This is a genomic window from Streptomyces sp. NPDC001678 (assembly GCF_042892945.1).
Taxonomy (GTDB): Bacteria; Actinomycetota; Actinomycetes; order Streptomycetales; family Streptomycetaceae; genus Streptomyces.
This window is the reverse complement of the sequence record NZ_JBIAUP010000008.1, coordinates 229,370-343,954: the sequence shown is the minus strand read 5'-3', so window position 1 is coordinate 343,954 and position 114,585 is coordinate 229,370. Positions and strand designations below refer to the sequence as shown.

Here is a 114,585-nt window from a genome sequence, read left to right as displayed (position 1 = left end):
CATGCGCCGCTTCGGCGACACCGACCGCTTCCTGGAGCTGCTCGACACCATCCGCGGCAAGGCGCCGCAGGCGGGCGCCCGTTCCAACTTCATCGTCGGCTTCCCCGGGGAGACCGAGGAGGACGTGGCCGAGCTGGAGCGCTTCCTCGTGGGCGCGCGACTGGACGCCATCGGCGTCTTCGGGTATTCCGACGAGGACGGCACCGAGGCCGCCACCTACGAGAACAAGCTCGACCCCGAGGTCGTCGCCGAGCGGCTGGAGCGGATCTCCCGGCTGGCCGAGGAGCTGACCGCGCAGCGCGCGGAGGAGCGCATCGGTGAGACGATCGAAGTACTCGTCGACCGCGTGGACGACGAGGACGGAGTGATCGGCCGGGCGGCCCACCAGGCGCCGGAGACCGACGGCCAGGTGCTGCTCGGCACGGACCACCGGCTGGAGCCCGGCCGGATGGTCACGGCGAAGGTGGTGGCGAGCGAGGGCGTGGACCTTGTCGCCGAGCCGCTCGGGATCGAGGGCGGGTGTACCGAGGAGGCGGGCAGATGAGCGGACTCCCGGCCTCCGCCACAGGAGGTCCGGCCCCGGCGAAGGGTGTCCGGCAGGCCGGGTTGTGGAACATCGCCAATATCCTGACCATGGTGCGCCTGCTCCTGGTGCCCGGGTTCGTCTTGTTGATGCTGCACAACGGCGGCTATGACGAGGCCTGGCGTTCCTTCGCCTGGGCGGCGTTCGCGATCGCCATGATCACCGATCTCTTCGACGGTCATCTCGCGCGGACGTACAACCTGGTCACCGACTTCGGCAAGATCGCCGACCCCATCGCCGACAAGGCGATCATGGGCGCCGCCCTGATCTGTCTCTCCGCCCTGGACGACCTGCCGTGGTGGGTGACGGGCGTGATCCTCTTCCGCGAGATCGGCATCACGCTGATGCGCTTCTGGGTCATCCGGCTCGGGGTCATCCCGGCCAGCCGGGGCGGGAAGCTGAAGACGCTCGCGCAGGGCGTGGGCGTGGGCATGTACATCCTGCCGCTGGTCGGCCCGCTGGCGACCTTGCGCTTCTGGGTGATGGCGGTCGCGGTGGTGTTGACCGTCTCCACCGGCCTCGAGTACATCGGGCAGGCGTTCCGGCTGCGGCGGGCCGCGCGGGCGCGGGAGTCCGGGCGGTGAGCGGCCCGGGGGGCGGGCCGGCGGCCGAGGCGCTCGCCGCGCTGGAGGCACGCGGCCACAGCCTCGCCGTCGCCGAGTCGCTCACGGGCGGGCTGGTCGCCGCGGAGCTGACCGCCGTACCGGGCGCCTCGCGCACGGTACGGGGCTCGGTCACGGCCTACGCCACCGAGGTCAAGCGCGACGTGCTGGGCGTGGACGGGCGGTTGCTCGCCGAGCGCGGCGCCGTCGACGCGGACGTGGCACGGCAGATGGCGCACGGCGTACGGGCCGTGCTGGGCGCGGACTGGGGGCTCGCCACCACGGGGGTGGCCGGGCCCGAGCCACAGGACGGCAAGGCCGTCGGCACGGTCTTCGTGGCCGTCGAGGCACCGGACGGCACCGCCGCCGTACGGGAGCTGTCCCTGGACGGCGACCGGGCGGGCATCCGGGCCGAAAGCGTACGAGCGGTCCTCGCGCTGCTCGTACGCGAACTGGCAGGGAACGCGGGGGCAAAGGATACGGAACACAACGGGGGGAATTGATGTTTGCAGCCCTGAGTGAACACGACATAGCTCCCCGCACGGCCGCACCCCGAGGCGGTACGGTGGGGCGTGAAGGAACCGGATTCGCGGTCCAAGGAGGGAGCCACCGATGATTCTGCTCCGTCGCCTGCTGGGTGACGTGCTGCGTCGGCAGCGCCAACGCCAGGGCCGCACTCTGCGCGAGGTCTCCTCGTCCGCCCGGGTCTCGCTCGGATATCTCTCCGAGGTCGAGCGCGGGCAGAAAGAGGCGTCCTCCGAGCTTCTCTCCGCAATCTGCGACGCTCTGGACGTTCGGATGTCCGAGGTCATGCGCGAGGTGAGCGACGAGCTGTCGCTGGCCGAGCTGGCGCAGTCGGCGGCGGCGAGCGAGCCGGTACCCGCGCCGATGCGGCCGATGTTCAATTCGGTGTCCGTGACGTCCGTGACGGGCGTTCCGGGGGAGCGCGTGACCATCAAGGCCCCGGCGGAGGCCGTGGATGTGGTCGCCGCCTGATCCGGCCTGAGACGGTCCGGAGCACCACCGTTCCCCAGAAAGATCCCGGTCGGACGATCTGACCGGGATCTTCGCGTTGTGCGGGCTTCCCCGGGCCCTGGTGCAATGGTGAGGAGAGCGGAGGAACCGGAGCAATCCGGTCGTTCTCCGTGCCTTTCCGGAGCAGTCTGTGGAGCGCAGTCTGTGGAGCGCAGCAGTCTGTGGAGCCGTCTGTGGAGCAGGAGGAACGCGGATGTCTGTGGTGAAGAGCCCGCTGTCCGAGCCGGACCGCAAGACCGTCGGAGACGCCCTCCAGGGCGCGCTCGTGGACCTCGTCGACCTCTCCCTCGTGGCCAAGCAGGTCCACTGGAACGTGATCGGCCCGCGCTTCCGCTCCATCCACCTCCAGCTCGACGAGGTCGTGGCCAGCGCCCGTACCCACGCGGACACGGTCGCCGAGCGGGCCTCGGCGCTCGGCGTCTCCCCGGACGGCCGGGCCGAGACGGTCGCCAAGACCAGCGGCATCGCCACGATCGGCGGTGGCTGGACCAAGGACACCGATGCCGTACGGACCCTTGTCGACGCGCTCGACGCCGTGATCACGCGGATGCGCGAGCGCATCCAGGCGACCGGCGACCCGGACCCCGTCACCCAGGACATCCTCATCGGCCTGACGGGCGACCTGGAGAAGCACCACTGGATGTTCCAGGCCGAGAACGCCTGAAGCACGCGATGCTCCGGGGAGACGAGCCCGGGCGCCCGCCGCCCCTGGGGCCGCTCGGCTGGGCGGTGGGAAGCCTCCTGACCGGGGTGTGGTGCTGGGCCGTCCTCCGGCTGCTGCTCCAGCCGGGCCGGGCCGGATTCGTGGAGGGGCTGGTCGCGGCCGGGGGCTGGGGGCTGAGCCTGCTGCCGGTGCACTGCACGCCCCGGACCCGGGCGGACGGCGGGGAGAGCGGAGCGGCCGGAGGGGCCGTCCTGCGGGCGCTACGGCGGTGGTGGCGCGGAGGGGCACGGCACTGAGCCACCCTTCTGCCTGCCCGGGCTGTCGGGCCGCTGGCTGCCCCCGGCCGTCGGGCTGCCCACCGGTCGTCGGGCTGCCGACGGCCCTTTGGGCGTCGAGCCGCCGGTTGCCTCCCGCTCGTCGGGCTGCCGGCGCCGTCGTTCAGCCGTCGGTTCACCCGTTCGGATGAGTGGCGGTAGGCCGCGGGTCAGCCGGTGGGTGGGGGAGGGCCCGTCTGGCAGTGGGGGCACCAGTAGGTCGTCCGCTCCCGGCCCTCCGGCCCCTGGCCGGCCACCAGGACGGGCGTGCCGCAGCGCCGGCACGGCCGGTCGGCCCGTCCGTAGACCCACAGACCGCGATCCGGGCGGGCATCGGCCGTGGTGATCCGGGAGACACGGGACTTGTTGGCCTCCAGCAGCTTCTTCGCCAGCGCCACCAGCCGCTCGGGGGCGGGCACGGACGCCATGGGCAGCCAGGGGGTGACCCGCAGCAGGAAGCACAGCTCGGACTTGTAGACATTGCCGACGCCCGCCAGATTGCGCTGGTCGAGGAGGGCCTCGCCGACCGTGCGCCCGGGGTCCGAGAGCAGCCGGCGGACGGCTTCCTCCGCGTCCCAGTCGGGGCCGAGGAGGTCGGGGCCCAGATGGCCGACCAGCGTGGACTCGTCGGTGGTGCGCACCAGGTCCAGCACGGGGAGGCGATAGCCGACGGCCGTACGGTCGGCGGTGGCCAGGACGGCCCGGATCTGGTGGTGCGGGCCGCCGCGCGGGCGCTCACCGGTGGCGTGGACGCGCCAGGAGCCGTCCATGCCGAGGTGGGAGTGGAGGGTGAGGCCGCCGCCGAGACGGGTGAACAGGTACTTGCCGCGTGGGACGACCTCCAGGACCTTGCGGCCGGTGAGATCGGTGGTGGCGAGCCGGGGCACGCGCAGGTCGCTGCGGATCAGCGCCTCGCCCGCGAGGGCCTGGTGCAGGACCCGCGCGGTGCGCCAGACGGTGTCTCCTTCGGGCATACGGCGACTCCTTCGCGATACGGCCCATGATGCGGCGTGGGTCAGGGCGCGCGCAGGCGCAGCCCCCGTGGTGTGGCGTGGAAGCCCGCCGCCTCCAGCACGGCCCCGAGCGGGGAGGACAGGGCCGGGGCGCCGTTGACGCGCTCGACGGTGACCGTGCCCAGCGCGCCGGCGTGCGCCGCTTCGGCCAGGGCCGCGGCCGCCTCGCGCACGGCGGGGTCGTCGGCGGTGGCCTCCGCGCCGGGCTCCTGGGGCCAGGCCAGGACGGTCTTCCCGCCGCGCTCGACGTAGAGCGTCAGCGCGCCGTCGAGGAGGACGACCAGGGCACCGGCCTTGCGGCCGGGCTTGTGGGTGGCGCCTGCGGGCGGATCGGGCCAGGGCAGCGCGGCGCCGTAGGCGTTGGCGGGATCGGCGGCGGCGAGGACGACCGCCCGGTGCCGGCCGTCCCGCGTGCCCGCCGATCTGTCCTCCCAGGGAGCGGCGCCCCCCGGTGCGCCGGAGCGCTCCCGGGCCGTACTGGCGGCGCGCAGCCGGTCGACCGCGCCGTCCATGGCGAACTGCGCGGCGCCCAGACCCTCGACGACATAGCCCCGGCGGGCCTGGCCGCTCTCCTCGAAGACGGACAGCACCCGGTAGGCCGCGGCGAAACCGCCCTCCACCCCTTCGGCGGCGACAGCCCCCCGGGTCACCACGCCGTGCCGGTCGAGCAGCGTCCGGGCCAGGGCGTGGGCCCGGTGCGTGACGTCGGGCGCGCGCTCGGGCAGCAGCGACCAGCGGCCCGCGACCGTGGGCGGGCCGCCGCGCGAGGCGGTGGGCCGGAGCCCCGGGCCCGTCCGGGCGAGGACGGAACCGTAACGGCCGCGCGGGACGGCCCGTTTGGCGCGGTGGGCGGTGGAGCCGGCCGTGCGGCCGGAGCCGAGCAGCGAGCGCAGCGGCGCGAGGGTGTCATTGGTCAGCCGGCCGGACCAGGCGAGATCCCAGAGCGCCTCGGCGATACGGGCGTCCGTGCCGTCGGTGCCGTCCGCCGCCGCGCTCGTGGCGCGCACCTGCTCGGCGATCTGCCGGAAGAACAGACCGTAGCCACCGGCGAGGGCGTCCAGCACGGCCTGGTGGAGGGGGGAGAGCTCCAGCGGATGCGGGGCGGGGAGGAGCAGGGGGGCCGTGTCGGCGAGCAGCAGCGAGACCCAGCCGTCCTTGCCGGGGAGGGCGCCCGCGCCGGCCCAGACGACCTCGCCCGCCGCCGTGAGCTCGTCGAGCATGGCGGGGGCGTAGTCCGTCACCCGGGAGGGCAGGACGAGCTTCTCCAGCGCGGACGCGGGCATCGGGGCGCCCTGCAACTGCTCGACGGCGCGCAGCACTCCGTCGACGCCGCGCAGGCTGTGGGAGCCGACGTGCTGCCACGCGGGCAGGAACGCGGCGAGCGTGGCGGGCGGCACGGGCTCCAGCTCGTGCCGCAACGCCGCCAGGGAGCGGCGCCGCAGCCGGCGCAGCACGGCCGCGTCGCACCACTCCTGGCCCAGGCCGGCGGGGTGGAACTCGCCCTGCACGATCCGGCCGGCGGCCGCCAGCCGGTGCAGCGCGCCGTCGGTCACCGCGGTGCCGAGGCCGAACCGGGTGGCCGCCTGAGCCGAGGTGAACGGGCCGTGGGTGCGGGCGTAGCGGGCGAGGAGATCGCCCAGCGGGTCCTTGACGGGCTCGGTGAAGGCCTCGGGGACGCCGACGGGCAGGGCCGTGCCCAGGGCGTCCCGCAGCCGCCCGGCGTCCTCGACGGCGGCCCAGTGGTCCTCGCCGGCGATCCGGACGCGCAGGGCGCGGCGGGCGTCGGACAGCTCCCGTGCCCAGCCCGGCCCGGCGCCGCGCGCGGCCAGCTCGGCGTCGGTGAGGGGGCCCAGCAGCCGCAGCAGATCGGCGACGCCTTCGGCGTCCTTGGCGCGGCGGTCCTCGGTCAGCCACTGCAGCTCGCGCTCCAGCTCGGTCAGTACGTCGGCGTCGAGCAGTTCGCGGAGCTCGGCCTGGCCCAGCAGCTCGGCCAGCAGCCGGGAGTCGAGGGACAGGGCGGCGGCGCGCCGCTCCGCGAGCGGGGAGTCGCCCTCGTAGAGGAACTGGGCGACGTAGCCGAAGAGCAGCGAGCGGGCGAACGGGGACGGCTCGGGGGTGGTGACCTCCACCAGACGGACCCGGCGTGCCTCGATGTCGCCCATCAGCTCGGTCAGGCCGGGGACGTCGAAGACGTCCTGGAGGCATTCGCGGACGGCCTCGAGGATGATCGGGAACGAGCCGAACTCGCTCGCCACCTGGAGCAGCTGGGAGGCGCGCTGGCGCTGCTGCCACAGCGGTGTGCGCTTGCCCGGATCGCGGCGCGGCAGCAGCAGGGCGCGGGCGGCGCACTCGCGGAAGCGGGAGGCGAACAGGGCCGAGCCGCCCACCTGGTCGGTGACGATCCCCTCGACCTCGCCCTTGTCGAACAGGACGTCGGCGGCGCCGAGGGGGGACTGCCCGGCGTCGTACGCGCCGTCCTGCCGGGCGGGCTCGGTGTCGAGCAGGTCCAGGCCGAGCAGGTCGGCGTCGGGCAGGCGCAGGACGATGCCGTCGTCGGCGTGCATCACCTGGGTGTCCATGCCGTACCGCTCGGAGAGCCGGGCGCCGAGGGCCAGCGCCCAGGGGGCGTGCACCTGGGCGCCGAAGGGGGAGTGGACGACCACCCGCCAGTCGCCCAGCTCGTCGCGGAACCGTTCGACGACGACGGTCCGGTCGTCGGGCACGTGCCCGCAGGCGCGGCGCTGCTCGTCGAGGTAGGACAGGACGTTGCCCGCGGCCCAGGTGTCGAGGCCGGCGGCGGTGAGCCGGTCGCGGGCGGCGTCGGGCGTCAGCCCGCCGATCTCGCGCAGGAACGCCCCGAGCGCGCGCCCCAGTTCGAGCGGGCGGCCCAGCTGGTCGCCCTTCCAGAACGGCAGTCTGCCCGGGGTGCCGGGGGCGGGGGTGACGAGGACGCGGTCACGGGTGATGTCCTCGATCCGCCAGGAGGTCGTGCCCAGGGTGAACACGTCGCCGACGCGGGACTCGTAGACCATCTCCTCGTCGAGCTCGCCGACCCGGCCGCCGCCCTTCTTGGGGTCCGCGCCGGCCAGGAAGACTCCGAAGAGGCCTCGGTCGGGGATGGTGCCGCCGGAGGTGACGGCGAGCCGCTGCGCGCCGGGGCGCCCCGTGACCGTACCGGCGACGCGGTCCCATACCAGGCGGGGGCGCAACTCCGCGAAGGCGTCGGACGGATAGCGCCCGGCGAGCATGTCGAGGACGCCGGAGTAGGCCGACTCGGGCAGCGCCGCGAAGGGCGCGGCCCGGCGCACCAGGGCCAGCAGCTCCTCGACGTCCCAAGTGTCCATGGCCGCCATGGCGACGACCTGCTGGGCGAGGACGTCCAGCGGATTGGCCGGTACGCGCAGGGATTCGATGGCGCCGCGCCGCATGCGCTCGGTCACCACGGCCGCCTGCACCAGGTCGCCCCGGTACTTGGGGAAGACGACGCCGGTGGAGACCGCGCCCACCTGGTGGCCCGCGCGGCCCACCCGCTGGAGCCCGGAGGCGACCGACGGCGGCGACTCGACCTGGACGACCAGGTCCACGGCGCCCATGTCGATGCCCAGCTCCAGGCTGGAGGTGGCGACGACGGCCGGCAGCCGGCCCGCCTTGAGGTCCTCCTCGACCAGGGCGCGCTGCTCCTTGGAGACCGAGCCGTGGTGGGCGCGGGCGAGGACGGGCGGCGCGCCCTTGGCCGGGCCGGACCCGCCCATCAGCTCGGCGGGGGAGTGGTGCTCGGGCAACGGGGCCCCGGTGGCCCGTTCGTGGGCGATCTCGTTGAGCCGGTTGCACAGGCGCTCGGCGAGACGGCGGGAGTTGGCGAAGACGATCGTGGAGCGGTGGGCCTGGACGAGATCGGCGATGCGCTCCTCGACGTGCGGCCAGATCGACGGCCGGTCCTTGCCGTCGCCGCCCTCCTGCACGGGCGAGCCGCCGAGCTCGCCGAGGTCCTCGATGGGCACGACCACCGACAGGTCGAACTCCTTGTCGGACGGCGGCTGGACGATCTCCACCTTGCGCCGCGGCGAGAGGAAACGGGCCACCTCCTCCACCGGGCGCACGGTCGCGGAGAGGCCGATGCGCCGGGCGGGGCGCTCCAGCAGGACGTCGAGGCGCTCCAGGGACAGCGCCAGATGCGCGCCCCGCTTGGTCCCGGCGACGGCGTGCACCTCGTCGAGGATCACGGTCTCCACGCCCGTCAGCGCCTCCCGCGCGGCGGAGGTGAGCATCAGGAACAGCGACTCGGGCGTGGTGATCAGGATGTCCGGCGGCCGGGTGACCAGGGCACGGCGCTCGGTCGCCGGGGTGTCGCCGGAGCGGATGCCGACGCGGATCTCGGGCTCGGGCAGCCCCAGCCGGGCGGCCTCCTGGCGGATGCCGGTCAGGGGGCTGCGCAGATTCCGCTCGACGTCGACGGCGAGGGCCTTGAGCGGGGAGACGTACAGCACCCGGCAGCGCTTGCCGCGCTCCGCGGGCGGCGGGTCGCTCGCCAGCCGGTCGAGCGAGGCGAGGAAGGCGGCCAGCGTCTTGCCGGAGCCGGTGGGCGCGACGACCAGGACGTCCGAGCCCTCGCCGATGGCCCGCCAGGCACCGGCCTGGGCGGCCGTGGGCGCGGAGAACGCCCCCGTGAACCACGAGCGGGTCGCGGGGGAGAACGCGTCGAGAGCCGAGGCCGGGTCCGGGGCCGCCGTGTCGTTCGCCATGCCCCCCATCGTGCACCGCACCACTGACAATGCCCCGGACGCGCAGGTCAGCGGTGGTTCCGGGGGTCCGGCGACCGGGGCCGGGGCCAGCGGCCCGGGGTCCGGGGGCCGGGCGGGGCGAGGGGGCTAGACGGGGCGGCCGTACGCGCGCAGGGCCAGCAGGGCGTCGATGGTCACCATGGGCCTGCACTCGAGGACCGTGCCCGGGGCCCAGGCCCGCCAGCGGACCGGCCAGCCGCCGTCCTCCTGCTGGGCGGCGGCGAGGAAGTCCAGCGACCGCGCCATCTCGGCGTCGGAGAACCAGGCGCGGGCCAGCGATCCGGGCGTGCGCGCGAAGTCGTGCGGGAAGTGGTACTCGCCGGGCGCGTACCCCTCCGGCAGGGGATGGTCGGCCGCCCGGTCCGGATCGAGCACGGCCAGCCGCTGTTCCCGCACCGTCCGCCCGATCCGCTCGGCCGCGGCCCGGGCCCGGGCGCGGTCCGGCGCTCCGTCGAGGAAGGCGACGGCCGCCTCGACCTCGTAGGGGTGGGTGCGCGCTCCCCGGCCGAGGGCGTCGACGGCGGCCCAGCAGAAGTCGGTGGCCCGGAACAGCCAGGCGTGCCACACCTCGTTGCGGTGCAGCAGGCCGACCACGGGGCCGGTGGCGAGCAGATCGCTGGGCGGGTCGTCCACCAGCGGGATCCAGGGGGCCGCCGGATACCCGCGCAGCGAGGGGTGGAGGGCGGGCAGCGCCCCGTCGGGGGTGGAGACCGCCGTCAGGTAGCGGCACACGGGCTCCACCCGCCGGTCGCGGCAGCGCCCGATCTCGTCGAGCACGCGCAGGGCGTGCGCGGTGTGCAGCGGCTGGCTCACCGGGCCGCGCAGATCCGGCTCCAGGGCGTGGCCGAATCCACCGTCGTCGCCCGCGTACGCGTCGAGGGCGGCCTCGACGGCGGCGGCGTGCCCGGCCAGGAAGTGGAACGCGAATCTCCGCTGTTCCAGGACACGGGCGGTCAGCCAGATGAAGCGCTCGGCGCGGGCGGTGGCGGATGATCCGGACGGTGCCATGGACAAGACCGTAGGGCGCGGAGCGCCGCCGGTCAGCGGCTCATGGTCGGCTGCACTCTCAGGGGCGGGATACTGGGCGCATGCGGTTGACGGTCTTCTGGCAGCGAATGGCTGACTATTTCGGCGCGGCGTACGCCGACTCCTTCGCTCGTGATCATGTGATGTCCGAACTCGGCGGGAGGACCGTGCACCAGGCGCTGGACGCCGGCTGGAACGCCAAGGACGTCTGGCGCGCGGTGTGCCGGGCGGTGGAGATCCCCGAGGACCGCCGCTGACCGTGTCCGGACGGCGGCCGCCGACCGGCCGCCGACCGGACACCTCAAGGATTTCGTCCGATAAGCCACACTTGCTCCGTGGCAGCGACAGACGACACCGCCCCCGACGACTCCCGGCCCTCCCGGCCCGACGGCGCGCGGATGCCGCGCTGGCTGCCCAGGGCGGTGGTGGTCACCCTCGCCCTGTTCGCGTGCTTCCAGTTGGCCGGGTGGGCCTTCCACCAGCTCACCGGTCTCCTCGTCGACATCCTGGTCGCCTTCTTCCTCGCGCTGGCCATCGAGCCCGCCGTGGACCGGATGGCCGCGCGCGGCATGCGCCGGGGCCTCGCGACCGGTCTGGTCTTCCTGGGCGTGGCCGTCGCCGTGACCGGCTTCGTCACCCTCCTCGGCTCGATGCTCGCCGGGCAGATCCAGACCATGGTGGAGAACTTCCCCTCCTACCTGGACTCGGTGATCAGCTGGATCAACCGGACCTTCCGCACCAGCTTCTCCCGCGTCGAGATCCAGAGCAGCGTGCTCCACTCGGACTGGCTGCGGAAGTACGTCAGCAGCAGCGCCGGCGGCGTGCTGGACGTGTCGGCCGCCGTCCTGGGCGGGCTGTTCCGGACCCTGACGGTGGTGCTCTTCGCGTTCTACTTCGCGGCCGACGGGCCCCGGCTGCGCCGCGCGCTGTGCTCGGTGCTGCCGCCGCGGCGGCAGGCGGAGGTGCTGCGGGCCTGGGAGATCGCCGTCGCCAAGACCGGCGGCTACCTCTATTCGCGCGCCCTGATGGCGCTGGTCTCCGGGATCGCGCACTACGTCCTGCTCCAGGTGCTGGGCGTGCCCTACGCCGTGGCGCTCGCGATCTGGGTGGGGCTGGTGTCGCAGTTCGTCCCGACCATCGGCACCTATCTCGCGGGCGCCCTGCCGACGCTGCTCGCCTTCACCGTCGACCCCTGGTACGCGGTGTGGGTGCTGGGCTTCGTCGTGGTCTACCAGCAGTTCGAGAACTATGTGCTCCAGCCCCGGATCACGGCCAGGACGGTCGCCGTCCACCCGGCGGTCGCCTTCGGCTCCGTGATCGCGGGCGCCGCGCTGCTGGGCGCGGTGGGCGCCCTGATCGCCATTCCGGCGACGGCCACGCTCCAGGCCTTCCTGGGCGCGTACGTCAAGCGCTACGAGGTCACGGGGCTCCCGGCGGGTCCGGACGGACGGGGTGGGCGGGGCGGACGAGGCGACGGAGACCCGGGGCCGGGCGGCGCGGAAGGCTGAATTCCGGGGCTGTCCGGCACGCCGGGCGGCGCGCTTGACACCAAAATCGAACATCCATTCTTATGGGTGTCCCGGGTCGCTGGAACCGAGTTATCCACAGGCCCGGAGCGACGCCCGGGCGCATTGTCAGTGGCAGGCGTTAGCGTCGTGGACGTGAAGCGATCGACTCAAGCGAACCGGGTGGAACCCATGGCAGGAACCGACCGCGAGAAGGCGCTCGACGCCGCGCTCGCGCAGATTGAACGGCAATTCGGCAAGGGCGCGGTCATGCGCCTGGGCGAGCGGCCGAATGAGCCCATCGAGGTCATCTCCACCGGGTCGACCGCTCTCGACGTCGCCCTCGGTGTCGGCGGCCTGCCGCGCGGCCGCGTGGTGGAGATCTACGGACCGGAGTCCTCCGGTAAGACGACCCTGACGCTGCACGCCGTGGCCAACGCGCAGCGGGCCGGCGGCACCGTCGCGTTCGTCGACGCCGAGCACGCCCTCGACCCCGAGTACGCCAGAAAGCTCGGCGTCGACATCGACAACCTGATCCTGTCCCAGCCGGACAACGGTGAGCAGGCGCTGGAGATCGTCGACATGCTGGTCCGCTCCGGCGCGCTCGACCTGATCGTCATCGACTCCGTGGCCGCCCTGGTGCCGCGCGCGGAGATCGAGGGCGAGATGGGCGACTCGCACGTGGGTCTCCAGGCCCGCCTGATGAGCCAGGCGCTGCGGAAGATCACCAGCGCGCTCAACCAGTCCAAGACCACCGCGATCTTCATCAACCAGCTCCGCGAGAAGATCGGCGTGATGTTCGGCTCCCCGGAGACCACGACCGGTGGCCGGGCCCTGAAGTTCTACGCCTCGGTGCGCATCGACATCCGCCGCATCGAGACGCTGAAGGACGGCACGGAGGCGGTCGGCAACCGCACCCGCTGCAAGGTCGTCAAGAACAAGGTCGCGCCGCCCTTCAAGCAGGCCGAGTTCGACATCCTCTACGGCCAGGGCATCAGCCGCGAGGGCGGCCTGATCGACATGGGCGTGGAGCACGGCTTCATCCGCAAGGCCGGCGCCTGGTACACCTACGAGGGCGACCAGCTCGGCCAGGGCAAGGAGAACGCCCGCAACTTCCTCAAGGACAATCCCGACCTCGCCAACGAGATCGAGAAGAAGATCAAGGACAAGCTGGGCGTGGGCGTCCGGTCCGGCGCCCCGGCGGAGGAGCCCGCCGCCGACGCCGCGACCGCCGCGGGCGAGCCGGCCAAGTCGGTGCCCGCCCCGGCCGCCAAGTCCACCGGTAAGGCGGCGAAGGCCGCGGCCAAGGGCTAAGGCCCCGTCGTGTCTGATGCACAGCCGTGGCACGGCGACGGGCCCGTGCCACATGAGCCGCGCGCGGACGACCGTACGGGCGGTGGCTCCGCTTCCCCGTCGAGGGCCGGGGCCGGAGCACCACCGTCACCGGAGGAGCAGGCGCGGGCGATCTGCCTGCGCCTGCTCACCGGATCCCCGCGCACCCGCAAACAGCTCGCCGACGCCCTGGCCAAGCGCGGCATACCGGCCGAGGCGGCGGAGGAGGTCCTGTCCCGGTTCGAGGACGTGGGCCTGATCGACGACGCCGCGTTCGCCGGCGCGTGGGTCGAGTCCCGCCACCACGGCCGGGGCCTGGCCCGCCGGGCCCTCGCCCGGGAGCTGCGCACCAAGGGCGTCGACTCCGCGATCGTCGACGAGGCCGTCGGGCAGCTCGACGCGGAGCAGGAGGAGCGCACGGCCCGTGAGCTCGTCCAGCGCAAGCTCCGGTCGACCCGGGGCCTGGAGCGGGAGAAGAGGCTGCGCCGCCTCGCCGGAATGCTGGCCCGCAAGGGCTACTCCGAGGGGCTCGCCCTGCGCGTGGTGCGCCGCGCCCTGGAGGAGGAGGGCGACGACCCGGAGCTGCTCGACCACTATCTGCCGGACGTCTGAGCCCCCTGCCCGGTGCCCTTCGTCAGGGCGTCACGGGCAGCCCGGGCGTCACCGGCAGTCCGGCCGCGCGCCAGGCCCGGAAGCCGCCCACCAGGTCGGTGGCCCGGTACAGGCCCAGCCGGCGCAGGGAGACGGCGGCCAGCGACGAGGCGTACCCCTCGTCGCAGAACACGACCACCCGCAGGCCGTGATCCGTCACCCGCGCCGCGCGGTGCTCACAGGCCGGGTCGAGCCGCCACTCCAGCTCGTTGCGTTCCACGACGAGCGCACCCGGGACCGTCCCGTCGCGCTCCCGCAGCGCCGCGTAACGGATGTCCACCAGCAGCCCGCCGTCCGTCTGGACGGCGGCCGCCTCGGCCGGCCCCAGGCGGTCGAGTTCCGCCCGGGCCTCGGCCAGCAACTCCTCCACCCTCATGCCCACTCCCGCGCCCACTCGACCGCCTCCAGCCGCAACACCTGACCGCTGCGGCTGTACCGGCGCATCATCGGCAGCGGCGGGTAGTACGCGTGCACGGACACCGCGTGCCGCTCCCCCGAGGTGTTGAACACCTGGTGGACATGGTGGGGCCCGAAGGCCCTGCCGTTCCCGTCCGCCAGCAGCCGCTCACGGTCGATGCCGTCCGCCAGCTCCAGCAGTTTCCACCCCTCGGTGGGCAGCCGCGCCGCCAGGGACTGCTCGGTCAGGCTCCCGGCGGCCACGGCGAACGCGCCGTGCGAGCCACCGTGGTCGTGCCATCCGGTGCCACTGCCCGGAGGCCAGCCGATGAGCCACGCCTCGCTGCCGGCCGGCCCCTCCAGCCGGATCCAGGTCCGTCCATGAGGGTCGAGCGGCAGCGAGGCGACGAGACGGGTGTCGCCGGCCGTCCGGTCGGCGAAGTCGAGGAGATCCGCCTGGGACGGCGCCCCGGGGGCGTCCGGCGAGGCGGCGTGCGAAGCGGTCGTGCGTACGGAGGCGGGTGCAGCGGCGGAAGAGGGCGCAACGGAGGAAGCGGGCGCAACGGAAGAGGGCACAGTCGAACCGTCCTGAGTGATCGCGAAGGACGCGCGCGGCGCACTGAGCGCCCGGCAGCGCGGAGGGAAGAGCGGATCAGCAGGACGGACGACAGACACAGCCCGCGTAGCGGACGAGGTCCAGATGGACCCTCCGCCAGAAACGCGAGCCGCCGTCAGTCACGTTGCGGAGTCAACCATGGCGACAAGTGCCGGTCAACGGTTGGCCGTAGCCTCACTGGTGGATTCGCCGGGGCTCGTCGCGCCCGCGCGCACCGCTTCCGCTGGCGCCCCGGTGTCACCGGCGGCACCGCCCCGTGCCGCGTCCGCGCACGCGTACAGCTCCGCCGCCCGCACCCCCGCCAGCGCGGCCACCAGCCGGCCGTCCGGCCGGACCACCAGCACGGTGTGGGCGTCCGCACCCGGATACCCCTCGGTGACCAGCAGTTCCGCCGCCATGGGCAGGGCCGAGACGGCCGCCGCCAGCCCGGGCATGAGGCCCGCGCCCAGCCAGTGGCGGCGCTCCCACACCCCCGTGCCGGGGGCGACGAGGACCACCAGTAGATCGCCGCCCAGCCGGTCGCGCAGCCCCACCTCCGACCCGTCCGGCGCGGTCACCGGCACGTCCACGACCGGCGCCCCCACCGCCGTGCCCACCAGCACTGAGCCCGCGGGGGGCGCGGCCGGCAGCAGGGGCGTACGGGAGTGGACGGCCGGCGCGCCCAGCAGCCCGTGCCCCAGGTGGCCTTCCGTCAGCAGCGCGTCATGGGAGCGGGCGGCGCCCGGCACGAGCGTGCGCCGCACCGTCCGCCAGCCGCCCTCGCCGCGTACCGCCGGCAGCGTCCGGTCGGCGGTACGCAGCCGGGCGGCGACGGCCTCCCGGCGCTCCGCCTGATAGCTGTCGAGCAGGGCCTCGGAGGCGCCGTGGTGCCAGGCCAGTGCCAGCTTCCAGGCGAGGTTCTCGGCGTCCAGCAGCCCTTCGTCGACACCCTGGGTGCCCAGCGCGCCCAGCAGATGCGCGGCATCGCCCGCGAGGAAGGCGCGTCCGCAGCGCCAGCGGCGCGCGAGACGGTGGTGCACGGCGTACACGCCGGTGTCCAGCAGTTCGTACGCCGGGACGTCGCCGCACCACGCCGTCAGGGAGTCGCCGACCCGGGCGAGCAGCGCGTCGGGGGTGACCAGCCCGCCGTCGGGGGGCAGCGGCCAGTCGAGCCGCCAGACCCCGTCGGGCAGCGGACGGGCCGTCACCTCGTCGCCGCGCGGCGGTGACCGGTGCAGCACGGCCTCGCCCGGCCAGGGCAGTTCGGCGCGGAGCGCGGCGACCGCGTACCGCTCTACCGCCGTGCGTCCGGGGAAGCGTGCCCCGAGGAGTTTGCGGACGACGGAGCGGGCGCCGTCGCAGCCGATGAGATAACTGCCGCGCCACACCGTGTGGTTGTCGCCGTCGTTGTCGCCGCGGGTGTGCACGGTGACGCCGGAGGAGTCCTGCTTGAGGAGGGCCACACGGCTGTCGTGGACGACGCGGACGTCCGCCTCGCAGGCGAGCGCCGCCCGCAGTTCGCGCGTCAGGGCGTGCTGGGGCAGATGCAGCGGAGACGGTTCTGCTGCCGGGTCGGCGTGTCCCTCGTCCCCCGGGTGCTCCTCGGCGCCCTTCAGGTCCTCGAACTCGGCGGGTTCCACGGCCTTCCCGGCGCCGCCGGGCGGCGCGAACGGGATCCGCGCCACCTCCGTCCGGCGCCGCAGCGTGCGCCAGCCCGCCCAGCGGGTCCCCTCCGAGGTGACGCACCCCAGCCGCTCCAGCAGCGCGGCGGTGTCCGGCCGCAGCACGACCGTACGCGCCAGGCGACGCTCCTGTGGCAGACCGGTCTCGTCGGGCGACTCGTCCAGGACGGTGACGGGCACCTCGTGCCGGGCCAGGGCCAGGGCCAGGGTGAGCCCGACGGGCCCGGCCCCGACGACGATCACCGGGTCCACGGCGCGGCCCCCTCGCCCCCGGAACGGACGGTGACCTCGCCGTACGCGAGGCGCGTACGGGACGTACGGGGACTGGCAGGGGGAAAACGGTGCGCGATCACAGAACGTATGCAACCCATTGCCGGTGCGTGCGTCAAGTGATCAGAGGCGCCGTCACGGCGCGCCGAAGGCGTGCGCCCCGCCGGTCCGGTGCGACCGACGGGGCGTCAACCGCCGTCCGGTCAGCCGTTCCCGGCGGCGTCCGCGCCGGAGGCTCCCGCCGTCGACTCGGTGCCCGGCACCGCGCCCGCGGCGGGCATCGCCGGCGGCCTGCCCTTGCGGGAGCGCTGTGTGCGCCGTTCGACCCATGTGGCGACGGAGGACAGCGCCAGACACAGCAGGATGTAGATCGAGCCGAAGACGATGACCATCGGGATGAAGGCGTAGACGCCGTTCACGGGCGGGGTCTGCTGGGCGAAGGCCTTGCCGACGAACAGCAGTTCCTCGTAGAGGATGATGAAGCCGAGCGAGGTGTCCTTGAGGGTCACCACGAGCTGGCTGATGATCGACGGCAGCATCGAGCGCACGGCCTGCGGCACCAGCACGGCCGTCATCACCTGGGTCTTGCGCAGCCCGATCGCGTACGCCGCCTCGCTCTGCCCCCGGGGGACGGCGTTGATCCCGGAACGGAAGATCTCCGCCTGGACCGAGCCGTTGTAGAGCGTCAGCCCGATCACCAGGGCCCACATCGGGTCGGAAGTGAAGACCGCTGCGTACAGCAGGAAGATCATGATGAGCAGCGGCATGGCCCGGAAGAACTCCACCACCGCCGTGGCCGCCCAGCGCACCGGCCGGTGGTCGGACAGCCGCGCGGTGGCCAGCACGGTGCCCAGCGCCAGCGAGAGGACGGCCGCGATCGCGAAGGTCTTCAGGGTGGTCAGCAGGCCGTCGACGATCCGCTGCTGGGTCTCGGTGTACTCGTAGTCGTCCCACAGCCCGGCCTGGAACTGCCCGGTGGCGTCCAGCCGGTAGACCACGAAGCCGATCAGCCCGGCGATCGCGACGGTGGACAGCGCGCCGTAGAGGCGGTTGCGGGCCCGGGCCCGGGGGCCGGGGACGTCGTAGAGGACGCTGCCGCTCATCGGGCCACCGCCAGTCGGTTCTCCAGCAGCCGGAACAGGCCGCTGATGGTGAAGGTGATGATGATGTAGCAGATCGCGATCCATAGGAAGATCACGTAAATGTTGTAGCCCGAGGCGGCGTTGAGGGTCTTCTGCACCGAGCCGAGCTCGGTGACGTTGAAGCCCGAGGCGATGGCCGTGTTCTTGGCCAGGGCGATCAGAAGGCTGCCGATGGGCGGTATCGCGGTACGGACGGCCTGCGGCAGCACTATCCCGGCCAGCGTCTGCCCGAAGGTCATCCCGATCGACCGGGCGGCCTCCGCCTGGCCCACCGGCACGGTGTTGATCCCGGACCTGATGGCCTCGCAGATGAACGCCGAGGTGTAGCAGCCCATGGCGAGCACGGCGAGCCAGAAGGAGTCCCAGCCCTTCAGGCCCAGCGCCGGCAGCCCCAGGGTGACGGCGAGGAAGAGCAGCACCAGCGGGGTGTTGCGCAGCAGCGTCACCCACGTGGTGCCGAAGACGCGCAGCGCGGGCACCGGAGAGACGCGGAACGCCGCGACGAGGGTGCCCAGCACCAGGGCGAGCAGCGCGCTGAGCACCGTTAGTTCCACGGTGCCGATGAAACCTTCGCGGAACATCGCGAAGTTGTCCGACAGAACGTTCACGTCACTTCTCCGGGTATCGCGAGGCGGTCGTCCGGCACCGCTCGCCGGTCAGTAGCGCTCGATCGCGGGCGGGGTGGAGGCGGGGACGCCCGAGCGGCCCAGCGTGGCGTCGTAGGCCTTCTTCCAGTCGCCGTTCTTCTCGTGCGCCTCGATGGCCTTGTTGACCGCCTCGCGCAGCGCCGTGTCGTCCTTCTTGAGGCCGACGCCGTAGGGCTCCTTGGAGAAGGGGTTGCCGACGACCTTCAGCGCGCCCTTGTTCTCGGCCGCGTAGCCCTTGAGGATCGCGTCGTCCGTGGTGACCGCGTCGACCGAACCGTTGACCAGCTCCTGCACACACAGCTGGTAGCCCTGCTGCGCCTTGGCCTCGGCCACGCCGTACTTGGCTTCCTTGATCCGCTTCAGCGGGGTGGAACCGGTCACCGAGCAGACCTTCTTGCCCTTGAGGTCGTCCGGGCCCTTGATCGAGCTGTCGGCCTTCACCAGCAGGTCCTGCCCGGCGATGTAATACGGGCCGGCGAAGCCGACCTGCTTCTTGCGCTCGTCGTTGATCGTGTACGTACCGACGTACAGATCGACGCCGCCGCTGGCGATCTGCGTCTCGCGCGCCTCGGAGGGGACCGTCACGAACTTGATGTGCGCCTCGTCGAAGCCGAGATCGGCCGCGATCATCCGGGCGATCTCCACGTCGAAGCCGGAGCGCTTCTTGGTGCCGGGGTTCTCGAAGCCCAGGCCGGGCTGGTCCGCCTTGGTGCCGATGGTGATCGTCTTGCCCTTGACCTTCTCGAAGACCGACGAGCCCTTGACGTCCGCGGCGGAGTTCACCGGGTACTTCGGCAGGTCCGCGGCGGCGGAGGCGCCGCCGCTGCTCTTGTCGCTCTTGTCGTCGGGGCTGCCCGACTTGCCGCAGGCGGTGGCGGAGACGGCCAGCGCGACGACGACGGCGGCCGCCGCCGCGGTGTTGCGGAGCTTCATGAAGGACATCCTTTGCGTCTGCGGGACCTCGGGGGCGGTGGAGCGGCGGGGAAGCGCGGTGCGGAGAAGGAAGGGCGGTGCGGAGGGGCGGTGCGGAGAGGAGCGCTGTCGTGAGCTCAGTGGTGCAGGATCTTCGACAGGAAGTCCTTGGCCCGGTCGCTGCGCGGGTTGCTGAAGAACTGGTCCGGCCGCGCCTCCTCGACGATGCGGCCGTCCGCCATGAAGACCACGCGGTTCGCGGCGGAGCGGGCGAAGCCCATCTCGTGCGTGACGACGACCATGGTCATGCCGTCCCGGGCGAGCTGCTGCATGACCTCCAGCACCTCGTTGATCATCTCCGGGTCCAGGGCCGAGGTCGGCTCGTCGAAGAGCATCACCTTCGGGTCCATGGCCAGCGCCCGGGCGATCGCCACACGCTGCTGCTGACCGCCGGAGAGCTGGGCGGGGTACTTCTCCGCCTGGGCTCCCACACCCACCCGGTCCAGCAGGGAACGGGCCGTGGCCTCGGCCGACTTCCGGTCCTTCCTGCGGACCTTCACCTGCCCCAGCGTCACGTTCTCCAGCACGGTCTTGTGGGCGAAGAGATTGAACGACTGGAAGACCATGCCCACGTCGGCGCGCAGCCGTGCCAGCTCCCTGCCCTCCTGGGGCAGGGGCTTCCCGTCGATGGTGATGGAACCGGAGTCCGTCGTCTCCAGCCGGTTGATCGTGCGGCACAGGGTCGACTTGCCCGACCCCGACGGCCCGATGACGACCACCACTTCGCCGCGGGCGATGGTCAAGTCGATGTCCTGGAGCACGTGCAGCGCGCCGAAGTGCTTGTTGACCTTGTCCAGGACGACCAGGGCGTCCGCGGCGGGCGCCACGTCCTTGGTCACCGATATCTCGTTCATCGGCGCTCCTCGCTCCGTCCTCCTCGGTTGGGGAGGACCCTAATGAGCGGCGCAGACCAGCGTCATTACATCTGAGCTGAAATTGAGCATAACGATCCGGACTCAAACGGACACATAGCGTCAGATCGCCGGAACGCCCCGGTCCGGAGTACCGGCTGGATAACGGATGCCCCCGTGGGGGCAGGAACCCCTTGACGTACCGGGAGCGCATCGGCGTGGATGCGGTGATACCGCACCGAGCCGCGCGGAGGGGGCCTATGAGACTGCTGCTCGTGGAGGACGACGACCACGTCGCCGCGGCCCTGTCCGCCGTCCTGGCCCGGCACGGCTTCGACGTCACCCACGCCCGGAGCGGCGAGGAGGCCCTCCGGGCCCTGCTCCCGGACGAACGGTCGCCCTTCGGCGTCGTCCTGCTCGACCTCGGACTGCCCGACCAGGACGGCTTCGAGGTCTGCGGCAGGATCCGCAAGCGCACCACCACGCCCGTCATCATGGTGACCGCCCGCGCCGACACCCGCTCGAAGATCCACGGCCTGAACCTCGGCGCCGACGACTACGTGGTCAAGCCCTACGACACCGGTGAACTGCTCGCCCGTATCCACGCCGTCGCCCGGCGCAATCCGCCCCACGAGAGCGCGCCGGGCCAGTCGCACGCCCCCGAAGGCGACACGAGCGTCATCGGCCTGGGCGCCCTGACCATCGAGCTCCCCAACCGCCGTGTCTGCGTGGACGGCTCGGCCGTCGCCCTCACCCGCAAGGAGTTCGACCTGCTCGCACTGCTCGCCCAGCGCCCCGGAGTCGTCTTCCGCAGGGAACAGATCATCAGCGAGGTGTGGCGCACCAGCTGGGAAGGGACCGGACGCACCCTGGAGGTGCACATCGCCTCGCTGCGCGCCAAGTTGCGGATGCCCGCCCTCATCGAGACCGTCCGGGGCGTGGGCTACAAGATCGTCGTCCCGGTCCGGTAGTCGCGGCACCCCGTGCGCGCCCGACTCCTCCCGCTGCTCATCGTGCTGATGGCGGGCATCCTGATGACCCTCGGCCTCCCGCTGGCCGCCGGCATGGCCGCCGTGCGCCAGCAGCGCGTCGTCGTCGACCGCATCGACGACACCGCCCGCTTCGCCGCCCTCGCCCAGTTCGCCGGCTACCGCACCCCCGAGCCGTCCGAGGCCGGCGGGAGCGGCGACCGGCAGCTCAGCCTCCAGCGCGAACTCGCCCGCTACGAGAAGCTGTACGGCATCCGCGCCGGCGTCTTCTCCCGCGAGAGAAAGCCCCTGACGGTCGCCCCCGCGGGCTGGGTCCTGCCCAAGGCCGGCGAGAGCTGGGCGGCCTTCCAGGACGCGCTGGCCGGGCGTCGCAGCCGCGACCCGGGACAGATCTGGCCCTGGCGCCACGACCGGCTCACCGTCGCCTCGCCCGTCATCCGCGACAGCGACGTCGTCGCCGTCGTCGTCACGGACTCGCCCACCGGCCGGCTGCGCTCCCTCATCCTGCGCGACTGGCTGCTGATCGCGGCCGGGGAGACGGCGGCGATGCTGGTGGCGGTCGCGGCGGCGTTCCGGCTCACCGGGTGGGTGCTCAAGCCCGTACGCACCCTCGACGTCGCCGCCCACGACATCGCCACCGGCCGGATGAAGTCCCGGGTCGTCGCCGACAGCGGACCCCCGGAACTGCGCAGGCTGGCGCGCTCGTTCAACGAGATGGCCGACAACGTCGAGGACGTCCTGGAGCAGCAGCGCGCCTTCGTCGCCGACGCCTCGCACCAGCTGCGCAACCCGCTCTCCGCGCTGCTGCTGCGCATCGACCTGCTGGCCCTCGACCTGCCCGAGGGCCACGGGGAGGTCACCTCGGTGCGCGCCGAGGGCAAACGGCTGGCCCGCGTCCTGGACGATCTGCTGGACCTCGCCCTGGCCGAGCACGCCCCCGGCGACTCCCAGCTCACCGACATAGCCGAGATCGTCACCGACCGGGTGGGCGCCTGGTCCCCGGTAGCCGACCGCGAGAAGATCGCCCTCACCTACCGGGGGCCCGCCGCGGCGACCGGCTGGGCCGACCCCGTCGCCCTCTCCAGCGCGCTCGACGCGATCGTGGACAACGCGCTCAAGTTCACGCCCGAGAACGCCCGTGTCGAGGTCACCGTCGCCGTGTCCGGCGACCGGGTCGACATCACGGTGGCCGACGGCGGTCCCGGCCTCACGGAGGAGGAGCTCACCCGCGTCGGCGACCGCTTCTGGCGCAGCAGCCGCCACCAGAACGTCTCCGGTTCCGGCCTCGGGCTGTCCATCTCCCGCGCCCTGCTCGCCGCCGGCGGGGCCACGCTCACGTACGAGCCGAACAATCCGACCGGGCTGCGCGCGACGATCGCCGTCCCGCGCCATGGCGGCTGAGCCCACACCACGCCCCGGGCACCCGGGCACACGGGGTGCCCGGGGCGTTCGGCGTCGCGACCGCAATCGTCCCCGGAAAGGATGTTTACGGCTTGGCCGACAGGTAATAGCGGCGCGCTCCGGCGTGGAGCTCCAGGGGGTCGGTGAAGATGGCCGTGCGGAGGTCCACTTTCTGCGCGGCGTTCACCTTCTTGCCGATGGGGTCGCGGCTTTCTATGACCGTGCGGGTGACGCTCTCGGCGAGATCCGCGTCGATGTCGTCCCTGGTGACGAGGAGATTCGCGATCGCGATCGTCTGGACGACGCCGGGGGCGTTCAGCTCGGGATAGGCGTCCGTCGGCATCATCGCCGACCGGTAGTAGCGCGTCTGCCGCCCCATCCGGTGGAGGGGCTCGATGAGGTCCCCGAGCTGGACGAGCCTTATCGGCAGCCGCTTTCCCAGTTTGCTGACGGCGTCGGTGGACAGCCCGCCGGACCAGAAGAACGCGTCGAGCTCGCCGTTCTCCAGCAGCCCCGGCATCTGGTCGATGCCCACCCGCCGCGGTGTGATGTCCTTCTCGAGGTCGAGGCCGGCGGCCTGGAGCAGCCGCCGGGTGATCAGCTGCACCCCCGACCCGTTCGCGCCCACCCCCACCCGCAGCCCCGCGAGATCCCGGGTGGACTGCACGGGGGAGTCCTTGCGCACCACCAGCTGCATGTAGTCGTCGTAGAGCCGTGCACACGCCCGCAGCCGTCCGGCGCCCGGCTGCTTGCGGTCCCGGTAGGTGGCCACTGCGTCGGCCGTGGCGAAGGTGAAGTCGGCCTCGTGGTTCGTGAGCTGCCGCAGATTGTCGAGGGAGCCCTGACTGGGCCGCAGCCGCACCCTCAGGGCCGGCAGGTCCCGGGCCAGATTCTCCTTGAGGACCTTGCCGTACCGCTCGTACACCCCGGTCGCCACCCCCGTCGCGACCTTGATCTCATCGGTCGGCGCCGGCCCGCGGCCGGGCGGCCACAACGACCACAGCAGCAGGGCGAGCACGGCGGCCGCCACCGCGCCCGCCCGCGCGGCGCGGCGCCCGCCCGGGCGCGCGAATCGGGGAAGCACGGTCGGATCCTGCCAGCCCGCCGCCCCGCCGACCAGGCCTCGGCGAGGAGCGTCGCGGGGCGGTGATCACGGGGCGGGGCGGCGGGGAGACGGGGGCGGGGAGACGGGTGCCGGGGAAACGCGGGGGCGGGCTGTCCGAGCGACCACGTACCCTGGTCGATTGAGATGAGTGCGAAGACATACGAGGTGCGCACCTACGGGTGCCAGATGAACGTCCATGACTCCGAGCGGCTGTCCGGCCTGCTGGAGGACGCGGGCTATGTCCGCGCGCCCGAAGGCACCGCCGAGGGCGAGGCCGACGTCGTCGTCTTCAACACCTGCGCGGTGCGGGAGAACGCCGACAACAAGCTGTACGGCAATCTCGGCCGCCTGGCCCCGATGAAGACGAAGCGGCCCGGCATGCAGATCGCCGTCGGCGGCTGCCTCGCCCAGAAGGACCGCGACACGATCGTCAAGCGGGCCCCCTGGGTCGACGTCGTCTTCGGCACCCACAACATCGGCAAGCTGCCGGTGCTGCTGGAGCGCGCCCGCGTCCAGGAGGAGGCGCAGGTCGAGATCGCCGAGTCGCTGGAGGCCTTCCCCTCCACGCTGCCCACGCGCCGCGAGAGCGCCTACGCGGCCTGGGTCTCCATCTCCGTCGGCTGCAACAACACCTGCACCTTCTGCATCGTCCCCGCGCTGCGCGGCAAGGAGAAGGACCGCCGCCCGGGCGACATCCTCGCCGAGGTCGAGGCGCTCGTCGCCGAGGGCGTCAGCGAGATCACCCTCCTCGGCCAGAACGTCAACGCCTACGGCTCCGACATGGGCGACCGCGAGGCGTTCTCCAAGCTGCTGCGCGCGTGCGGCCAGATCGAGGGCCTGGAGCGCGTCCGCTTCACCTCGCCCCACCCGCGCGACTTCACCGACGACGTGATCGCCGCGATGGCCGAGACGCCGAACGTGATGCACCAGCTGCACATGCCGCTCCAGTCCGGCTCGGACACGGTCCTCAAGGCGATGCGCCGCTCGTACCGCCAGGAGCGCTTCCTGGGCATCATCGAGAAGGTGCGCGCCGCCATGCCGGACGCCGCCATCTCCACCGACATCATCGTGGGCTTCCCCGGCGAGACCGAGGAGGACTTCGAGCAGACCATGCACGTGGTCCGCGAGGCCCGCTTCGCGAACGCCTTCACCTTCCAGTACTCCAAGCGCCCCGGCACCCCGGCGGCGACCATGGACGGGCAGATCCCCAAGGAGGTCGTGCAGGCGCGCTACGAGCGTCTGGTCGCCCTTCAGGAGGAGATCTCCTGGGAGGAGAACAAGAAGCAGGTCGGCCGGGTCCTGGAGGTCATGGTCGCCGAGGGCGAGGGCCGCAAGGACGACGCCACCCGGCGCCTCTCCGGCCGCGCCCCCGACAACCGCCTGGTCCACTTCACCAAGCCGGACGAGGACGTCCGCCCGGGCGACGTGGTCACCGTCGAGATCACCTACGCCGCCCCCCACCACCTGCTGGCCGAGGGCCCGTCCAAGGCCGTCCGCCGCACGCGCGCGGGCGACGCCTGGGAGAAGCGCAACGCCGCTCCGGCGGAGAAGCCCAAGGGCGTGATGCTGGGCCTCCCGCGCATCGGTGCCCCCGCGCCGACGCCGGCGCCCGCGGCGGGGCCGGGCTGCGGCTGCGACTGAGCGGTCATGAGGGGGGCGGTGTGACGACCTGGGGGCTCGTCGTCGAGACGACGACGGGGTCGGCGGAGCGCAAGCACTGGACGGCCGCCGTCGTCGCCCACGTCGAGGGCACGCGCGAGGAGGCTCTGCGAGAGCTCGAGGCGCGTGCCCGGCGTCACGTACCGCAGCATCCCTTCAGCCCCAGGCGCACCCGCCTGCTGCGCACTGCGGACGGTTTCGCCCAGGTGGTGGACGGGGCGTGGGACACCTTCATCACCCGCTTCAGCGTGGCGGAGCTGCTGTACGACAGCGATCCGCGGCCGCCCGAGCCGGACGATCCGGAGCCCCCGCTGGACGCCTACCGGGACAGGCGGCCGGGGAGCGGGTACGCCGAGCCGTTCCCGCTCCCAGTGCTGAAGCCCCCGCCGCCCTCGCCCGAGCCGGTGCCCGAGCCGTGGGACCCGGCGGAGAAATGGCTGCGCGACGGTCCGGGAAACGAGCCGGGGAAGCCCGGCGACCGCTGATCGCGAATTGCTAGGGTGCGGCCATGCTCGTCGCCGCCGCCGTATGCCCCTGCCCGCCCCTGCTGGTCCCCGACGTGGCCGCCGGGGCCGCGTCCGAGCTGGACGGCCTGCGGGCCGCCTGCCTGGACGCGGTGGCCGTGCTGGCGGCCGCCCGTCCCGACCGGCTCGTCGTCGTGGGCCCCGCCCCGCACGACGGCGACGGCACGTACCCACAGGGTTCCCCCGGGTCCTTCCGCGGCCTGGGCGTGGACCTCGACGTACGGCTCGGCACGGGGGATCCCGCCGGTGAACGCCGGCTCCCGCAGCCCCTGGCCGTCGCCGCGTGGCTGCTGGAGCGTACGGGGTGGGCCGCCGCGCCGGTCGAGGGCCTGGGCGTCGGAGCCGCGCTGGAGAGCGGGCGGTGCCTGGAGACCGGCCGGGAACTGGCCGCCACGGCCGAGCGCACCGCGCTCCTGGTGATGGGCGACGGCAGCGCCTGCCGCACGGTGAAGGCGCCGGGCTATCTGGACGAGCGGGCCGAGCCCTTCGACGCGGAGGCGGCACGGGCCCTGGGAGCCGCCGACACGGCCGCTCTGGCCGCTCTGGACCCCGGGCTGGCCCGTGAGCTCCAGGCGGCCGGACGCGCCCCCTGGCAGGTCCTGGCGGGCGCGGGGGAGGGCGCGGGGCTGAACGGCGCGCTGCTGTACGACGAGGCCCCGTACGGCGTGGGCTACTTCGTGGCCGCCTGGTCGTAGCCCAACCGCGCGCCTGGTCGTAGTCCGGCCGCGCGTCACGGCGCGCACACGCCGACGGCCCGTGGAGCGCGCTCCACGGGCCGTCGGCGACTGAGGTGACGACGAGGGTCAGGAGGCCTCGGAGCCCTTGCCGCCGGCCGGGCCCCCGGGCTTGCCCTCCTGCTCGGCCAGGCGGCCGAGGGCGTCCTTGGCCTTGCCCGTACCGGTCCGGATCTGGCTGCTGTACTTGCCCTTGGTCTTCTCGTCGACCACCTTGGCGGCCTTCTCGAGCCCCTGCTCGATCTTGTCCCCGTGCTGCTGCGCGAGATCGCCGGCCTTGTCCTTCAGCGGGCCTAGCTTGGCCTTGAGATTGTCCATCAGGCCCATGGTGACCGCCCCTCGTCTTTCCTTGCCGAACCTACTTGCGGGCGCCTTCACCGGCCTCGCTGTCGGCCGCCTTCTCCGCCGACTGCTGCTTCGGGATCTCCACTCCCTCGGCCGTCTCGTCCGCGGTCTCCTCGGCCTTGGCCTCGGCCGCCTCCTCCGGCTGCGCCTCGGCCGTCCCGTCGGCGTCGGTGGATTCCGCCGTCGGAGTGGCAGCCGCGGCCTCTTCCGTTGACGCCGAGGACTTCGACGACGACCTGCCGAGAAGCCTTGCAAACACGCCCATATCTACTCCATTACCTTACTGGTGTGAGGGAAATCCCGCGTCGTCAGGGGCGTCCGATGGCGCCGCTCACGCACGCCGGTCCGCGAACCGGCTCTCGGAACCTCGCAACAGGCAACGAACCCGTCTGCGTCGCGTCACGTCGCTCGTTCGTGGGGTGCCCGGGAGGTTTGGGAGACTGAAGCGGTGAGAAACGCAGCTCCCGCACCCCGGGTCATCGCCGTCGTCGGTCCCACGGCGGCAGGCAAGTCCGATCTCGGCGTCGCCCTCGCCCAGCACCTGGGCGGCGAGGTCGTCAACGCCGACTCCATGCAGCTCTACCGCGGCATGGACATCGGCACAGCCAAGCTGACCATGGAGGAGCGGCAGGGTGTGCCGCACCACCTGCTCGACATCTGGGACGTCGAGGTGGCCGCGAGCGTCGCCGAGTACCAGCGGCTGGCCCGGGCCGAGATCGACCGGCTGCTCGCCGAGGGCCGCACGCCGGTCCTCGTCGGGGGCTCGGGGCTCTACGTCAAGGGCACCATCGACGCCATGGACTTCCCCGGCACCGACCCGGCCGTACGGGCCCGGCTGGAGGCCGAGCTCGAGGAGCTCGGCCCGGGCGCGCTCCACTCCCGGCTGGCCGCCGCCGACCCGGCCGCCGCCCGCGCGATCCTGCCCGGCAACGGCCGCCGCATCGTGCGCGCCCTGGAGGTCATCGAGCTCACCGGCCGGCCGTTCACGGCGAACCTGCCCGGCGAGGAGCCCGTCTACGACGCCCTGCAGATCGGCGTGGACGTCGAGCGCCCCGAACTGGACGAGCGGATCACCGTCCGGGTGGACCGGATGTGGGAGGCCGGGCTCGTCGACGAGGTGCGCGCCCTGGAGCGCGAGGGCCTGCGCGAGGGGCGCACGGCCTCACGCGCACTCGGCTATCAGCAGGTGCTCGCCTTCCTGGCGGGGGAGTGCACGGAGGAGGAGGCCCGCACCGAGACCGTCCGGGCCACCAAGCGCTTCGCGCGCCGGCAGGACTCGTGGTTCCGGCGGGATTCCCGCGTCCACTGGCTGAGCGGCGCCGCCGACCGGCGGGCGGAACTTCCCGAGCGAGCGCTGGCGTTGGTCGAACGGGCTATTACAGCCTGATCACGTGATGGCATCGGGACGCTCCGCACGCCATGGGGAGCGTGTCCGACGTGCCATCATCAAGCTTCGATCGAGCCGTGGAGTGCGAGTTGGGAGGGCGCGTGGCGATGGAGGCCGGCCCTCGTGACAGACCGCATCAGCCGCAGTCCTGGGAGGACCTCCCGGCGGCGGCCGGGGGAGAGCCGGACGTGCTGACCCCGGACGGCCCCGAGGACACCGAGGGGACGACGGCGGACGCGACGGCGCCCGCCTCGTTCCGCGAGCTGCGCCCGCCGCGCAGGCTGCGGCTGTGGCAGCTCGCGCCCATCGTCGTGCTGGCCGCCGTCGGCTCGCTGATGTTCGCCTTCCCGCTCGCCTTCGAATTCGGCGACGGCGGGCCCCTCGTCGCCGTGCTCGGCCTGCTCATCAGCTGCTGCGCCGCCGGCTGGGGCGTGATGGCGGCCCGTCGCGTGGGCTACACCTGGCCGGGCCTGCCGCCGCGCGGCTCCGGGCGGCGCCCGGACTGGCGGTACGTGGCCGGGTACACGGCCGTCGTCGCCGTGATCGTTCTCCTCGCCGTCCTGCGCGTGGCACGGCTGCGCTGAACCGCGCCGGGACCGGCCGAAGGCGCCCGGCCGGGGACCCGTACCATCGAAGCGTGAGCACCGCGCAGATCGCCTTCCTCAAGGGTCACGGCACCGAGAACGACTTCGTGATCATCCCCGACCACGACGGGCGCCTGGAGCTGTCCCCGGCCGCCGTCGCGCTCCTGTGCGACCGGCGTGCGGGCATAGGCGCGGACGGCGTGCTCCGGGTCGTGCGCTCCGCCGCGCACCCCGAGGCGCGGGCGATGGCCGCCGAGGCCGAGTGGTTCATGGACTACCGCAACAGCGACGGCAGCGTCGCCGAGATGTGCGGCAACGGCGTCCGGGTGTTCGCGCGCTACCTCCAGGCGGCGGGCCTCGTCGAGGAGGGCGACCTCGCGATCGCCACCCGCGCCGGCGTCCGCCATGCCCACATCGCCAAGCCGGGGCCCGAGGGCGAGCCCGGCGGGATCACCGTCGCCATGGGCCGGGCCGAGCTCCCCGAGGGCGAGGTCACCGTCACCGTCGGTGAGCGCGACTGGCCCGCGCGCAACGTCAACATGGGCAACCCGCACGCCGTCTCCTTCGTCGACGACCTTGCCGATGCCGGGAACCTGTTCGCCGCCCCCGCCGTCGCCCCCGCCGCCACCTACCCGGACGGCGTCAACGTGGAGTTCGTCGTCGACCGCGGCCCCCGCCACGTCGCCATGCGGGTCCACGAGCGGGGCTCGGGCGAGACGCGCTCGTGCGGCACGGGCGCCTGCGCCGTGATGGTCGCGACGGCCCGCCGCGACGGCGCCGACCCGGCCGTCCTGGGCCACCCCGTCACCTACACCGTGGACGTTCCCGGCGGACGCCTGGTGATCAGCGAGACCCCGGACGGCACCGTCGAGATGACCGGGCCCGCCGTGATCGTCGCGGAGGGCGTCTTCGACGCCTCCCGCTTCGCCGTCACCGTCTGAGGCCGCCCGCGGTCACGGTGACGCCTGCCGTCACGGTCTGATGCCTGCCGTCACCGTCTGACCTCCGCACTCACCGTCCGACGCCCGTACGGGCGTCGCGCCACCGTTTGCCGCTCGGCCCGTGTCATGCCTCGGCTCCCTCGAATGGGTGATCCGTTTCACTCTGGGCGAGAGCGGGTGAGCGGTGCGTGATGGGCTCGGTAGCATCAAGCACCGGCCTGGAGGCGTGAGCCGACCGCCGGTCGACGCTGCCGGAGGTGCCCATGGGCGCAGAGGTCACTAACACCGGTGCTCCCGGCCGCAGGCGCGGCCGTCGCATCGACCTGAGACGACTGGGGCGCGCCGCGCTCAGCGGCTCCGGCGCCCGCGGCCGCCTCCCCGATGCCATCGACCACGTCGCCAAGGTCCACCGCGGCCACCACCCCGGGGCCGATCTGGACATCCTCCACCGGGCCTATGTCCTCGCCGAGTCCTCCCACCGCGGCCAGACGCGCAAGAGCGGCGAGCCCTACATCACCCACCCCCTCGCCGTCACCCTGATCCTGGCCGAACTGGGCGCCGAGACCACCACCTTGACCGCGTCCCTCCTCCACGACACGGTCGAGGACACCGAGGTGACCCTCGATCAAGTGGGCGAGGCCTTCGGCGAGGAGGTGCGCTTCCTCGTCGACGGCGTCACCAAGCTGGAGAAGGTCGACTACGGCGCCGCCGCCGAGCCCGAGACCTTCCGCAAGATGCTCGTGGCCACCGGGAACGACGTCCGGGTCATGTCCATCAAGCTCGCCGACCGCCTCCACAACATGCGCACCCTCGGCGTCATGCGCCCCGAGAAACAGGCGCGCATCGCCAAGGTCACCCGTGATGTGCTGATCCCGCTCGCCGAGCGGCTGGGCGTCCAGGCCCTCAAGACGGAGCTGGAGGACCTGGTCTTCGCCATCCTCCACCCCGACGAGTACGCCCGCACCCGTGAGCTCGTCCTCGCCCACGCCGGTCGCCCCGACCCCCTGGAGGCCACCGCGACGCGGGTGCGCGCCGTCCTGCGCGAGGCGGGCATCACCGCGGAAGTCCATGTCCGCCGCCGGCATTTCGTCTCCGTGCACCGGGTGCGGATCAAGCGCGGCGAGCTCACCGGTTCCGACCTGGGCAGGCTGCTCGTCCTGGTCGCCGAGGACGCCGACTGCTACGCGGTCCTCGGCGAGCTCCACACCTGCTTCACCCCGTTCATCTCGGAGTTCAAGGACTTCATCGCCGTCCCCAAGTTCAACCTCTACCAGTCGCTGCACACGGCCGTCGCCGGCGAGGGCGGCCAGGCGGCCGAAGTCCTCATCCGCACCCACCGGATGCACCGGGTCGCCGAAGCCGGCGTCGTCGCCCTCGGCAACCCCTACGCGGCCCCCGACGCCCCCGACGCGCCGGACGGCGAGCGCGTCGACCCCACCCGCCCCGGCTGGCTCTCCCGTCTCCTGGAATGGCAGCGCGCCACCCCCGACCCCGACACCTTCTGGACCTCCCTGCGCGACGAGCTCGCCCAGGACCGCGAGGTCACGGTCTTCCGGGCCGACGGCGGCACCATCGGCCTCCCGGCGGGCTCCAGCTGCGTCGACGCGGCCTACGCCCAGTACGGCGACGGGGCGCACCACTGCATCGGCGCCCGGGTCAACGGCCGGCTGGCCGCCCTCGGCACGGTGCTGCGCGACGGCGACACCCTCCATCTGCTGATGTCCCCCGACAGCGCCTCCGGCCCCTCGCCCGAGTGGCGCGAGCACGCGCGTACGCCGGCGGCCCGGATCGCCATCGACCGCTGGCTGGCCGCCCACCCGGCCCCCGAACCCGCCGCCGACGGCCCGCCGGCGGCGCCACCCGCCCCCGGCCCGCCCCGGACCGCCCCCCGGGCCGCCTCCGCCGCGCGCGACCCCGTCGCCGTCGTCACCGGAGCGGCGGGCGAGAGCGGGCGGGCGGCCGTGAGCGTACGGCTGGCGGGCTGTTGCACCCCCGTACCGCCCGACGAGGTCACCGGTTTCGCGGTGCGCGGCGGCACGGTCACGGTCCACCGCGCCCCGTGCCCCGTCGTGGACCGGATGGTCACCTCGGGACGGCAGCCGGTGGAGGTGCGCTGGCGCAGCCCGGACGGGACGGGCGGCGGGGACTACCGCGTGACCCTGCGGGCGGAATCGTTCAGCAGACCGCATCTCCTCGCCGACCTGACCGAGGCCATCGCGGCCGAAGGGGTCGCCGTCATCTCCGCCGCCGTCGAGCCGCCGTACGAGCAGCGCGTACGGCACACCTACACGCTCCAGCTGGCCGACGCGGCCCAGCTGCCGGAGCTGATGCGGGCGATGCGCCGGGTCCCGGGGGTCTATGACGTCGAGCGGGCGGGCAGGTCGCTGACGGCCCCGCTGTAGCCCCGCTCCCGCCGGCCGGAGGGGCCCCGCTCCCGCCGGCCGGGGGAGCGAGCGGGAAGCGGCCGGGGAGCGGGCCCGCCGGTCGTCCGATACGACACTCGTACCAGCATCCAAGACGCTCGTAAGGGTGGGCCGACGCCGCGCCGCCACCGGCGTGCGGGCGCGCGCTGATAGCGGTGGAGCATGTCGCACTCACCCGCCCCCGGGGAGCGTTCCCCGCAGCGCCGGCGCTTCCCGCGCCGCCGGGCCACCCTCCTCGCGGCCGCGGCGGTCCTGGTCCTGGGCGCCGCCGCGCCGCCGACCCCCGAGGCCCGGGGGATCGGCGACCGGCTCTTCCCCCACCTGGGCAACCCCGGCTACGACATCGCGGCCTACGACATCTCGTTCGTCTACCGCGCCAACGACCAGCCGCTGGACGCCGTGACCCGGTTCGTCGCCCGGTCCACCGCGCGGCTGGACGACTTCAACATGGACTTCACCCACGGCACCATCGCCTCGGTCGAGGTCAACGGCGCACCAGCCCAGTTCACCCCCGCCGGGGAGGACGTGGTCGTCACCCCCACGGAGCCGGTGCCCTCCGGCAGCTCGTTCACCGTCACCGTCCACCACACCAGCGATCCGCGCGGCGGGGGCGAGGGCGGCTGGGTGCCCACCACCGACGGCCTCGTCATGGCCAATCAGGCCGACGCCGGCCACCGGGTCTTCCCCGGCAACGACCACCCCTCCGACAAGGCGCTGTTCACCTTCCGGGTGACCGCCCCCAAGGAGCTGACCGTGGTCGCCAACGGGCTGGCCGCCGGGCGCACCACCGAAGGGGCGAACACCACCTGGACCTATCGCACCCTCCACCCCATGGCCACCGAGCTCGCCCAGGTCGCCATCGGCCGCTCCACCGTGCCCCAGCGCGGCGGCCCGCGCGGGCTGAAGCTGCGGGACGTGGTGCCCGCCGCCGACCAGAAGGCCCTGGAGAGCTGGACCGCCAAGACGCCCGACCAGATCGCGTGGATGGAGAAGCGGGTCGGGAACTACCCCTTCGAGACCTACGGGGTCCTCATCGCCGATGCCTCGACCGGCTTCGAGCTGGAGACGCAGACCCTCTCCCTCTTCGAGCGCGACGTCTTCACCAAGGCCGGCTTCCCCGACTGGTACGTGGAGTCGATCATGGTTCACGAGCTCGCCCACCAGTGGTTCGGCGACAGCGTGAGCCCCCGCGTCTGGTCCGACCTGTGGCTCAACGAGGGCCACGCCACCTGGTACGAATCGCTGTACGCGGAGGAGCGGAAGGGCCGGAAGCTGGTGGACCGGATGCGCGTCGCCTACCAGCTCTCCGACCAGATGCGGGCCGACGGAGGCCCCCCGGCGGCGATCAAGGCACCCGTGCCGGGCAAGAAGATCAGCATCTTCCGGCCGGTCTGCTACGACGGCAGCGCCCTGGTGCTCTACGCCCTCCGCCAGCGGATCGGGACGGCGGCCTTCGACCGCCTGGAGCGCGAGTGGGTGCGCCGCTACCACGACTCCACCGCCACCACCGCCGACTTCGTCGCCCTCGCCTCCGAGGTCTCCGGACAGGACCAGGCCCGGTTCCTCCACCCCTGGCTCTACGAGCGGACGACCCCGCCCATGCCCGGGCACCCCGACTGGAAGACGACCCCGCCGAAACCCGCGTGACGCCCCGGCGGCGGCATGGGAACATCGACGGGTCGGCGAGGCGGCCGTCCCGGGGAATCTCCGGAGCGCGCCGGACGTTGTCGATGCCGTCGGCCCTCGGTGCGAGGGCGGGCACCCCGCACAGTCGTCAATCAAGCAAAGGATCAAATGACCTCCTCTTCTTCCCTTCCCCAGGACCGGCAGGACCGGCAGAGCCTCCCGGAGAGCCTTCGGGCCGACGCCCTGATGGAAGAGGACGTCGCCTGGAGCCACGAGATCGACGGGGAGCGTGACGGCGAGCAGTACGACCGCTCCGAGCGCGCCGCCCTGCGGCGCGTCGCGGGGCTCTCGACCGAGCTCGAGGACGTCACCGAGGTCGAGTACCGGCAGCTGCGCCTGGAGCGCGTGGTGCTGGTCGGCGTCTGGACGTCCGGCACGGTCCAGGACGCCGACAACTCCCTCGCGGAGCTCGCCGCCCTCGCCGAGACGGCCGGCGCGATGGTCCTCGACGGTGTGATCCAGCGCCGTGACAAGCCGGACCCGGCCACCTACATCGGCTCGGGCAAGGCCCAGGAGCTGCGGGACATCGTCCTGGAGAGCGGCGCCGACACCGTCGTCTGCGACGGTGAGCTCAGCCCCGGCCAGCTCATCCACCTCGAGGACGTCGTCAAGGTCAAGGTCGTCGACCGCACCGCCCTGATCCTCGACATCTTCGCCCAGCACGCCAAGTCCCGAGAGGGCAAGGCCCAGGTCTCCCTGGCCCAGATGCAGTACATGCTGCCGAGGCTGCGCGGCTGGGGCCAGTCGCTGTCCCGGCAGATGGGTGGTGGTGGCTCCGGTTCCTCCGGCGGCGGCATGGCCACCCGTGGTCCCGGTGAGACCAAGATCGAGACGGACCGGCGGCGGATCCGCGAGAAGATGGCGAAGATGCGCCGGGAGATCGCGGAGATGAAGACCGGCCGCGACATCAAGCGCCAGGAGCGCCGACGGAACAAGATCCCGTCGGTGGCCATCGCGGGCTACACCAACGCCGGCAAGTCCTCGCTGCTCAACCGGCTCACCGGCGCGGGCGTGCTGGTGGAGAACGCCCTGTTCGCCACCCTGGACCCGACCGTCCGCCGCGCCGAGACGCCCTCGGGCCGGATCTACACCCTCGCCGACACCGTCGGATTCGTCCGGCACCTGCCGCACCACCTCGTCGAGGCGTTCCGCTCCACCATGGAGGAGGTCGGCGACTCCGACCTGATCCTCCACGTGGTGGACGGCTCCCACCCGGCGCCCGAGGAGCAGCTGGCCGCCGTGCGCGAGGTGATCCGGGACGTCGGCGCGGTCGACGTGCCCGAGATCGTGGTGATCAACAAGGCGGACGCGGCCGACCCGCTGATCCTCCAGCGGCTGCTGCGCGTCGAGAAGCACTCGATCGCGGTGTCGGCGCGGACCGGCGAGGGCATCGCTGAGCTGCTGGCCCTGATCGACTCCGAGCTGCCGCGCCCCGCCGTGGAGATCGAGGCGCTCGTGCCGTACACCCATGGCTCGCTGATCGCCCGGGTGCACAAGGACGGCGAGGTGATCTCCGAGGAGCACACCCCGGAGGGCACTCTGATCAAGGCCCGGGTCCATGAGGAGCTCGCCGCCGAGCTCCAGCGGTTCGTACCGGCCGCCCGGCCCTGACGCCGGCGACACGAAGGCCCGCCCCGACCGACGTCGGGGCGGGCCTTCGCTCGTTGTGTGCTTCCGCTCGCTACTGCTTGTTCGCGAACTTCTGGCTCAGCGCGTCATAGACGCCCTTGGCCTCCGGGCCCAGGCGCGGACCCGCCAGCCAGGTGCTGTTGGCCGGGCCGATCGAGGTGTTGGAGACCAGTACCGGCTTGCCGTCCGGGCCGTTGGCGAACCAGCCACCACCGGACGAACCGCCCGTCATGGTGCAGCCGATGCGGTACATCGTGGGCTGCGACGACTCGATGGTCAGACGGCCCGGCTTGTCCACGCAGTCGTACATCTTCTGCCCGTCGAAGGGCGGCGCCGCCGGGTAGCCCCAGGCCCCCATGCTGCTGATGGACTTCACCTGCGGGGTGCTGAAGTCGACGGTGAGGGCGTTGCCGACCGTCTCCTCCAGGGACTTCCCGTTGCCGTTCTCGGACTTCACATGGAGCACGGAGAAGTCGTACGGCGCGCCCGCGCCGCCGGTCTCGGCGCCCTGGGTGATCCACTGCGACGACGTCTGCGCCCAGTCCGCCCACCACAGGCCGTACGGGGCGACGTCCTGCACCGGAGCGCTGTTGACCTGCGCCCCCGGGAGACCCTTGTCGTTGTAGGACGGCACGAAGGCGATGTTCCGGTACCAGCCGCCCTTCTGGCCGGCGTGCACGCAGTGGCCGGCGGTCCACACCAGGTTGGACTTGCCGGGGTGTGCCGGGTCCTTGACGACCGTGCCCGAGCAGACCATGTGGCCCTCGGGGCTGTCGAAGAAGACCTTGCCCACCGGGGCGGCGTTGTTGTGGTACGGCAGACCGACGGCCTTGGCGGTGACCGGACGCGGCTCCGGGTCGGTGACGCCCTGGTCGCTCGCCCCGCTGCCCGGCACGGTGCCGGGGGCGCCCTGGGTGGCCAGCGTCTTGTCGCTGGAGTGGGCGTCCTTCATCGTGTCGGGCTTCCAGTGGCCCTTGATGATGGGGTTGATGAAGTCACGGGCCTCACGGAGCCACTGGTCCTTGTCCCAGTTCTTCCAGGCGCCGTCCTGCCACTTCTTCTTCCACTTGTCCAGGTCCCCCGCGGTGATGCCCTTGGGCAGGCTGGGGAAGTCGTCGCCCTTCTGGCTCGCGGCCGCGCTGGGCTTGGTGTCGCCCCCGGCCTTGTCGTCGGACGGGCCGCACGCGGTGGCCGACAGCGCCAGGACGGCGGTGAGGGCTGCCGCGGCCAGGACAGGCCGCCTTGTCGATGGCATGGAGTGGGCTCCCCCTGTGATCTGTACGTATTGGGTAGCTCATGCCCGCTATGCGCGCGACATGGCGTGAACTTGTCATGCACCGCCCCAGCGAGGGGCAGGCCCCCACTATGCCGGTGCCGGGGGAGACGGGCGCGGGCGGGTCCTCGGTTCCGGAACGAAGGATCTTGCGATCGGACCGTGATCCGCAGCTCGCGGCGTCGTTGGTACGTACGGGGGACGACCGACCATCGTTCAGCGGGCAGGAGGAGGTAACCGAGCCATGGCCCCGACCCGACTACCGCCGCCCGCACCGCCCTTGACGCACCGGCCCGGCCGCTCGGGCGCCCTCCGGCGGCAGCCGGCCCGGGAGCCCTCGGCCCGGACATACGCCCGCTCGCTGCCCGTCGTGCCCGTGCGCGCCCGGGGCCTGACCATCGAGGGCGCCGACGGCCGCCGCTATCTCGACTGCCTCTCGGGCGGCGGCGCCCTCGCGCTCGGCCACAATCACCCGGTCGTGTTGGAGGCGATCCGCGCCGTGCTCGACTCCGGGGCACCGCTTCAGGTCCCGGACCTCGCCACCCCCGTCCAGGAGGCCTTCGCGGACGAGCTGTTCGCGACCCTCCCGCGAGGACTGGCCGACTCGGCCCGGATCCGGTTCTGCGGCCCCACCGCCGCCGAAGCGATGGCCGACGCCTTCCGGCTCGTCCGCGCCGCGACCGGCCGCTACGGACTCCACGTCCTCGCGGACGGCGGGGTGGGCACGACCGGCTGTCCGATCGGCGACGTTCGCGGAGACGCCCCCCTTCCCGCCGGGCTCGTCGTCGAGCCCGTCCTGGGCGACGCGGTGATGCCGCTGCCCGACGAACGGCTGCGACGGCTCCGCGACATCAGCGCGGCGCGGGCCGTGCCGCTCGTCGCCGACGAGACGTGGACGGGGGCCGGGCGCACGGGCGCCTTCTGGGCCGTCGAGCACAGCGGCGTCGTCCCCGACGTCATGGTCCTGTCCCGGGCCATCGGCGGCAGCCTCCCCCTCGCCGTCATCGTCCACCGCGACGACCTCGGCGCCCGGCCGCGCCATCGGGACGCGACCGCGGCCTTCCAGGGCAACCAGCTCGCCATGGCCGCGGGCACGGCCACCCTGCGCCACATCAGGGAGAACGGGCTGGACCGCCGCGCGGCCGTCCTCGGCGCCCGGATGCTCGAACGGCTGCGGCGGCTCGCGCGGGAGCACGAGTGCGTCGCGGACGTACGCGGCAAGGGGCTGATGATCGGCATCGAGGTCACCGACCCCGAGGCCGGCTCCGAGCCCTTCGGGTCCTCCGCGTCCTCAGAGCCCTCCGCGTTTTCCGAGTTCTCCGAGCCCTCCGTGTCCGGTCCGGGGGCCGGTCCCGCGTCCGGCGCGGACGTCCCGGCCTCAGGTCGTCGTACGCCCTCCGCCGGCGCTCTCGCCGAGGCCGTACGGCGGGAATGCCTGCGCCGCGGGCTGATCGTCGGGCTGAGCGACCGCCGCCCCCCGGTGATCCGGCTGCTGCCGCCCCTCACCCTCACCGACGAGCAGGCCGAGGCCGTCCTCGACCGGCTGTCCGACGCCGTCGCCGCGGCCTCCCGCACCGTCCGCCGGCACCCCGCTCCCTAGACCGCCGCACCAGAACTCTCCAGACCGCCGCACTCGACCGCCGAAGGAGGAAGGCGCCGCAGCCCGGCCGGAACGCCGTGACCTGTACGCCGCACCCCGCATGAACGCGTCCCTCCCCACCGACGCCTCTCCCGTCGGCCAGGCCCTGACCCCGGCGCTGCCGCGCCCGCACCGCGGCGCCGGCGAGCACGACCGTCCCGGCGGGCACGGCGCCCGCGCCGAACTGCCCGCCGCCGGACCGCACGGCGTCGCCGAACCCCTGGACGACCCCGACCCGCGAGCCGCAGCGGACGCCGCCGCCGTGGAGAACCTGCTGCGCTGCTGGGTGCGCGAGAACGGCGTCGAGCGTCCCCACGGCGACATCCTCTACCTGCCGCTCAACGCCAGCGGCATCCCGCTGAGCGTTCCGGTGCACTACTGGTCCGCGACCGGCTGGCACCGCTTCGGACGCGTCACACTGACCGGCGGCCCCGACGACGCCCCCGCCTTCGACGCCGTCACCCTGGCCGCCCTCCTCGGCCGGGAAGCCGCCCACCGCGCCGCACAGGCCGGCCGTCCCCCCACCGACGACGGTGGCGAACTGGTCGCCCGCGTCGCCGACTCGGCCCGCCGCACGGCCGTGTTCCTCACCGACCGGCGCGAGCGGCCCGCCGACCCGGACGAGGGCGAGCTCTTCCTCTACGGCGAACAGGCCCTGCTCCTCGGACACCCCCTGCACCCCGCGCCCAAGAGCCGCGAAGGCCTCTCGGACGCCGAGGCCGCGCCCTACTCGCCCGAGCTGCGCGGCCGCTTCCCGCTGCACTGGCTGGCCGTCGACCGTTCCGTGCTGGTCGCCGACTCGGCCTGGACCGAACGCGGCCGCCCCGTCGACGCCACCGCCCTCACGGCCCGCCTCGCCGGACCGGACCTGGAACGGGAGCTGCCGCCCGGGACCGTCCCCCTGCCGGCGCACCCCTGGCAGGCCCGCGACATCCGCCACCGCCCGGAGTTCGCCCGGCTCTTCGACGCCGGGCTGCTGCGCGACCTCGGTCCGCAGGGCGCGCCCTGGTTCCCCACGTCCTCGCTCAGGACCGTGCACCGGCCCGGCGCCCCCGCGATGCTCAAGCTCTCCCTCGGCCTGCGCGTCACCAACTCCCGCCGCGAGAACCTCCGCAAGGAACTGCGGCGCGGCGTCGAGGTGCACCGGCTGCTGCGCGGCGGCCTCGCCGAGCGCTGGCGGGCCGCCGGGGCCGGCGGCCACGGCTTCGACATCGTCCGCGACCCGGCCTGGATCGGCGTCGACGCCCCGGACGGCACCCCGCTGCGGGGGCTCGACACCGTCATCCGGCACAACCCCTTCGGCCCCGGCGACGACGCCGTGTGCCTCGCCGGGCTCGTCTCGCCCCGGCCGTGGGCGGGCCGGCAGGGGGCCACCGGCAGGCCCGCCACCCACTCCCGGCTGGCCGACACCGTCGCCCGGCTCGCCTACCGCACGGGCCGGCCCGCCGGAGCCGTCGCCACGGAATGGTTCCTGCGCTATCTCGAGGCGATCGTCCGGCCCGTCCTCTGGCTCGACGGCGAGGCGGGCATCGCCCTGGAGGCCCATCAGCAGAACACCCTCGTCCTGCTGGACGCCGACGGCTGGCCCGTCGGCGGGCGCTACCGCGACAACCAGGGCTACTACTTCCGCGACTCCCACCGCGCCGCGCTCGAACAGCGGCTCCCGGGCATCGGGCGGGAGAGCGACACCTTCGTCCCCGACGCCGTCGCCGACGAACGGTTCCTCTACTACCTGGGCATCAACAACGTCCTCGGCCTGATCGGCGCGTTCGGCTCCCAGCGCCTCGCCGACGAGCACGTCCTGCTCGCCGCGCTCCGCCGCTTCCTCAAAGAGGTCGCGTCCGGAGCCTCCCCGGCCCGCTCCACCCTGCCCCGGCGTCTGCTCGAGGAACCCGTGCTGCGCTGCAAGGCCAACATGCTGACCGGGCTGCGCGGTCTCGACGAGCTCTCCGGGCCCGTGGACTCCCAGTCGGTCTATGTCACCATCGCCAACCCCCTGGCCACGGCGGCGGGGTGAGCCACGGATGAACGCCGACGACTGCGCCGACACCGTCGACCTCCGGCTGACCGACGAACTCATCGAGCTCATCACCGCCGAGCACGCCGTCCACGACCTCACCGAACCCGCCGACGCCCACCACCCGGAGGGGCCGGGTCGGCCCGGCCCCTCCGGAGGCGCGGGCGACTTCCTGGACGGCCTGGCCGACTGGGGGCCGGTGGGCACCGACGCGGGGCCGTTCCAGCTCGTCCCGGTGCGGATCGAACGCGACCTGCGGCTGGTCACCCAGTGGATGAACGATCCCGCTGTCGCGGCGTTCTGGGAGCTGGCCGGGCCCGGTCCCGCCACCGTCGACCACCTCCGGGCCCAGCTCGACGGCGACGGGCGCAGCGTGCCCTGCCTCGGAGTGCTCGCCGGGGTCCCGATGAGCTACTGGGAGGTCTACCGGGCCGACCTCGACCCGATCGCCCGCCACTACCCGGCCCGGCCGCACGACACCGGGATCCACTTCCTCATCGGCAAGGTCGCCGACCGGGGCCGGGGCCTCGGCACGCTGCTCCTGCGGGCCGTCGCCGACCTGGTCCTGGAGCACCGCCCCTGCTGCGACCGGGTCGTCGGGGAGCCGGACCTGCGCAACACCCCGTCCACGGCGGCGTTCCTCGGAGCGGGCTTCCGGCTGAGCGGCGAGGTGGAGCTGCCCGGCAAACGCGCGGCGCTGATGATCCGCGACCGGGCGCTGCGTGCCGTCCTGTGACGATCACGAGGCTGCGGGGGAGGGCCGGGGGCCGTCGTGGGCTTCCGGGCCGGTCCGGGCTTCCTCGCCGGTCGGGCTTCCTGGCCGGTTCGGGCCTCCCGGCCGGTCGGGGCTCCTCATCGGTCCGGGCCTCATCGTCGGTTCGGGCTTCCTCGCCGGTTCGGGTCTCCTCGCCGGTCCGGGTCGGCCCGTTTGTGCGGCCTGGCCCGGAAAGGCCCAGGACGGACATCGGGCCTCGATGTCAGTGCCGCACCGTAGGCTGAACAGGCTATGACTGCCACCTCCTCGCCCTCCGTCACCGACCTGCTGCACGCCGCCGTCTCCGCCGTCGGCGGCTCCGAGCGGCCCGGCCAGGTCACCATGGCCGAAGCCGTCGCCACGGCCATCGACGACGGTTCCCACCTGCTCGTCCAGGCGGGCACCGGCACCGGTAAGTCGCTCGGCTACCTCGTGCCGGCCCTCGCCCACGGCGAGCGCGTCGTCGTCGCGACGGCGACGCTCGCGCTTCAGCGCCAGCTCGTCGAGCGCGACCTGCCGAGGACGGTCGACGCGCTGCATCCGCAGCTGCGCCGCCGCCCCGAGTTCGCGATGCTCAAGGGCCGCTCCAATTACCTGTGCCTCCACCGGCTCCACGAGGGCGTCCCGCAGGACGAGGAGGAGGGGCTCTTCGACCCCCTCGAGTCGGCCGCGCCCACCAGCAAGCTCGGCAAGGACCTGCTGCGCCTGCGCGACTGGGCGGACGAGACCGAGAGCGGCGACCGGGACGATCTGACGCCCGGCGTCTCCGACCGCGCCTGGGCCCAGGTGTCCGTCACCTCCCGCGAGTGCGTGGGCGCCTCGAAGTGCGCCTACGGCGCCGAGTGCTTCGCCGAGGCGGCCCGGGAGCGGGCCAAGCTCGCCGATGTGGTGGTCACCAATCACGCGCTGCTCGCCATCGACGCGATCGAGGGCGCCCCGGTCCTCCCCGGCCATGAGGTCCTGATCGTGGACGAGGCCCATGAGCTGGTCTCGCGGGTCACCGGTGTCGCGACCGGTGAGCTCACCCCGGGCCAGGTCAACCGGGCCGTCCGGCGGGCCGCCAAGCTCGTCGACGAGAAGGCGGCGGATGCCCTCCAGACCGCCGCGGAGAGCTTCGAGCGGCTGATGGAGCTCGCCCTGCCCGGCCGGCTGGAGGAGATCCCCGAGGATCTCGGCCACTGCCTGATGGCGCTGCGCGACGCCGCGCGCACGGTGATCTCGGCGATCGGCAACACCCGCGACAAGTCCGTCCAGGACGAGGACGCCGTCCGCAAGCAGGCCCTGGCCTCCGTGGAGAACGTCCACGCGGTCGCGGAGCGCATCGTGGAGGGCTCCGAGTACGACGTCGTCTGGTACGAGCGGCACGACCGCTTCGGCGCCTCGCTGCGGGTGGCGCCGCTGTCGGTGTCGGGGCTGCTGCGGGAGAAGCTCTTCAGCGAGCGGTCCGTGGTGCTGACCTCGGCCACGCTCAAGCTCGGCGGTGACTTCAACGGCGTCGGCGCCTCCCTGGGGCTCGCTCCCGAGGGCGTCGAGGGCGAGGACGTCCCGTCGTGGAAGGGCGTCGACGTCGGCTCGCCGTTCGACTATCCGAAGCAGGGCATCCTCTATGTCGCCCGGCACCTGGCCCAGCCGGGCCGGGAGGGCAACCGGACGGACATGCTCGACGAGCTGGCCGAGCTGGTGGAGGCGGCCGGAGGCCGCACCCTGGGGCTGTTCTCCTCGATGCGGGCCGCCCAGGCGGCCGCCGAGGCGCTCCGGGGACGGCTCGACACGCCGATCCTGCTCCAGGGCGAGGACACGTTGGGCGAGCTCATCAAGAACTTCGCGGCGGACACCCGTACGTGTCTGTTCGGCACGCTGTCGCTGTGGCAGGGCGTCGACGTGCCCGGGCCGAGCTGTCAGCTCGTGGTGATGGACCGCGTGCCCTTCCCCCGCCCCGACGACCCGCTGATGAGCGCCCGGCAGCGGGCCGTGGAGGACGCCGGGGGCAATGGCTTCATGGCCGTGGCGGCGACGCACGCGGCGCTGCTGATGGCGCAGGGCGCGGGCCGGCTCGTCCGGGCGTCGGGCGACCGCGGCGTGGTCGCGGTGCTCGACCCCCGGCTGGCGACGGCCCGCTATGGATCCTTCCTGCGGGCCTCGATGCCGGACTTCTGGTACACCACGGACCGTAATCAGGTGCGCCGCTCCCTGGCCGCCATCGACGCGGCGGCCAAGGCGGAGGGGAAATAGCGTGCGTGTAGGCGCGTAGGCGCTTATGCGCGCGACGGTCACGGATATGTCGTGTGACTCGCTGCTTGAGATGCGTCACCGCATAAAAGAAAAAAGACGCGCGAAAAATGTCAGCGCATAAAGAGTCAGCGCATAAAGACGTCGGTGCATAAAGAAGAGCCCCGGAACCGGCGCAGTTGGTCCCGGGGCCCGGTCTTTCGGCGGGTGGTGTCAGACCCGCCGCAATACGGCCACGACCTTGCCCAGAATGGTGGCCTCGTCGCCGGGAATGGGCTGATAGGCGGCATTGTGCGGGAGCAGCCAGACATGGCCGTCCTCGCGCTTGAAACGCTTGACCGTGGCCTCTCCGTCGAGCATCGCGGCCACGATGTCGCCGTTCTCCGCCACGGGCTGGCGGCGGACCGTCACCCAGTCGCCGTCGCAGATGGCGGCCTCGATCATGGAATCGCCGACCACCTTGAGGACGAACAGCTCCCCGTCGCCGACCAGCTGGCGGGGGAGGGGGAAGACGTCCTCGACGGACTCCTCCGCCAGGATCGGGCCACCGGCGGCGATACGGCCCACCAGCGGGACGTACGAGGCGGCGGGCTTGCCGGTGGTGTCGGTGGGCTGCGCGCTCGGCTGGTCCGAGCCGCGCACCTCATAGGCGCGCGGGCGGTGCGGGTCCCGGCGGAGGAAGCCCTTGCGCTCCAGGGCCATCAGCTGGTGGGCCACGGAGGAGGTGCTGGAAAGCCCCACCGCCTGGCCGATCTCGCGCATGGATGGTGGGTATCCGCGCCGCTGGACGGAGTCCCTGATGACCTCGATCACGCGGCGCTGCCGGTCGGTGAGCCCGGAGCTGTCCGCCCGGATGCCGGGGGGCCGTCCTGGGAGCGAGCGGGCCGGCTTCTGCCCCTCGGCGTTCATGGCTGCGTCATTCATCGGGTGTGCCTGGTCGAGTCGGTTCTGGGAGCGGTCCTGGGCGGTGATGGTGGCGCTGTCTGCGGTGGTGGTCACGTCGGCCCCTCTCGAGATGTTCTCCCTAGCTGGACAACGGTAGTTGCTTTCGAAAGGTTGCGCCAAACACACGTTCGAGTGAAATATCGCGGATTGGCTGACTTGATCAGTCGGCAGGGTGTACGGGCAAAGATCAATTCGCCCCATTACGGTACTCTTCGATGCGCGGTTCGCCCGCTCGCGCCGGAGGTCCGTTCGGGTCGCCTGGCGCACGCGCGGACGGTCCGTCCGTCGCCGTCCGAGGGATGTCGGCGGTGTCCGGCGGCGTCGCCGTGCTACGTCCCCAGTGTGTCATCCGCGGCCCTCCCGGCTTGTCTCCGGGCGTCCCGCGCGGGGCCGTGTCCCGTCGGCGCGGCGCGACACGCTAGGGGAGATCCTGGCGGCCGGGCACCAGATCTAGTGGTTTGATGGCGACAGCTACCCACAAGTTGTGGTCGATGCCCCTCCCTGGTCATTCCGGGTCCCGGTCATCGCCTATGCTGGGGGCTGCTCGGCGAGACCCCTGCGGGGTCGCCGAAGCCGGAGAACGCGTACAGCTTTTTCGAGGTTCCTCGAGGGTGAAGGAGGGTGGAGAGCCATGCACTGCCCCTTCTGCAGGCACCCCGACAGCCGTGTCGTCGACAGCCGGACCACCGATGACGGTTGTTCGATCCGCAGGCGCCGTCAGTGCCCCGACTGCTCCCGCCGGTTCACCACCGTGGAGACCGCGTCACTCATGGTGATCAAGCGGAGCGGGGTCACCGAGCCGTTCAGCCGGACCAAGGTGATCTCCGGAGTGCGCAAGGCGTGCCAGGGCCGCCCGGTCACGGAGGACGCCCTGGCGAAGCTCGGCCAGCGGGTCGAGGAGGCGGTGCGGGCCACGGGCAGCGCCGAGCTCACCACCCATGACGTCGGGCTCGCCATACTGGGCCCGCTCAAGGACCTCGACCTCGTGGCATACCTGCGCTTCGCGTCCGTGTACCAGGCGTTCGACTCGCTGGAGGACTTCGAGGCCGCCGTCGCGGAGCTGCGCGAGGGCCTCGGCCGTACCGGGAGCGGCGGCTCCGCCGCGGACCCGGCGGCCCCCGCCGGTGGCGCCGAAGTGCCGGCGCCCGCCGTCGCCGCCGACTGAGCGACGACATCCAGACCTACCCGGGGCGCTGAGCGCCACCGGGTGACAGAACACATCGCGCCCCGGAAGAAAATGGGCGCATATGGGCGTTTTGCCCGTAGAGGGAGGCGGCATGACCGAGACGACGAGCGGCTCTGCACGAGGTTCCCGCTCCAAGGGGAACAAGGGCGGCAAGGGCCTGCGCATCGAACGCGTCCACACCACCCCCGGGGTGCACCCGTACGACGAGGTGGTCTGGGAGCGTCGTGACGTCGTCATGACCAACTGGCGTGACGGCTCGATCAACTTCGAGCAGCGTGGCGTCGAGTTCCCCGACTTCTGGTCGGTGAACGCGGTCAACATCGTCACCAGCAAGTACTTCCGCGGCGCGACCGGCTCGCCCCAGCGCGAGTCCAGCCTGCGCCAGCTCATCGACCGCGTGGTGTCCACCTACCGCAAGGCGGGCGAGGAGCACGGGTACTTCGCCTCCCCGGCGGACGCCGAGATCTTCGATCACGAGCTGACCTACGCCCTGCTCCACCAGGTGTTCAGCTTCAACTCCCCGGTCTGGTTCAACGTCGGCACCAAGCAGCCGCAGCAGGTCTCCGCCTGCTTCATCCTCTCCGTCGACGACTCCATGGAGTCGATCCTCGACTGGTACAAGGAAGAGGGGATGATCTTCAAGGGCGGCTCCGGCGCCGGCCTGAACCTCTCCCGCATCCGCTCCTCCAAGGAGCTGCTCTCCTCCGGCGGCAACGCCTCCGGCCCCGTCTCCTTTATGCGCGGTGCCGACGCCTCCGCCGGAACGATCAAGTCCGGCGGTGCCACGCGCCGTGCGGCCAAGATGGTCGTGCTGGACGTCGATCACCCCGACGTCGAGGCCTTCATCGACACCAAGGTGAAGGAGGAGGAGAAGATCCGCGCCCTGCGCGACGCGGGCTTCGACATGGACCTGGGCGGCGACGACATCACGTCCGTCCAGTACCAGAACGCCAACAACTCCGTCCGAGTGAACGACGAGTTCATGAAGGCCGTCGAGAACGGCACGAAGTTCGGCCTGCGCGCCCGGATGACCGGTGAGGTCATTGAGGAGATCGACGCCAAGGGCCTCTTCCGGAAGATGGCCGAGGCCGCCTGGGCCTGCGCCGACCCGGGCATCCAGTACGACGACACGATCAACCACTGGCACACCTCGCCGGAGACGGGCCGGATCACCGCGTCCAACCCGTGCAGCGAGTACATGCACCTGGACAACTCCTCGTGCAACCTCGCCTCCCTCAACCTCATGAAGTTCCTCCGCGATGACAACGGCAACCAGTCGTTCGACGCCGAGCGCTTCGCCAAGGTCGTCGAGCTGGTGATCACGGCGATGGACATCTCCATCTGCTTCGCCGACTTCCCGACCGAGAAGATCGGCGAGACCACCCGCGCCTTCCGCCAGCTGGGCATCGGCTACGCCAACCTGGGCGCCCTGCTGATGGCCACCGGCCACGCCTACGACAGCGACGGCGGCCGCGCCCTGGCCGGCGCGATCACCTCGCTGATGACGGGTACGTCCTACAAGCGCTCCGCCGAGCTGGCCGCGGTCGTCGGCCCGTACGACGGCTACGCCCGCAACGCCGACGCCCACAAGCGCGTCATGAAGCAGCACTCCGACGCCAACGCCGTCGCCCGGCGCATGGACGACCTGGACACCCCGGTCTGGGCCGCCGCGACCGAGGCCTGGCAGGACGTGCTCCGCCTCGGCGAGAAGAACGGCTTCCGCAACGCCCAGGCCTCCGTGCTGGCCCCCACCGGCACCATCGGCCTGATGATGGACTGCGACACCACGGGCGTCGAGCCGGACCTGGCCCTGGTCAAGTTCAAGAAGCTCGTCGGCGGCGGCTCGATGCAGATCGTGAACAACACGGTCCCCAAGGCGCTCAAGCGCCTGGGCTACCAGCAGGAGCAGATCGAGGCGATCGTCGCCCACATCGCCGAGCACGGCAATGTGATCGACGCCCCGGGCCTCAAGACCGAGCACTACGAGGTCTTCGACTGCGCCATGGGCGAGCGCGCGATCTCCGCCATGGGCCATGTGCGCATGATGGCCGCCGCGCAGCCGTTCCTCTCCGGCGCGATCTCCAAGACGGTGAACCTGCCGGAGTCGGCCACCGTCGAGGAGGTCGAGGAGGTCTACTTCGAGGGCTGGAAGATGGGCCTGAAGGCCCTCGCGATCTACCGCGACAACTGCAAGGTCGGCCAGCCGCTCTCCGCCAAGAAGAAGGAGGAGGAGAAGAAGGCCGAGGCCCCCGCTCCCGCCGTCGCGGAGAAGGTCGTCGAGTACCGTCCGGTCCGCAAGCGCCTCCCCAAGGGCCGCCCGGGCATCACCACCTCCTTCACGGTGGGCGGCGCCGAGGGCTACATGACCGCCAACTCCTACCCGGACGACGGCCTCGGCGAGGTCTTCCTGAAGATGTCCAAGCAGGGCTCGACCCTCGCGGGCATGATGGACGCCTTCTCGATCGCCGTCTCGGTCGGCCTCCAGTACGGCGTGCCGCTGGAGACCTACGTCTCGAAGTTCACCAACATGCGCTTCGAGCCGGCCGGTATGACGGACGACCCGGACGTGCGGATGGCGCAGTCGATCGTCGACTACATCTTCCGCCGCCTGGCGCTGGACTTCCTGCCCTTCGAGACGCGCTCTGCCCTGGGCATCCACTCCGCCGAGGAGCGTCAGCGCCACCTGGACACCGGTTCGTACGAGCCGGCGGCCGATGAGGTCGACGTCGAGGGCCTGGCCCAGTCCGCGCCGCGTCAGGTCGAGCCGGCCAAGCCGGAGCTTCCGGCGCAGCCCGCCGCGGCCGCCCCGGCGCCGAAGCAGGCCCACAACTCCACCGAGCTGGTGGAGATGCAGCTCGGCCTGAACGCCGACGCGCCGCTGTGCTTCTCCTGCGGTACGAAGATGCGCCGCGCGGGCAGCTGCTACCTCTGCGAGGGCTGCGGCTCGACCAGCGGTTGCAGCTGATCATCCTGTGACGATGGGGGAACCGGCCCGTGCCGGTTCCCCCATCGGCTTTTCCGTGGTCATCGGCTTTCCGCGGTCCGTGCGCACAGGTGAATACTGGTGGGGCGATCACGTGAAAGGCGGTACGGGGATGGGGCATTCCATATGGGGCGGCGCCGAGCTGGAGCTCGACGCCTATCTGGCGCGCATCGGGTTCGAGGGGCCCGTCCGGCCGGATCCGGAGACCCTGCGGGCGGTGCACCGACGTCATGTCGCGGCGTTCACGTTCGAGAACCTCGAAGTACTGCTCGGCCGCCCCGTCCTGCTCGATGTGAAGGCGCTCCAGGACAAGATGGTCGCGAGGCGGCGCGGCGGTTACTGCTACGAGCAGAACCTGCTCCTGGCGGCCGCCCTGGAACGCATGGGGTTCGCGTTCTCCGGGATCGGCGCGCGGGTGCGCATGGGCAGCGGGAGCGTGCGCCCGACGACGCACATGGCGCTCAAGGTCGAGGCCGGTGGCGAGGAGTGGCTCTGCGACGTCGGCTTCGGCGGCGAAGGGTTGCTGGAACCGCTTCCCCTACGGGACGGGGCCCGGGTGGATCAGGGGGAGTGGACGTTTGAACTCGGGCGTGAGCAGAAGGACGTACGCGTCCTGCGCTCGCTCCATCCGGACGGCTGGTTCGACCTGTACGCCTTCGGCCCCGAGGAGCGTCACCCGGTCGACTACGCGGTGATGAACCACTACATCTCGACGCACCCGCGCTCGCCCTTCGTCTCGCGGCCGGTGGTCCAGCGAACGGAGCCGGGCCTACGGCGGACGCTCGTGGGTTCGACGCTGACGAACGCGCGTCCTGATGGGTCGGGGGATGAACGTGAAGTCGGTGCCGAGGAGTTGACCACGGTGCTGAAGAACGAGTTCCGGATCGAACTGGACGCCGAGGACGCCGCGACCCTCACCCGCGTGTACCGCGCCGCTACGTGACGTGTGCCACTGCGGTCGCCGTACGATGGGTCGGTGCTGGTCAAGTGGATTCGCTGCACCGTGGTGGACCGCCGGGGGTTCGAGCGGGGGCAGCGGAAATGGGCGGGACTGCTCGGTGAACCGGGATTCCGGGGGCAGGGGGGTGGCTGGAGCCGGGCGCGTCCCGGTGTGGTGCACCTCTTCGGCTTCTGGGAGAGCCGGTCGTTCTACGACTCCTTCATGGCGCGGTCCCACGACAGGCTGGCGGCGGCGCAGGCCGGCACGTTCAGGAACGTCCAGGTGCGGCTCTTCGAGCACCGCTTCGATGTGAAGGTGGGCTTCCGGCCGCAGTTCGGGGACGCGGACGTGGTGCGTTTCGCGCACTGCCGGGTCCATGAGGACCGGGTGGAGCACTTCACGCTGATGCAGGAGAAGGTGTGGAACCCGGCGATGGCCGGGTCGCCCGGGATGCTGCGGGGGGTCTTCGGTGAGGCGCCCGGCCCGGAGTTCCTGGTCCTGTCGATGTGGGACTCCGGGGCGGAGCACGGGAAGTACCGCGAGGACCGGGTGGAGCGGCTCGCCCTGCGGGCGCAGACCGAGGCCGACGTCGCGGCGATCACCGGTGACGTCGTGCAGATAGAGCAGGCGTGGACGGTGTGAGGGCGCGGCCTGCGCGCCTGGGGCCGGGTGCGACCGGCCGTGTCAGTCCGCCATTGTGACGTGGACGCCCGCGGCGACCGCCGTGAGCGCGGCCTCGGCGGCCTCGTCCGCGACGGCGGCGTCGACGGGCTCCCGGGTAATGAACAGCCTGAGGAACAGCGGTGCGGACACGGCCCGTACGACGGCGCCCGCGTCGGTGCCGGCGGGCGCCTCGCCCCGCTCGACGGCCCGCGCGATCAGCGGCCCACAGCGCGCGAAGCGCTCGCGGTGGAAGGCGCGCAGGGCCTCCGCCGCGCGCTCGGACCGGAACGCGGCGGCGATCAAGGCTGTCTGGGTGGCGGCGGTCCCCGGGTCGGTGAAGGCGTCGACGATCCCGTGGGCGAGCGCCTGGAGATCGCCTCTGAGGGTGCCGGTGTCGGGCGGCGTCCAGGTGTCCTCTCCCGCGAGGCCGAGAGCCTCCGCCACGAGCCCGTCGACGCCGCCCCAGCGGCGGTAGAGCGTGGTCTTGTGCACGCCGGAGCGCTCGGCGACGTAGTCGACGGTCAGGCCGGGGTAGCCGTGCTCGACGAGCCCGGCGAGGACGGCGTCGCGCACGGCGGCGCGGGTGCGGGCGGTGCGTCCGCCGGGCCGGACGGTGCCGGGCGCCGAGGTCGAGGAGTCCGCTGCCAAGTGCAACTCCCGTTGCGTTAGTCGGGCGAGGTGTGCCACTCTGAGGGTAACGCGACTTCGGTTGCGTTTGGTGTCGTGTCGAGTCCGATCGCCGGGGGAGCGTGAGGCATGGTCCGGCTGTTGGCTCTAGGGTGGCGGCATGTCACGCCCCCGGCGCATCGTCCTCCTCCGGCACGGAGAGTCGGAGGGCAACGTCGACGACACGGTCTACGAGCGGGAGCCCGACCACGCCCTCAGCCTGACGGCGAAGGGCCGCAAGCAGGCCGAGCGGGCCGGGGGGCCGCTCCGGGAGCTCTTCGGCGACGAGCGGATCTCCGCGTACGTCTCGCCCTACCGCCGCGCGCACCAGACCTTCCACGCGCTGAAGCTCGACCCCGCCCGCGTCCGCGTGCGCGAGGAGCCGCGCCTGCGCGAGCAGGACTGGGGGAACTGGCAGGAACGGGAGGACGTACGCCGCCAGAAGGCCTACCGCGACGCCTACGGGCACTTCTTCTACCGCTTCGCCCAGGGCGAGTCCGGGGCCGACGTCTACGACCGGGTCGGCGCCTTCCTGGAGAGCCTGTGGCGCAGCTTCGAGGACCCGGGCCACCCGCCCAACGTCCTGCTCGTCACCCATGGCCTGACCATGCGGCTGTTCTGCATGAGATGGCTGCACTGGACCGTCGCCGAGTTCGAGTGCCTGTCCAACCCGGGCAACGCCGAGACCCGCATGCTGCTGCTCGGTTCCGACGGCCGCTATCACCTGGACCGGCCGTTCGAGCGCTGGTGTACCCCCGAGTCGTACGGCTTCACCGACTAGAGTTCGCAGCGATGACAACTGACCGATTCCACCGGGCCCTGGCGAGTCTCCAGGGGCTGGCCGTGGGTGACGCCCTCGGCTCCCAGTTCTTCGTCCCCGCCCACTATCCGTCCCTCAAGCGTCGCGAGCTCCCGCCCGGGCCCTGGAGCTGGACCGACGACACCGAGATGGCCTGCTCCGTGCTGGCGGTCCTGGCCGAGCACGGCCGCGTCGACCAGGACGCCCTCGCGCGCTCCTTCGCCGAGCACCACGACTTCGACCGCGGCTACGGTCCCGCGGTCAACAGGATGCTGCGCCTGGTCAGGGAGGGCGGCGACTGGCGCGAGCTGGCCGCCGCGCTGTTCAAGGGGCAGGGATCCTGGGGCAACGGCGCCGCCATGCGCATCGCGCCGCTGGGCGCCTGGTACGCCGACGACCCCGAGCAGGCCACGCACCAGGCCGAGATCTCGGCGTACACCACCCACCAGCACCGCGAGGCCGTGGCCGGTGCCATGGCCGTGGCCGCCGCGGCGGCCATCGCCGCGGGCCCGGCCGGCACCACCGGCCCGGAGGCCCTGCTGGACGGAGTGATCGCGCTCGTGCCGCGCAGCGCGGTCCAGCAGGGGCTGCGCCGCGCCCGCGACATGCTCGACTACGGCGACACGAACACCGTCGCCGCCGTCCTGGGCTGCGGCCGGCGGACCAGCGCCCATGACACCGTGCCCTTCGCGCTGTGGGCCGCGGCCCGCCATCTCGACTCGTTCGAGGAGGCGTTCTGGACGACGGCCCGGGCCGGCGGCGACGTGGACACCACGTCCGCGATCGCCGGAGGAGTGGTCGCCGCGGCGGAACGAGGAGCTCCGCCGGCGGCCTGGCTGGAGTCCACGGAAGCCCTCCCCGCCTGGCTTCCGGCCGCTTCGCGCTGAGCGGACGGAAGGAGCGGGGGCGGGGCGGGACAGCCAGGCCTCAAAGGCGTAACCTTGCAGGCGTCATGCCCTACCAACCGCCTACTCACAGCGTCGAGCGCTCCCTCCGAGCGACGACCGGAGCAAAGATCGTCGCCGGTGTGGACGAGGTCGGCCGGGGCGCCTGGGCCGGTCCCGTCACCGTGTGCGCGGCCGTCACCGGGCTCCGCCGTCCGCCCGAGGGGCTCACGGACTCCAAACTGCTGACGCTCAAGCGGCGCACCGCGCTCGCCGAGCAGCTGGAGTCCTGGGTCACCGCGTACGCGCTCGGCCACTCCTCCCCACAGGAGATCGACGAGCTGGGCATGACGGCGGCCCTCCGGCTGGCGGCCACCCGGGCACTGGAAGCACTGCCCGTACGACCCGACGCGGTGATCCTCGACGGCAAGCACGACTATCTCGGGGCGCCCTGGAAGGTCCGTACGGTCATCAAGGGCGACCAGTCCTGTGTGGTCGTGTCCGCCGCCTCCGTGATCGCCAAGGTGCGGCGGGACGCCATGATGGCCGAACTGGACGAGGAGCACGCCGACTTCTGCTTCCGCGACAACGCGGGCTACCCGTCGCCCGTGCACCGCGCCGCCCTGGAGGAGCTGGGCCCCACCCCGCACCACCGGCTGTCGTGGGCCTATCTGGACGCGCTGCCCCGGTGGCAGCATCTCAAGCGAGCCCGTATCAGCCCCGACGACATGGCCTTGGAGGCCGGCGGTCAGCTCGGCTTCGATTTCTGATCCGGACCGGCGCACAGCGCCACCCGCCGACGCGACTCGCACCGGCGTTTGATAAACATCAACTCATGCCTCTCATCCCCGAGGAGCCTCAGATTCACGAGAGTGTCCCGGGTCCCCGCGCGGTACCGGCCCCCGGCCGGACCGCGGCGACCCCCCGCCCTGTCCCTGGTCCCCGACCGGCCCCCATACGGCCCGGCGGCACCGGCCCGCACCGCGCCCCCGTCCCGGCCCAGCGCGCACCGCGCGAGAAGGCCGCCGGGGCTTCGGCGGCCACCCCGCAGATCCAGCTGATCCCGGCCACCGCCGAGGGCGCCCTGGACGCCGCGGACGAGGCCGTCGACGTCCTGCTCGACAGCGGCCGGGCCCCCGGCGAGGTGCTGGTCCTCACCACCGGCGACCCGCACCCCTGGGCCGCGCACGAGCTGTCCTTCGGCGAGGCGTCCTACTGGGCGCAGCACGACGCCGGGGACGACGTCTTCTACGCGAACGCCGACGCCCAGCGGGTCGCGCCCCGCCCGGTCGTCGTCGTGGCCGTCAACGGCGGGCCGGACGCCGCGGTGGCCGGCGTGCTGCCCGCGGCCATGGCCCGCGCCGGCGCGCTGCTGATCGTCTGCGGTGACCCGCAGCGGGTCAACAGCCTTCTCTCCGTCGGCGCCTGACGGACGCCCACGGCGGCCGGCCACCCGCGAGGGAGCCGTCGGCCGCCGTGGCGTATCGCCTCACCGGGCCACCGTACGACGGTGCGCCTCGGGCGCTCCGCCGCCGGAGCTGAGCGGTACGACCGGATAGGCGGCCGAGCACGGCCTGCGGCCGCTGCGTCCCTCGCCGAGGATCTGCCACCCGGTGCCGGTGAGTGTGATGTACGCGCCGCAACGCAGGCCGTGCAGCGCGCAGGCGTCGCGCAGGGCCCACATCCACGCGCCGTCCTCCTCCGTCCAATGGGACTCGCCCTCACGGCAGTAGAGCAGCACGGCCGTGCGGACGGGTGCGCGTCTGCGCAGATCGTGGGGGATCACCCGGCGCAGCTGGGTGAGGAGCGCGTTGCGCAGCTCCCAGCCGTCGGCCGGGCCCGCGCGCCCGGCGTGCCGGATGAAGGAGGCGCTGGCCACAAGCCGTTCGTCCGGCTGGAAGACGGCGACGACCGCCGTGGACGGCGTCGGCGAGTGCCGGGCGTGGAGCCCGCTGACCACCTCGCGCGGATTGCGCAGCAGGGGCACTCCCGAGGCGATCCAGTCCGTGGGTTCGAGCAGCCTGCCCGGGCGGGGAACCGAGTCGGCGGACGAGGGTGGAGCGAAGCCGAAGGCCATGATTCTCCCTTCGTCTGCACGCCCACGATCCGGGGCGGGAGCTCAGGCAGGGCGTACACCGCGGCATACGGCGCGACAGCGGTCCCGGCGGTCTGTGCGACGGGCGATGGCGAGGGACCCGTCCAATTCTCGCGGCCCCACCCACCGTGCGGCAACGATCAATTGCCGCCAGTGACCGGTATCCGCTGTTCCGGGGCCCGGAGTTCCGGGCCCCCCGCTCGTCTCGTACGTCACCCCTGAACGGCCAGGACCAGAGGGAACACCTCCTTCGCTCCGGAGCGGCGCAGCAGCCTCGCCGCGACGGCGAGGGTCCAGCCGGTGTCGGTCATGTCGTCGACGAGAAGGACCGGACCGCCGGCCGACGCCAGGGCCTCCGCGAGGGCCGGCGGCACGGTCAGCGCCCCGTCCAGCGCCCGCAGCCGCTGGGCGCTGTTGGTGCGCGGCACCCGGGTGTCCACGTCCGTGCCCCCGTACTCGACCGAGCCGAGGAGGGGCATCCGGCCAATGGCGGCGATGCGCTCGCCGAGCGAGCGGATCAACAGCGGCCGGGTCCGGGAGGCGACGGTGACGACGCCCACCGGGCGGGCCGGTGCGTCCGGTGAGCCGGACGCCCAACCGCCCGCTCCCCGGGCCCAGTCGGCCAGCACGGTCACCACCGCGTCCGCAACGTCGTCCGGAACGGGGGCGTCCGGGGACTGCGGCGCGAGAAGAGGACGCAGGCGGTTGCCCCAGCCGATGTCGGAGAGCCGCCCGAGCGCCCGGCCGGGCGCGGCCTGCTCCCCCACGGGGATCCGCCCCTTGAGGTCCACGCCGACCGCGGCCATCCCCGTCGGCCACATCCGGCGCGGCTCCACCTCCACCCCCGGTCGGCCCAGCTCGCCCCGGGAGGCGTCCAGGGCCGCGCCGGAGACGCCGGCGGAGAACCGGGACCCGGCACAGTTGTCGCACCGCCCACAGGGCGCCGCCGCCTCGTCGTCCAACTGCCGCCGCAGGAATTCCATCCGGCACCCGGTCGTCGCCGCGTACTCCCGCATGGCCCGCTGCTCCGCCTCGCGCTGCCGCGCGACCCAGGCGTACCGCTCGCCGTCGTACGTCCAGGCCGCGCCGGTCGAGGTCCAGCCGCCGCGGACCCGGTGCACGGCGCCGTCCACGTCGAGGACCTTCAGCATGGTCTCCAGCCGGGAGCGCCGGAGGTCCACCAGCGGTTCGAGGGCGGGCAGCGAGAGCGGCCGGTCCGCGGCGGCCAGCACGTCCAGCGTGCGACGGACCTGCTCCTCCGGCGGGAAGGCCAGCGACGCGAAGTACTTCCAGATCGCCTCGTCCTCGCGCCCGGGCAGCAGCAGCACCTCGGCGTGCTCGACGCCGCGCCCGGCCCGGCCCACCTGCTGGTAGTAGGCGATGGGGGAGGAGGGGGAGCCGAGGTGGACCACGAAGCCGAGGTCGGGCTTGTCGAAGCCCATGCCCAGCGCGGAGGTGGCCACCAGCGCCTTGACGCGGTTCGCCAGCAGGTCCTCCTCGGCCTGCTGACGGTCGGCGTTCTCGGTCTTGCCCGTGTACGAGGTCACGGTGTGCCCGCGCCGGCGAAGGAACGCCGCGACCTCCTCGGCGGCGGGGACCGTGAGCGTGTAGACGATGCCCGAACCGGGGAGCTCGTCGAGGTGATCGGCGAGCCAGGCCAGGCGGTGGGCGGCGTCCGGGAGCTCCAGGACGCCGAGGCTCAGGCTCTCCCGGTCCAGCGGACCGCGCAGCACCAGCGCCTCCGCCCCTTCGCCCGTCCCCAGCTGCTCGGCGACATCGGCGGTGACGCGGGCGTTGGCCGTGGCGGTCGTCGCGAGCACCGGCACCCCTGGCGGCAGGTCGGCGAGCATGGTCCGCAGCCGGCGGTAGTCGGGCCGGAAGTCATGGCCCCAGTCGGAGATGCAGTGCGCCTCGTCGACGACGAGCAGACCGGTGGCGGCGGCGAGCTTGGGCAGCACGTTGTCGCGGAAGTCGGGGTTGTTGAGCCGCTCGGGGCTCACCAGCAGCACGTCCACCTCGCCCGCCGCGACCTCGGCCTGGACGGTCTCCCACTCCTCGGTGTTGGAGGAGTTGATCGTGCGCGCGTGGATGCCCGCCCGCGCGGCCGCCTCGACCTGGTTGCGCATCAGGGCGAGCAGCGGGGAGACGATCACGGTCGGGCCGCTGCCCCGCGCCCGCAGCAGGGCGGTCGCGACGAAGTACACCGCGGACTTGCCCCACCCGGTGCGCTGGACGACCAGCGCGCGGCGGCGGTCGGCGACGAGGGCCTCGATCGCGCGCCACTGGTCCTCGCGCAGTCTCGCCGTGCCCGTGGCGTCTCCGACGAGACGGGCGAGGACGGTGTCCGCCGAGGTGCGGAGGGCTTCGTTGGTCATGCCCCCATGCAACACGAGGACACTGACAACGCGCGAACCCGGTGGCCGGGCCTGTGGAAAACCCGCACGGAGAGTTCTCCACAGGAGTAGTACGACAATACTTCTGGAGTTATCCACAGGGCTGGCGGGCTCGGACGGCCTCGCGGGACTCTCGGGCCATGACCCACCACAACGAGTCCTCCCGCCCCTCCACCGACTCCTCCGCCGCCCGGGACACCCCGCCGGACGCGCAGATCACGCTGCGCAGCCCGGCCGAACTCGCCGACGCCCTCCCGTATCTGCTGGGCTTCCACCCGAACGACAGCGTGGTGATGCTGGCCCTGCACGGCGAGCGCGGCCGCTTCGGCGGGCGGCTCAGGCTCGGTATCCCGGGCCCGGAGGAGTGGCCCGACGTCAGCCGGCAGCTCGCGGAGACCCTGATCTCGGGCTGCGACAAGCGGGGCTCCCGGCCCGACGGCATCGTCCTGTTCCTGTGCCAGGACCCCGCCGGGGGAGAGACCGGCCGCCAGGTGATGGAGCGGCTCCGCCCGCTGGCCCAGAGCCTGCGCCTGGCCTGCGGAGGACTGGACGTGCCCGTCTACGAGGCGCTGTGCCTCTCCGACGGCCGCTACTGGTCCTACTGCTGCCCCGACGAACGCTGCTGCCCGCCGGACGGCGCGCCACTGACCCCTCCCGGCACCTCGGTCATGGCGGCGGCCGCCGCCTACGCGGGGATCCAGGTGCGCGGAACGCTCCGCGAGATGGAGGCCCGGTACGCCCCGCTCACCGGAGGACGGGCGCTGGAGCAGCAGTCCGCGCTGGACGCGGCCGCCGCCGACCTCGTCCCGCGCATCCTGGCCGGCACCGCCGGCCGGACCGTACGACAGGAGACGCTGGACCTGGTGAGCCTGGTCGTGGGCCGGTTCCACGCGGCCCGGCCCGTCGTCGGCCGGGCGGAAGCCGACGCCCGTGACGACGACCTCCTGGCCGCCGACGAGGCGGCGGCCGTCATCCTCGGTCTTCAGGACCGCACCACGCGCGACCACGCCGCGGAATGGATGGAGGGGCCCCGGGCCCCGGCGGTGCTGCGCTTGTGGCGGGCGCTCGCCCGGCGGTGCGTATCTCCCTATACGGAGCACGCGGCCGCGCCCCTCGCCCTGGCGGGCTGGGTCGCCTGGTCGATCGGCGACCACCCGGAGGCCCGGGTCGCCTTGAGCCGGGCCCTGAGCGCAGACCCGGAATACCTCTTCGCCCAGCTCCTGCACCGCGCGTGCAACGACGGAATGGACCCCGAACACCTCCGCCGCTGCCTGCGCCGCGAACGCGCCGACCGTGCGGTGCACACGGCGGCCCACGCCGAAGCGGCCCGCGCGGCGGCCGCGGACGCCAGGAGCCGGCAGTCCGGCACGACGGCGGGGCCCAAGGTGACGCGGCCCGGCGCGGTGGCCAAGACGGACGTCAAGACGGACCTGGTGGCCATGACGAGCCCGGTGCCGGGGACGGAGACGGCGATGGTGAGGGACATCGCGGCGACGGCGACGGAGGGCAGGGAAGCGGCGGAAGTGGCGGGGACGGCGGGAACGAGGGGAGCGGTGGAGGCGGCGAGGGCGGGGGAAACAGCGGACCGCGCGGAAGAACGGCGACGCCGTGCCCGGTCCGCGACCACCGGCACTGGGCCGGCTGTCGTGGGGCCGGCCCGCGTAGGATCCGCCGATCCGGGCGGCACAAGTGGGCCTGCCGGCCCGGGCGGTACGAGCGGGCCGGGCTCTCCGGCCGGGCCCGTGGGCCCCGCGGGAGCCAGCGGGCCGGCGGGACGGGCGCGTACGCGGCGGCGCGGTGGGCAGCGGGGCGCGCGGAGCCGGTCATGACCCCGGCCACGGAGGGCCACCGTGACTTCGGCGGGCCCGGCGCCGTTCACCTAAGTGGCCGTAATCGTCGTCGACGACCGTCGTCGGCCATCCGGCGGCTCGCTCAGGGCCGCCGGTACCCGGACCGCGAGCACCCAGGGAGCGCAGACACCGTGCAAGGCATCGCCCCCAAAGGTTCTTCGACCCACACGCCCCACTTGGTGCAGCGACCGCCCGAGCAGCGGCGCGGCGGCAGTGCGCGCGCCCAGGGGCCGCAGCCCGTGCACGAGTCGCTGATCTGCGTGGCCCTTCCGGCGCTCGCGATCTCCCGTGCGCACGGGCAGCTCACCGGGCACGGCCTCGACGGGTTCTACCGGAGCGGCCGCAGGCTCTTGGGCACGTGCCGGGTACGGGTCGCGGGGGTCGAGCCGGTGCCCGTGCAGGGGCGGATGGTCAGCGCGGACCGCGCCCGCTTCGTCGGCACGGTGCGCACCCCCGCCGACGCCGGGCCGGATCCGGCCGTCACCGTCGAGCGGTTGCGCGACGCCGAGGGCGTGGAGCGGATCGTCGTTCGCAGTTCGGCGGCGCAGGAGCTGACGCTCCCCGTGGAAGTGGCCCTGGGGACCGACCTCGCCGAGCTGGCCGCGATCGCCGCCGGGGCCGCCGGACCCGAGCTGCCCGCCGACGTGCACGCCTCCGGGCTGCGCTGGTCGGCACCCGGGACGCACGCGGTGCTCACCGCGGACCCGGCCCCGGACGACGTCCTCGCCTCGGCGGGACTGCTGTGCTGGGAGATACGGCTGCCGCCCGGGGGCAGCCGGAGCATCGAGCTCCGGGTCCGCCCGGAGCTGCCCGGTCGGCCGCAGGTACCCGAGTCGGCGGCGCACGGCCGCGGCGGGGCGGCGCCGCCCTGGGGAGAGGCGGAGGCCGCCGGGGACGACCCGCGCGTCGCGGCGCTGCTGGCGACGGCCCTCGGCGACCTCCGCGCGCTCCTCGTCCGCGACCCCGTTCACCCGGGCGACGCCCACCTCGCCGCCGGCATCCCCTGGCGGTGCGGTCAGCTTGCCCCCGCCGAGGCCCTGTGGGCGGCCCGGATGACCCTGCCCCTGGGCGTCCGGCTGGCCGTCGGCACGCTGCGCACCCTGGCGCGTACACAGATCGCCGGCCCGGGGCCCGACACCGGCAGGATCCCCGGGGGGCTACGGCACTCGGGCGCCCACCTGCCCCCCGGGTGCACCGGCGTCGAGGCGACCTTGCTGTTCCCCGTCGTCCTGGCCGAGGCCCGGCGCTGGGGGCTCCCCGAGCAGGAGACCGAGGCCCTGCTGCCCGCGGCCGAGCGGTGCCTGGAGTGGCTGCGGGCTGCCACCGGGGACCGGGTCTACCTCGCGGACCCGGCACCGGGCGGGCCGTACCGCTGCGAGGTCCAGGCGCATGCCCACCGGGCCGCGTCCCTCGGGGCGGATCTGCTGGAGGCGTACGGCCGCCCCGGCGTGGAGGGCCTGCGCGAGTGGGCGGCGGCGCTGCGCCGCCGCTTCCGGGAGGACTTCTGGTCCGAGGATCGCGGTGGCGGGCGGCCCGTGGCCGCGCGCACGGCCGACGGCAGGCGGATACCCCACCTGGGGTGCGCGGCGGCCCACCTGCTGGACACGGGGCTGCTCGGCTCGGGGGAGTACGGCCCGGGGCTGCTCGACCGGGTGCAGACCGAGCAGCTCGCCCGGCTGCTCGGCGGGCCCGCCCTCGACTCCGGCTGGGGGCTGCGCAGCCTGGGGGCGAAGGAGCCCGGGCACAACCCCTTCGGGCACCGCGGGGGAGCCGTGCGGGTCCATGAGACGGCGGTCGCCGTGACCGGGCTGATGACGGCCGGGTACGAGAAGGAGGCCGCAGGGCTGCTCCGGGGGGTTCTGGACGCTTCCGAGTCCTTCGGCCACCGCTTGCCGGAGATGTACGCGGGGGACCAGCGGACCACGGGCGGCGCGCCACTGCCGCACCCGGCGGCCTGCCGGCCCGCCGCCGTCGCCGCCGCCGGCGCGGTCCAGCTGCTGACGGCGGCGGCCGGGGTGCGCCCCGACGTCCCGGCGGGCGGTGTGACGGTCCGGCCGCCACGCTCGGCGCCGCTCGGCGAGCTGCGGTTCACCGGGCTGCGCGTCGCCGAGCGGCCGTTCTCCGTACGGATCAGCAGGCTCGGGCTCGGCATGGTCGAGGAAGCCGCGGCCGGCCTGCAACTGGGGGTGTGAGCGGATGGGTGCCGGGTTCACGGCCGGGCCGCTCATGGGGAGAGCGGAAGAGCCTGTTTATCGTCAGGCAGACGACTATGATCACGATATGCCCTACGACCCGTCGGCCTTCCCGCCCTTCGCAGTCACCGTCGACCTGGTCGTGCTCACCGTGCGACGCCACGCGCTGTGCGCGCTGGCCGTCCGCCGCGGCGAGCCCCCCTTCCAGGGCCGGTGGGCCCTGCCCGGCGGATTCGTGCGGGCCGATGAGGATCTGGCGACGGCGGCCGCCCGGGAGCTGGCCGAGGAGACCGGGCTGCAGGCCCACGACCCGGCGGCGCCCGCGAACGCCAACGCCGCGCACCTCGAACAGCTCGCCACCTACGGCGACCCCAAGCGCGACCCTCGGATGCGGGTGGTGAGCGTGGCCCACCTCGCGCTCGCGCCCGATCTGCCGGCCCCGCGCCCCGGCGGTGACGCGCGCAGCGTGCGCTGGGCGCCCGTCGAGGACCTGCTGGACGAGGTCGGGTACGGGCGCGAGGGCGAGCAGGCCGCGCCGCTGGCCTTCGACCACGCCCGCATCCTCGCGGACGGCGTCGAACGCGCCCGTTCGAAGATCGAGTACTCCTCGCTGGCCACCGCCTTCTGCCCCCAGGAGTTCACGGTCGGCGAGCTCCGCCGGGTCTATGAAGCGGTGTGGGGCGTCGCCCTGGACCCGCGGAACTTCCACCGCAAGGTCACCGGCACCCCGGGATTCCTGGTGCCCACGGGTGGGACGACGACGCGCCAGGGCGGGCGCCCGGCGCAGCTCTTCCGGGCCGGCGGGGCCACGCTGCTCAATCCGCCCATGCTGCGGCCCGAGGCATAGCGCCGACCCCCTGGGGCCCCTGGGGCGCGAAAGCCCGAGGGGAAGCCTGAGAAAGGGCCTCGGCGGGGCCGCCGGAGGGAACACGCAGCGGCACGGGCATCTACATTGCGTAGCAAATAGGACATATCGGGTTACGGTGCTGCGGTACGGTCCCGCCGTCCCGCGAGTGAAGCCATGATCCAGGCCATCGGACTGACCAGCCTCTCCCGCCGCCACCAGCCCCCCGCCGTCGACGACCTCACCTTCGAGGCCCGCCCCGGGCGCGTCACCGTGCTGCTCGGCGAGCCCGGCGCCGGCAAGACCACCGCCCTGCGCCTGATGCTGCGACTCGACGCGGGGCGCGGCGTCGCGCTCTTCCGTGGTCGCACCCTGGACCGGATCCCCCATCCCGCCCGCGAGATCGGTGTCCTCCTCGGGGACGTCCCCGGACACCCCGGTCGCACCGCCCGCGGCCATCTGCGCATGCTCAGCGCCGCGGCCGGGGTCCCCGCGGAGCGCGCGGACGACGTCCTGGAGGTCGTCGGCCTCAGCGGCCTCGCCGACCAGCGCCTCGGCGACTTCTCGCTCGGCATGGACCGTCGCCTCGGCCTCGCCTCCGCGCTCCTCGGCGACCCCCACACCCTCGTCCTCGACGAACCGGCCGGAGGGCTCTCCCCCCGCGAGACCGCGTGGCTCCACGGGCTCCTGCGCGGCTACGCGGCCCAGGGCGGTGCGGTCCTGGTCACCTCGCGCGATCCTGCCGAGGCCGCCCGGATCGCCGACCAGGTCGTCACCATCGACGAGGGGCGTCTCATCGCCGACCAGGAGGGGGTCGCCTTCTCCGGCACCCGGCTGCGCCCCCGCGTCGTCGTCCAGTCGCCCCTGGCGAACCGCCTCGCCCATGTCCTGGCCGAAGAGGCGGACTCGGCGAACGAGCGGCCGGGCGGCCCTCCCGTCGAGGTCGTGCGCGAAGGGGGCAGCCGGCTCCTCGTCTACGGCAGCAGCTGCGCCGTCGTCGGCGAGACCGCCTACCGCCACGGCATCCTCGTGCATCGCCTCGCGGAGGAGACCACGGACACCGGCCCCGTCGCACCGCTGCGGCGCGCCGACGGCCGCGACGCCGACGGCACGACCGCCGACGGCACGACCGCCGACGGCACGACCGCCGACGGCACGACCGCCGACGGCGCGACCGGCGAGGACGGCGCGCCGGACGGATCCGCCGTGCCCAAGGCCGCGGCCCGTTCCGGTGTGCGGCACCGGCTCCCGGCCCCGAGCCCGGCGTGGCCCCTGCGATACGAACTGCGCCGCGCCACCGGCGTGCGCACCGGCTGGGGCGTGGCGAGCGGGGCGCTCGTCGTGTCCGTGCTCGCCTCCGTCCTGCTCGCGCGCGCCGGAGCCGACCCGACGTCGCGGCTGCTCGTCGGCTGGCCGCTCTGGCTGCCCCTGCCGCCGGCCGCCTTCGCGGCCGGTCTCCTGGGCTCGCTCTCCTTCGGCCAGGAATTCCGCTACCCCGCGCTCGCCCCGGACCAGGGCACCGTGCCGCGCAGACTGGGGCTGCTCGGCGCCAAGCTCGCGGTCTCGGCGGGAACCGCCCTGCTCCTCGCGCTGACCGCGCTCGGTCTCGACGCAGCCGCCCTGCGGACCCTCTTCGGCCCGGCCGTCCCCCTCCTCCCCGGCGGCTGGGCGGCCGCGCTCGTGGGCTGGACCTGCCTCGTCCTGGGGTGCGCCTGGGCGGGACTGCTCGCGGCCGGGCTGTTCCGGTCCACCGCGCTCGGGCTGGTGGCGGTCCTCGCCGTACCCACGCTGGTGGTCCCCGTACTGGGCGGCGCGCTCTCCCGGCCCGAGGCCCGGTCGCTGATCGGCCTGCCGGAGCGGCTGCGCTCGGCGGCCCTGGTGCGCTGGCCGTCCGGCGTCGACCAGGGGATCGAGGCAGCGCTGCGCCTGATGTCGCAGCCGATCGGATGGGCGCTCGCGCTGTCGCTGGCGGGGCTGCTCGGCGCGTATGTGCTGACCGTGATCCGCGGGCGGCCCAGGTGAGCGCTGTGCTAGTGCGCTTCGCCGGGCCGCGGCGAACGCAGAGTGACAATCAGCCCGGAGGGGCCGCGGAGAATCCGGCGGATCCATCACTCTCCGCAGTTGGCCAGCCCAGGGAGGCGCCCGATTCTGGCTATTTGAGCGTCAATTGCAAGGTAATGGGCGATCACCCTTTCGTGTGCTTTTCACCAAAGACCTCAAGGGCCTTCGAGGTGTCGCCGACAAAGGAAGCGTGAGTACCCTTGCGCACACCATGATGACCGCGGCTCGCCCCGCCGACTCCGGCCTCGCAGGCCCGGGCGAGCTTGACCGCTACTCCTACGCGGACGCCCCCGGGGCCGACCGCGGAGCCCCGCCCGCCTGGGACGGCGACGCGGAGCTGAGCCGCGCGGGCCGCCGCGCCGCAGGCAGCCGTGGCCGAGGGCTGCACGGCCAGCTCGTACAGCAGCTGGGCCAGATGATCGTCTCCGGTGACCTGGGCGCCGACCGCCCGCTGGTCCCGGAGGAGATCGGGCAGCGCTTCGAGGTCTCCCGCACCGTCGTCCGCGAATCCCTGCGCGTCCTCGAGGCCAAGGGCCTGGTCAGCGCCCGCCCCAACGTGGGCACCCGGGTCCGGCCCGTCAGCGACTGGAACCTCCTCGACCCCGACATCATCGAATGGCGCGCCTTCGGTCCACAGCGCGAGGACCAGCGCCGGGAGCTGTGCGAGCTGCGCTGGACGATCGAGCCGCTGGCCGCCCGGCTCGCCGCCGGTCACGGCCGCGAGGACATCCAGCAGCGCCTCGCCGACATGGCCGAGATCATGGGCCACGCCCTCGCCCAGGGCGACTCCCTCACCTTCACCCGCGCCGACGCCGAGTTCCACTCCCTGCTCCTCCAGGTCGCGGGCAACCGCATGCTGGAGCACCTCTCGGGGATCGTCTCCGCCGCCCTCCACGTCTCCGGCGCCTCCACCGGCGGCTGCGACCGTCCCACCGAGGCGGGCGTCGGGCAGCACCTGCGGATCGTCGACGCCGTCGCCGCCGGGGACGCCGCGGGGGCCGAGGCGGCCATGCGCCAGCTGCTCGTCACCCACCCCGAGGTCGAGCGAGTGGTGCCCGCCCCGCGCGAGCACTGAGCGCGGGACGGGCCCCGCGGACGGGGCGGCGCGTGCGGGGCCGCTCGGCCGGCGCGTGCGTACGAGGTCGTACGCACGCACCGGGCGAGCCGTTCCGCGCGGCCGCCGACGGCGGCAGTGTTCGCGATCTGTCCACTTCAGGGGCCTTTCACCCTGTTTTGGGGTGTGACTCGGGCCACGAGGATTGGGCGTAACGCTCCTTGTGACAGCGCGATGACTAAAGAGGTGGTGGCCGCGGAGGGAATACGCGCCTCGATGGAGGTGCTGTCTTCTCCGCACTACCGCCCACGCGCCGTCGGTTCATCCTTGCCGACGGTCGTCGGCCCGGTCCAGAGCGGACGGGGCCGGAAGCCGTTTCCATCGTTCCGAGAGGTTGTTCGTGTCGGCCAGCACATCCCGTACGCTCCCGCCGGAGATCGCCGAATCCGAGTCTCTGATGGCGCTCATCGAGCAGGGAAAGGCCGAGGGGCAGATCGCCGGCGACGACGTGCGTCGGGCCTTCGAGGCTGACCAGATTCCGCCAACCCAGTGGAAGAACGTTCTGCGCAGCCTCAACCAGGTCCTCGACGAGGAGGGTGTGACGCTGATGGTCAGTGCCGCAGAGGCGCCCAAGCGCACCCGCAAGAGCGTCGCAGCGAAGAGCCCGGCGAAGCGCACCGCCACCAAGGCCGTCTCCTCCAAGACGGTCACGGCGCGGCAGTCCTCCGTCTCGACGTCCACGTCCGCCCAGGGCGCGTACGGCGACGAGACGGACGAGGCCGTGGCGCCCGCCAAGAAGACCGCCGCCAAGAAGGCGACGGCCAAGAAGACGGTGGCCAAGAAGACCGCCGCCAAGAAGACGACGGCCAAGAAGACGGCCGCCAAGAAGGACGCCGACGAACTCCTCGACGAGGATCTCCTCGAGGAGACCCCCACCCCGGGCAAGGGTGAGGACGAGGAGGAGAGCGGCGAGAACAAGGGCTTCGTCCTGTCCGACGAGGACGAGGACGACGCCCCGGCGCAGCAGGTCGCGGTGGCCGGTGCCACCGCCGACCCGGTGAAGGACTACCTGAAGCAGATCGGCAAGGTCCCCCTGCTCAACGCCGAGCAGGAGGTCGAGCTCGCCAAGCGCATCGAGGCCGGTCTGTTCGCCGAGGACAAGCTGGCGAACGCCGACAAGCTGGCCCCGAAGCTCAAGCGCGAGCTGGAGATCATCGCCGAGGACGGCCGGCGCGCCAAGAACCACCTCCTGGAGGCCAACCTCCGTCTGGTGGTCTCCCTGGCCAAGCGCTACACCGGCCGCGGCATGCTCTTCCTGGACCTGATCCAGGAGGGCAACCTCGGTCTGATCCGCGCGGTGGAGAAGTTCGACTACACCAAGGGCTACAAGTTCTCCACGTACGCGACCTGGTGGATCCGCCAGGCCATCACGCGCGCGATGGCCGACCAGGCCCGCACCATCCGCATCCCGGTGCACATGGTCGAGGTCATCAACAAGCTCGCGCGTGTCCAGCGCCAGATGCTCCAGGACCTGGGCCGTGAGCCCACCCCGGAGGAGCTGGCCAAGGAGCTCGACATGACCCCCGAGAAGGTCATCGAGGTCCAGAAGTACGGCCGTGAGCCGATCTCCCTCCACACCCCTCTGGGTGAGGACGGCGACAGCGAGTTCGGTGACCTCATCGAGGACTCCGAGGCGGTCGTGCCGGCCGACGCGGTCAGCTTCACCCTCCTCCAGGAGCAGCTGCACTCCGTTCTGGACACCCTCAGCGAGCGCGAGGCCGGCGTGGTCTCGATGCGCTTCGGTCTCACCGACGGTCAGCCGAAGACGCTCGACGAGATCGGCAAGGTCTACGGGGTGACGCGTGAGCGCATCCGTCAGATCGAGTCCAAGACGATGTCGAAGCTGCGTCACCCGTCGCGTTCCCAGGTGCTGCGCGACTACCTCGACTAGTCCTGACAGCCAGTCCTGACAGAGCGATAGATCGATCGCCGTGGGGCCCGGTTCCTCCTCCGAGGGGCCGGGCCCCGCTGTCTTCCGGGATGCGGTGACCGGCGTGCGGGGTGACGCTGGGTAGGCAAAGAATTTCGCTCCGTCAGGAGGCTGTGTATGCGCGCCCTGAGGTACCCGCTGATCGGAACGGCCGTGCTGCTGCTGGTGGCCCCCGTCCCGGTGCGGGCGGGAAACCGCGGGATCATCGGCGGGCAGTCCGTGAAGGTCGCGGACGTGCCCTGGACGGTGGCTCTGGGGAGCCGTGAGCGGTTCGGCCCCGTGCGGTCGGGTCAGTTCTGCGGCGGTGCCCTGGTGAGCCGTACGACGGTCGTGACGGCGGCCCACTGTCTCAGCCGTGAAGTCCTTGGCGTCGAGATGTCCGAGGCGAAGGACCTGCGGGTGATCGTGGGGCGTGACGACCTGCGCGGCGGCGCGGGGAAGGAGATCGCGCTCAAGGACGCCTGGGTCAACCCCGCCTTCAACCCCGAGACCAACGGCGGGGACGTCGCCGTCCTCACCCTGGCCGAACCGGTCACCGACAGGGCCCCGATCGCCATGGCGAAGGAGGGGGACGCGGCCTACAAGCCCGGTACGGAGGCGGGCGTCTACGGCTGGGGTGACGTGCTGGGCAACGGCGCGTACTCGCCCACGCTGCGGGGGGCGCTGGTGTACGTCATGGACGACGGGACGTGCCGGCAGGCCTACCCGGGCGGCCCCGAAGGGGTCTACCAGCCGTCGACCATGCTCTGCGCGGGGCTGCCGCGCGGTGGCCGGGACGCCTGCCAGGGCGACAGCGGGGGCCCGCTGGTGGCGCGGGGACGCCTCGTGGGGCTGGTGTCCTGGGGGAGTGGTTGCGCCCAGGCGGGCCGTCCAGGGGTCTATACGCGCGTCTCCGCCGTCGCCGCGCTGGTGTGGGCGCACAGTGTCGACCCGGCTCCGGGAGCCGCTCCACCGGCCGCTCCGCCGCCCGCGCAGCCTTCGGTGGCGCCGCCTGCCCGGCCACCGGCCCCGCCGACCGCCCCCTCCGCGTCCCCGCAGGTGGCGCCGCCCGCTCCGGGGGCCGGGAAACGGCCGGGCCGGAGACCGCGATGGGCCTGAGGCCGGCGTCGCCGCCGAGCGCCTGGGGCCGCGGGAGGGTACGAGAGCGGGCGGCCTCCCCGGTGGGGTGGCCGCCCGCGGCTGTCCGGCCCTGGCTGGCCGGACCTCGCTCGTCGTCGGATGCGATGTGTCAGCGCTGCACCGCGCGGACTCAGCGGTCCTCGTCGGACGCGGACGCCGGCACGGCGGTGAGCCGCTCCGTCTCGTCCTGTATTTCCGCGGCGATCTTCTTGAGTTCTGGCTCGAACTTGCGGCCGTGGTGGGCGCAGAAGAGCAGTTCACCGCCGCTCATGAGAACGACGCGCAGGTAAGCCTGAGCGCCGCACCGGTCGCAGCGGTCAGCGGCCGTCAGCGGGCTCGCGGGGGTCAGAACAGTAGTCACGTCGCCTCTTCTCTAGCTCGACGAGCTGTCGTACCAGGGTCAACATCCAACCAGGCCGAAAACGTTCCCGCTCGTGGCTTTTCCTCGAAACTTCCTTTCGAGTGGGCCGGATCTTGACGTTTGGCGGCGAATGAGCCGTATTGCGTGGGCTTACGGTTTCACATCGCTGGGGGTTGTCGTCCTCCCGGCCGGCTTGCCGGGTTGTTCTTGAGGACGTGCCCGGAGCCTAAATGGTTCATGCCTCGAAGGGAACGTGATGTGCATGTCACTCCATCGAGGTATCGAACAAGTGATCGAAGCTCGATTAGCATGGTTGTTCTCAAGGGTGGCGGCACAAAGGCTCTACCTGGCCTCGGTACCCTCTGAACGGCAACTGAGCCACCCATGTGCCCCACTCGGGCCAGACAGAAATTCAGCGAGGAGCGAACCGCGTGACCGCCGAGACGTCCGTGCCGTCCACTGCGTTGCTGACCGGGGCAGACCGGGACGGATCCAACTACACCGCTCGGCACCTGCTCGTCCTCGAGGGCCTGGAGGCCGTCCGTAAGCGGCCGGGCATGTACATCGGCTCGACGGACAGTCGCGGCCTGATGCACTGCCTCTGGGAGATCATCGACAACTCCGTCGACGAAGCCCTCGGCGGGTTCTGCGACCACATCGAGGTGATCCTCCACGACGACGGGTCGGTGGAGGTGCGGGACAACGGCCGCGGCATCCCCGTGGACGTCGAGCCCAAGACCGGGCTGTCCGGTGTCGAGGTCGTGATGACCAAGCTGCACGCGGGCGGCAAGTTCGGCGGCGGCTCGTACGCGGCCTCCGGCGGTCTGCACGGGGTCGGCGCCTCCGTCGTCAACGCGCTCTCCGCGCGGCTGGACGTCGAGGTCGACCGGAACAGCAGGACCCACTCGATCAGCTTCCGCCGGGGCGTCCCCGGCATCTTCACCGAGTCGGGCCCGGACGCCCCCTTCGACCCCTCCGGGGGTCTGCTCAAGGGCAAGAAGGTCGCCAAGGCCCGCACCGGCACCCGCGTCCGCTACTGGGCGGACCGCCAGATCTTCCTCAAGGACGCCAAGCTCTCCCTGGAGACCCTCTACGGGCGCGCCCGGCAGACGGCGTTCCTGGTGCCGGGGCTGACGATCGTCGTCCGCGACGAGCGGGCCCTGGACGGCGGCGAGATCACCGAGGAGACGTTCCGCTACGACGGCGGCATCAGCGAGTTCTGCGAGTTCCTCGCGCAGGACAAGGCCGTCTGCGACGTGCTGCGGCTGTCCGGGCAGGGCACCTTCAAGGAGACCGTGCCGGTCCTCGACGACCGGGGCCACATGACCCCCACCGAGGTCACCCGTGAGCTCGGCGTGGACATCGCCCTGCGCTGGGGCACCGGCTACGACTCCACGGTGAAGTCCTTCGTCAACATCATCGCCACCCCCAAGGGCGGTACGCACGTCACCGGGTTCGAGCGGTCGATCACCAAGACGGTCAACGAGGCGCTCCGGTCGGCCAAGCTGCTGCGGGTCGCCGAGGACGACGTCGTCAAGGACGACGCCATGGAGGGGCTCACGGCGGTCGTGACCGTCCGGCTGGCGGAGCCGCAGTTCGAGGGCCAGACCAAGGAGGTGCTGGGCACCTCGGCCGCCAACCGGATCGTCGCCAACGTGGTCGCCAAGGAGCTCAAGGCGTTCCTGACCTCCACCAAGCGCGACGCCAAGCAGCAGGCCCGGGCCGTGCTGGAGAAGGTCGTCGCGGCGGCCCGCACCCGGATCGCCGCCCGCCAGCACAAGGAGGCCCAGCGGCGGAAGACGGCGCTGGAGTCCTCCTCCCTGCCGGCCAAGCTGGCCGACTGCCGCAGCGACGACGTCGAGCGCAGCGAGCTGTTCATCGTCGAGGGCGACTCGGCCCTCGGTACGGCCAAGCTGGCGCGGAACTCGGAGTTCCAGGCGCTGCTGCCGATCCGCGGCAAGATCCTCAACGTCCAGAAGTCCTCCGTCTCGGACATGCTGAAGAACGCCGAGTGCGGCGCGATCATCCAGGTGATAGGAGCCGGGTCCGGCCGCACGTTCGACATCGACGCCGCGCGGTACGGGAAGGTGATCTTCCTCGCCGACGCCGATGTGGACGGCGCGCACATCCGCTGCCTGCTGCTGACCCTGTTCCAGCGCTACATGCGGCCGATGGTGGAGGAAGGCCGGGTCTTCTCGGCGGTGCCCCCGCTGCACCGGGTGGAGCTGACGCACCCCAAGAAGGGCCAGGACAAGTACATCTACACCTACTCCGACAGCGAGCTGCGACAGACGCTGATGGAGCTGGACCGCAAGGGCACCCGCTACAAGGAGAGCATCCAGCGCTACAAGGGTCTGGGTGAGATGGACGCCGACCAGCTCGCCGAGACCACGATGGACCCCCGTCACCGCACCCTGCGCCGGATCAACATCAGCGACCTGGAGGCCGCCGAGCGCGCCTTCGACCTGCTGATGGGCAATGAGGTCGCGCCGCGCAAGGAGTTCATCACCAACTCCGCCGCCACGCTGGACCGCTCGCGCATCGACGCCTGACGGCCCCCGGGCGGCACACCTGAGGTCCACCCCCGGGTGGAGAGGACATCTCCACCCGGGATCCACCCGGAACCCACCCGTGCTCCGATACGCGCCGGGAGCCGACTCCGTAGCGTGGGACGCGTGGCGATCGAGAACTGGACCGAATGGCCCGCCCGCGAGGCGCTCGCCGGGGTGGGAGTGCCCCGGCGGCGCCAGGTGATGACGTGGGTGGTGCGCGTCGTCCTGGTGGGCGCCTTCCTATGGGGGGTGCTCCGTGAGGACGTCTTCCATGGATGGGGGTACGCCGCGCTCGCGGCCGGCTTCCTGCTCTGCGCCGCCGCCGTGCGGGGGTGCTATCTGACGACGCTCGCCATGCGGCTGTGGCCCTCCGTCGCGCTGCTGGGTGTGCCGGCGCTGGTGGGGGTGGCCGCCCAGGCGGCCGGGTCGCACGCCGCGGCAACGGGGCTGTGGTACGTCAGCGCCGCCATCGCCGTGGAGCGGCTGCCCCTGGGCGTCGGGGTGGCTTTCGCCGGTGTGTGCCTGGGAACATACGCGCTGGTCACCCCCGAGCGGTCGGTGATGACCGCGGTGACGGTCGTGGGCGTGCTGCTGATCGGGTACTCGCTGCGGCTCGACGAGGAGGCCCGGAGCGCCGGGTTCCGGTTGCTGGCCCAGGAGCGGGCCGCCCGGCGGGCCGAGGCGGAGTCGGCGGCGCTGGCCGAGCGCGCCCGTATCGCCAGGGAGATACACGACGTGCTGGCGCACAGCCTCTCCGCCCAGCTGGTGCATCTGGAGGCCGCCCGGCTGCTGATCGAGGGCGACGCGGACCGCCAGCAGATCCTTGAGCGGGTGTCGTCGGCCCGGGGCATGGCGCGCCAGGGCCTGGCCGAGACACGGCAGGCGCTGTCCGCCCTGCGGGGGGAGCTCACGCCGGTGGAGGAGTTCCTGCGGGAGGTCGCGGCGGCCGAGGGGGCGCGGCTGGAGATGGCGGGGGAGCCGCGTGGGCTGCCCGCGGAGGCGGGGCTGGCCGTGCGGAGGGTCGCGCAGGAGGCGCTCACCAATGTGCGCAAGCACGCTCCAGGCGCTCGGGTGGAGATGCGGTTCACCTATCTGGAGCGAGAGGTGGAGCTCTGGGTGAAGGACAGCGGAGCGGAGGGCACGGTCGAGGGGCTGGCGGCCACCGGCGCCGGGTACGGTCTGCTCGGGATGAGGGAGCGCGCCGAACTGCTCGGCGGCACGCTGGAGGCCGGGCCGGCCGGATCGGACCAGGAGGGCTTTGTGGTGTGTCTGAGGGTGCCCACGTGACGGGCGGTACGAGCGGCGGAGCGAGCGGGCAGGGGAGCGCCGCCGGGGAGGGAAGCGCGGGGCCAAGGGCCGCACGGGTGGTGGTCGTCGACGACCAGACCGTGGTGCGCGAGGGGATCGTGATGCTGCTGGGGCTGTTGCCGGGGATCGAGGTCGTGGGTTCGGCGGCGGACGGGCTGGAAGCGGTACGGCTGGTGGCCGAGCACGCGCCCGATGTGGTGCTGATGGATCTGCGGATGCCGCGGTGCGACGGTGTCGAGGCCACCCGGCGGATCCGTGCCGAGTATCCGGCCACTCAGGTCGTGATCCTGACGACCTACGCCGACGACGACTCGCTCTTTCCCGCGTTGCGGGCCGGCGCGCGCGGCTATCTCACCAAGGACGCCGGCGGGGAGGAGATCGTACGGGCCGTCGAGCATGTGATGTCGGGGGAGGCGGGGCTGTCCCCGAAGGTGCAACTGCGGCTGCTGGAGCGCCTTTCCACGGGAGCGGTCCAGCGTCCGCCGGCGGCGCCGTGGCCTCCGCGCGAGCTTCCGGACGGGCTGACGGCGCGTGAGGCGGAAGTCCTCTCACTCGTCGCCGAGGGCCTGTCCAACGGTGAGATCGCCCGCCGCCTCCAGGTCAGCACCGCGACGGTGAAGACCCATATCAACAACCTCTTCGCCAAGACCGGGGTGCGCGACCGGGCCCAGGCCGTGCGATACGCCTACCGGCACGGCATCGCGCGGCCACCGGAGGCCTCCATGTCCTGACGACTCCATGCCCTGGAGACTTCATGTCCGGACGAGCCGACGGGATGTCACCGCCCTGACCAGGCATAGCGATGCTCGGGGCGGCCCGTCTCGCCGTACTTGAGCGTCAGGCTGAGCCTGCCCGACTCCTCCAGCCGTTTGAGGTACCGCTGGGCGGTCGACCGGCTCAGCCCCGAGCGCTCCGCGACCTCGTGGGCCGACAGCGGCTGCGAGGCGTCCGAGAGCACCCGGCGGATCAGGTCGGCCGTCGGCGCCGAGTGCCCCTTGGGCAGGGGCGCGGTGACGGCGGCGGTGCGCAGGGTGCCGAAGATCCGGTCGACCTGGTCCTGCTCCGCCTCCTCGGCGCCCGCCAGGGTCCGCCGCAGCCGCGCGTACGCCTCCAGCTTCACCCGCAACCCCGGAAAGGTGAACGGCTTCACCAGATACTGAAGCGCGCCATAGCGCATGGCCGTCTGCACGGTCGCGACATCACGGGCCGCGGTCACCATGATGACGTCCGTGTGATGGCCGAGTTCCCGGATGCGGCGGATCAGCGACAGCCCGCTCTCGTCCGGCAGATAGTGGTCGAGGAGCACCAGATCGATGCCCCCACGCTCCAGGAGCGCCAGCGCCTGCGCGGCGTTGTGGGCCGTGGCCCGCACCCGGAAGCCCGGCACGCGCATGACATACGCGGCATTGATCTCGGCGACGCGGAAGTCGTCGTCCACGACCAGGACCTCGATCATCTGCTCACTCCTTCGAGGGATCGTGTGCCCGACGCCCGTGTGCCCGTCACCGCTGCTCCCGACGTCAAGGGGTGGAGGGCGTCCGGCAGTTCCACGGTGAACAGCGCGCCGCCGCCGTCCCGTTCACCCGCGCGGGCCGAGCCGCCGTACCGTTCGGCGAGGCGCCGTACGAGCGAGAGGCCCAGCCCCCGGGGGCGGTTCGGCGCGGCCTTCTTGGTGGACCAGCCGTCGGCGAAGACTAGTTCGCGGGCCTCCTCCGGGACACCGGGGCCGTTGTCGGAGACCGTGACCACGGCCGTCGTGCCCTCCGCCCGGATCCCGACCTCCACAAAGGCGTCCGGCCGGTAGTTCCCGGCGGCGTCCAGGGCGTTGTCCACGAGATTGCCCAGCACGGTGACGAGGTCCCGCGGATCCACCACCCGGCCCGGCAGATCCGATTCCTCGCTCACTCGCAGCGCCACCCCGCGCTCCGCGGCGACCGCGCTCTTGCCCACCAACAGGGCGCTGACCAGCGGTTCATGGACCCGCTCGGTGACCTGCTCGGCGGTGGCCCGGTGCGCCCCGGTCACCTCGGCCACGAAGTCGACCGCCTCCTGGTACATCTCCAGTTCCAGCAGCCCGACGAGGGTGTGCAGCCGGTTGGCGTGCTCGTGGTCCTGGGCGCGCAACGCCTCCGTCAGCCCCCGGGTGCCGTCCAGTTCGCGGCCCAGCTGTTCGAGTTCCGTACGGTCGCGGAGCGTGGCCACGGTTCCGCCGTCGGCGGTGTCCATCCGGTTGACGACCAGGACCCGGCCGTCCCGGACGGTGAGCAGGTCCGTGCCGGCCACCCGGCCCGCCAGCACATCGGTGGTCCGGCCGGGCGGGAGGAGGACGTCCAGCGGTCGGCCGAGGGCGTCGGGGCCGATGCCCAGCAGCCGCCGCGCCTCGTCGTTGACGAGCCGGACCCTGCCCTTCCGGTCGAGGGCCACCACCCCCTCGCGGATGCCGTGGAGGATGGCCTCGCGCTCGTCGAGGAGGGCGGCGATCTCCGACAGCGCGATGCCTCGGGTGCGTTTGCGCAGCCGCAAGGAGACGGCCAGGGCCGCCAGCGCGCCGACCGCGAGCGCCGCTCCCGCGTTGGTGAGGATGCCGGGCAGGGCGTGCAGCAGGACGTCGCGCACGTCGTCGTAGGCGATGCCGACCGAGACGGCGCCCACGATCGCGCCCTCCGGTCCGCGCAGCGGCACCTTGCCGCGCGCCGAGCGGCCCAGGGTGCCGTTCTCGATGCCCGTCCACTCGTGCCCGGCCAGGGCCGGGCCGGGATCGGTGCTGACATGCCGGCCGATCTCGGCGGGTGTGGTGTGGGAGTAGCGGATGCCCCGGGTGTCGACGACCACGACGTAGCTGGCGTCCGTCGCCAGGCGGATGCGCTCGGCGGCGGTCTGCACCGGCCCGTCGGGGCTCGGTGGCCCGGCCAGGATGTCGTGGGCGAGCCCGGGCTGGGCGGCGGCCGCCTCGGCGATGGCCAGCGCCCGGTGTTCGGCCTGCTCGTCCAGCTGGGCGCCCAGGGGCGCGAGGAAGAGACCGGCGGTCAGTGCGGTGACACCGGTGGTGATCAGCAGCTGGACGGACAGGGCCTGGGCGAAGACACGCCGGGGCAACCGGGGGCGCATGGAGAGAGCCTTTCGCTTCCGGGCCAAGGGTGTGTACCGAACGTAGCCGGACGATGGCCTCTTGTGTCACCCCCGTGTCACTTTCGTTGTTCTATCGCGAGCAAAACGAGCAGAACAGGCTTCGTACGCTGAAGTCGCACAGCGCACACAAGACTGCCGCTGTGGCGCAGGCCACTCCTAGCCTCCAGCACCGGTCGTCCCGCACGGGCGGCGGGGCCGGACACCCAGGAGCGGAGGCGCCCTATGAACAGCGGCAACCCAGGGGAGAACCCCGGCGGCACACCACGGCCGGCCGTGGCGCCGGCGATCGAGCTGCGCGGTGCGACCAAGGTGTTCCGCACCCCCTCGGGGGCGGACCACACGGCCGTGCGCGATCTCGACCTCACCGTCGCCCAGGGGGAGTTCGTGGCGGTCGTCGGCCCGACCGGCTGCGGCAAGTCCACCACGCTCACGCTGGTGAGCGGTCTGGAGGAGCCCACCGAGGGCGAGGTGCTGGTGGGCGGTGAGCCCGTGACCGGCATCCGGCCCGAGGTCGGCTTCGTCTTCCAGCAGGACGCGGTCTTCCCCTGGCGGACGGTGCTGTCGAACGTGATGGCCGGCCCGCGCTTCCGGGGAGTGCCGAAGGCGGAGGCGCGCGAAAGGGCCCGTGACTGGCTGGGCCGGGTGGGGCTCGCGGCGTTCGAGGACCGCTATCCGCACCAGCTCTCCGGCGGCCAGCGCAAGCGCGTGGCACTCGCCCAGACCTTCGTGGGCGATCCCGCGATCCTGCTGATGGACGAGCCGTTCTCGGCCCTGGACGTACAGACCCGGGCGCTGATGTCGGACGAACTCCTGGAGCTGTGGGGCGGTTCGCGCCCCGACGGCCGGGCCGCCTCCGTCGTCTTCGTCACCCACGACCTGGAGGAGGCCATCGCGCTCGCCGACAGGGTCGTCGTGATGACGGCCGGGCCGGCCACCGTCAAGGAGGTCTTCCCGATCGACCTGCCCCGCCCCCGGAGGGTCGAATCCGTGCGTCTGGAGCCCCGGTTCATCGAGATCTACCGGGAGATCTGGTCCTCCCTCGGCGAGGAAGTCCGTATCACCCGGGAAAGGGGTGCCGCTCATGTCGCCTGAGTCCATCTCCGCCGCTGTCGTCACACAGAAGCGCCCCCAGGGGCGTACGGAAGCGCGAGCGCGTGCGGCACGCAACCACAAGCTGCGGGTCCTCGGCGCGCGCGCCCTGCTCCTAGCCCTCCTCCTGGGCGCCTGGGAGGTGCTGGCCCGTACCGAGGCCATCGACGCCTTCAACTTCTCGATGCCGTCGAAGGTCTGGGACCAGATCGTCCAGTGGACCCTCCACGGCACCCCGCAGGGCTCGCTCGGCGAGCAGATCGCGTACACGCTCTACGAGGCCCTGCTCGGCTGGGTCGTGGGCGTGACGGCCGGAGTGGTCCTCGGTATCGTCCTCGGCCGGGTCCGCTTCCTCGCCGCCGTCCTCGGCCCCTACATCAAGGTGCTCAACGCGCTGCCCAGGATCGTCCTGGCGCCGGTCTTCGTGATCTGGTTCGGCCTCGGGCCCGCCTCCAAGGTCGCCTCGGCCGTGGTGCTGGTCTTCTTCCCCGTCTTCTTCAACGCCTTCCAGGGCGCCCGCGAGGTGGACCGCAACTTCGTCGCCAACGCCCGGATCCTGGGCGCGAGCAACCGGCAGGTGACCCTCCAGGTCGTCATCCCCGCCGCCACCACCTGGATCTTCACCAGCCTCCACGTCAGCTTCGGCTTCGCGCTGATCGGCGCGATCGTCGGCGAGTACGTCGGCGCCGACAAGGGCATCGGCCTGCTCGTCTCCGCCTCCCAGGGCAGCTTCAACACCGCCGGGGTGTACGCGTCGATGGTCATCCTCGCCGTCGTCGCCCTGCTCGCCGAGGGGCTGCTGACCTTCCTGGAGAAGCGGCTCTTCCGCTGGAAGCCCCCGGCGCCCGGCGAGCGCTGACCCCCACCGCGCACCATCCGCCCCACCCCCTCGACCCGACCGTAAGGAACGGAAAATGCGTACGTCCGCCAAGCTCTCCGCGCTGGTCGTCGCCGGAGCGATGTGCCTGTCCCTCTCCGGCTGTGCCGACGAGTCGTCGGCCGACACCTCGGGCAGCGAGTCCCTCAAGGGGGACGTCGTAAAGATCATGGTCGGTGGCCTGGACAAGGTCATCTATCTGCCGGCGGTGCTCACCCAGCGCCTCGGCTACTTCCAGCAGGAGGGCGTGACGGTCAAGCTCCTGAGCGAGCCCGCCGGCGTCCAGGCCACGACCTCGCTGCTCTCCGGTGACGTCCAGGGCGTCGTGGGCTTCTACGACCACACCCTCGACCTCCAGGTCAAGGGCAAGAAGGTGGAGTCGGTGGTGCAACTGGCCCAGACGCCGGGCGAGGTGGAGGTCGTCTCCACCAAGGCGGCGGGCGACATCGTCTCCCCCAAGGACTTCAAGGGGAAGAAGCTGGGCGTGACCGGACTCGGCTCGTCCACCGACTTCCTCACCAAGTACCTGGCGGTGAAGAACGGCGTGGACGTCAGCGATGTGACCCCCGTGGCGGTCGGCGCGGGCCAGACCTTCCTCTCCGCCCTGGACAAGGGCGCCATCGACGGCGGCATGACCACCGACCCGACCGTCGCCCAGGTCCTGGACAAGAACCTCGGCAAGGTCCTCGTCGACATGCGCACCCCCGAGGGCTCCAAGGCGGCCCTCGGCGGGCTCTACCCCGCGTCGAGCCTCTACATGAGCAGCGACTGGGTGAACAGCAACAAGGAGACCGTCCAGAAGCTCGCCAACGCCATGGTGAAGACCCTCAAGTGGATGTCCGAGCACACGCCCGAGGAGATCGCGGCGCAGATGCCCGCCGACTACGCCAAGGGCGGCAAGGACCTGTACGTGAAGTCGATCCGCAGCACCCTGCCGATGTTCACCAAGGACGGCGTGATGCCCGCCGACGGGCCGAAGACCGTCCTCAAGGTGCTCAAGTCCTTCAACCCGAACCTCAAGAACGCCTCCGTGGACCTGGAGAAGACCTACACCACGGAGTTCGTCAAGAAGGCCGGCTGAGAGAAGACCGGCTGAGCCCTGCCGACGAGGGAGGTGATGGCGACGACGTCCATCCGGGCCGGTGTGCCCAGTGCTCGGCCGCAGCTCTCGGGGCGGGGCGGCTCCGCCGCGCCCTGCTCGACCTCGACCCGCCAGGCCCGCCCGTCCGTGTGCGCGACGGTCACGGACCAGCGGGGCGCGGCCCCCTCGGTTTCGGTGACGTCCAGGGCGTCCGCGCCCTCCTCGCCGGTCAGCGCGCGGACGGCCAGCTCGGCGGCCTGTCCGGGGCGTTCCCAGGCGGAGCGGCCCCGGCAGTGCGCGGTGGTGATCCGGCCGTCGCGCGCCGCCTCCAGGGCCTCCTTGACCGCGTGCGCGGTGGCCCGTCCGTAGGCGTAGCCGTAGGGCAGGACGAACAGGGTGGGGGAGAAGCGGTGACCACCGATGTGGGTGACCTCCCAGACCTCCGTGCCTCCCGCTGCGGCCAGCTCGGCGGCGAGCGGACGGCCCAGCAGGGCGCAGCAGCGGTCGCGCTTGCCGTTGGTGCACACCAGGGCGAGGGGATCCCCGTCGTACGGCTCCCACAGCCCGCCGTGCTCGCCCGCGCCGAGCGCCGCGAGGTCCAGCTCCAGCAGTGCGGCCGGGTCGGTGAGGGCGGTCGTACGGATCCAGGAGCGGCCGGGCGCGGTGTGGGCCACGAAGATCCGCTGGAGGGACGGCTCGTGGCAGTCCGCGTGCCGTCCCGGGCGGCGGATCAGGGCGACCCGCACACCGGTGCCCTCGGCGGCCTCGTCGAGGGCACGGCCGACGGCGGGGTCGAGGTGGCTGGAGGTGAGGGCGTTCACGCCCCATGGGCCTGGCTGCTCGATCAGCAGCCAGGTCCGCGCCGGTGCGGCGGTACCGGCCAGCGGCTCGGTCAGCTGTCGGGAGGCGGTCGCGCACGTGCTCACATAGGTGAGCCTAACCTGACCGGGGCCGGTCCCGCGCGCCGAGCCGGTACGGTCGTGGGACGAGCCGACGATATACGGACGATCGTCCGTGCCCTTCTATCCTGAGGCGGGTGGTTTCCGGGCCGGGCGGTGGATCCCGGCCCGTCCGCCGCAGTGGACCGACGATGGAGGCTCTTCCTTGGCCAAGCGACAGATTCCGGTCATCGTGCTGGCGGGATTCCTGGGATCGGGCAAGACGACCCTGCTCAACCACCTCCTGCGGCGCAGCGGAGGCACCCGGATCGGGGCGGTCGTCAATGACTTCGGCAAGATCGAGATCGATGCGATGAGCGTCGCCGGCCAGGTGGACTCCATGGTCTCCCTCGGCAACGGCTGCCTGTGCTGCGCGGTGGACACCAGCGAGCTGGACGGCTTCCTGGACCGGCTGGCCCGCCCGGCGGCCCGCATCGACGTGATCGTCATCGAGGCGAGCGGGCTGGCCGAGCCCCAGGAGATCATCCGGATGATCCTGGCCAGCGACAACGACAGCGTCGTCTACGGCGGGCTGGTCGAGGTGGTCGACGCGGCGGAGTTCGCGGCGACGCGCGAACGCCACCCGGAGCTCGACCGGCACGTGGGCATCGCCGACCTCGTGGTCCTCAACAAGTCCGACCGGATCGGGGACGAGGCCCGCGAGAGCCTGTTGGAGACGCTCACACGGCTGGCCCCGGGCACTCCCGTCGTCCCGGTCTCCCACGGGCGGATCGACCCGGAGATGCTCTTCGACCGCAAGCCCCGCGAGGACCACCTGGAGGCCGTGCGCCAGCTCTCCTTCGAGGACATCCTCCTCACGGACGACGACGAGCACGACCACGACGACGAACGCGACGACAAACACGAGCACGACCACGAGCACGGTGACCACTGCGGGGAGCGGTGCGGCCACGGCGGCCATCTCCACTCCGGCTACGAGAGCGTCGAATTCCGCTCCGACACCCCCATGCACCCCCGGCGGCTCATGGACTTCCTCGACAGCAGGCCCGAGGGCCTCTACCGCGTCAAGGGCTTCGTCCACTTCGGCGTGACGGGCCATCGCGACAAGTTCACCCTGCACGCGGTGGGCGACTTCCTGCGCTTCTACCGGTCGCCCTGGGCGCGTTCCGAGGAGCGCGTCACACAGCTGGTGATGATCGGCAGGGGCATCGACGCCGGCGCCCTGAAGGAGGGGCTCGAAAGCTGCCGGGACACGGCGGCGGAGGCCGCCGAGGAGCACAGCATGTGGGGCGTCCTGCGCTACGCGCAGACCTGACGCGCGTACGGGTGGGGGGACGCGCGGTTCGCGCGTCCCCCCACCCGCGAGGCCTACACCGGGCCGGCCACCACGGCCACCGGCTTCGGCAGCGGCGTACCCGAACCGTCACGGCGCGGGTCGGAGGCCGGCAGCTCGGCGGGCAGACCGGCGGCCGTCGCGGCCCGCGCCGGGGCCGCGCCCGCCCAGGCCAGGACGAGGCAGTCCTCGCCCTTGAGGAAGCGCTGGCAGCGCACACCGCCCGTGGCCCGGCCCTTGCGCGGGTACTGGTCGAACGGCGTCGCCTTCGCCGTGCCCTCGGAGACCGCGCCCGGCAGCCCGCCCCGGGCGCCCGCGACCGTGAACACCACCGCGTCCTCCGCGGGGTCGACGGCCGTGAAGGAGATGACCTTCGCGTCCGGCGACAGCTTCACGCCCGCCATGCCGCCCGCCGGGCGGCCCTGCGGCCGCACCTGCGAGGCCTGGTAGCGCAGCAACTGCGCGTCGTCCGTGATGAAGACCAGGTCCTCCTCGCCCGTGCGCAGCTCGACCGCGCCGACGATGGTGTCGCCGTCCTTGAGGGTGATGACCTCCAGCTCGTCCTTGTTGGCCGGATAGTCCGGGACCACGCGCTTGACCACGCCCTGCTCCGTGCCGATGGCAAGGCCCGGTGAGGACTCGTCGAGCGTGGTCAGACAGACCAGGCGCTCGCCGTCGGCCAGCGTCAGGAACTCGGACACCGGGACGCCGCCCGCCAGGTTCGGCGGGGCCGCCGTCTCCGGCAGCTGCGGCAGGTCGATCACCCGCAGCCGCAGCAGCCGCCCGTCGGAGGTCACCGCGCCCACCTCGCCCAGGGCCGTCGCCGGGACGGCCGAGATGATCACGTCGTGCTTCACGCGCTTGGCGTCGGCCGACGCGTCCACCGGTTCACCCGTGGCCGTACGGGCCAGGAGGCCGGTGGAGGACAGCAGCACCCGGCACGGGTCGTCCGCGACCTGCAGCGGCACCGCCGAGGCCGGCGTGCCCGCCGACTCCAGCAGTACCGTGCGCCGGTCGGTGCCGAACCTCTTCGCCACGTCCGCCAGTTCCGCCGAGACGAGCTTGCGGAGCTCCGTGTCCGACTCCAGGATCCGGGTCAGCTCGGCGATCTCCGCGGTGAGCTTGTCGCGCTCCGACTCCAGCTCGATCCGGTCGAACTTGGTCAGGCGGCGCAGCGGGGTGTCGAGGATGTACTGGGTCTGGATCTCGGAGAGGGAGAAGCGCTCCACGAGTGACGCCTTGGCGGCCGCGGCGTTATCGCTCGATCGAATGATTTGGATGACCTCGTCGATGTCGACGAGCGCCACCAGCAGACCCTCGACGAGGTGCAGCCGGTCGCGCCGCTTGCCGCGCCGGAACTCGCTGCGCCGGCGGACCACCTCGAAGCGGTGGTCGACGTAGACCTCCAGCAGCTCCTTGAGGCCCAGCGTCAGCGGCTGCCCGTCGACGAGCGCCACGTTGTTGATGCCGAAGGACTCCTCCATCGGCGTCAGCTTGTAGAGCTGCTCCAGGACGGCCTCGGGGTTGAAGCCGTTCTTGATCTCGATGACCAGGCGCAGGCCGTGGGCGCGGTCGGTGAGGTCCTTGACGTCGGCGATGCCCTGGAGCTTCTTGGCGCCGACCAGGTCCTTGATCTTGGAGACGACCTTCTCCGGGCCCACCGCGAACGGCAGCTCCGTGACGACCAGTCCCTTGCGGCGGGCCGTGACGTTCTCCACGGAGACCGTGGCGCGGATCTTGAACGTGCCGCGGCCGGTCTCGTAGGCGTCGCGGATCCCGCTCAGGCCGACGATGCGGCCGCCCGTGGGCAGGTCGGGTCCCGGGACGAACTTCATCAGGGTGTCGAGATCGGCGCCCGGGTGCCGGATCAGGTGCCGGGCGGCGGCGACGACCTCGCCGAGGTTGTGCGGCGGCATGTTCGTCGCCATGCCGACCGCGATGCCGGACGAGCCGTTGACCAACAGGTTCGGATAGGCGGCGGGGAGGGCCACCGGCTCCTGCTCGCTGCCGTCGTAGTTCGGCGTGAAGTCGACGGTGTCCTCGTCGATCGAGTCCGTCATCAGCGACGTCGGCGCCGCCATCCGGGCCTCGGTGTAACGCATGGCCGCGGGCGGGTCGTCGTTGCCCAGCGAGCCGAAGTTGCCGTGGCCGTCGACCAGGGGCAGCCGCATCGAGAAGGGCTGCGCCATGCGCACCAGGGCGTCGTAGATCGAGGCGTCGCCGTGCGGATGGAGCTTGCCCATCACCTCGCCGACGACCCGGGCGCACTTCACATGCCCCCGCTCGGGCCGCAGGCCCATCTCGTTCATCTGGAAGAGGATGCGGCGCTGGACCGGCTTGAGGCCGTCCCGGGCGTCGGGCAGGGCACGGGAGTAGATGACGGAGTACGCGTACTCGAGGAAGGAGCCCTGCATCTCGTCGACGACGTCGATGTCGAGGATGCGCTCCTCGAACTCTTCCGGCGGCGGGGTCTTCGTGCTGCGGCGGGCCATCGCGGCTGCTGCTCCTTCGATCGATTGCCGAGGCGGGTCTGACGCCGACCATTGTGGACCGAGCCACCGACAACGCCGACCGCGACCCGTCCGGGGCATCCCCGGCGGTTCGGGAACTTCGCCAGATGTCAGCGCGCTTGCATACAGTGACAGGACTGTTCATCACGCGAGTCGTCGCGAGGCACCGCGGGATCTCAAGAGATCGAAGGGACGTACATGCCCATGGGTCACACGGCCACGCAACAGGCCGGCTCCGGCGGCCTGACAGCGACCGAGCACCGCCTGGCCAACGGCCTGCGGGTGATCCTCTCCGAGGATCACCTGACCCCCGTCGCCGCGGTCTGCCTCTGGTACGACGTCGGCTCGCGCCACGAGGTCAAGGGCCGTACCGGCCTCGCCCACCTCTTCGAGCACCTGATGTTCCAGGGCTCGGCCCAGGTCAAGGGCAACGGCCACTTCGAGCTGGTCCAGGGTGCCGGCGGCTCGCTCAACGGCACCACCAGCTTCGAGCGCACCAACTACTTCGAGACCATGCCCGCCCACCAGGTGGAGCTGGCCCTGTGGCTCGAGGCCGACCGGATGGGCTCGCTGCTCACCGCCCTCGACGACGAGTCGATGGAGAACCAGCGCGACGTCGTCAAGAACGAGCGCCGCCAGCGGTACGACAATGTGCCCTACGGCACGGCCTTCGAGAAGCTGACGGCCATGGCCTACCCCGACGGCCACCCGTACCACCACACGCCCATCGGTTCCATGACCGACCTGGACGCCGCCTCCCTGGAGGACGCGCGCGCCTTCTTCCGCACGTACTACGCGCCCGGCAACGCCGTCCTCGCGGTCGTCGGCGACATCGACCCGGAGCAGACGCTCGCCTGGGTCGAGAAGTACTTCGGCTCCATCCCGGCGCACGACGGCAAGCAGCCCCCGCGCGACGGCCGGCTGCCCGACACCATCGGCGAGCAGCTGCGCGAGGTCGTCCGCGAGGAGGTGCCCTCCCGCGCCCTGATGGCCGCCTACCGCCTGCCCCACGACGGCACGCGCGAGGCCGACGCCGCCGACCTGGCGCTGACCATCCTCGGCGGCGGCGAGTCCTCCCGCCTCCACAACCGCCTGGTCCGGCACGACCGCACCGCCGTCGCGGCCGGCTTCGGCCTGCTGCGCCTGGCCGGCGCGCCCTCGCTCGGCTGGCTGGACGTCAAGGCGTCCGGCGGCGTGGAGGTCTCCGCGATCGAGGCCGCCGTCGACGACGAGCTCGCCCGCTTCGCGGCCGAGGGCCCGACGCCCGAGGAGATGGAGCGCGCCCAGGCCCAGCTGGAGCGCGAGTGGCTGGACCGGCTGGCCACCGTCAGCGGCCGCGCGGACGAGCTGTGCCGCTTCGCCGTGCTCTTCGGCGACCCCCAGCTCGCCCTGACCGCCGTTCAGCGCGTCCTGGACATCACCCCCGCGGAGGTGCAGGAGGTCGCCAAGGCCCGGCTGCACCCCGACAACCGCGCCGTGCTGGTGTACGAGCCCACGCCCCAGTCCGGCACCGACGCCGCCGGCGAGAACGAGGAAGAGGAGGCGGACCGGTGAGCGACGCCGTAGCCGCGAGCACCCAGACCGTGAAGGCCTCGATGGACTTCCACCCGCAGCCCCAGCCCGGCACCGCCACCCCCTGGGCCTTCCCCGCCCCCGAGCGCGGCCTGCTCCCCAACGGGCTGACCGTGCTGCGCTGCCACCGCCCCGGCCAGCAGGTCGTCGCCGTCGACGTCGTCCTGAACGCGCCGCTGGCCGCCGAGCCCGAGGGTCTGGACGGTGTCGCCACGATCATGGCGCGCGCCTTCTCCGAGGGCACCGACAAGCTCAGCGCCGAGGAGTTCACCGCCGAGCTGGAGCGCTGCGGCGCCACCCTCGACGCCCACGCCGACCACCCCGGTGTCCGGCTCTCCCTGGAGGTCCCGGCCTCCCGGCTGGGCAAGGCCATGGGCCTGCTCGCCGACGCCCTGCGCGCCCCGGCCTTCCCGGACAGCGAGATCGAGCGCCTGGTCGACAACCGCCTGGACGAGATCCCGCACGAGCTGGCCAACCCGGCCCGCCGGGCGGCCATGGCGCTGGCCGCCGAGCTCTTCCCGGCCGGCTCCCGGATGTCCCGCCCCCGGCAGGGCGCGCAGGAGACCGTCGAGCGCGTCGACGCCGCGGCGGTCCGGTCCTTCTACGAGGCCCATGTCCGCCCCGCCACCACCACCGTGGCGATCGTCGGCGACTTCACCGGCATCGACCTCGACCGCACCCTGGCGGAGTCCCTGGGCGCCTGGACCGGCACCGCCGCCGAGCCGCTGCCCGTGCCGGCCGTCACCGCCGACGACACCGGCCGCGTCGTGATCGTGGACCGGCCCGGCGCCGTGCAGACGCAGCTCCTCATCGGCCGTACCGGCCCCGACCGCCACGCGAGCGTCTGGCCCGCCCAGATCCTCGGCACCTACTGCCTCGGCGGCACCCTCACCTCCCGCCTGGACCGCGTCCTGCGCGAGGAGAAGGGCTACACCTACGGCGTGCGCTCCTTCGGCCAGGTGCTGCTCTCCGCCCCCGACGGCACGGGCACGGCCATGCTCGCCATCAGCGGCTCCGTGGACACCCCCAACACCGGCCCCGCGCTGGCGGATCTGTGGACCGTGCTGCGCACCCTGGCGGCGGAGGGCCTGACCGAGGCCGAGCGCGACGTCGCCGTGCAGAACCTCGTCGGTGTCGCGCCGCTGAAGTACGAGACGGCCGCGGCCGTCGCCGCGACCTTCGCCGACCAGGTCGAGCAGTACCTGCCGGACGACTTCCAGGCGCGGCTGTACGAACGCCTCGCGCAGGCCGGCACGGTGGAGGCCACGGCGGCCGTCGTGAGCGCCTTCCCGGCCGACCGCCTCGTCACCGTCCTCGTCGGTGACGCCGCCGAGATCGCCGAGCCCGTCAAGGCCCTGGGCATCGGCCCGGTGACGGTCATCCCCGCCTGACGGCGGCTCACCACCCCGGCGCGGCGGCCACGCTGCGCCGGGGCCCCTTCGGCGCATGGGTCCGTTGTGACCCATGCGCCTCACTTATGTCCACTTTCAGGCGGTGGTTGTGTGTTGGTCGTGTGGCGTACGTCATAAAAACCCACTTCTGTTTGCTGTTCGAATCTGACGCCGATTAGCGTCAGGCCCGGCAGCCCGCCATTCGGAGCCGTGACCGCGGCCCCGGGCAGCCATCGCCGAGTCCCCGAGGCGTCAGCCGAAGGGGAGCCGGGGACCCAAACGTCCCTGGGGTGAATCGGGCCCCTCTCACGAGGGATCCGTAGGAGACCTTCCTGCTCCGAACCCGTCAGCTAACCCGGTAGGCGAGAGGGAAGGAAAGGAAACAGCCGTAGACATGGCGTTCACCCGTGCCACCGGGAAGCACCGTCGTCCGAGCCGCGCCGCCCGCGTCAGCGCCAACGTGGCGGGCATAGCCACCCTGACGGCCGCCGGCGTCGTCGCCGGTGTCGCCGCCCCGGCCTTCGCCGCCTCCGACGACGCTCAGCGCCCCGAGGACACCGGCCTGACCCAGGCCGTCGTCATCGGTGACGTCATGGCCGAGCACGTCGACGCCCAGGCCGAGTCCCAGCGCAGCGCCGCCGACGAGGCCGCCGCCCGCCTCCAGGCCGAGGAGAGCGCCAAGCAGAAGGCCGTCCAGGCCAAGCAGCGCTACGAAGAGGCCCAGCGCAAGGCCGAGGAGGAGCGCGCCGCCAAGGAGAAGGCCGCCCGCGACGAGGAGCGCAAGCGCCTCGGCGTCTTCGTGAGCCCGATCGACGGCTCCTACGTCTCCACCGCCTACAAGGCCTCCAGCGGCCTGTGGTCCTCCGGCAGCCACACCGGCATCGACATGCACGCCGAGACCGGCACCTCCGTCCACGCCGTGGGCATGGGCACCATCGTCGAGGCCGGCTGGGGCGGCGCCTACGGCAACAACGTCGTCATCAAGATGGCCGACGGCACGTACACCCAGTACGGCCACCTGTCCTCCATCGACGTCTCCGTCGGCCAGACGGTCACCCCGGGCCAGCAGATCGGCCTCTCCGGCGCCACCGGCAACGTCACCGGCCCGCACCTCCACTTCGAGGCCCGTACGGCCCCCACCTACGGCTCGGACATCGACCCGATCGCCTACATGGCGGCGCACGGCGTCAACCTGTAACGACGCGCGGCGACTTCCGAAAGGCCCCGGCCCCCGGCCGGGGCCTTCGTGTTTGGCCAAAAAATATCCATGAAACGGCGGCACCATCGGAAAACGCCCGGGATTGCCATAGAGTCGCCGAACGGACGTCAATCGGCCGTGCTGCACGGAGATTGAGGCATGAGGCGGAGGTAGACCCATGCGGGGCCGTACGTGAGCGGCGACGGCGAAGGGCCGCGCGAGAGCCGTCGTATTTCCACGCACGCGGTGTGCACCGCCATCCGCGACGACATCGTCTCCGGCGCTTTCCCGCCGGGCAGCCGGCTCATCGAGGAAATCCTCGCCCGCCGCTACGGGGTCTCACGGGTGCCCGTGCGCGAGGCGCTGCGCACCCTCGCCTCCGAGGGCTTCGTGACCACCCGCCGGCACGCCGGCGCCTGTGTCGCCGAACCCACCGAGCGCGAGGCCGCCGACCTCCTCGACATCCGGGCCCTGCTGGAGCCGCTGGGCGCCGCCAAGGCCGCGCAGCGGCGCTCCGAGGCCCATCTCAAGGTGCTGCGGGGCCTGGTCAGGCTCGGTCAGGAGCGGGCCCGCGCGGGCCGCTGCGCCGAGCTGCGTCAACTCGGCGACTGGTTCGACGAGACGCTCGCCCAGGCGTCCGGCAGCCCCTCGGTCGCCGGGCTGCTGACCCAGCTGCGCCGCAAGATCGCCTGGGTGTACGCCCCGGGGCCCGTGGTCCGGCCGCTGGAGACCTGGGAGGCGTGCGGGGCGCTGGTGGACGCGGTGGCGCGGGGGGACGTGGAGCGCGCCCGGGAGCTGGCCGCCGTACGGGCCGGCCGTTCACCCGGTGAATTCCTGCTGCGGCGGACCGGCGGGGACCGCGTCCATCCGCCGAAACAGCCCGTAAACACGGCGGGCGTCCGTTCTTAACGAGCGACCGCTATTCCTGGAGGAATAGCGGTCGGGAATTCGTGGCGGTCCCCGGCCGGAGCACGCCGTGCGCGTCTGCGGAGAGCGGCGCGCACGGCGTGTGAAAAGGCCCGTGCGCACGGCCGTGGGATACGGCCCATGGACACAGCGGATCCGCGGACACGGCGACGCGTGGACACGGCGACCCGTGGATACGGCGGCGGGGCCGCAGCGGCCTCCGTCGGCTGCCGCGGCCCCGCCGCACGGTCCCGCCCGGGGAGGGGCGGGCCGGTGGATCAGACGGTCTCCGGGAGCTCCTCGAGCCCCTCGGCGACGAGCTTGGCCAGACGGTCGAGCGCGGCCTCGGCCCCCTCCGCCTCACTGGCGAGGACGATCTCCTCGCCACCCTGGGCGCCCAGGCCCAGCACGGCGAGCATGGAGGCGGCGTTGACGGGGTTGCCGTCCGCCTTGGCGATCGTCATGGGGACGCCGGCGGCGGTCGCCGCACGGACGAAGATCGACGCGGGCCGGGCGTGCAGGCCCTCGGCCCAGCCGACGTTTACGCGGCGCTCAACCATGGTGTTGCCCTTCAAGTCGATATTGGTTGTCTAGACCATTGTGGCACGGGGCGCGCGGTGCCCGATGCGCGCGCCCCCACCGGGGACCTTCGGTCGTTCCCCGTGGGCCGGGCGGCACCGGACCGCTGTCGGTGCCCGGCCTTACGCTGGGCCCATGCAGACGCCGCCCGAGCACGCGTACCCGGCCCACTGGGAAGCCGACGTCGTGCTGCGCGACGGCGGCATCGCCCACATCCGCCCCATCACGCCCGACGACGCGGGGCGGCTGGTCAGCTTTTACGAGCAGGTGTCGGACCAGTCCAAGTACTACCGCTTCTTCGCCCCCTACCCCCGTCTCTCCGACCGGGACGTCCACCGCTTCACCCACCACGACTACGTCGACCGGGTGGGCCTCGCCGCGATCGTGGGCGACGAGTTCATCGCCACGGTGCGCTACGACCGCATCCCCCCGGGCGACGAGGCCGAGGTCGCCTTCCTCGTTCAGGACGCCCACCAGGGCCGCGGCGTCGCCTCCGCGCTGCTCGAGCACATCGCGGCCGTCGCGCGCGAGCGTTCGATCCGGCGCTTCGCCGCCGAGGTGCTGCCCGCCAACACGAAGATGATCAAGGTCTTCACGGACGCGGGCTACACACAGAAGCGCAGCTTCGAGGACGGCGTCGTCCGCCTCGGCCTCGACCTGGAACCCACCGACGCCTCCCTCGCCGTGCAGCGCGCCCGCGAGCAGCGCGCCGAGGCCCGCTCCGTGCAGCGCCTGCTCACCCCCCGCTCCGTCGCCGTCATCGGCGCCGGCCGCGAGCCCGGCGGCATGGGCCGCACCGTCCTGCGCAACATCGTCGCCGGCGGCTTCACCGGACGGACGTACGCGGTCAACCTCGCCTTCCCCGAAGAGCCTTCGCTCCTGGAGCCCGAGGGCGTCCCCGCCCACCGCTCCGTCCTGGGCATCGCCGAGCCGGTGGACCTCGCGGTCGTCGCCGTCCCCGCCGAGCAGGTCCCCGCCGTCGTCGCCGACTGCGGCGAGCACGGCGTCCAGGGGCTCGTCGTGCTCACCGCCGGATACGCCGAGAGCGGGGGGACGGGCCGCGCCCGCCAGCGCGAGCTGGTCCGCCAGGCCCGCTCGTACGGCATGCGCGTCATCGGCCCCAACTCCTTCGGCCTCATCAACACCGCCGACGCCGTCAGGCTCAACGCCTCCCTCGCCCCCGAGCTGCCCGCCGCCGGACGGGTCGGGCTGTTCAGCCAGTCCGGCGCGATCGGCATCGCCCTGCTCTCCGGGCTCCACCGCCGGGCGGCCGGTCTCGTGGGCATCTCCACCTTCGTCTCCGCGGGCAACCGCGCCGACGTCTCCGGCAACGACTTCCTCCAGCACTGGCACGACGACCCCGACACCGACGTCGTCCTGATGTACCTGGAATCCATCGGCAATCCGCGGAAGTTCGCCCGCCTCGCCCGGCGCACGGCCGCCCGTAAGCCGCTCGTCGTCGTCAAGGGCGCCCGGCACGGCGCCGCCGCCCCGACCGGCCACGCCGTGCCCTCCACCCGCATCCCCGACGCCACGGTCTCCGACCTGCTGCGCCAGGCCGGCGTCATCCGCGTCGACACGGTCACCGAGCTGGCCGACGCCGGGCTGCTCCTCGCCTCCCAGCCGCTCCCCGAGGGCCCCCGCGTCGCGATCTGCGGCAACTCCGAATCCCTCGCCCTGCTCACGTACGACGCCTGCCTCACGGACGGGCTGCGGCCCCTGCTGCCCCGCGACCTGACCACGTCCGCCACCCCGGCGGACTTCCGCGCCGCGCTCTCGGCCGCGCTGGCCGACCGGGCCTGCGACGCCGTGGTCGTCACCGCGATCCCCTGGGTCGGCGACACCTCCGCCGCCGACCTCGCCACCGCCCTGCGCGAGGCCGTCGCGACGGCCCCCACCGCGAAGCCGGTGGCGGTGGTCCACCTGGAGATCCCGGGCCTGGCCGAAGCCCTGGCGGCACCGGTCCCGGACCGGGCCGCCGAGGACGCCGGTGATCCGGCCGGCGGTGTGCCGGGAGACGCGGCGCTCCCGGTCGCGGGCGCCGCCGACGGTTCGGGCCGCCGGGACGGGGGCGGTGGCCCCGTCGGCGGGGAGCCCAGGGAGGCGGCGGCGCCCCCGGGTACGGGTGCCCTCGCCGGAGCGGTGCCCCCGGCCGAGGGCGGTTCGGGTCCGTGGTCCGGGAGCCCCACGGCTGGAGAACTGCCGCGCGTCGTGGACGGGGCCACCGGCCGGAAGGCCGCGCCGGTGGACGCCGCCGCAGGCGATCCCGCCGTGCGGATACCCGCCTACCCCGCCGCCGAGCGGGCCGTGCGGGCGCTCGCCGAGGCCGTGCGCTACGCGCGGTGGCGGCGGGACGTCGCCGTGCCCGGGCGCGTGCCCGAGTACGACGACATCGACGAAGAGGGCGCCGCCGCCGACATCGACGTCCTGCTCCGGGCCCACGGCGCCGTCGCCCCGCGCGCCGTGACGCTCTCCGCCCCCGATACCCAGCGCCTCCTTGCCCGCTACGGCATCGCCGTGCTGCCCGCCCTGCCCGCGCCCGACCCCGACAGCGCCGTGGACGCCGCCCGGCGGCTCGGCTTCCCCGTCGCCCTCAAGCCCACCGCGCCCCACCTCCGCCACCGCGCCGACCTCGGCGGGGTCCGCCTCGACCTCGGCGGCGAGGCGGAACTGCGCCGCGCGTACGCGGAGTTGACCGAGCTCCTCGGCAAGCCCGAGGAGCTGAGCCTCGTCGTGCAGTCCATGGCCCCCCGCGGCGTCGACACCGTCGTCCGCGCCGCCATCCACCCCACCGCCGGCGCGGTGCTCTCCTTCGGGCTGGCCGGCGCGCCGTCCCTGCTGCTCGGGGACATCGCCCACCGTCTCGTCCCGGCCACCGACCGGGACGCCGCCGAGCTCATCCGCTCCGTGCGCACCGCGCCGCTGCTCTTCGGCTGGCGCGGCTCCGCGCCCGTCGACACGGCGGCCCTGGAGGAGCTGCTGCTGCGGGTCTCGCGCCTCGTCGACGACCACCCGGAGGTCGTGGGCGCCGACCTGGAGCCGGTGATCGTCGCCCAGCACGGGGTGCACATCCTCGGCGCGACCATCCGGCTGGCCCCGCCCCCCGCCCGCTCGGACCTCGGGCCGCGGAGTCTGCCGCTGTACTGAGTCCCTTGTGCCGAGTCCCCTGTACTTGAGTCCCTGGCCGGGGATCGGCGGCAGCCGGACCCCGTACGCCCCGTAGGATGGGCGTATGGCGAAGACCGGTACGACGACCCAGGGGCTGCGCGCGGCCATCGAGCGCAGCGGCTACTACCCGGCCCTCGTGGCCGAGGCGGTGGAAGCCGCCGTGGGCGGTGAGCCGGTCGTGTCGTACCTGGTCCACCAGGAGACGACGTTCGACTCCAACGAGGTGCGCCGCCATGTCACGGTGCTCGTCCTCACCGGCACCCGATTCATCGTCAGCCACACCGACGAGCAGGCCGCCGACGGCACCTCCCCGTCGCCCTACGCCACCACCTCCACCGAGTCCGTGAAGCTCGACCGGATCTCCTCGGTGGTGCTCAGCCGCGTCGTCGCCAACCCCGAGGCCTACACCCCGGGCACCCTGCCCCGCGAGGTCGTCCTGACCATCGGCTGGGGCGCGGTTTCCCGCATCGACCTCGAGCCCGCCGCCTGCGGCGACCCGAACTGCGACGCCGACCACGGCTACACCGGCTCCTCCACCGCCGACGACCTCAGCCTGCGGGTCAGCGAGGCGGGTGACGGCCCGGACACCGTCCGCCAGACCCTCGCCTTCGCCCAGGCGCTCTCCGAGGCCACCGCGGCGACCACCCGCTGATGTCCCACTTCGCCACGGCGGGCCAGGCCTGGCCCGAGCCCGCCCCGCTCGATCCCCGCTCCGCACCGCTGCCCCGCTACGGCACCGGCTCCCTCGCCGACCTGCTGCCCTCGGTCGCGGCGGGCCTGGGCGTGCCCGGCCTCACCTCCGGAATGGAGCTGGCGCCCGCCGACCGGGTCTGCGTCTTCCTGATCGACGGCCTGGGCTGGGAGCTGCTGCGCGCCCACCCCGACGAGGCCCCGTTCCTCCACTCGCTGCTGGGCACGTCCATGAACGGCACCGGCGCGCCCATGACCGCCGGCTTCCCCTCCACCACCGCGAGCTCCCTCGCCTCGGTCGGCACGGGCCTGCCGCCCGGCGCCCACGGTCTGGCCGGCTACACCGTCGCCGACCCGGCCACCGGGCAGCTGATGAACCAGCTGCGCTGGCGCCCCTGGACCGACCCCCACGCCTGGCAGCCGTACCCCACCGTCTTCCAGCTCGCGGACGCGGCCGGGATCGCCACCTGTCAGGTCTCCGCGCCCGACTTCGAGCACACGCCGCTGACCAAGGTCGCGCTGAGCGGCGGCACCTTCCACGGCCGGCTCTCCGGCGAGGAGCGGATGGACTTCGCCGCCGAGCGCCTCGGCGCCGCGGACCGCTCGCTCGTCTACACGTACTACAGCGAGGTGGACGGCAAGGGCCACCGCTTCGGCGTCGACTCCGAGGAGTGGCGCGGCCAGCTGATGTACGTGGACCTGCTCGCCCGGCGGCTCGCCGAGCAGCTGCCGCCGCGCTCGGCGCTCTACGTCACCGCCGACCACGGCATGATCGACATCCCGTTCGACCCGGAGTCGCGCATCGACTTCGACGAGGACTGGGAGCTGCGCGCCGGGGTCGCCCTGCTGGGCGGCGAGGCGCGGGCCCGCCATGTCTACGCGGTGCCCGGCGCGGCCGCCGACGTCCTGGCCGTGTGGCGCGAGGTGCTCGGCGAGCAGATGTGGGTCGCGAGCCGGGACGAGGCCATCGAGGCGGGCTGGTTCGGCCCGCCCGGCGAGGGCGTCGACGACCGGGTGTACGCGCGGATCGGCGACGTCGTCGCCGCCGCCCGCGACGACGTCGCGATCGTCGCCACGGAGACCGAGCCCAACGAGTCGAAGATGGTCGGCCTCCACGGCTCCATGACGCCCGTCGAACAGCTCGTCCCGCTCCTCGAAGTCCGCTCCTGAGCGAAAGCCCGCTCGCGAGCGGAGCCCGTTCCCCCTTCACCTCCCCCCACGATCAAACGAAAGGCGTCGGCCTTCCCATGCCCGAGCTGGTGTTCTTCTCCGGAACGATGGACTGTGGAAAGAGCACCCTCGCTCTGCAGATCGAGCACAACCGGTCGGCCCGCGGCCTCGAGGGGCTGATCTTCACCCGCAACGACCGCGCGGGTGAGGGCAAGCTGTCCTCCCGGCTCGGCCTGGTCACCGACTCCGTCGAGGCGGGGGAGGGGTTCGACTTCTACGCGCACCTGGTCGCGCACCTCTCGGCGGGCGGCCGCGCGGACTACGTCATCTGCGACGAGGCCCAGTTCCTCGACCCGGAGCAGATCGACCAGCTGGCCCGGATCGTCGACGACCTCGAACTGGACGTCTTCGCCTTCGGCATCACCACCGACTTCCGCACCAAGCTCTTCCCGGGCTCCCAGCGCCTGATCGAACTCGCCGACCGCATCGAGGTCCTCCAGGTCGAGGCGCTGTGCTGGTGCGGGGCACGAGCCACCCACAACGCCCGTACGGTCGGCGGGGAGATGGTCGTCGAGGGCGCGCAGGTCGTCGTCGGCGACGTCAACCAGCCGGAGACCGTGGTCGGTTACGAGGTGCTGTGCCGGCGCCACCACCGCCGGCGGCTCACGGCGGCCGCCGCGCGTGCGGCTGCGCTGTCGCCGGACGTGCTGCCGGTGGACCCCGAGACGGACCCCGAGACCGAGAACGCGCGCTGAACCGGACGGCCGGACGGCCTCGCTAGCGCGCCGTCCGCAGCAGGGTGAAGACCGCGCCCTCCGGGTCCTCGACCGTCGCCGCGTGCCCGGCCGCCGTCTCCGCCGGGCCGTCCACGACCCGCCCGCCCAGCTCGGCGACCCGCTCGGCGGCCGTGTCCACGTCCGCCACTTCGAAATACGTCATCCAGTGCGGATGCCGCAGCGACGGCCCCGCGCCCCGGATCGCCGCCACCGGACGGCCGTCCAGGTGAAGCGTGAACGTGTCGGCGCCCACGGCGCCGGACGACTTCGTCTCGTACCCGAACAGCGCGCGGTAGAACTTCAGCACCGCGGCGGCGTCATGGGTCACCAGTTCGTGCCAGACCGGAGTGCCCGGCGCGCCGGTCGTCCCGGGATCCACCATCCCCCGCCCCTGCCGGACACCGAACGGCGCGCCCGCCGGGTCCGTGGCGAGCACCAGCCGCCCCGCGTCCTCGGCGGCCAGCGGGCCCACGCCGACCGTCCCGCCGGCGCAGTGGATCCACTCCGCGGAGGCGTCCGCGTCGTCGCTCGCCAGATAGGTGGTCCACGCGTTGGCGAGTTGACGATCGGGCGGCAGGCCCCCGATCCCGGCGACATCGTGGCCGTCGACCGTGGCCCGTACGTAAGGGCCCGGGCGGCCGGGCCCCGGGCTGTAGTAGGACCACCCGAACAGCCCGCTGTAGAACTCCTTGGTCGCCTCCAGGTCCTGCACCAGGAGACTGGTCCAGCAAGGAGTGCCCGGTGTCTGCCGCCGGGTGCCCTCGCGGCGCCCGGAGGAGCCCCATACCTCGGTCATAGTCAGTATCTCCTCGGACCATCGTGGTGGCCGCGCGTCCCGCCGGGACACGCGCCCCGGCCGCGCCGGGCGTAAGGGTTCCCGCTGAGCATGCCCGAATTCGCGTTCCGCTTCCGTGTCCTCGGCAGCGCCGTCCAGTATCGATCAGCAACGCGCCTTCTGGCCAGGGGACCGTTCGGAGCAACGGGGACTACGCCAGGATGGGTTCATGGACGTCATCATCACCGCGAAGGAATGGGCGAGCGAATCGGCCGGCGAACGGCCGCCGACGCTCCTGGACATCCGCTACCGGCCGGGCGGCGCGCCCGGCCGGCCCCAGTACGAGGCCGGACACCTCCCGGGCGCCGTCTATGTCGACATGGACGCCGAACTCGCCGCCGAGCCGGGGAAGAAGGGCCGTCATCCGCTGCCGGACACCGCGGCGTTCGGGGCGGCGATGCGCCGGGCGGGGGTGCGCTCCGACCGCCCGGTCGTCGTCTACGACGACGGTCTGGGCTGGGCCGCCGCCCGGGCGTGGTGGATGCTGCGCTGGGCCGGGCATCCGTCCGTGCGCGTCCTGGACGGCGGGCTCGCCGCGTGGACCGCGGCCGGGGGAGAGCTGACGACAGAGGTGCCGGTACCGGCCGACGGCGACTTCGTGCCCGAGCCGGGCGCGCTGCCGGTGCTCGACGCGGACGGCGCGGCCGCGCTGGCGCGGCGCGGGGTGCTGCTGGACGCGCGGGCGGGGGAGCGCTACCGGGGCGAGGTGGAGCCGCTGGACCCGGTCGCCGGGCACATCCCCGGCGCGGTCTCCGCCCCCACGACCGAGAACGTCGCCGAGGACGGCCTCTTCCGCCCGGCCCCCGAGCTCGCGGCGCGCTTCGCGGCGCTGGGGGCGACGGGTGCGCCCGGCGCGGCGGAGGTGGGCGTCTACTGCGGCTCGGGCGTCTCAGCGGCGCACGAGATCCTGGCCCTGGCGGTGGCGGGTGTGCCGGCGGCGCTGTACGTCGGGTCGTGGAGCGAGTGGTCGTCCGACCCGGAGCGGCCGGTGGCGACGGGACCGGAAGCGGGCTGAGCCGCCCGCGAGCCCGGGGGCCGCGAGGCCAGGGCCTGGGGTCGGGGCCGGTTCGGCACCGCCGGGCCGCGCCGCGGCGGCCGATCGCCGTCGCGGCGGAGGGGTGCCCCAGTCCCGCCCTTTCACCGTTTCCTGGGGGCGAGCCCCCAGCCCCCCGGGGCGAGGCTTCGCCCGCCCGCATGGGGGCCGGGGGTTTGCCCCCGGTTTCGGGAAGGGCGGTGCCGAACCGCCCCGGGCCGCGCCAGCCGGATCAGTCCTGCTTCTTCCGCCGCGTCCCGAAAACGATCTCGTCCCAGCTCGGCACCGCCGCCCGCCGCCCGGGGCGGACGCCGTCCGCCTCGGCCTGGCGGTCCGTCGTGCCGATCAGGCGTTCGCGGTGTCCCGCCACCGACCGCGGCATGAGGACGTCCGCGTAGGCGGCCCCGGCGCTGGCGGCCGGGGCCGGGGGCTCCACGGCCTCCGGCTCCTCCGCCGGGGCCTCGGACGGGGGCGCGGGGATCGCGCCGACGGCCGGGGGTGCCGAGGGTGGCTCGGGCACGACCATGTCGCCCCGGAAGCTCGGCACGGCCTCCAGCAGGCTGGTCAGGGAGTCGCGGTCGCGCTCCTTGGGCGCGTCCTCGGCCGGCGCCTCGCCGGAGGGCGCCTCCGTGTCCGCGCCGTCGGCGGACTGCCGGTCGAGGGAACGGTCCAGCGGCCGGTCGCGCGGCAGCCGGGCGATGCGCGGCACGAACGGGAAGGTCGGCTCGGGCGTGTCGTCGGTCTCGCCGATGAGCGCCCGCGCCTCGTCGTCCAGCGCCTGAACGATCCGGCGCGGCGGATCGTAGGTCCAGCTGGCCGCGCGCGGCTCCCCGGCGGCGCGGTAGACCAGCAGGACTTCCCAGGTGCCGTCGTCGCGGCGCCAGGAGTCCCACTGGGCGGTGTCCTTCTCGGCGCCGCGCAGCATCATCCGCTCCGCGACGGTCTCGCCGAGCGGCGGGCCGCTGTTCTCGCCGGGGCGGCGTACGGGCGTCTTGCGGGCCCGCTCCGCCATGAAGGCGCGTTCGGCGAGCACGGGGCCCTCGAAGCGCCGTACGCGCTCCACGGGGATGCCCGCGAGCTGGGCGACCTCCTCCGCCGAGGCGCCGGCCCGGATACGGGCCTGGATGTCGCGGGGCCGGAGGTGGCTCTCCACCTCGATCTCGATCTGGCCGAGGCGTGCGCGGTCGTTGCGCACGGCGGCGCGGAGCCGCTCGTCGATGGGAAGTGTGTACTCCGTGCTGTCCGCAGACTTGAGCACCAGCCGTGTGCCGTCGTTGGAGACTGCCACGACACGCAGTTCGGGCATGGGGACCTCCCGGGTGGTGCCTGCCGACGTCACCTGCGTCGCTGCTTCCGCTAGTCGAGTGTGGCCTGCCCGGGTAGCAGCCTGCCACAACATTGCCGAGTTGACGGGGCGAGAGCCGCCCGGGCCCCTCCCGCCGGATCCGGTGGATTCCGGGCAGCCGAACGGGATATTGGGGCCAGGGCTCGCCACAGTACTCCATTCGGGCCAGCGGGCGTGGATCGGCGCGCCAGCGAAGTTCACCTGCGGCAAGGGAGTTGGAATGCGCCCCTTGGGGCGGGCTCGGCCGGGTCCGGTTCCCGTGGGTGGCGAGGTTCACATAATCGCCCGATTCGGAACTGTTCGCCAGTCTCGAATGTCTCTTCTGGCTATAAGAGGGACTGAAGGGAACAACAGAGGCTGGAGATGGACGACAAAGCCGAAAGTGAGGCAAAAGCCAAGGGCAGGCGTCTGGAGCTGAGCGTCGCACAGGTGGCCGGTAGTGCTCTGGCGGCGGTCGTGGCGGCCCTGCTCGCGGGCAAACTCGGTGTATACGGCACGGTGCTCGGTGCCGGTGTCGTCAGTGTGGTGGCCACGACGGGTGGCACAGTCTTCCAGCACCTGTTCAAACGTACGGGTGAGCAGATACGCGACGTGGCGGGCCCGTCGGAGCCCCGGCTCCGCCAGGTGCCGGTGTGCGACGCGTCCCGCGCCGTGGACCGGGCGCGCTCGGCCGACGCCGCGACGACCGTGCTCCCCGCCGCCGGAGCGGCGTGGGACGGCCGGTCCGAACTGGAGCGCACCCAGCTGCTCGGGCAGGTCGACGCGACGGGCCCGCAGCCGGGGACCGAGGACCGTACGCAACTGCTGCACCAGGTGTCACATCCCGGTGCGAACCCGGCGCAATCCGAGGCGTACGCCGGTGCGTACACCGGCGCGCAGGACGACGCGTACATCCACGGCTGTTCCGAGGAGTTCTCGCAGGGCACGACCCACGGCACCCGGCTGCGCGGCCGCAAGCGCCCGCTGCTGGCGGCCGCCGCCGTATTCGCCCTGGCCATGGGCACGGTGACGGCGGTGGAGCTCGTCTCCGGTTCCAGCGCGGACGGCGACAAGGGCGGGACGACCGTCAGCCGGATCTTCCAGCCGGGCAAGAGCGAGAAGAAGCAGGACCCGGACCCGCCCCAGGCCCCGGACCCCGGCCGCTCGCACGACGGGAACGACGCGGACGCAGGCGAGAGCGGCCCGACCCCCTCGCCGGGCGCGTCGCAGCAGGGCGGCGGCAGCGGTACGGGCAAGCAGACGCCGGACCCGGGGCCGACCCCGTCCACCGGCGGCGGCTCCACGCCGACGCCGACCCCGACGCCGGACGGCGGCTCGTCGCCGGACGCGGGCAAGGGCGGGACGGACGGCAAGGGCGGCGGCACCGGCGGCCAGGGCTCCGGTGGCACGGGCGGCCAGTCCCCCTCGCCGCAGCCCGGCCAGAACGCCGCGGCCGGTACGAGCGCGGGCACGGGCACCGGCTCCGGTACGGGCAAGGTCTCGTAGGGCGGGCCGCGCGGGAACACCACGGGCGCCGGGCGGCGGACCTCCCACGAGGGTGGCCGCGCCCGGCGCCCGTGCCGTCACCCGCCTAGGACCCGCCGCAGATAGGCGTTGCCGAAGACGCGGTCCGGATCCAGCCGGTCCCGTACCGCCGTGAACTCCGCGAAGCGCGGATAGGCGTCCGCCAGATACACGGCGTCGCGGCCGTGCAGCTTCCCCCAGTGCGGCCGTCCCCCATGGGCCGTCATGATCTGCTCGACGGCCGTGAAATACGCCTGGTGCGGGGTACCCCTGTACATGTGTACGGCGATATAGGCCGTATCCCTGCCCGAAGCGGTGGACAGCGGGATGTCGTCCGCCGGGGCCGTCCGCACCTCCACGGGGAAGCTCACCCGCAGCCGCCTGCGCTCGATCATCGCCCGCAGCTCCCGCAGGGCCGCCATCGCCGCCTCGCGCGGCACCGCGTACTCCATCTCCAGGAAGCGCACCCGGCGGGGGCTGGTGAAGACCTTGTAGGGGATGTCGGTGTACGCACGGGGGGACAGGGCCCGGGCGGAGAGCCGGGCGATCCCGGGGACCGTCCCGGGGACGGCCCGGCCCAGCGCGCAGACGGCGCCGAAGACCCCGTTCGACAGCAGTTCGTCCTGCACCCAGGCGGCGGCCCGGCCGGGCGGGGCGGCCGGGCCCTCGACGCGGTTGTTCCGCTTGGTGACGCAGCGGTCGGTGTGCGGGAACCAGTAGAACTCGAAGTGCTCGTTCTCCGCGACGAGCGCGTCGAAGCCGGACGTCACCGCGCCGAAGGACATCGGCTCCTCGCGCGCGGCGAGCAGGAACTCCGGTTCGGCCCGGAAGGTGATCGCGGTGAGCACGCCCAGCGCGCCGAGGCCCACCCGCGCCGCGGCGAACACCTGCGGATGCTCCCGCGCCGAGCAGGTCAGCACCGAACCGTCGGCGGTCACCAGCTCCAGCCCGGCGATCTGGGCGGCGATCGCGCCCGAGTCGCGGCCGGTGCCGTGGGTGCCGGTGCTGACGGCCCCGGAGACCGTCTGCTCCATGATGTCGCCCATGTTCGTCAGGGACAGGCCCCGGGCGGAGAGCTCCTCATTGAGCCGACGGAGCGTCATGCCCGCGCCGACCGTCACGGTCCCGGCGTCCCGGTCGACCGAACGGATGCCTGCCAGGCCCTCCGGGCGTATCAGCAGACCGTCGGTGGCGGCCGCGGCGGTGAAGGAGTGGCCGCTGCCGACCGCCTTCACCCTCAGGCCGTCGGAGGCGGCCCGGACGACCGCCGCGGCCAGCTCCTCCGCGGTCCGCGGGGCCACCGTGCGCGCGGGCCGGGCGGTGACGTTCCCCGCCCAGTTGCGCCATACGTCGTCGTCATGCCTCCTGGTGACGCTGTTCCGCCAGGTGCTGTCCGTCCTTGCCGTCGCCCCCATGGGCGCGCACCCCCACCCGCTCCGGCGCCGGCCGCAGCCGGCGGTATCCGAGGAACGCGCCGACGGCCGCGAGCAGTCCCGCCGCGCCGGACACCGCGTACCCCGCCCGGGCCCCGGCCGCGTCCACCACCCAGCCGGCGGCCGACGAGCCGAGCGCCACGCCGACCGCCAGTCCGGTGCTCGTCCAGGTCATGCCCTCGGTCAGCTTCGCGCGCGGTACGTGCTGCTCGACGAGGGCCATCGTGGTCACCATCGTCGGCGCGATGGCCAGGCCCGCGACAAAGAGCGCCACGGCCAGGAACGGCAGGTTCCCGACCAGTTGGAGGGGGATCATACTCACGGCCATCGCACACACGCCCAGAACCCAGCGGCGGGCGGCGTCACCCCGCAGGTGGAGGAGGCCGAAGACCGCGCCGGCGATGCCGGAGCCCAGCGCGTACACCGCGAGCACCAGGCTGGAGGCCGCCTTGTGGCCCTGCTCCTCGGCGAAGGCCACGGTGACGATGTCGATGGAGCCGAACAGGGCGCCGGTGGCCGTGAAGACCACCACCAGCACCTGGAGCCCCGGCGAGCCCAGCGCGGAGCCCGCCATCTGGTCCGTCCGGGGGTGCGGCTTGGGCTCGGTGGCCCGCTGCGCGGTCAGCCACACGACGCCGATCACCAGGAAGCAGGCCGCCAGCAGCGGACCCGCCTCGGGGAACCAGCTCGTGGACAGGCCGATCGACAGGATCGGCCCGACGATGAACACCACCTCGTCGATGACGGACTCGGCCGAGTACGCCGTGTGCAGCTCGCGCGGCGAGCCGTGGAACAACGCCGCCCACCGGGCCCGCACCATCGACCCCACGCTCGGCACACAGCCCGCGCACGCCGCGAAGACGAACAGCGTCCACTCGGGCCAGCGCTGCTGCGCGCTCACCAGCAGCCCGGCGACGGCCGTCAGCGCGAGGGCCGTCGCCGGGCGGAGTATGCGCCGCTGCCCGTGCCGGTCGACCAGCCGGGAGACCTGAGGTCCCAGGACGGCGGCGGAGAGCGCCAGCGTCGCCGAGACGGCGCCCGCCAGCCCGTACCGGCCGGTCAGCTGGGAGATCATCGTGACGACGCCGATGCCGAGCATCGACAGGGGCAGCCTGCCGATGAGGCCCGCCGCGGCGAAGCCCTTGGTGCCGGGTGCGGCGAATATCGCGCGGTAGGGACTGGACAAGGACGGCTCCCGGGGAGGTCGGCACTGGGGACGGGGCGAGGGTGCCGTAAGGGACGTAGCTGGTCGATACAGCTTACGTGCGCACCTTCGTGCGACGCACCGCCATTTCCCGGCTGTCAGTGGCGGGTGGCAGGATCGGAGGCATGTCGGATCAGCCATCCCACGCCCCCTATGACGCCCTCCTGTTGCTCTCCTTCGGCGGGCCCGAGGGACCGGACGACGTCGTCCCGTTCCTGGAGAACGTCACCCGCGGCCGGGGCATCCCCCGCGAGCGGCTCAAGGAGGTCGGGCAGCACTACTTCCTCTTCGGCGGCGTCAGCCCGATCAACGACCAGAACCGCGCCCTGCTGCACGCCCTGCGCGAGGACTTCGCGACGCTGGGCGTCGACCTCCCGGTCTACTGGGGCAACCGCAACTGGGCGCCGTACCTGACCGACACGCTGCGCCGGATGGTGACCGACGGCCACCGCCGGGTGCTCGCCCTGACCACCAGCGCCTACGCCTCCTACTCCGGCTGCCGGCAGTACCGGGAGAACCTCGCCGACGCGCTGGCCACGCTGGAGGCCGAGGGCCTGCCCCTGCCGCGCGTCGACAAGCTGCGGCACTACTTCAACCACCCCGGCTTCGTCGCGCCCATGGCCGAGGCGACGCTGGCCGCGCTCGCCCGGCTGCCCGAGGAGGTCCGGGCCGGCGCCCATCTGGCCTTCACCACGCACTCCATCCCCACGGCCGCCGCCGACACCTCCGGCCCGGCCGAGGGCCACGGCGACGGCGGCGCCTACGTCGCCGAGCACCTCGACGTGGCCCGGCTCGTCGCGGAGGCGGTGCGCGAGGAGACCGGCGTCGAGGACCGCCCCTGGCGCCTCGTCTACCAGTCCCGCAGCGGCGCCCCGCACATCCCCTGGCTCGAGCCCGACATCTGCGACCACCTGGAGGCGGTGAGCGCCGAGGGCGCGCCCGCCGTCGTCATGGTGCCCATCGGCTTCGTCTCGGACCACATGGAGGTCAAGTACGACCTCGACACCGAGGCCACCGCCAAGGCCGCCGAGCTGGGCCTGCCCGTGGCCCGGGCCGCCACCGTCGGCGCCGACCCGCGCTTCGCCGCCGCCGTCCGCGAGCTGGTGCTGGAGCGCGCCGCCACCGAACGCGGCGAGCGGCCCGAGCGCTGCGCGCTGGGCTCGCTCGGCCCCTCCCACGACCTCTGCCCCGTCGGCTGCTGCCCGGCGCGGGCCCCGCGCCCGGCCGCCGCCGGCGCCGACAGCCCGTACGCGTAAGGAGCCACTGGACCGTGACCGTGAACGACGCCCCCGACGCCCCGGACATCCCCGACGCCCTCAAGGACGAGCTCCTGGCCGTGGCCCTGGAGGCCGCCGACCGGGCCGGCGCGCTGCTTCGCGACGGCCGGCCCGCCGATCTCGGCGTGGCCGCCACCAAGACCAGCCCCATCGACGTCGTCACCGAGATGGACATCGCCGCCGAGAAGCTGATCACCGGCTTCCTCGCGGAGCGCCGCCCCCACGACGGGCTGCTGGGCGAGGAGGGCGCCAGCACCGAGGGCACCAGCGGGGTGCGCTGGGTGATCGACCCCCTCGACGGCACGGTCAACTATCTGTACGGGCTGCCGTCGTGGGCCGTGTCGATAGCCGCCGAGATCGACGGCGAGGCGGTCGTCGGCGTCGTCGCGGCGCCGATGCGCGGCGAGACGTACCACGCCGTGCTCGGGCGGGGTGCCTTCGAGGGGGAGCGACGGCTGCGCTGCCGGCCCGCACCCGCCTTCGCGCAGGCCCTCATCGGCACGGGCTTCGGCTATCTGACGGCCCGGCGTGCCGCCCAGGCGGAAGTGGTGCGCGCGATCCTGCCGGAGGTACGGGACATCCGCCGCGGCGGCGCGGCGGCGATCGACCTGTGCGACGTCGCCTCCGGCCGGCTCGACGGCTACTACGAGCGCGGGCTCAACCCCTGGGACTACGCGGCGGGCGCCCTCATCGCCCGCGAGTCCGGCGCCCTGACGGGCGGCCGCCCCGGGGTCCCGGCCTCGGGCGAGCTGACGATCGCGGCCGCCCCGGGCCTCTTCGAGCCGCTCCGGGCACGGCTGGAGGAGCTGGGAGCCTGGCACGACTAGCCCCGCGGGCGGCTTGGAGGGACGTATGGCGGGGCATGGTGCCCCACCCGCCGTACCCGCCCCGCAAGCGCAGGCGCCCCCGGCACGGGACATCCGTGCCGGGGGCGCTCCGCGCTGTGCGGATCAGAGCTGTGCGGATCAGACTTGTACGCCGTGCTCCGCCGCCAGGCGGTGAAGCTCGTCGAGCTCCGCCTGTTCGACGTCGGCGAGGTAGTCGTCGCCCGTGCGACGGGCGTGGTCGAGGTCGGACCGGGTCATCTCTATGCGCTGCAGAATGCCAGCGGTGAACGCGTCCATGGTGCTGCGCCCCCTCGTCGTGGGTTGGCGGCACGGGGGTGTGCCACGGCGAAAACGATCACTGCGTGGTGTACCCGCGTACGCGTAGGCGTACGGAGAAGCGTGATCGCGGGTGTGCAGACGTCTTCCCCACCCCGGTCCGGGCGGAAACCTGCGGCCGCCGAAGAATCCGGAATCCTTCCCAGGCAGACCGCCAGGCACCCCTTACAGCCGGTTTACCGACATCCGAGGCAGGATGGAGGGACCCATCAGGGACATCACGCCTGCCCACACGGGCCAAGAGGAAGGAACAGCGCCGTGCGCGTACTCGTCGTCGAGGACGAGCAACTGCTCGCAGACGCCGTCGCCACCGGACTGCGCCGGGAAGCCATGGCCGTCGACGTCGTGTACGACGGAGCCGCCGCCCTGGAGCGCATCGCCGTCAACGACTACGACGTCATCGTGCTCGACCGCGACCTGCCGCTCGTCCATGGCGACGACGTCTGCCGCAAGGTCGTCGAGCTCGGCATCCCCACCCGGGTCCTGATGCTGACCGCCTCCGGCGACGTCAGCGACCGGGTGGCCGGCCTGGAGCTCGGCGCCGACGACTACCTTCCCAAGCCCTTCGCGTTCAGCGAGCTCACCGCGCGCGTCCGGGCGCTGGGCCGGCGCACGACCGTCGCCCTGCCGCCCGTGCTGGAGCGGGCCGGCATCAAGCTGGACCCCAACCGCCGCGAGGTCTTCCGCGACGGCCGTGAGGTGCAGCTGGCGCCCAAGGAGTTCGCCGTTCTGGAGGTGCTCATGCGCAGCGAGGGGGCCGTGGTCTCGGCCGAGCAGCTGCTGGAGAAGGCCTGGGACGAGAACACCGACCCGTTCACCAACGTCGTCCGGGTCACCGTGATGACCCTGCGCCGCAAGCTCGGCGAGCCTCCGGTGATCGTCACCGTCCCGGGCTCGGGATACCGGATCTGATCGGCGATGCCCGTCACCCCCACCCCGCAGGCGGTCCCGCAGACCCCGCCGAAGCCCACCTGGGACCCCCAGCAGCCCATCGTCCGCCCGTTCCCCTGGTTCCGTCCGACCATCCGGATACGTCTCACCCTGCTCTACGGCGGGATGTTCCTGATGGCCGGCGTGCTGCTGCTGACGATCATCTACCTGCTGGCGGCGAACGCCCTCGACGTCGGCAGCCAGCCGCTGATCAAACTGACGGGCGGCACCCAGTTCGCGGTCGAGAATCCGAGTCTCTGCCCCCAGCTCGGGGACGTCTCCACCTACCAGGAGGCGAACCACGTCCTGAGCGCCTGCCAGGCGAACCTGCGGGCCATGGCGCTCGACACGCTCCTCAAGCGCTCCCTCCTCGCCCTACTCGGCCTCGCCGTGATCGCCTTCGCCTTCGGCTACGCCATGGCCGGCCGGGTCCTCTCCCCGCTGGGCAAGATCACCCGGACCGCCCGCCGGGTGGCCGGCACGGACCTGAGCCGGCGGATCGAGCTGGGCGGCCCGGACGACGAGCTCAAGGAGCTGTCGGACACCTTCGACGAGATGCTGGACCGGCTGGAGCGCGCCTTCACCGCCCAGCAGCGCTTCGTCGCCAACGCCTCGCACGAGCTGCGCACCCCGCTGGCGATCAACCGCACCCTGCTGGAGGTCAGCCTCTCCGACCCCGGGGCCTCCCCGGAGCTCCAGCAGCTGGGCAAGACGCTGCTGGCCACGAACGAGCGCAGCGAGCAGCTCGTGGAGGGCCTGCTGCTGCTCGCCCGCAGCGACAACGAGATCGTGGACCGCAAGCCCGTGGACCTCGCCGAGGTGGCCTCCCGGGCCCTCGACCAGGCCCGTGGGGAGGCCCAGACCAAGGGCGTGGAGCTGCGCGGCACCCGGCAGCCCGCGGTCGTCCAGGGCAACGGCGTGCTGCTGGAGCGGATCGCGCTGAACCTCGTGCAGAACGCGGTGCGCTACAACACCCCCGACGGCTGGGTGGAGGTCACCACCCAGGCCCTGCCGGGCCAGGCCGTGCTGATCGTGGAGAACACCGGCCCGGTCGTCCCGGCCTACGAGGTGGACAACATCTTCGAACCCTTCCGTCGGCTGCGCACGGAGCGTACGGGCAGCGACAAGGGCGTCGGCCTGGGGCTGTCCATCGTGCGCTCGGTGGCCCGGGCGCACGGCGGGCGGATCACCGCGGAGCCGCGTGAGGGAGGTGGCCTGGTCATGCGGGTCGTCCTGCCCACCTGACCGGTCCGGCCCGGGCGGTGGCCGGGCGAGGGGATCTGCGACAATAGGTCCCTCGCGGGTTCGCTTTGGGCGGAATTCATCCGGTCCGCCCGGCACTGCGGCTGTGTGTGATCGGTCACATACGCAGACTTCCGGCCATCTACTCTCCGTGATCGACAGTCCCGGGAGAACGCCTGAAAAATGGGGGTTTCCGGGGGTCCTGATCACGGGAAGTACACGGAATGGCGTGGCCGCGCACGGCATTTCGACCGTGTACGGTCCCCATCGACACCCGTCCCGATCACCTCTTCAGGTGTGCGGTTGGGTGTCGATTGAGTAACAGACCTTGATGTGAGGCAAAATCTCCGCCTCGGGTCGGGCACAAGTCCGGCCTCTCACGCGTTACGTGCGCTGGAGATACCGCAGACACCCAGAGGGGGAGAGCGACATGGCAACGGACTACGACACCCCACGCAAGACCGATGACGACGTCGACAGTGACAGCCTGGAAGAACTGAAGTCCCGGCGGAACGACAAGTCCTCGTCGTCGGTCGACGTCGATGACTTCGAGGCCGCCGAGGGCATGGAACTGCCCGGCGCCGATCTTTCCAACGAGGAGCTGGCCGTCCGGGTCCTGCCCAAGCAGGCCGACGAGTTCACGTGCATGAGCTGCTTCCTCGTGCACCACCGCAGCCAGCTCGCCGGTGAGAAGAACGGCCAGCCGATCTGCCGCGACTGCGAGTGAGGCGAGGGTCTGCCATGGCAGGCTCGAACCCGTTCCGGAAGCGGCGTTCCCAGCGGCCCGGGCTGACCTCCGGGCCCGTCGAGAACGCCCCTGGCGGCACGGTCGAGGCCGCTGCCGACCCGACCGCCGAGCGAGGCCGTACGGCCTCGCTCGCCGTCGTCGTCGGCCAGGAGGCCGCCGCGCGGCTGCGCAAGGGCGGCCGGGGAGCCCGGGCGGGGCTCACCGCCGTAGCGGACCGGATCATCGCGAACGCTCCACGCATCCCGGTGCGTGATCTCGCGACTCTTCGCACACAGTTCCCCGGCCTCGGGCCGGAGGAGCTCGCGGACAAACTGGTGGCCGGTGCCGTCTACGGCACCTCCACCGTGGGCGCGGGCATCGGGGCGGCGGCCATGCTGCCCGTGCCGCCCGCCATGCCCGCCGAGCTGGCGGCCGAGGTCATCGCCGTGGCCGCCGTGGAGTACAAGCTCATCGCAGAGCTGCACGAGGTGTACGGCGTCCGGGCCCCCGGCAGCGGGCGCCAGCGGGCCGTGGCCTACCTCGGAGCCTGGGCCGACGAGCGTGGCATCGACGTCACGTCCCCCTTGACCGTCAATGCCGCGCTCGGGGGCCAGCTCCGTCGCGAGCTGCGCCAGCGGGTGCTGAAGCGCACCTTCCGCAACCTCCCCAACCTCACGCCGTTCATGATCGGCGCGACCGTCGGCGCGGTGATGAACCGCCGGGACACCAAGCGCCTCGCCGAGAAGGTCCGCGCGGACCTCCGCAATCAGCAGGTCCCCTGGGACGAGCTCGCGGGCACGCCCTCGGAGCCGCCGGACGAGGGTCTGGGCCTGGCCTGACCCGCAGGACCGGCCCACAAGGGCCTCCAGGGACCTCTCAGGGACCTCCCAGGGGCCCGTGTGGCCCTTGTGGGTGACCGCCCCGGCTCCGTAGCCACGCCGGGGCTGCGCGGCCGTCCTTACGCCCGTACGGCCTCGACGGCGGCGGCCAGCCGCTCGGGGAAACGCGTGGAGAGATAGAGGTACGGAGTGGGGTCCGCCGGGTCGGTGACCTCGATCCGCACCGCCGTGGGCACATAGCCGCGCAGCAGCATGAAGGCGCGGGTGTCCGCCTTGTGGGTGCGCCAGGCGCGGGCCTCCTCGGCGTCCAGCACCTGGGGCACCCCCAGCGCCGCGACGGGGATCTTCGCGTCCCCCGCCACCAGGGCGTCGCCGACCACCCGGATCCGCGCGGAGCCGTACGAACTGACCGCCATCGCGGCCAGCGCCGAGCCGCCGATCAGCCCGCCCAGCATCGGCAGGGTGCCCAGCGGCAGCAGGATCAGCGCCATGGCGACGCCGGCCAGGACCGCGATGACCCACCAGGAGCGGGGCGCGGTCAGGCGTTCTTCGTAAGGCTGCATACGCACAAGCTTGGCACGGACGGGACCGGGCCCCGTTCACGCGGGTAAGGTCAGCCCCTGTGAGTGGACGAACGACAGCGCTGACACCGCCGGCCGACGCACGGCCTCCGGTGCGGCACCCCGAAGCCCCCGCGCCCGGAGAGATCATCGGGTCGCACTACGAACACTGCTTCGGCTGCGGCGGCGGTCAGCCGCACGGGCTGCACCTGGAGACGCGCGCCGGCGAGGGGGTGAGCGTCACCGCCGAGTTCCGGGTCAGGGAGGCCCATCAGGGCGCTCCCGGCCTGGCCCACGGCGGTGTGCTGGCCACGGCCCTGGACGAGACCCTGGGCTCGCTGGGCTGGCTGCTGCGCACCATCGCGGTGACGGGGCGGCTGGAGACGGACTTCACGCGTCCCGTGCCGGTCGGCACCGTGCTGCACCTGACGGCCGAGGCCGTCGCGGTGCACGGCCGCAAGATCTACTGCACGGCCACCGGCCGCATCGGCGGCCCGGACGGCCCGGTCGCGGTGCAGGCGGACGCGGTGTTCATCGAGGTCAAGGTCGACCACTTCATCGAGAACGGCCGCAAGCAGGAGATCCAGGCCGCCCTCGCCGATCCCGACCAGGTGAAGGTCGCCCGAGCCTTTGAGGTGAACCCGTGAGCGTCGTGCCCCGTCCGCAGCTGGACGTCCTGATCCGCCGGGTCGACCCCGAGGTGCCCATTCCCTCGTACGGGCACCCCGGTGACGCGGGCTGCGACCTGGTCACCACCGAGGCCGCCGAGCTCGCCCCCGGCGAGCGCGCGGTGCTGCCCACCGGCATCTCCATCGCGCTGCCCGACGGCTACGCGGCGTTCGTCCACCCCCGGTCGGGCCTGGCGGCCCGCTGCGGGGTGTCCATGGTCAATGCCCCGGGCACCATCGATGCCGGGTACCGTGGAGAGATCAAGGTGATTGTGGTCAATCTGGACCCGCGCGAGAGCGTCCGGTTCGAGAGGTTCGACCGCGTCGCCCAATTGGTTGTCCAGCAGGTCGAGAAGGTCCGCTTCCACGAGGTGGCGGAGCTTCCCGGCTCGGCGCGGGCCGAAGGGGGCTTCGGGTCCACCGGTGGCCACGCTGCCGTGGGGAATGGATTCGCTTCGGTCGCCTGCGACCGGGAAGGACAGTGACGTGTTCGGTCGTCGCCGCAAGCGCAGCGAGGACGTTGTCGATCGTATCGACGACGTGGCCTCCGAGGAGTTGACTGAGGACTCCCGGGCCGCAGAGGCCACCGCGGCCGAGAGCCGGATCCGGCTGGAGCCGGGGCCGCGCCCCGACGGTCCGTGGGACGCCTCCGAGGTCGGGGACCCCGCCGAGGGCCGGGTGGACCTGGGCGGACTGTTCGTGCCCGGCGTCGAGGGCATGGAGCTGAGGGTCGAGGTCGCCGGTGACGCCATCGTCGCCGCGACCGTGGTGCTGCGCGACAGCGCCGTCCAGCTCCAGGCGTTCGCCGCCCCCAAGCGCGAGGGCATCTGGGGCGAGGTCCGCGAGGAGATCGCGGCCGGCATCACCCAGCAGGGCGGTGTCGTGGACGAGGTCGAGGGTCCGCTCGGCTGGGAGCTGCGGGCCCAGGTGCCCGTGGCGCTGCCGGACGGCACCCAGGGCGTCCAGCTCGTCCGTTTCATCGGCTGTGACGGTCCGCGCTGGTTCCTGCGCGGTGTGATCTCCGGCCAGGGCGCGGTGCAGCCGCAGACCGCCGGGCTGCTGGAGCAGGTCTTCCGGGACACCGTCGTGGTGCGCGGGGAGTCCCCGATGGCGCCGCGCGACCCGATCGTCCTGAAGCTGCCCGACGACGCGCAGATGGTCGCCGAGGGGCTCCAGCAGCAGGAGGAGCCGGGCTCCCGCTTCGCGGGCGGCGTGGACCGTCTCCAGCGCGGCCCGGAGATCTCCGAGATCCGCTGACGCCCGCCCCCGAGGGGCTCGTTTACGGCCGCCAGGCGGCCGGAACATGCCGTTTCACTGGGCCGGAACCCGTATTACGGGTTCCGGCCCAGTGGCGTTTTCGGAGTGTTTCCGCAGGTCCACGAGGTCTGCGTAAGGATCTCGTCAAGGGGGCGCTAATGGCCGTAAGGGAGGCGTCAACGGAAGTGCTACCGGGCGGTAGTGGAGGTTTCCTCTAGAGGTCCGTTCTTCCGAACCTCTCTAGGAGCACACGATGGCCGATGTGGCCTTCGTCGTCACCACCGTCGCGGTCTTCGTGCTGGTGGCTCTCGTCGCCAAGGGGGTGACGAAGCTGTGACCGCCGAGAACATCGTCGGCCTCGTCGTGGCCGTCGCCCTGCTGGGCTACCTGATCCTCGCCCTCGTTTTCCCGGAGAGGTTCTGAGCACAGACATGAGTCCCGTCCTCTCCGGAATTCTTCAGCTCGTCGCGCTCATGGGCGCGCTGGCCCTGGTCTACGTCCCGCTCGGTGACTACATGGCCCGGGTCTACAGCTCCGAGAAGCACCTGCGCGCCGAGAAGGTGATGTACCGCCTGATCGGTGCCGACCCGAACGCCGAAATGCGCTGGCCCGCCTATCTGCGCGGCATCCTCGCCTTCTCCGCGGCCAGCGTCCTCTTCCTCTACCTGCTCCAGCGGGTCCAGGGCGTACTGCCCAAGTCGCTCTCGCTCGGCTTCACCGCGATCAGCCCGGACCAGGCGTTCAACACCGCCGCCTCGTTCGTGGCCAACACCAACTGGCAGTCGTACTCCGGCGAGCAGGCCATGGGCCACGCCGTGCAGACGCTCGGCCTCGCGGTGCAGAACTTCGTCTCCGCCGCCGTCGGCATGGCCGTCGCCGTCGCCCTCGTCCGGGGCTTCGCCCGCTCCCGCACCGGCGAGCTGGGCAACTTCTGGGCCGACCTGGTGCGCGGCACGGTCCGCATCCTGATCCCCATCTCGGTGATCGGCGCGCTGGTCCTCGTCGCGTGCGGCGCCATCCAGAACTTCGCCGGCATCCACGACATCGGTCAGCTGGCGGGCGGCACCCAGCAGGTCAACGGCGGCGCCGTGGCCTCGCAGGAGGTCATCAAGGAGCTGGGCACCAACGGTGGCGGCTACTTCAACGCCAACTCCGCCCACCCGTTCGAGAACCCCAACGCGTTCACGAACCTCTTCGAGATGTTCCTGATCCTCGTCATCCCCTTCGCGCTGACGCGGACCTTCGGCAAGCTCGTCGGCAACGTCAAGCAGGGTTACGCGATCCTGGCGACGATGGGCTTCATCTGGCTCGCCTTCACCGTGCTGATGATGTGGACCGAGTACGCCGGCCACGGCGCGGCGCTCCAGGCCGCCGGCGGCGCGATGGAGGGCAAGGAGCAGCGCTTCGGCGTCGGCGCCTCCGCGATCTTCGCGACCACGACCACGCTCACCTCGACCGGTGCCGTGGACTCCTTCCACTCCTCCTTCACCGGCCTCGGCGGCGGTATCACCCTGCTGAGCATGATGCTCGGCGAGATCGCCCCCGGTGGTGTCGGCTCCGGCCTCTACGGCATGCTCGTGATGGCGATCATCGCGGTCTTCATCGCCGGCCTGATGGTCGGCCGTACGCCCGAGTACCTCGGCAAGAAGATCGGCACCCGTGAGATCAAGCTCGCCGCGTGCTACATCCTCATCACCCCGACCCTGGTCCTCGGCTTCACCGCGCTGTCCATGGCGCTGTCCACGCCGCCGAACTCGATCCTCAACGGTGCGGCGAACTCGGTGAACAACAGCGGGGCCCACGGCTTCTCCGAGGTCCTGTACGCCTTCACCTCCGGCGCCAACAACAACGGCTCGGCCTTCGCGGGCCTGAACGCCAATACGCAGTGGTACAACACCACGATCGGCCTCGCGATGCTGCTCGGCCGCTTCCTGCCGATGGTCTTCGTCCTGGCGCTGGCCGGCTCGCTCGCCGAGCAGAAGCCCGTCCCCGAGACCGCGGGCACCCTGCGCACCGAGAAGCCGCTCTTCGCGGGCCTCCTCGTCGGCGCGATCCTCATCATCACCGGCTTGACCTACTTCCCGGCCCTGGCCCTTGGCCCGATGGCGGAGGGACTCTCATGAGCACGACCACCCCTGTCCGACCTACGTCCGAGGACCCCAAGGACGTCCAGCCGCACGGCGATCACGAGGCCGGCCGGGTCTCCGGCGGCCTGTTCGACCCGGCCCAGCTGGTCAAGTCCCTGCCGGACGCCTTCAAGAAGCTCGACCCGCGGGTCATGGTCAAGTCCCCGGTCATGTTCGTGGTCGAGGTCGGCTCGGTGGTCACCACCGGCCTGGCGCTGAAGAACCCGGGCGACTGGTTCGGCTGGACGATCACGATCTGGCTGTGGCTGACCGTCCTGTTCGCCAACCTCGCCGAGGCCGTCGCCGAGGGCCGCGGCAAGGCCCAGGCCGACACCCTGCGCAAGGCCAAGACCGACACGGTCGCGCGCCGCCTCACCGTCGACGGCCGGGGCGAGGAGTCGGTGCCCGGCACCGAGCTGCGCGTGGGCGACCTGGTCGTCTGCGAGGCGGGCGACATCATCCCGGGCGACGGCGACGTCGTCGAGGGCGTGGCCTCCGTCGACGAGTCGGCCATCACCGGCGAGTCGGCCCCGGTCATCCGGGAGTCCGGCGGCGACCGCTCGGCCGTCACCGGCGGTACGAAGGTCCTCTCCGACCGCATCGTCATCAAGATCACGACCAAGCCGGGCGAGACCTTCATCGACCGGATGATCAACCTGGTCGAGGGCGCCGCCCGCCAGAAGACGCCGAACGAGATCGCCCTCAACATCCTGCTGGCCTCGCTCACCATCGTCTTCCTGCTGGCCGTCGTCACCCTCCAGCCCTTCGCGATCTACGCGGGCGCCGAGCAGACGATGATCGTGCTGGCCGCCCTGCTCGTCTGCCTCATCCCGACGACCATCGGCGCGCTGCTCTCCGCGATCGGCATCGCGGGCATGGACCGGCTCGTCCAGCGCAACGTCCTGGCGATGTCCGGGCGCGCGGTGGAGGCCGCGGGCGACGTCTCGACGCTGCTGCTCGACAAGACCGGCACCATCACCTACGGCAACCGCCAGGCCGCCGAGTTCGTGCCCGTCAAGGGCACCATGGCCGCCGAGGTGGCCGACGCCGCCCAGCTCTCCTCGCTGTCCGACGAGACGCCCGAAGGCCGCTCGATCGTCGTCCTCGCCAAGGAGAAGTACGGCCTGCGCGAGCGCCACGAGGGCGAGCTCGTCGGGGCCGAGTGGATCCCCTTCACCGCCCAGACCCGGATGTCGGGCGTGGACGTCGACGGCCGCAAGGTCCGCAAGGGCGCGACCGGTTCGGTCCTGGCCTGGGTGAAGGAGCGCGGCGGCACCATAGCCGACGACGCCACCAAGCTCACCGACGACATCTCGCAGGCCGGCGGCACCCCGCTGCTGGTCGCGTTGGAGGACGCCAAGGGCGCCCGCGTCCTGGGTGTCATCCACCTGAAGGACGTCGTCAAGGAAGGCATGCGCGAGCGCTTCGACGAGCTGCGTGCCATGGGCATCAAGACCATCATGATCACGGGTGACAACCCGCTGACGGCGAAGGCCATCGCCGAAGAGGCCGGTGTCGACGACTTCCTGGCCGAGGCCACGCCCGAGGACAAGATGGCGCTGATCAAGCGTGAGCAGGCCGGTGGCAAGCTCGTCGCGATGACCGGTGACGGCACCAACGACGCGCCGGCGCTGGCCCAGGCCGACGTGGGCGTGGCCATGAACACCGGTACCTCGGCCGCCAAGGAGGCCGGGAACATGGTGGACCTGGACTCCAACCCCACCAAGCTCATCGAGATCGTCGAGATCGGCAAGCAGCTGCTGATCACCCGAGGCGCGCTGACGACGTTCTCCATCGCCAACGACGTCGC

General features: G+C 72.7%; 98 protein-coding genes, 2 pseudogenes and 1 riboswitch (2 of these 101 only partly in view). Of the genes and pseudogenes, 70 read left to right on the top strand and 30 right to left on the bottom strand.

Annotated elements, in window-relative coordinates; all coding sequences use genetic code 11:
- From rimO to ACFYZR_RS19705, 6 genes are all read left to right on the top strand, one after another.
- A protein-coding gene (gene rimO / locus ACFYZR_RS19730; RefSeq protein WP_391911850.1) for a 30S ribosomal protein S12 methylthiotransferase RimO crosses the window boundary here: on the top strand, positions 1-544 show its 3' portion. The gene continues 938 nt to the left of window position 1, outside the view; the window shows 544 of its 1,482 coding nt (coding positions 939-1,482); the start codon falls outside the window, past its left edge; it ends in the stop codon at positions 542-544.
- A complete protein-coding gene (gene pgsA, locus ACFYZR_RS19725; protein ID WP_391911848.1) occupies positions 541-1,167 on the top strand; it encodes a CDP-diacylglycerol--glycerol-3-phosphate 3-phosphatidyltransferase in 627 nt (208 codons plus the stop codon). The genes rimO and pgsA overlap by 4 nt, the downstream gene beginning before the upstream one ends.
- A complete protein-coding gene (locus ACFYZR_RS19720) occupies positions 1,164-1,688 on the top strand; it encodes a CinA family protein (RefSeq protein ID WP_391911846.1) in 525 nt (174 codons plus the stop codon). Before pgsA ends, ACFYZR_RS19720 begins: the two co-directional genes overlap by 4 nt.
- A 109-nt stretch (positions 1,689-1,797) precedes the next feature.
- Positions 1,798-2,181: a helix-turn-helix domain-containing protein gene (locus tag ACFYZR_RS19715; RefSeq protein ID WP_086566431.1), complete on the top strand. Its 384-nt coding sequence runs from the start codon at positions 1,798-1,800 to the stop codon at positions 2,179-2,181.
- 232 nt (positions 2,182-2,413) lie between these two features.
- Positions 2,414-2,884: a Dps family protein gene (locus ACFYZR_RS19710; RefSeq protein WP_391911844.1), complete on the top strand. Its 471-nt coding sequence runs from the start codon at positions 2,414-2,416 to the stop codon at positions 2,882-2,884.
- 8 nt (positions 2,885-2,892) lie between these two features.
- Complete coding sequence (locus tag ACFYZR_RS19705) at positions 2,893-3,180, top strand: hypothetical protein (RefSeq protein ID WP_391911842.1); 288 nt, start codon at positions 2,893-2,895, stop codon at positions 3,178-3,180.
- A 188-nt stretch (positions 3,181-3,368) separates the two neighbouring features.
- On the opposite strand, the gene ACFYZR_RS19700 is transcribed toward ACFYZR_RS19705, so the two are convergent.
- The 3 genes from ACFYZR_RS19700 to ACFYZR_RS19690 form a co-directional block, all read right to left on the bottom strand.
- A complete protein-coding gene (locus tag ACFYZR_RS19700; protein WP_391911840.1) occupies positions 3,369-4,172 on the bottom strand; it encodes a DNA-formamidopyrimidine glycosylase family protein in 804 nt (267 codons plus the stop codon).
- 41 nt (positions 4,173-4,213) lie between these two features.
- Complete coding sequence (locus ACFYZR_RS19695; RefSeq protein WP_391911838.1) at positions 4,214-8,953, bottom strand: ATP-dependent helicase; 4,740 nt, start codon at positions 8,951-8,953, stop codon at positions 4,214-4,216.
- A gap of 126 nt (positions 8,954-9,079) precedes the next feature.
- Complete coding sequence (locus ACFYZR_RS19690; RefSeq protein WP_391911836.1) at positions 9,080-10,000, bottom strand: hypothetical protein; 921 nt, start codon at positions 9,998-10,000, stop codon at positions 9,080-9,082.
- An 80-nt stretch (positions 10,001-10,080) separates the two neighbouring features.
- Between ACFYZR_RS19690 and ACFYZR_RS19685 the strand changes: the two genes are divergently transcribed.
- The 4 genes from ACFYZR_RS19685 to recX all read left to right on the top strand — a co-directional run bounded on the left by ACFYZR_RS19685 (position 10,081) and on the right by recX (position 13,467).
- Complete coding sequence (locus tag ACFYZR_RS19685; protein ID WP_391911834.1) at positions 10,081-10,275, top strand: DUF3046 domain-containing protein; 195 nt, start codon at positions 10,081-10,083, stop codon at positions 10,273-10,275.
- A gap of 78 nt (positions 10,276-10,353) precedes the next feature.
- Positions 10,354-11,526: an AI-2E family transporter gene (locus ACFYZR_RS19680; RefSeq protein ID WP_391911832.1), complete on the top strand. Its 1,173-nt coding sequence runs from the start codon at positions 10,354-10,356 to the stop codon at positions 11,524-11,526.
- A gap of 189 nt (positions 11,527-11,715) precedes the next feature.
- Positions 11,716-12,837, top strand: coding sequence for a recombinase RecA (gene recA / locus ACFYZR_RS19675; RefSeq protein ID WP_391911830.1), 1,122 nt, complete (start codon positions 11,716-11,718; stop codon positions 12,835-12,837).
- A gap of 45 nt (positions 12,838-12,882) precedes the next feature.
- Positions 12,883-13,467 (top strand): recombination regulator RecX, encoded by a 585-nt coding sequence (recX, locus tag ACFYZR_RS19670; RefSeq protein ID WP_391911903.1) that lies wholly within the window; start codon positions 12,883-12,885, stop codon positions 13,465-13,467.
- Positions 13,468-13,489: 22 nt separating this feature from the next.
- On the opposite strand, the gene ACFYZR_RS19665 is transcribed toward recX, so the two are convergent.
- The 8 genes from ACFYZR_RS19665 to ACFYZR_RS19630 all read right to left on the bottom strand — a co-directional run bounded on the left by ACFYZR_RS19665 (position 13,490) and on the right by ACFYZR_RS19630 (position 20,064).
- Positions 13,490-13,882, bottom strand: a complete 393-nt coding sequence (locus ACFYZR_RS19665) for a rhodanese-like domain-containing protein (protein ID WP_391911828.1) — start codon at positions 13,880-13,882, stop codon at positions 13,490-13,492.
- Positions 13,879-14,478 carry a cysteine dioxygenase gene (locus ACFYZR_RS19660; protein WP_391911826.1) on the bottom strand — a complete coding sequence of 200 codons (600 nt, stop codon included), beginning with the start codon at positions 14,476-14,478 and terminating at the stop codon, positions 13,879-13,881. Before ACFYZR_RS19660 ends, ACFYZR_RS19665 begins: the two co-directional genes overlap by 4 nt.
- Positions 14,479-14,554: 76 nt before the next feature.
- Entirely contained in the window at positions 14,555-14,641 is an 87-nt protein-coding gene (locus ACFYZR_RS19655) for a putative leader peptide (RefSeq protein WP_391911900.1), read from the bottom strand.
- Positions 14,642-14,673: 32 nt separating this feature from the next.
- Positions 14,674-16,431: an FAD-dependent monooxygenase gene (locus ACFYZR_RS19650; protein WP_391911824.1), complete on the bottom strand. Its 1,758-nt coding sequence runs from the start codon at positions 16,429-16,431 to the stop codon at positions 14,674-14,676.
- A gap of 221 nt (positions 16,432-16,652) precedes the next feature.
- Positions 16,653-17,552, bottom strand: a complete 900-nt coding sequence (locus ACFYZR_RS19645) for an amino acid ABC transporter permease (protein WP_391911822.1) — start codon at positions 17,550-17,552, stop codon at positions 16,653-16,655.
- Positions 17,549-18,199, bottom strand: a complete 651-nt coding sequence (locus ACFYZR_RS19640) for an amino acid ABC transporter permease (protein ID WP_311611015.1) — start codon at positions 18,197-18,199, stop codon at positions 17,549-17,551. Before ACFYZR_RS19640 ends, ACFYZR_RS19645 begins: the two co-directional genes overlap by 4 nt.
- Before the next feature lie 48 nt (positions 18,200-18,247).
- Positions 18,248-19,171 (bottom strand): glutamate ABC transporter substrate-binding protein, encoded by a 924-nt coding sequence (locus tag ACFYZR_RS19635; RefSeq protein WP_391911819.1) that lies wholly within the window; start codon positions 19,169-19,171, stop codon positions 18,248-18,250.
- Positions 19,172-19,287: 116 nt separating this feature from the next.
- Positions 19,288-20,064, bottom strand: coding sequence for an amino acid ABC transporter ATP-binding protein (locus ACFYZR_RS19630; RefSeq protein WP_126916400.1), 777 nt, complete (start codon positions 20,062-20,064; stop codon positions 19,288-19,290).
- 257 nt (positions 20,065-20,321) lie between these two features.
- Between ACFYZR_RS19630 and ACFYZR_RS19625 the strand changes: the two genes are divergently transcribed.
- Together ACFYZR_RS19625 and ACFYZR_RS19620 are read left to right on the top strand one after the other, a co-directional pair.
- A complete protein-coding gene (locus ACFYZR_RS19625) occupies positions 20,322-21,032 on the top strand; it encodes a response regulator transcription factor (RefSeq protein WP_391911817.1) in 711 nt (236 codons plus the stop codon).
- 12 nt (positions 21,033-21,044) lie between these two features.
- Complete coding sequence (locus tag ACFYZR_RS19620; RefSeq protein WP_391911815.1) at positions 21,045-22,451, top strand: sensor histidine kinase; 1,407 nt, start codon at positions 21,045-21,047, stop codon at positions 22,449-22,451.
- Positions 22,452-22,536: 85 nt separating this feature from the next.
- Here ACFYZR_RS19620 and ACFYZR_RS19615 read toward each other — a convergent pair whose 3' ends face one another.
- Complete coding sequence (locus ACFYZR_RS19615; protein WP_391911813.1) at positions 22,537-23,535, bottom strand: TAXI family TRAP transporter solute-binding subunit; 999 nt, start codon at positions 23,533-23,535, stop codon at positions 22,537-22,539.
- 165 nt (positions 23,536-23,700) lie between these two features.
- Between ACFYZR_RS19615 and miaB the strand changes: the two genes are divergently transcribed.
- The 3 genes from miaB to ACFYZR_RS19600 are packed head-to-tail and all read left to right on the top strand — an operon-like array spanning position 23,701 to position 26,434.
- Complete coding sequence (gene miaB, locus ACFYZR_RS19610) at positions 23,701-25,197, top strand: tRNA (N6-isopentenyl adenosine(37)-C2)-methylthiotransferase MiaB (RefSeq protein WP_391911811.1); 1,497 nt, start codon at positions 23,701-23,703, stop codon at positions 25,195-25,197.
- Between the two features lie 20 nt (positions 25,198-25,217).
- Positions 25,218-25,700, top strand: a complete 483-nt coding sequence (locus ACFYZR_RS19605) for a hypothetical protein (RefSeq protein WP_391911809.1) — start codon at positions 25,218-25,220, stop codon at positions 25,698-25,700.
- 23 nt (positions 25,701-25,723) lie between these two features.
- Positions 25,724-26,434, top strand: coding sequence for a class III extradiol dioxygenase subunit B-like domain-containing protein (locus tag ACFYZR_RS19600; protein WP_391911807.1), 711 nt, complete (start codon positions 25,724-25,726; stop codon positions 26,432-26,434).
- A gap of 108 nt (positions 26,435-26,542) precedes the next feature.
- Here ACFYZR_RS19600 and ACFYZR_RS19595 read toward each other — a convergent pair whose 3' ends face one another.
- Both ACFYZR_RS19595 and ACFYZR_RS19590 read right to left on the bottom strand, forming a co-directional pair.
- Positions 26,543-26,800, bottom strand: coding sequence for an antitoxin (locus ACFYZR_RS19595; protein ID WP_391911805.1), 258 nt, complete (start codon positions 26,798-26,800; stop codon positions 26,543-26,545).
- A gap of 31 nt (positions 26,801-26,831) precedes the next feature.
- The gene (locus ACFYZR_RS19590; protein WP_311611003.1) at positions 26,832-27,083 is read right to left on the bottom strand and encodes a hypothetical protein; all 252 of its coding nucleotides are present in this window, start codon (positions 27,081-27,083) and stop codon (positions 26,832-26,834) included.
- Between the two features lie 183 nt (positions 27,084-27,266).
- Here ACFYZR_RS19590 and miaA point away from each other — a divergent pair, with 183 nt between their 5' ends.
- From miaA to hflX, 6 genes are all read left to right on the top strand, one after another.
- A complete protein-coding gene (gene miaA / locus ACFYZR_RS19585; protein WP_391911803.1) occupies positions 27,267-28,205 on the top strand; it encodes a tRNA (adenosine(37)-N6)-dimethylallyltransferase MiaA in 939 nt (312 codons plus the stop codon).
- 107 nt (positions 28,206-28,312) lie between these two features.
- Entirely contained in the window at positions 28,313-28,789 is a 477-nt protein-coding gene (locus ACFYZR_RS19580) for a hypothetical protein (protein WP_391911898.1), read from the top strand.
- A gap of 53 nt (positions 28,790-28,842) precedes the next feature.
- Complete coding sequence (gene dapF / locus ACFYZR_RS19575; RefSeq protein ID WP_391911801.1) at positions 28,843-29,730, top strand: diaminopimelate epimerase; 888 nt, start codon at positions 28,843-28,845, stop codon at positions 29,728-29,730.
- 263 nt (positions 29,731-29,993) lie between these two features.
- Positions 29,994-32,132 carry a RelA/SpoT family protein gene (locus ACFYZR_RS19570; RefSeq protein ID WP_391911799.1) on the top strand — a complete coding sequence of 713 codons (2,139 nt, stop codon included), beginning with the start codon at positions 29,994-29,996 and terminating at the stop codon, positions 32,130-32,132.
- Between the two features lie 183 nt (positions 32,133-32,315).
- The gene (locus tag ACFYZR_RS19565) at positions 32,316-33,800 is read left to right on the top strand and encodes a M1 family metallopeptidase (protein ID WP_391911797.1); all 1,485 of its coding nucleotides are present in this window, start codon (positions 32,316-32,318) and stop codon (positions 33,798-33,800) included.
- A gap of 147 nt (positions 33,801-33,947) precedes the next feature.
- Complete coding sequence (gene hflX / locus ACFYZR_RS19560; RefSeq protein WP_391911795.1) at positions 33,948-35,450, top strand: GTPase HflX; 1,503 nt, start codon at positions 33,948-33,950, stop codon at positions 35,448-35,450.
- 70 nt (positions 35,451-35,520) lie between these two features.
- Here hflX and ACFYZR_RS19555 read toward each other — a convergent pair whose 3' ends face one another.
- Complete coding sequence (locus ACFYZR_RS19555) at positions 35,521-36,723, bottom strand: trypsin-like serine peptidase (RefSeq protein WP_391911793.1); 1,203 nt, start codon at positions 36,721-36,723, stop codon at positions 35,521-35,523.
- 262 nt (positions 36,724-36,985) lie between these two features.
- Here ACFYZR_RS19555 and ACFYZR_RS19550 point away from each other — a divergent pair, with 262 nt between their 5' ends.
- The 4 genes from ACFYZR_RS19550 to ACFYZR_RS19535 all read left to right on the top strand — a co-directional run bounded on the left by ACFYZR_RS19550 (position 36,986) and on the right by ACFYZR_RS19535 (position 43,383).
- Positions 36,986-38,341 carry an aminotransferase class III-fold pyridoxal phosphate-dependent enzyme gene (locus ACFYZR_RS19550; RefSeq protein WP_391911791.1) on the top strand — a complete coding sequence of 452 codons (1,356 nt, stop codon included), beginning with the start codon at positions 36,986-36,988 and terminating at the stop codon, positions 38,339-38,341.
- 100 nt (positions 38,342-38,441) lie between these two features.
- A complete protein-coding gene (locus tag ACFYZR_RS19545; protein ID WP_391911789.1) occupies positions 38,442-40,397 on the top strand; it encodes an IucA/IucC family protein in 1,956 nt (651 codons plus the stop codon).
- Between the two features lie 7 nt (positions 40,398-40,404).
- Complete coding sequence (locus ACFYZR_RS19540; protein ID WP_391911787.1) at positions 40,405-41,133, top strand: GNAT family N-acetyltransferase; 729 nt, start codon at positions 40,405-40,407, stop codon at positions 41,131-41,133.
- A 270-nt stretch (positions 41,134-41,403) separates the two neighbouring features.
- Entirely contained in the window at positions 41,404-43,383 is a 1,980-nt protein-coding gene (locus tag ACFYZR_RS19535; RefSeq protein WP_391911785.1) for an ATP-dependent DNA helicase, read from the top strand.
- 210 nt (positions 43,384-43,593) lie between these two features.
- Here ACFYZR_RS19535 and lexA read toward each other — a convergent pair whose 3' ends face one another.
- Positions 43,594-44,379: a transcriptional repressor LexA gene (gene lexA / locus ACFYZR_RS19530; protein WP_391911783.1), complete on the bottom strand. Its 786-nt coding sequence runs from the start codon at positions 44,377-44,379 to the stop codon at positions 43,594-43,596.
- 577 nt (positions 44,380-44,956) lie between these two features.
- On the opposite strand from lexA, the gene nrdR reads away from it, so the two are divergent.
- From nrdR to ACFYZR_RS19510, 4 genes are all read left to right on the top strand, one after another.
- On the top strand, positions 44,957-45,490 hold the full coding sequence (gene nrdR / locus ACFYZR_RS19525) for a transcriptional regulator NrdR (protein ID WP_391911781.1): 534 nt from the start codon (positions 44,957-44,959) through the stop codon (positions 45,488-45,490).
- A gap of 112 nt (positions 45,491-45,602) precedes the next feature.
- Positions 45,603-48,476, top strand: coding sequence for a vitamin B12-dependent ribonucleotide reductase (locus ACFYZR_RS19520; protein WP_391911778.1), 2,874 nt, complete (start codon positions 45,603-45,605; stop codon positions 48,474-48,476).
- Between the two features lie 130 nt (positions 48,477-48,606).
- Entirely contained in the window at positions 48,607-49,437 is an 831-nt protein-coding gene (locus ACFYZR_RS19515) for an arylamine N-acetyltransferase (RefSeq protein WP_391911776.1), read from the top strand.
- Between the two features lie 33 nt (positions 49,438-49,470).
- Positions 49,471-50,076, top strand: a complete 606-nt coding sequence (locus ACFYZR_RS19510) for a YdbC family protein (RefSeq protein WP_391911774.1) — start codon at positions 49,471-49,473, stop codon at positions 50,074-50,076.
- A gap of 42 nt (positions 50,077-50,118) precedes the next feature.
- On the opposite strand, the gene ACFYZR_RS19505 is transcribed toward ACFYZR_RS19510, so the two are convergent.
- Entirely contained in the window at positions 50,119-50,745 is a 627-nt protein-coding gene (locus ACFYZR_RS19505; protein ID WP_391911772.1) for a TetR/AcrR family transcriptional regulator C-terminal ligand-binding domain-containing protein, read from the bottom strand.
- Positions 50,746-50,884: 139 nt separating this feature from the next.
- On the opposite strand from ACFYZR_RS19505, the gene ACFYZR_RS19500 reads away from it, so the two are divergent.
- The 4 genes from ACFYZR_RS19500 (at position 50,885) to ACFYZR_RS19485 (ending at position 53,875) form a co-directional block, all read left to right on the top strand.
- Positions 50,885-51,544 carry a histidine phosphatase family protein gene (locus ACFYZR_RS19500; RefSeq protein ID WP_391911770.1) on the top strand — a complete coding sequence of 220 codons (660 nt, stop codon included), beginning with the start codon at positions 50,885-50,887 and terminating at the stop codon, positions 51,542-51,544.
- Between the two features lie 11 nt (positions 51,545-51,555).
- Entirely contained in the window at positions 51,556-52,449 is an 894-nt protein-coding gene (locus ACFYZR_RS19495; protein ID WP_391911768.1) for an ADP-ribosylglycohydrolase family protein, read from the top strand.
- Positions 52,450-52,514: 65 nt separating this feature from the next.
- The gene (locus tag ACFYZR_RS19490) at positions 52,515-53,216 is read left to right on the top strand and encodes a ribonuclease HII (protein WP_391911766.1); all 702 of its coding nucleotides are present in this window, start codon (positions 52,515-52,517) and stop codon (positions 53,214-53,216) included.
- A gap of 65 nt (positions 53,217-53,281) precedes the next feature.
- Complete coding sequence (locus ACFYZR_RS19485; RefSeq protein WP_391911764.1) at positions 53,282-53,875, top strand: hypothetical protein; 594 nt, start codon at positions 53,282-53,284, stop codon at positions 53,873-53,875.
- 60 nt (positions 53,876-53,935) lie between these two features.
- Here the strand turns inward: ACFYZR_RS19485 and ACFYZR_RS19480 are convergent, their stop codons facing one another.
- Together ACFYZR_RS19480 and ACFYZR_RS19475 are read right to left on the bottom strand one after the other, a co-directional pair.
- Complete coding sequence (locus ACFYZR_RS19480) at positions 53,936-54,523, bottom strand: hypothetical protein (protein WP_391911762.1); 588 nt, start codon at positions 54,521-54,523, stop codon at positions 53,936-53,938.
- 230 nt (positions 54,524-54,753) lie between these two features.
- Positions 54,754-56,916 (bottom strand): RecQ family ATP-dependent DNA helicase, encoded by a 2,163-nt coding sequence (locus ACFYZR_RS19475; RefSeq protein WP_391911760.1) that lies wholly within the window; start codon positions 56,914-56,916, stop codon positions 54,754-54,756.
- A gap of 158 nt (positions 56,917-57,074) precedes the next feature.
- On the opposite strand from ACFYZR_RS19475, the gene ACFYZR_RS19470 reads away from it, so the two are divergent.
- The 8 genes and pseudogenes from ACFYZR_RS19470 to ACFYZR_RS19435 all read left to right on the top strand — a co-directional run bounded on the left by ACFYZR_RS19470 (position 57,075) and on the right by ACFYZR_RS19435 (position 68,023).
- Positions 57,075-58,763: a DUF4192 domain-containing protein gene (locus ACFYZR_RS19470; RefSeq protein ID WP_391911758.1), complete on the top strand. Its 1,689-nt coding sequence runs from the start codon at positions 57,075-57,077 to the stop codon at positions 58,761-58,763.
- Between the two features lie 197 nt (positions 58,764-58,960).
- The gene (locus ACFYZR_RS19465; protein ID WP_391911756.1) at positions 58,961-60,976 is read left to right on the top strand and encodes a glycogen debranching N-terminal domain-containing protein; all 2,016 of its coding nucleotides are present in this window, start codon (positions 58,961-58,963) and stop codon (positions 60,974-60,976) included.
- Between the two features lie 88 nt (positions 60,977-61,064).
- The gene (locus ACFYZR_RS19460) at positions 61,065-61,823 is read left to right on the top strand and encodes an NUDIX hydrolase (RefSeq protein ID WP_311610966.1); all 759 of its coding nucleotides are present in this window, start codon (positions 61,065-61,067) and stop codon (positions 61,821-61,823) included.
- Positions 61,824-61,997: 174 nt separating this feature from the next.
- Entirely contained in the window at positions 61,998-63,842 is a 1,845-nt protein-coding gene (locus ACFYZR_RS19455) for an ATP-binding cassette domain-containing protein (protein WP_391911754.1), read from the top strand.
- Positions 63,843-64,017: 175 nt separating this feature from the next.
- On the top strand, positions 64,018-64,956 hold the full coding sequence (locus ACFYZR_RS19450; protein ID WP_391911752.1) for a FadR/GntR family transcriptional regulator: 939 nt from the start codon (positions 64,018-64,020) through the stop codon (positions 64,954-64,956).
- Between the two features lie 379 nt (positions 64,957-65,335).
- Positions 65,336-65,642: pseudogene (locus tag ACFYZR_RS19445) on the top strand (RNA polymerase sigma factor); the annotation flags it as partial.
- A gap of 71 nt (positions 65,643-65,713) precedes the next feature.
- Positions 65,714-66,886 (top strand): annotated as a pseudogene (locus tag ACFYZR_RS19440) (RNA polymerase sigma factor); the annotation flags it as partial.
- 156 nt (positions 66,887-67,042) lie between these two features.
- The gene (locus tag ACFYZR_RS19435) at positions 67,043-68,023 is read left to right on the top strand and encodes a S1 family peptidase (RefSeq protein ID WP_391911750.1); all 981 of its coding nucleotides are present in this window, start codon (positions 67,043-67,045) and stop codon (positions 68,021-68,023) included.
- Between the two features lie 151 nt (positions 68,024-68,174).
- Here the strand turns inward: ACFYZR_RS19435 and ACFYZR_RS19430 are convergent, their stop codons facing one another.
- Entirely contained in the window at positions 68,175-68,405 is a 231-nt protein-coding gene (locus ACFYZR_RS19430; RefSeq protein ID WP_071961820.1) for a hypothetical protein, read from the bottom strand.
- 431 nt (positions 68,406-68,836) lie between these two features.
- On the opposite strand from ACFYZR_RS19430, the gene ACFYZR_RS19425 reads away from it, so the two are divergent.
- The 3 genes from ACFYZR_RS19425 (at position 68,837) to ACFYZR_RS19415 (ending at position 72,996) form a co-directional block, all read left to right on the top strand.
- Positions 68,837-70,957 carry a type IIA DNA topoisomerase subunit B gene (locus ACFYZR_RS19425; protein WP_391911748.1) on the top strand — a complete coding sequence of 707 codons (2,121 nt, stop codon included), beginning with the start codon at positions 68,837-68,839 and terminating at the stop codon, positions 70,955-70,957.
- 123 nt (positions 70,958-71,080) lie between these two features.
- On the top strand, positions 71,081-72,244 hold the full coding sequence (locus ACFYZR_RS19420; protein WP_391911746.1) for a sensor histidine kinase: 1,164 nt from the start codon (positions 71,081-71,083) through the stop codon (positions 72,242-72,244).
- 77 nt (positions 72,245-72,321) lie between these two features.
- Positions 72,322-72,996 (top strand): response regulator, encoded by a 675-nt coding sequence (locus ACFYZR_RS19415; protein ID WP_391911896.1) that lies wholly within the window; start codon positions 72,322-72,324, stop codon positions 72,994-72,996.
- A 47-nt stretch (positions 72,997-73,043) separates the two neighbouring features.
- Here ACFYZR_RS19415 and ACFYZR_RS19410 read toward each other — a convergent pair whose 3' ends face one another.
- Positions 73,044-73,721 carry a response regulator gene (locus ACFYZR_RS19410; protein WP_361699081.1) on the bottom strand — a complete coding sequence of 226 codons (678 nt, stop codon included), beginning with the start codon at positions 73,719-73,721 and terminating at the stop codon, positions 73,044-73,046.
- Positions 73,718-75,373, bottom strand: coding sequence for an ATP-binding protein (locus ACFYZR_RS19405; RefSeq protein ID WP_391911744.1), 1,656 nt, complete (start codon positions 75,371-75,373; stop codon positions 73,718-73,720). The genes ACFYZR_RS19410 and ACFYZR_RS19405 overlap by 4 nt, the downstream gene beginning before the upstream one ends.
- 243 nt (positions 75,374-75,616) lie before the next feature.
- Here ACFYZR_RS19405 and ACFYZR_RS19400 point away from each other — a divergent pair, with 243 nt between their 5' ends.
- Genes ACFYZR_RS19400 through ACFYZR_RS19390 form a run of 3 tightly spaced genes read left to right on the top strand, consistent with a single transcriptional unit; the run spans position 75,617 to position 78,441 of the window.
- A complete protein-coding gene (locus ACFYZR_RS19400; RefSeq protein ID WP_391911742.1) occupies positions 75,617-76,486 on the top strand; it encodes an ABC transporter ATP-binding protein in 870 nt (289 codons plus the stop codon).
- Positions 76,476-77,342, top strand: a complete 867-nt coding sequence (locus ACFYZR_RS19395) for an ABC transporter permease (protein ID WP_391911740.1) — start codon at positions 76,476-76,478, stop codon at positions 77,340-77,342. Before ACFYZR_RS19400 ends, ACFYZR_RS19395 begins: the two co-directional genes overlap by 11 nt.
- Before the next feature lie 55 nt (positions 77,343-77,397).
- On the top strand, positions 77,398-78,441 hold the full coding sequence (locus tag ACFYZR_RS19390; RefSeq protein WP_391911738.1) for an ABC transporter substrate-binding protein: 1,044 nt from the start codon (positions 77,398-77,400) through the stop codon (positions 78,439-78,441).
- Here ACFYZR_RS19390 and ACFYZR_RS19385 read toward each other — a convergent pair.
- Positions 78,408-79,367, bottom strand: coding sequence for a sucrase ferredoxin (locus ACFYZR_RS19385; RefSeq protein ID WP_391911736.1), 960 nt, complete (start codon positions 79,365-79,367; stop codon positions 78,408-78,410). The two genes, ACFYZR_RS19390 and ACFYZR_RS19385, sit on opposite strands and share 34 nt — an antisense overlap.
- A 178-nt stretch (positions 79,368-79,545) precedes the next feature.
- Here ACFYZR_RS19385 and ACFYZR_RS19380 point away from each other — a divergent pair, with 178 nt between their 5' ends.
- Positions 79,546-80,655, top strand: a complete 1,110-nt coding sequence (locus ACFYZR_RS19380; RefSeq protein ID WP_391911734.1) for a CobW family GTP-binding protein — start codon at positions 79,546-79,548, stop codon at positions 80,653-80,655.
- A gap of 53 nt (positions 80,656-80,708) precedes the next feature.
- Here ACFYZR_RS19380 and ACFYZR_RS19375 read toward each other — a convergent pair whose 3' ends face one another.
- Positions 80,709-83,165, bottom strand: a complete 2,457-nt coding sequence (locus tag ACFYZR_RS19375) for a DNA topoisomerase (ATP-hydrolyzing) subunit A (protein ID WP_391911732.1) — start codon at positions 83,163-83,165, stop codon at positions 80,709-80,711.
- A gap of 222 nt (positions 83,166-83,387) precedes the next feature.
- Between ACFYZR_RS19375 and ACFYZR_RS19370 the strand changes: the two genes are divergently transcribed.
- The 4 genes from ACFYZR_RS19370 (at position 83,388) to ACFYZR_RS19355 (ending at position 88,253) form a co-directional block, all read left to right on the top strand.
- A complete protein-coding gene (locus ACFYZR_RS19370; RefSeq protein ID WP_391911894.1) occupies positions 83,388-84,737 on the top strand; it encodes a M16 family metallopeptidase in 1,350 nt (449 codons plus the stop codon).
- A 41-nt stretch (positions 84,738-84,778) separates the two neighbouring features.
- Positions 84,779-86,146, top strand: coding sequence for a M16 family metallopeptidase (locus ACFYZR_RS19365; protein WP_391911892.1), 1,368 nt, complete (start codon positions 84,779-84,781; stop codon positions 86,144-86,146).
- 224 nt (positions 86,147-86,370) lie between these two features.
- Positions 86,371-86,526: riboswitch (cyclic di-AMP (ydaO/yuaA leader) on the top strand.
- 14 nt (positions 86,527-86,540) lie between these two features.
- Complete coding sequence (locus ACFYZR_RS19360; RefSeq protein WP_391911730.1) at positions 86,541-87,344, top strand: M23 family metallopeptidase; 804 nt, start codon at positions 86,541-86,543, stop codon at positions 87,342-87,344.
- A 192-nt stretch (positions 87,345-87,536) separates the two neighbouring features.
- Entirely contained in the window at positions 87,537-88,253 is a 717-nt protein-coding gene (locus tag ACFYZR_RS19355) for a GntR family transcriptional regulator (protein ID WP_311610942.1), read from the top strand.
- Between the two features lie 275 nt (positions 88,254-88,528).
- Here the strand turns inward: ACFYZR_RS19355 and ACFYZR_RS19350 are convergent, their stop codons facing one another.
- Positions 88,529-88,810 carry an HPr family phosphocarrier protein gene (locus tag ACFYZR_RS19350; RefSeq protein WP_126916446.1) on the bottom strand — a complete coding sequence of 94 codons (282 nt, stop codon included), beginning with the start codon at positions 88,808-88,810 and terminating at the stop codon, positions 88,529-88,531.
- A gap of 154 nt (positions 88,811-88,964) precedes the next feature.
- On the opposite strand from ACFYZR_RS19350, the gene ACFYZR_RS19345 reads away from it, so the two are divergent.
- From ACFYZR_RS19345 to ACFYZR_RS19330, 4 genes are all read left to right on the top strand, one after another.
- Positions 88,965-91,976, top strand: a complete 3,012-nt coding sequence (locus ACFYZR_RS19345) for a GNAT family N-acetyltransferase (RefSeq protein WP_391911728.1) — start codon at positions 88,965-88,967, stop codon at positions 91,974-91,976.
- An 85-nt stretch (positions 91,977-92,061) separates the two neighbouring features.
- Entirely contained in the window at positions 92,062-92,649 is a 588-nt protein-coding gene (locus ACFYZR_RS19340) for a DUF5998 family protein (protein ID WP_126916448.1), read from the top strand.
- On the top strand, positions 92,649-93,857 hold the full coding sequence (locus ACFYZR_RS19335) for an alkaline phosphatase family protein (RefSeq protein WP_391911725.1): 1,209 nt from the start codon (positions 92,649-92,651) through the stop codon (positions 93,855-93,857). The genes ACFYZR_RS19340 and ACFYZR_RS19335 overlap by 1 nt, the downstream gene beginning before the upstream one ends.
- A gap of 77 nt (positions 93,858-93,934) precedes the next feature.
- Positions 93,935-94,612, top strand: coding sequence for a thymidine kinase (locus ACFYZR_RS19330; RefSeq protein WP_391911723.1), 678 nt, complete (start codon positions 93,935-93,937; stop codon positions 94,610-94,612).
- A 22-nt stretch (positions 94,613-94,634) separates the two neighbouring features.
- Here the strand turns inward: ACFYZR_RS19330 and ACFYZR_RS19325 are convergent, their stop codons facing one another.
- Complete coding sequence (locus ACFYZR_RS19325; protein WP_391911721.1) at positions 94,635-95,429, bottom strand: VOC family protein; 795 nt, start codon at positions 95,427-95,429, stop codon at positions 94,635-94,637.
- 208 nt (positions 95,430-95,637) lie between these two features.
- On the opposite strand from ACFYZR_RS19325, the gene ACFYZR_RS19320 reads away from it, so the two are divergent.
- On the top strand, positions 95,638-96,483 hold the full coding sequence (locus ACFYZR_RS19320) for a sulfurtransferase (RefSeq protein WP_391911719.1): 846 nt from the start codon (positions 95,638-95,640) through the stop codon (positions 96,481-96,483).
- A 250-nt stretch (positions 96,484-96,733) separates the two neighbouring features.
- On the opposite strand, the gene sepH is transcribed toward ACFYZR_RS19320, so the two are convergent.
- On the bottom strand, positions 96,734-97,840 hold the full coding sequence (sepH, locus tag ACFYZR_RS19315) for a septation protein SepH (protein ID WP_391911717.1): 1,107 nt from the start codon (positions 97,838-97,840) through the stop codon (positions 96,734-96,736).
- A 369-nt stretch (positions 97,841-98,209) separates the two neighbouring features.
- Here sepH and ACFYZR_RS19310 point away from each other — a divergent pair, with 369 nt between their 5' ends.
- Positions 98,210-99,331 carry a hypothetical protein gene (locus tag ACFYZR_RS19310; RefSeq protein ID WP_391911715.1) on the top strand — a complete coding sequence of 374 codons (1,122 nt, stop codon included), beginning with the start codon at positions 98,210-98,212 and terminating at the stop codon, positions 99,329-99,331.
- Between the two features lie 77 nt (positions 99,332-99,408).
- On the opposite strand, the gene ACFYZR_RS19305 is transcribed toward ACFYZR_RS19310, so the two are convergent.
- Positions 99,409-100,764, bottom strand: a complete 1,356-nt coding sequence (locus ACFYZR_RS19305) for a D-arabinono-1,4-lactone oxidase (RefSeq protein WP_391911713.1) — start codon at positions 100,762-100,764, stop codon at positions 99,409-99,411.
- Complete coding sequence (locus ACFYZR_RS19300; protein ID WP_391911711.1) at positions 100,706-101,968, bottom strand: MFS transporter; 1,263 nt, start codon at positions 101,966-101,968, stop codon at positions 100,706-100,708. The genes ACFYZR_RS19305 and ACFYZR_RS19300 overlap by 59 nt, the downstream gene beginning before the upstream one ends.
- A gap of 143 nt (positions 101,969-102,111) precedes the next feature.
- Between ACFYZR_RS19300 and ACFYZR_RS19295 the strand changes: the two genes are divergently transcribed.
- From ACFYZR_RS19295 to ACFYZR_RS19270, 6 genes are all read left to right on the top strand, one after another.
- Positions 102,112-103,242 (top strand): ferrochelatase, encoded by a 1,131-nt coding sequence (locus tag ACFYZR_RS19295; RefSeq protein ID WP_391911709.1) that lies wholly within the window; start codon positions 102,112-102,114, stop codon positions 103,240-103,242.
- 14 nt (positions 103,243-103,256) lie between these two features.
- The gene (locus ACFYZR_RS19290) at positions 103,257-104,090 is read left to right on the top strand and encodes an inositol monophosphatase family protein (protein WP_391911707.1); all 834 of its coding nucleotides are present in this window, start codon (positions 103,257-103,259) and stop codon (positions 104,088-104,090) included.
- 594 nt (positions 104,091-104,684) lie between these two features.
- Positions 104,685-105,338: a response regulator transcription factor gene (locus ACFYZR_RS19285; protein WP_311610920.1), complete on the top strand. Its 654-nt coding sequence runs from the start codon at positions 104,685-104,687 to the stop codon at positions 105,336-105,338.
- Positions 105,339-105,344: 6 nt separating this feature from the next.
- Positions 105,345-106,601, top strand: coding sequence for a sensor histidine kinase (locus ACFYZR_RS19280; RefSeq protein ID WP_391911705.1), 1,257 nt, complete (start codon positions 105,345-105,347; stop codon positions 106,599-106,601).
- A gap of 427 nt (positions 106,602-107,028) precedes the next feature.
- Entirely contained in the window at positions 107,029-107,325 is a 297-nt protein-coding gene (locus ACFYZR_RS19275; protein ID WP_229355835.1) for a DUF4193 domain-containing protein, read from the top strand.
- A gap of 14 nt (positions 107,326-107,339) precedes the next feature.
- Positions 107,340-108,164: a hypothetical protein gene (locus tag ACFYZR_RS19270; RefSeq protein ID WP_391911703.1), complete on the top strand. Its 825-nt coding sequence runs from the start codon at positions 107,340-107,342 to the stop codon at positions 108,162-108,164.
- Between the two features lie 119 nt (positions 108,165-108,283).
- Here ACFYZR_RS19270 and ACFYZR_RS19265 read toward each other — a convergent pair whose 3' ends face one another.
- Positions 108,284-108,727 (bottom strand): DUF3093 domain-containing protein, encoded by a 444-nt coding sequence (locus tag ACFYZR_RS19265; RefSeq protein WP_391911701.1) that lies wholly within the window; start codon positions 108,725-108,727, stop codon positions 108,284-108,286.
- Between the two features lie 59 nt (positions 108,728-108,786).
- Here ACFYZR_RS19265 and ACFYZR_RS19260 point away from each other — a divergent pair, with 59 nt between their 5' ends.
- The 6 genes from ACFYZR_RS19260 to kdpB form a co-directional block, all read left to right on the top strand.
- Positions 108,787-109,371 carry a PaaI family thioesterase gene (locus ACFYZR_RS19260; RefSeq protein WP_391911699.1) on the top strand — a complete coding sequence of 195 codons (585 nt, stop codon included), beginning with the start codon at positions 108,787-108,789 and terminating at the stop codon, positions 109,369-109,371.
- A 5-nt stretch (positions 109,372-109,376) separates the two neighbouring features.
- Positions 109,377-109,877: a dUTP diphosphatase gene (gene dut / locus ACFYZR_RS19255; protein WP_189449694.1), complete on the top strand. Its 501-nt coding sequence runs from the start codon at positions 109,377-109,379 to the stop codon at positions 109,875-109,877.
- Between the two features lies 1 nt (position 109,878).
- Positions 109,879-110,649: a DUF3710 domain-containing protein gene (locus tag ACFYZR_RS19250; protein ID WP_391911697.1), complete on the top strand. Its 771-nt coding sequence runs from the start codon at positions 109,879-109,881 to the stop codon at positions 110,647-110,649.
- Positions 110,650-110,982: 333 nt separating this feature from the next.
- Positions 110,983-111,072 (top strand): K(+)-transporting ATPase subunit F, encoded by a 90-nt coding sequence (gene kdpF, locus ACFYZR_RS19245; protein ID WP_043188605.1) that lies wholly within the window; start codon positions 110,983-110,985, stop codon positions 111,070-111,072.
- Positions 111,073-111,080: 8 nt separating this feature from the next.
- Positions 111,081-112,772, top strand: a complete 1,692-nt coding sequence (gene kdpA / locus ACFYZR_RS19240; RefSeq protein ID WP_391911695.1) for a potassium-transporting ATPase subunit KdpA — start codon at positions 111,081-111,083, stop codon at positions 112,770-112,772.
- Positions 112,769-114,585 carry the 5' portion of a potassium-transporting ATPase subunit KdpB gene (gene kdpB, locus ACFYZR_RS19235; RefSeq protein ID WP_391911693.1) on the top strand. It continues 298 nt past the right edge of the window, so only the first 1,817 of its 2,115 coding nucleotides appear in the window; its start codon is at positions 112,769-112,771; the stop codon falls past the right edge of the window. The genes kdpA and kdpB overlap by 4 nt, the downstream gene beginning before the upstream one ends.

Bases quoted from the DNA above. Each gene is read 5' to 3' on its own strand.
- pgsA (WP_391911848.1), top strand. From the start codon at position 541: ATGAGCGGACTCCCGGCCTCCGCCACAGGAGGTCCGGCCCCGGCGAAG.
- ACFYZR_RS19715 (WP_086566431.1), top strand. From the start codon at position 1,798: ATGATTCTGCTCCGTCGCCTGCTGGGTGACGTGCTGCGTCGGCAGCGC.
- ACFYZR_RS19710 (WP_391911844.1), top strand. From the start codon at position 2,414: ATGTCTGTGGTGAAGAGCCCGCTGTCCGAGCCGGACCGCAAGACCGTC.
- ACFYZR_RS19705 (WP_391911842.1), top strand. From the start codon at position 2,893: ATGCTCCGGGGAGACGAGCCCGGGCGCCCGCCGCCCCTGGGGCCGCTC.
- ACFYZR_RS19700 (WP_391911840.1), bottom strand. From the start codon at position 4,172: ATGCCCGAAGGAGACACCGTCTGGCGCACCGCGCGGGTCCTGCACCAG.
- ACFYZR_RS19695 (WP_391911838.1), bottom strand. From the start codon at position 8,953: ATGGCGAACGACACGGCGGCCCCGGACCCGGCCTCGGCTCTCGACGCG.
- ACFYZR_RS19690 (WP_391911836.1), bottom strand. From the start codon at position 10,000: ATGGCACCGTCCGGATCATCCGCCACCGCCCGCGCCGAGCGCTTCATC.
- ACFYZR_RS19685 (WP_391911834.1), top strand. From the start codon at position 10,081: ATGCGGTTGACGGTCTTCTGGCAGCGAATGGCTGACTATTTCGGCGCG.
- recA (WP_391911830.1), top strand. From the start codon at position 11,716: ATGGCAGGAACCGACCGCGAGAAGGCGCTCGACGCCGCGCTCGCGCAG.
- ACFYZR_RS19665 (WP_391911828.1), bottom strand. From the start codon at position 13,882: ATGAGGGTGGAGGAGTTGCTGGCCGAGGCCCGGGCGGAACTCGACCGC.
- ACFYZR_RS19645 (WP_391911822.1), bottom strand. From the start codon at position 17,552: ATGAGCGGCAGCGTCCTCTACGACGTCCCCGGCCCCCGGGCCCGGGCC.
- ACFYZR_RS19635 (WP_391911819.1), bottom strand. From the start codon at position 19,171: ATGAAGCTCCGCAACACCGCGGCGGCGGCCGCCGTCGTCGTCGCGCTG.
- ACFYZR_RS19630 (WP_126916400.1), bottom strand. From the start codon at position 20,064: ATGAACGAGATATCGGTGACCAAGGACGTGGCGCCCGCCGCGGACGCC.
- ACFYZR_RS19625 (WP_391911817.1), top strand. From the start codon at position 20,322: ATGAGACTGCTGCTCGTGGAGGACGACGACCACGTCGCCGCGGCCCTG.
- miaB (WP_391911811.1), top strand. From the start codon at position 23,701: ATGAGTGCGAAGACATACGAGGTGCGCACCTACGGGTGCCAGATGAAC.
- ACFYZR_RS19600 (WP_391911807.1), top strand. From the start codon at position 25,724: ATGCTCGTCGCCGCCGCCGTATGCCCCTGCCCGCCCCTGCTGGTCCCC.
- ACFYZR_RS19595 (WP_391911805.1), bottom strand. From the start codon at position 26,800: ATGGGCCTGATGGACAATCTCAAGGCCAAGCTAGGCCCGCTGAAGGAC.
- ACFYZR_RS19590 (WP_311611003.1), bottom strand. From the start codon at position 27,083: ATGGGCGTGTTTGCAAGGCTTCTCGGCAGGTCGTCGTCGAAGTCCTCG.
- ACFYZR_RS19580 (WP_391911898.1), top strand. From the start codon at position 28,313: ATGGAGGCCGGCCCTCGTGACAGACCGCATCAGCCGCAGTCCTGGGAG.
- ACFYZR_RS19570 (WP_391911799.1), top strand. From the start codon at position 29,994: ATGGGCGCAGAGGTCACTAACACCGGTGCTCCCGGCCGCAGGCGCGGC.
- ACFYZR_RS19565 (WP_391911797.1), top strand. From the start codon at position 32,316: ATGTCGCACTCACCCGCCCCCGGGGAGCGTTCCCCGCAGCGCCGGCGC.
- hflX (WP_391911795.1), top strand. From the start codon at position 33,948: ATGACCTCCTCTTCTTCCCTTCCCCAGGACCGGCAGGACCGGCAGAGC.
- ACFYZR_RS19555 (WP_391911793.1), bottom strand. From the start codon at position 36,723: ATGCCATCGACAAGGCGGCCTGTCCTGGCCGCGGCAGCCCTCACCGCC.
- ACFYZR_RS19550 (WP_391911791.1), top strand. From the start codon at position 36,986: ATGGCCCCGACCCGACTACCGCCGCCCGCACCGCCCTTGACGCACCGG.
- ACFYZR_RS19545 (WP_391911789.1), top strand. From the start codon at position 38,442: ATGAACGCGTCCCTCCCCACCGACGCCTCTCCCGTCGGCCAGGCCCTG.
- ACFYZR_RS19540 (WP_391911787.1), top strand. From the start codon at position 40,405: ATGAACGCCGACGACTGCGCCGACACCGTCGACCTCCGGCTGACCGAC.
- ACFYZR_RS19535 (WP_391911785.1), top strand. From the start codon at position 41,404: ATGACTGCCACCTCCTCGCCCTCCGTCACCGACCTGCTGCACGCCGCC.
- nrdR (WP_391911781.1), top strand. From the start codon at position 44,957: ATGCACTGCCCCTTCTGCAGGCACCCCGACAGCCGTGTCGTCGACAGC.
- ACFYZR_RS19520 (WP_391911778.1), top strand. From the start codon at position 45,603: ATGACCGAGACGACGAGCGGCTCTGCACGAGGTTCCCGCTCCAAGGGG.
- ACFYZR_RS19515 (WP_391911776.1), top strand. From the start codon at position 48,607: ATGGGGCATTCCATATGGGGCGGCGCCGAGCTGGAGCTCGACGCCTAT.
- ACFYZR_RS19500 (WP_391911770.1), top strand. From the start codon at position 50,885: ATGTCACGCCCCCGGCGCATCGTCCTCCTCCGGCACGGAGAGTCGGAG.
- ACFYZR_RS19495 (WP_391911768.1), top strand. From the start codon at position 51,556: ATGACAACTGACCGATTCCACCGGGCCCTGGCGAGTCTCCAGGGGCTG.
- ACFYZR_RS19490 (WP_391911766.1), top strand. From the start codon at position 52,515: ATGCCCTACCAACCGCCTACTCACAGCGTCGAGCGCTCCCTCCGAGCG.
- ACFYZR_RS19485 (WP_391911764.1), top strand. From the start codon at position 53,282: ATGCCTCTCATCCCCGAGGAGCCTCAGATTCACGAGAGTGTCCCGGGT.
- ACFYZR_RS19480 (WP_391911762.1), bottom strand. From the start codon at position 54,523: ATGGCCTTCGGCTTCGCTCCACCCTCGTCCGCCGACTCGGTTCCCCGC.
- ACFYZR_RS19475 (WP_391911760.1), bottom strand. From the start codon at position 56,916: ATGACCAACGAAGCCCTCCGCACCTCGGCGGACACCGTCCTCGCCCGT.
- ACFYZR_RS19470 (WP_391911758.1), top strand. From the start codon at position 57,075: ATGACCCACCACAACGAGTCCTCCCGCCCCTCCACCGACTCCTCCGCC.
- ACFYZR_RS19460 (WP_311610966.1), top strand. From the start codon at position 61,065: ATGCCCTACGACCCGTCGGCCTTCCCGCCCTTCGCAGTCACCGTCGAC.
- ACFYZR_RS19455 (WP_391911754.1), top strand. From the start codon at position 61,998: ATGATCCAGGCCATCGGACTGACCAGCCTCTCCCGCCGCCACCAGCCC.
- ACFYZR_RS19435 (WP_391911750.1), top strand. From the start codon at position 67,043: ATGCGCGCCCTGAGGTACCCGCTGATCGGAACGGCCGTGCTGCTGCTG.
- ACFYZR_RS19410 (WP_361699081.1), bottom strand. From the start codon at position 73,721: ATGATCGAGGTCCTGGTCGTGGACGACGACTTCCGCGTCGCCGAGATC.
- ACFYZR_RS19405 (WP_391911744.1), bottom strand. From the start codon at position 75,373: ATGCGCCCCCGGTTGCCCCGGCGTGTCTTCGCCCAGGCCCTGTCCGTC.
- ACFYZR_RS19400 (WP_391911742.1), top strand. From the start codon at position 75,617: ATGAACAGCGGCAACCCAGGGGAGAACCCCGGCGGCACACCACGGCCG.
- ACFYZR_RS19395 (WP_391911740.1), top strand. From the start codon at position 76,476: ATGTCGCCTGAGTCCATCTCCGCCGCTGTCGTCACACAGAAGCGCCCC.
- ACFYZR_RS19390 (WP_391911738.1), top strand. From the start codon at position 77,398: ATGCGTACGTCCGCCAAGCTCTCCGCGCTGGTCGTCGCCGGAGCGATG.
- ACFYZR_RS19375 (WP_391911732.1), bottom strand. From the start codon at position 83,165: ATGGCCCGCCGCAGCACGAAGACCCCGCCGCCGGAAGAGTTCGAGGAG.
- ACFYZR_RS19370 (WP_391911894.1), top strand. From the start codon at position 83,388: ATGGGTCACACGGCCACGCAACAGGCCGGCTCCGGCGGCCTGACAGCG.
- ACFYZR_RS19365 (WP_391911892.1), top strand. From the start codon at position 84,779: ATGGACTTCCACCCGCAGCCCCAGCCCGGCACCGCCACCCCCTGGGCC.
- ACFYZR_RS19360 (WP_391911730.1), top strand. From the start codon at position 86,541: ATGGCGTTCACCCGTGCCACCGGGAAGCACCGTCGTCCGAGCCGCGCC.
- ACFYZR_RS19350 (WP_126916446.1), bottom strand. From the start codon at position 88,810: ATGGTTGAGCGCCGCGTAAACGTCGGCTGGGCCGAGGGCCTGCACGCC.
- ACFYZR_RS19345 (WP_391911728.1), top strand. From the start codon at position 88,965: ATGCAGACGCCGCCCGAGCACGCGTACCCGGCCCACTGGGAAGCCGAC.
- ACFYZR_RS19340 (WP_126916448.1), top strand. From the start codon at position 92,062: ATGGCGAAGACCGGTACGACGACCCAGGGGCTGCGCGCGGCCATCGAG.
- ACFYZR_RS19335 (WP_391911725.1), top strand. From the start codon at position 92,649: ATGTCCCACTTCGCCACGGCGGGCCAGGCCTGGCCCGAGCCCGCCCCG.
- ACFYZR_RS19330 (WP_391911723.1), top strand. From the start codon at position 93,935: ATGCCCGAGCTGGTGTTCTTCTCCGGAACGATGGACTGTGGAAAGAGC.
- ACFYZR_RS19325 (WP_391911721.1), bottom strand. From the start codon at position 95,429: ATGACCGAGGTATGGGGCTCCTCCGGGCGCCGCGAGGGCACCCGGCGG.
- ACFYZR_RS19320 (WP_391911719.1), top strand. From the start codon at position 95,638: ATGGACGTCATCATCACCGCGAAGGAATGGGCGAGCGAATCGGCCGGC.
- ACFYZR_RS19310 (WP_391911715.1), top strand. From the start codon at position 98,210: ATGGACGACAAAGCCGAAAGTGAGGCAAAAGCCAAGGGCAGGCGTCTG.
- ACFYZR_RS19305 (WP_391911713.1), bottom strand. From the start codon at position 100,764: ATGGGGGCGACGGCAAGGACGGACAGCACCTGGCGGAACAGCGTCACC.
- ACFYZR_RS19295 (WP_391911709.1), top strand. From the start codon at position 102,112: ATGTCGGATCAGCCATCCCACGCCCCCTATGACGCCCTCCTGTTGCTC.
- ACFYZR_RS19280 (WP_391911705.1), top strand. From the start codon at position 105,345: ATGCCCGTCACCCCCACCCCGCAGGCGGTCCCGCAGACCCCGCCGAAG.
- ACFYZR_RS19275 (WP_229355835.1), top strand. From the start codon at position 107,029: ATGGCAACGGACTACGACACCCCACGCAAGACCGATGACGACGTCGAC.
- ACFYZR_RS19270 (WP_391911703.1), top strand. From the start codon at position 107,340: ATGGCAGGCTCGAACCCGTTCCGGAAGCGGCGTTCCCAGCGGCCCGGG.
- ACFYZR_RS19265 (WP_391911701.1), bottom strand. From the start codon at position 108,727: ATGCAGCCTTACGAAGAACGCCTGACCGCGCCCCGCTCCTGGTGGGTC.
- kdpA (WP_391911695.1), top strand. From the start codon at position 111,081: ATGAGTCCCGTCCTCTCCGGAATTCTTCAGCTCGTCGCGCTCATGGGC.